105 protein-coding genes (1 of these 105 cut by a window edge) are annotated in these 110,347 nt (G+C 73.4%); 39 read left to right on the top strand and 66 right to left on the bottom strand.

What is annotated here, in order from left to right; translation table 11 throughout:
- On the bottom strand, positions 1–850 hold the 5' portion of the coding sequence (locus ACH414_RS00525) for a LacI family DNA-binding transcriptional regulator (protein WP_382545077.1). The gene continues 173 nt to the left of window position 1, outside the view; only the first 850 of its 1,023 coding nucleotides appear in the window; it begins with the start codon at positions 848–850; the stop codon falls past the left edge of the window.
- A gap of 167 nt (positions 851–1,017) precedes the next feature.
- Between ACH414_RS00525 and ACH414_RS00520 the strand changes: the two genes are divergently transcribed.
- The 4 genes from ACH414_RS00520 to ACH414_RS00505 all read left to right on the top strand — a co-directional run bounded on the left by ACH414_RS00520 (position 1,018) and on the right by ACH414_RS00505 (position 4,773).
- Positions 1,018–2,271 (top strand): MFS transporter, encoded by a 1,254-nt coding sequence (locus ACH414_RS00520; RefSeq protein WP_398940440.1) that lies wholly within the window; start codon positions 1,018–1,020, stop codon positions 2,269–2,271.
- A 51-nt stretch (positions 2,272–2,322) separates the two neighbouring features.
- Positions 2,323–3,030, top strand: a complete 708-nt coding sequence (locus ACH414_RS00515; protein ID WP_398940439.1) for an alpha/beta fold hydrolase — start codon at positions 2,323–2,325, stop codon at positions 3,028–3,030.
- A 14-nt stretch (positions 3,031–3,044) separates the two neighbouring features.
- The gene (locus tag ACH414_RS00510) at positions 3,045–3,263 is read left to right on the top strand and encodes a hypothetical protein (RefSeq protein ID WP_382545086.1); all 219 of its coding nucleotides are present in this window, start codon (positions 3,045–3,047) and stop codon (positions 3,261–3,263) included.
- A gap of 82 nt (positions 3,264–3,345) precedes the next feature.
- The gene (locus ACH414_RS00505; protein ID WP_382545089.1) at positions 3,346–4,773 is read left to right on the top strand and encodes a flotillin family protein; all 1,428 of its coding nucleotides are present in this window, start codon (positions 3,346–3,348) and stop codon (positions 4,771–4,773) included.
- A 79-nt stretch (positions 4,774–4,852) separates the two neighbouring features.
- On the opposite strand, the gene ACH414_RS00500 is transcribed toward ACH414_RS00505, so the two are convergent.
- The 3 genes from ACH414_RS00500 to ACH414_RS00490 all read right to left on the bottom strand — a co-directional run bounded on the left by ACH414_RS00500 (position 4,853) and on the right by ACH414_RS00490 (position 6,600).
- Positions 4,853–5,206 carry a hypothetical protein gene (locus ACH414_RS00500; RefSeq protein ID WP_386561569.1) on the bottom strand — a complete coding sequence of 118 codons (354 nt, stop codon included), beginning with the start codon at positions 5,204–5,206 and terminating at the stop codon, positions 4,853–4,855.
- A 73-nt stretch (positions 5,207–5,279) separates the two neighbouring features.
- On the bottom strand, positions 5,280–5,447 hold the full coding sequence (locus ACH414_RS00495; RefSeq protein WP_382545095.1) for a hypothetical protein: 168 nt from the start codon (positions 5,445–5,447) through the stop codon (positions 5,280–5,282).
- Positions 5,448–5,508: 61 nt separating this feature from the next.
- A complete protein-coding gene (locus ACH414_RS00490) occupies positions 5,509–6,600 on the bottom strand; it encodes a glycosyl hydrolase family 18 protein (protein WP_398940438.1) in 1,092 nt (363 codons plus the stop codon).
- Positions 6,601–6,693: 93 nt separating this feature from the next.
- Between ACH414_RS00490 and ACH414_RS00485 the strand changes: the two genes are divergently transcribed.
- Entirely contained in the window at positions 6,694–7,110 is a 417-nt protein-coding gene (locus ACH414_RS00485) for a type II toxin-antitoxin system PemK/MazF family toxin (protein WP_382545100.1), read from the top strand.
- Here the strand turns inward: ACH414_RS00485 and ACH414_RS00480 are convergent.
- On the bottom strand, positions 7,095–7,928 hold the full coding sequence (locus tag ACH414_RS00480) for a TIGR02452 family protein (protein ID WP_391768003.1): 834 nt from the start codon (positions 7,926–7,928) through the stop codon (positions 7,095–7,097). The two genes, ACH414_RS00485 and ACH414_RS00480, sit on opposite strands and share 16 nt — an antisense overlap.
- Positions 7,929–8,058: 130 nt before the next feature.
- Here ACH414_RS00480 and egtA point away from each other — a divergent pair, with 130 nt between their 5' ends.
- Genes egtA through egtD form a run of 4 tightly spaced genes read left to right on the top strand, consistent with a single transcriptional unit; the run spans position 8,059 to position 12,354 of the window.
- Positions 8,059–9,327 (top strand): ergothioneine biosynthesis glutamate--cysteine ligase EgtA, encoded by a 1,269-nt coding sequence (egtA, locus tag ACH414_RS00475; protein WP_391768002.1) that lies wholly within the window; start codon positions 8,059–8,061, stop codon positions 9,325–9,327.
- Positions 9,324–10,640, top strand: a complete 1,317-nt coding sequence (gene egtB, locus ACH414_RS00470) for an ergothioneine biosynthesis protein EgtB (RefSeq protein WP_398940437.1) — start codon at positions 9,324–9,326, stop codon at positions 10,638–10,640. The genes egtA and egtB overlap by 4 nt, the downstream gene beginning before the upstream one ends.
- Complete coding sequence (gene egtC / locus ACH414_RS00465; RefSeq protein WP_382545112.1) at positions 10,640–11,392, top strand: ergothioneine biosynthesis protein EgtC; 753 nt, start codon at positions 10,640–10,642, stop codon at positions 11,390–11,392. Before egtB ends, egtC begins: the two co-directional genes overlap by 1 nt.
- Positions 11,389–12,354, top strand: a complete 966-nt coding sequence (egtD, locus tag ACH414_RS00460) for an L-histidine N(alpha)-methyltransferase (RefSeq protein WP_398940436.1) — start codon at positions 11,389–11,391, stop codon at positions 12,352–12,354. Before egtC ends, egtD begins: the two co-directional genes overlap by 4 nt.
- Here the strand turns inward: egtD and ACH414_RS00455 are convergent.
- The 3 genes from ACH414_RS00455 to ACH414_RS00445 form a co-directional block, all read right to left on the bottom strand.
- Entirely contained in the window at positions 12,249–13,226 is a 978-nt protein-coding gene (locus tag ACH414_RS00455; RefSeq protein ID WP_386561557.1) for a lysophospholipid acyltransferase family protein, read from the bottom strand. The two genes, egtD and ACH414_RS00455, sit on opposite strands and share 106 nt — an antisense overlap.
- Positions 13,223–14,050, bottom strand: a complete 828-nt coding sequence (locus ACH414_RS00450; RefSeq protein WP_398940435.1) for a GNAT family N-acetyltransferase — start codon at positions 14,048–14,050, stop codon at positions 13,223–13,225. Before ACH414_RS00450 ends, ACH414_RS00455 begins: the two co-directional genes overlap by 4 nt.
- Before the next feature lie 152 nt (positions 14,051–14,202).
- A complete protein-coding gene (locus ACH414_RS00445) occupies positions 14,203–15,453 on the bottom strand; it encodes an extracellular solute-binding protein (RefSeq protein ID WP_386561553.1) in 1,251 nt (416 codons plus the stop codon).
- Between the two features lie 249 nt (positions 15,454–15,702).
- On the opposite strand from ACH414_RS00445, the gene ACH414_RS00440 reads away from it, so the two are divergent.
- Entirely contained in the window at positions 15,703–15,921 is a 219-nt protein-coding gene (locus ACH414_RS00440; RefSeq protein ID WP_382545126.1) for a dodecin, read from the top strand.
- A gap of 13 nt (positions 15,922–15,934) precedes the next feature.
- On the opposite strand, the gene ACH414_RS00435 is transcribed toward ACH414_RS00440, so the two are convergent.
- Entirely contained in the window at positions 15,935–16,423 is a 489-nt protein-coding gene (locus tag ACH414_RS00435) for a hypothetical protein (protein WP_382545129.1), read from the bottom strand.
- A 222-nt stretch (positions 16,424–16,645) separates the two neighbouring features.
- Between ACH414_RS00435 and ACH414_RS00430 the strand changes: the two genes are divergently transcribed.
- Positions 16,646–17,722 (top strand): LLM class flavin-dependent oxidoreductase, encoded by a 1,077-nt coding sequence (locus ACH414_RS00430; RefSeq protein WP_398940748.1) that lies wholly within the window; start codon positions 16,646–16,648, stop codon positions 17,720–17,722.
- Complete coding sequence (locus ACH414_RS00425) at positions 17,706–20,141, top strand: ATP-binding cassette domain-containing protein (protein ID WP_398940434.1); 2,436 nt, start codon at positions 17,706–17,708, stop codon at positions 20,139–20,141. The genes ACH414_RS00430 and ACH414_RS00425 overlap by 17 nt, the downstream gene beginning before the upstream one ends.
- 21 nt (positions 20,142–20,162) lie before the next feature.
- On the opposite strand, the gene ACH414_RS00420 is transcribed toward ACH414_RS00425, so the two are convergent.
- The 5 genes from ACH414_RS00420 to ACH414_RS00400 all read right to left on the bottom strand — a co-directional run bounded on the left by ACH414_RS00420 (position 20,163) and on the right by ACH414_RS00400 (position 25,106).
- Positions 20,163–20,990: a tyrosinase family protein gene (locus tag ACH414_RS00420; protein ID WP_382545134.1), complete on the bottom strand. Its 828-nt coding sequence runs from the start codon at positions 20,988–20,990 to the stop codon at positions 20,163–20,165.
- Positions 20,991–21,010: 20 nt separating this feature from the next.
- Positions 21,011–21,400, bottom strand: a complete 390-nt coding sequence (locus ACH414_RS00415) for a tyrosinase cofactor (RefSeq protein ID WP_398940433.1) — start codon at positions 21,398–21,400, stop codon at positions 21,011–21,013.
- A gap of 286 nt (positions 21,401–21,686) precedes the next feature.
- On the bottom strand, positions 21,687–22,430 hold the full coding sequence (locus tag ACH414_RS00410; RefSeq protein ID WP_382545139.1) for a succinate dehydrogenase/fumarate reductase iron-sulfur subunit: 744 nt from the start codon (positions 22,428–22,430) through the stop codon (positions 21,687–21,689).
- Positions 22,427–24,370 carry a fumarate reductase/succinate dehydrogenase flavoprotein subunit gene (locus ACH414_RS00405; RefSeq protein WP_391767996.1) on the bottom strand — a complete coding sequence of 648 codons (1,944 nt, stop codon included), beginning with the start codon at positions 24,368–24,370 and terminating at the stop codon, positions 22,427–22,429. The genes ACH414_RS00410 and ACH414_RS00405 overlap by 4 nt, the downstream gene beginning before the upstream one ends.
- Before the next feature lies 1 nt (position 24,371).
- Entirely contained in the window at positions 24,372–25,106 is a 735-nt protein-coding gene (locus ACH414_RS00400) for a succinate dehydrogenase (RefSeq protein ID WP_382545145.1), read from the bottom strand.
- Between the two features lie 96 nt (positions 25,107–25,202).
- Here ACH414_RS00400 and ACH414_RS00395 point away from each other — a divergent pair, with 96 nt between their 5' ends.
- Positions 25,203–26,111 carry a LysR family transcriptional regulator gene (locus ACH414_RS00395; RefSeq protein WP_382545148.1) on the top strand — a complete coding sequence of 303 codons (909 nt, stop codon included), beginning with the start codon at positions 25,203–25,205 and terminating at the stop codon, positions 26,109–26,111.
- Positions 26,112–26,216: 105 nt separating this feature from the next.
- Here the strand turns inward: ACH414_RS00395 and ACH414_RS00390 are convergent, their stop codons facing one another.
- The 3 genes from ACH414_RS00390 to ACH414_RS00380 form a co-directional block, all read right to left on the bottom strand.
- A complete protein-coding gene (locus tag ACH414_RS00390; protein WP_382545151.1) occupies positions 26,217–26,630 on the bottom strand; it encodes a VOC family protein in 414 nt (137 codons plus the stop codon).
- A 141-nt stretch (positions 26,631–26,771) separates the two neighbouring features.
- On the bottom strand, positions 26,772–28,943 hold the full coding sequence (locus ACH414_RS00385) for a putative bifunctional diguanylate cyclase/phosphodiesterase (RefSeq protein ID WP_382545154.1): 2,172 nt from the start codon (positions 28,941–28,943) through the stop codon (positions 26,772–26,774).
- Positions 28,940–29,752 carry an SAM-dependent methyltransferase gene (locus tag ACH414_RS00380; protein WP_382545157.1) on the bottom strand — a complete coding sequence of 271 codons (813 nt, stop codon included), beginning with the start codon at positions 29,750–29,752 and terminating at the stop codon, positions 28,940–28,942. Before ACH414_RS00380 ends, ACH414_RS00385 begins: the two co-directional genes overlap by 4 nt.
- Positions 29,753–30,616: 864 nt before the next feature.
- Here ACH414_RS00380 and ACH414_RS00375 point away from each other — a divergent pair.
- The 3 genes from ACH414_RS00375 to ACH414_RS00365 all read left to right on the top strand — a co-directional run bounded on the left by ACH414_RS00375 (position 30,617) and on the right by ACH414_RS00365 (position 32,355).
- A complete protein-coding gene (locus ACH414_RS00375; RefSeq protein WP_382545160.1) occupies positions 30,617–30,835 on the top strand; it encodes a hypothetical protein in 219 nt (72 codons plus the stop codon).
- Between the two features lie 28 nt (positions 30,836–30,863).
- Positions 30,864–31,628 (top strand): hypothetical protein, encoded by a 765-nt coding sequence (locus ACH414_RS00370; RefSeq protein WP_382545163.1) that lies wholly within the window; start codon positions 30,864–30,866, stop codon positions 31,626–31,628.
- A 166-nt stretch (positions 31,629–31,794) separates the two neighbouring features.
- The gene (locus ACH414_RS00365) at positions 31,795–32,355 is read left to right on the top strand and encodes a hypothetical protein (RefSeq protein WP_382545166.1); all 561 of its coding nucleotides are present in this window, start codon (positions 31,795–31,797) and stop codon (positions 32,353–32,355) included.
- A gap of 117 nt (positions 32,356–32,472) precedes the next feature.
- Here ACH414_RS00365 and ACH414_RS00360 read toward each other — a convergent pair whose 3' ends face one another.
- Positions 32,473–32,958: a hypothetical protein gene (locus tag ACH414_RS00360; RefSeq protein WP_382545168.1), complete on the bottom strand. Its 486-nt coding sequence runs from the start codon at positions 32,956–32,958 to the stop codon at positions 32,473–32,475.
- A 336-nt stretch (positions 32,959–33,294) separates the two neighbouring features.
- On the opposite strand from ACH414_RS00360, the gene ACH414_RS00355 reads away from it, so the two are divergent.
- Positions 33,295–33,957: a class F sortase gene (locus ACH414_RS00355; protein ID WP_382545171.1), complete on the top strand. Its 663-nt coding sequence runs from the start codon at positions 33,295–33,297 to the stop codon at positions 33,955–33,957.
- A gap of 78 nt (positions 33,958–34,035) precedes the next feature.
- Here ACH414_RS00355 and ACH414_RS00350 read toward each other — a convergent pair whose 3' ends face one another.
- Both ACH414_RS00350 and ACH414_RS00345 read right to left on the bottom strand, forming a co-directional pair.
- Positions 34,036–34,878: a polysaccharide deacetylase family protein gene (locus tag ACH414_RS00350; protein ID WP_383162129.1), complete on the bottom strand. Its 843-nt coding sequence runs from the start codon at positions 34,876–34,878 to the stop codon at positions 34,036–34,038.
- A gap of 115 nt (positions 34,879–34,993) precedes the next feature.
- Entirely contained in the window at positions 34,994–36,175 is a 1,182-nt protein-coding gene (locus tag ACH414_RS00345) for a CapA family protein (RefSeq protein WP_398940432.1), read from the bottom strand.
- A gap of 241 nt (positions 36,176–36,416) precedes the next feature.
- Between ACH414_RS00345 and ACH414_RS00340 the strand changes: the two genes are divergently transcribed.
- From ACH414_RS00340 to ACH414_RS00330, 3 genes are all read left to right on the top strand, one after another.
- Entirely contained in the window at positions 36,417–36,977 is a 561-nt protein-coding gene (locus ACH414_RS00340; RefSeq protein ID WP_382545179.1) for a sigma-70 family RNA polymerase sigma factor, read from the top strand.
- 5 nt (positions 36,978–36,982) lie between these two features.
- Positions 36,983–37,396 carry a PaaI family thioesterase gene (locus ACH414_RS00335; RefSeq protein WP_382545182.1) on the top strand — a complete coding sequence of 138 codons (414 nt, stop codon included), beginning with the start codon at positions 36,983–36,985 and terminating at the stop codon, positions 37,394–37,396.
- Positions 37,397–37,631: 235 nt separating this feature from the next.
- On the top strand, positions 37,632–38,051 hold the full coding sequence (locus ACH414_RS00330; RefSeq protein ID WP_382545376.1) for a hypothetical protein: 420 nt from the start codon (positions 37,632–37,634) through the stop codon (positions 38,049–38,051).
- Between the two features lie 6 nt (positions 38,052–38,057).
- Here ACH414_RS00330 and ACH414_RS00325 read toward each other — a convergent pair whose 3' ends face one another.
- The 7 genes from ACH414_RS00325 to ACH414_RS00295 form a co-directional block, all read right to left on the bottom strand.
- Positions 38,058–39,266 (bottom strand): histidine kinase, encoded by a 1,209-nt coding sequence (locus ACH414_RS00325; RefSeq protein ID WP_382545185.1) that lies wholly within the window; start codon positions 39,264–39,266, stop codon positions 38,058–38,060.
- The gene (locus ACH414_RS00320; protein WP_382545188.1) at positions 39,263–41,029 is read right to left on the bottom strand and encodes a cation acetate symporter; all 1,767 of its coding nucleotides are present in this window, start codon (positions 41,027–41,029) and stop codon (positions 39,263–39,265) included. Before ACH414_RS00320 ends, ACH414_RS00325 begins: the two co-directional genes overlap by 4 nt.
- A 10-nt stretch (positions 41,030–41,039) precedes the next feature.
- Positions 41,040–41,441: a hypothetical protein gene (locus ACH414_RS00315; protein WP_398940431.1), complete on the bottom strand. Its 402-nt coding sequence runs from the start codon at positions 41,439–41,441 to the stop codon at positions 41,040–41,042.
- A 104-nt stretch (positions 41,442–41,545) separates the two neighbouring features.
- Positions 41,546–42,289, bottom strand: coding sequence for a LytR/AlgR family response regulator transcription factor (locus tag ACH414_RS00310; protein ID WP_382545193.1), 744 nt, complete (start codon positions 42,287–42,289; stop codon positions 41,546–41,548).
- 31 nt (positions 42,290–42,320) lie between these two features.
- Complete coding sequence (locus ACH414_RS00305) at positions 42,321–43,193, bottom strand: Fpg/Nei family DNA glycosylase (RefSeq protein ID WP_398940430.1); 873 nt, start codon at positions 43,191–43,193, stop codon at positions 42,321–42,323.
- Positions 43,194–43,310: 117 nt separating this feature from the next.
- Complete coding sequence (locus ACH414_RS00300) at positions 43,311–45,407, bottom strand: SpoIIE family protein phosphatase (protein ID WP_398940429.1); 2,097 nt, start codon at positions 45,405–45,407, stop codon at positions 43,311–43,313.
- A 93-nt stretch (positions 45,408–45,500) separates the two neighbouring features.
- Positions 45,501–46,655, bottom strand: a complete 1,155-nt coding sequence (locus tag ACH414_RS00295; RefSeq protein WP_398940428.1) for a DUF6777 domain-containing protein — start codon at positions 46,653–46,655, stop codon at positions 45,501–45,503.
- A gap of 185 nt (positions 46,656–46,840) precedes the next feature.
- On the opposite strand from ACH414_RS00295, the gene ACH414_RS00290 reads away from it, so the two are divergent.
- From ACH414_RS00290 to ACH414_RS00275, 4 genes are read left to right on the top strand one after another with little or no spacing between them, the layout of a single operon-like run.
- Positions 46,841–47,782, top strand: coding sequence for a YndJ family protein (locus ACH414_RS00290; protein ID WP_391767990.1), 942 nt, complete (start codon positions 46,841–46,843; stop codon positions 47,780–47,782).
- Positions 47,779–48,342, top strand: coding sequence for a DUF1990 family protein (locus ACH414_RS00285; protein WP_382545207.1), 564 nt, complete (start codon positions 47,779–47,781; stop codon positions 48,340–48,342). The genes ACH414_RS00290 and ACH414_RS00285 overlap by 4 nt, the downstream gene beginning before the upstream one ends.
- A 56-nt stretch (positions 48,343–48,398) precedes the next feature.
- On the top strand, positions 48,399–48,563 hold the full coding sequence (locus tag ACH414_RS00280; RefSeq protein ID WP_398940427.1) for a hypothetical protein: 165 nt from the start codon (positions 48,399–48,401) through the stop codon (positions 48,561–48,563).
- Between the two features lie 54 nt (positions 48,564–48,617).
- Positions 48,618–50,042: a lipase maturation factor family protein gene (locus ACH414_RS00275; protein WP_398940747.1), complete on the top strand. Its 1,425-nt coding sequence runs from the start codon at positions 48,618–48,620 to the stop codon at positions 50,040–50,042.
- A gap of 77 nt (positions 50,043–50,119) precedes the next feature.
- Here ACH414_RS00275 and ACH414_RS00270 read toward each other — a convergent pair whose 3' ends face one another.
- The 3 genes from ACH414_RS00270 to ACH414_RS00260 all read right to left on the bottom strand — a co-directional run bounded on the left by ACH414_RS00270 (position 50,120) and on the right by ACH414_RS00260 (position 52,791).
- On the bottom strand, positions 50,120–50,287 hold the full coding sequence (locus ACH414_RS00270; protein WP_382545212.1) for a hypothetical protein: 168 nt from the start codon (positions 50,285–50,287) through the stop codon (positions 50,120–50,122).
- 240 nt (positions 50,288–50,527) lie between these two features.
- Positions 50,528–52,012 (bottom strand): SDR family NAD(P)-dependent oxidoreductase, encoded by a 1,485-nt coding sequence (locus ACH414_RS00265; RefSeq protein ID WP_386561523.1) that lies wholly within the window; start codon positions 52,010–52,012, stop codon positions 50,528–50,530.
- A 65-nt stretch (positions 52,013–52,077) separates the two neighbouring features.
- Positions 52,078–52,791 (bottom strand): (2Fe-2S)-binding protein, encoded by a 714-nt coding sequence (locus ACH414_RS00260; RefSeq protein ID WP_398940426.1) that lies wholly within the window; start codon positions 52,789–52,791, stop codon positions 52,078–52,080.
- 362 nt (positions 52,792–53,153) lie between these two features.
- Here ACH414_RS00260 and ACH414_RS00255 point away from each other — a divergent pair, with 362 nt between their 5' ends.
- Complete coding sequence (locus tag ACH414_RS00255; protein ID WP_382545221.1) at positions 53,154–54,149, top strand: DMT family transporter; 996 nt, start codon at positions 53,154–53,156, stop codon at positions 54,147–54,149.
- Here ACH414_RS00255 and ACH414_RS00250 read toward each other — a convergent pair.
- From ACH414_RS00250 to uvrA, 5 genes are all read right to left on the bottom strand, one after another.
- Complete coding sequence (locus ACH414_RS00250; protein ID WP_398940425.1) at positions 54,030–55,385, bottom strand: peptidoglycan DD-metalloendopeptidase family protein; 1,356 nt, start codon at positions 55,383–55,385, stop codon at positions 54,030–54,032. The two genes, ACH414_RS00255 and ACH414_RS00250, sit on opposite strands and share 120 nt — an antisense overlap.
- Positions 55,386–55,738: 353 nt before the next feature.
- Entirely contained in the window at positions 55,739–56,404 is a 666-nt protein-coding gene (locus ACH414_RS00245) for an aspartate/glutamate racemase family protein (protein ID WP_398940424.1), read from the bottom strand.
- Complete coding sequence (locus tag ACH414_RS00240; protein ID WP_398940423.1) at positions 56,401–56,745, bottom strand: GNAT family N-acetyltransferase; 345 nt, start codon at positions 56,743–56,745, stop codon at positions 56,401–56,403. Before ACH414_RS00240 ends, ACH414_RS00245 begins: the two co-directional genes overlap by 4 nt.
- A 75-nt stretch (positions 56,746–56,820) precedes the next feature.
- On the bottom strand, positions 56,821–57,246 hold the full coding sequence (panD, locus tag ACH414_RS00235; RefSeq protein ID WP_382545233.1) for an aspartate 1-decarboxylase: 426 nt from the start codon (positions 57,244–57,246) through the stop codon (positions 56,821–56,823).
- 137 nt (positions 57,247–57,383) lie between these two features.
- Positions 57,384–59,852, bottom strand: coding sequence for an excinuclease ABC subunit UvrA (gene uvrA, locus ACH414_RS00230; RefSeq protein ID WP_391767987.1), 2,469 nt, complete (start codon positions 59,850–59,852; stop codon positions 57,384–57,386).
- 373 nt (positions 59,853–60,225) lie between these two features.
- Here uvrA and ACH414_RS00225 point away from each other — a divergent pair, with 373 nt between their 5' ends.
- Positions 60,226–61,401 carry a glutathione-independent formaldehyde dehydrogenase gene (locus ACH414_RS00225; RefSeq protein WP_382545238.1) on the top strand — a complete coding sequence of 392 codons (1,176 nt, stop codon included), beginning with the start codon at positions 60,226–60,228 and terminating at the stop codon, positions 61,399–61,401.
- A gap of 177 nt (positions 61,402–61,578) precedes the next feature.
- On the opposite strand, the gene ACH414_RS00220 is transcribed toward ACH414_RS00225, so the two are convergent.
- From ACH414_RS00220 to ACH414_RS00160, 13 genes are all read right to left on the bottom strand, one after another.
- A complete protein-coding gene (locus tag ACH414_RS00220; RefSeq protein ID WP_398940422.1) occupies positions 61,579–62,748 on the bottom strand; it encodes an agmatine/peptidylarginine deiminase in 1,170 nt (389 codons plus the stop codon).
- A gap of 61 nt (positions 62,749–62,809) precedes the next feature.
- Positions 62,810–64,261: a purine-cytosine permease family protein gene (locus tag ACH414_RS00215; protein WP_386561503.1), complete on the bottom strand. Its 1,452-nt coding sequence runs from the start codon at positions 64,259–64,261 to the stop codon at positions 62,810–62,812.
- Positions 64,262–64,465: 204 nt separating this feature from the next.
- Positions 64,466–65,263, bottom strand: a complete 798-nt coding sequence (locus ACH414_RS00210) for an ABC transporter ATP-binding protein (RefSeq protein WP_382545247.1) — start codon at positions 65,261–65,263, stop codon at positions 64,466–64,468.
- Entirely contained in the window at positions 65,253–66,242 is a 990-nt protein-coding gene (locus ACH414_RS00205) for an ABC transporter ATP-binding protein (protein WP_398940421.1), read from the bottom strand. The genes ACH414_RS00210 and ACH414_RS00205 overlap by 11 nt, the downstream gene beginning before the upstream one ends.
- Positions 66,239–67,093 carry an ABC transporter permease gene (locus ACH414_RS00200; RefSeq protein ID WP_386561500.1) on the bottom strand — a complete coding sequence of 285 codons (855 nt, stop codon included), beginning with the start codon at positions 67,091–67,093 and terminating at the stop codon, positions 66,239–66,241. Before ACH414_RS00200 ends, ACH414_RS00205 begins: the two co-directional genes overlap by 4 nt.
- Positions 67,090–68,049 carry an ABC transporter permease gene (locus ACH414_RS00195; RefSeq protein ID WP_386561498.1) on the bottom strand — a complete coding sequence of 320 codons (960 nt, stop codon included), beginning with the start codon at positions 68,047–68,049 and terminating at the stop codon, positions 67,090–67,092. Before ACH414_RS00195 ends, ACH414_RS00200 begins: the two co-directional genes overlap by 4 nt.
- Positions 68,046–69,710 carry an ABC transporter substrate-binding protein gene (locus ACH414_RS00190; RefSeq protein WP_398940420.1) on the bottom strand — a complete coding sequence of 555 codons (1,665 nt, stop codon included), beginning with the start codon at positions 69,708–69,710 and terminating at the stop codon, positions 68,046–68,048. Before ACH414_RS00190 ends, ACH414_RS00195 begins: the two co-directional genes overlap by 4 nt.
- Positions 69,711–69,790: 80 nt before the next feature.
- Positions 69,791–70,792, bottom strand: a complete 1,002-nt coding sequence (locus tag ACH414_RS00185) for an agmatine/peptidylarginine deiminase (protein ID WP_398940746.1) — start codon at positions 70,790–70,792, stop codon at positions 69,791–69,793.
- A 178-nt stretch (positions 70,793–70,970) separates the two neighbouring features.
- Positions 70,971–72,722 carry an urease subunit alpha gene (locus ACH414_RS00180; protein ID WP_382545265.1) on the bottom strand — a complete coding sequence of 584 codons (1,752 nt, stop codon included), beginning with the start codon at positions 72,720–72,722 and terminating at the stop codon, positions 70,971–70,973.
- Entirely contained in the window at positions 72,719–73,414 is a 696-nt protein-coding gene (gene ureA, locus ACH414_RS00175) for an urease subunit gamma (protein ID WP_382545268.1), read from the bottom strand. Before ureA ends, ACH414_RS00180 begins: the two co-directional genes overlap by 4 nt.
- Before the next feature lie 265 nt (positions 73,415–73,679).
- Positions 73,680–74,261: a TetR/AcrR family transcriptional regulator gene (locus ACH414_RS00170; RefSeq protein ID WP_386561492.1), complete on the bottom strand. Its 582-nt coding sequence runs from the start codon at positions 74,259–74,261 to the stop codon at positions 73,680–73,682.
- Positions 74,262–74,381: 120 nt separating this feature from the next.
- Positions 74,382–75,548: an agmatine/peptidylarginine deiminase gene (locus tag ACH414_RS00165; protein WP_398940419.1), complete on the bottom strand. Its 1,167-nt coding sequence runs from the start codon at positions 75,546–75,548 to the stop codon at positions 74,382–74,384.
- Positions 75,549–75,648: 100 nt separating this feature from the next.
- Complete coding sequence (locus ACH414_RS00160) at positions 75,649–77,214, bottom strand: serine/threonine-protein kinase (protein WP_398940418.1); 1,566 nt, start codon at positions 77,212–77,214, stop codon at positions 75,649–75,651.
- A 162-nt stretch (positions 77,215–77,376) separates the two neighbouring features.
- Here ACH414_RS00160 and ACH414_RS00155 point away from each other — a divergent pair, with 162 nt between their 5' ends.
- The 4 genes from ACH414_RS00155 (at position 77,377) to ACH414_RS00140 (ending at position 81,524) form a co-directional block, all read left to right on the top strand.
- Entirely contained in the window at positions 77,377–77,928 is a 552-nt protein-coding gene (locus ACH414_RS00155) for a TetR/AcrR family transcriptional regulator (protein WP_398940417.1), read from the top strand.
- Between the two features lie 169 nt (positions 77,929–78,097).
- Positions 78,098–79,258 carry an agmatine/peptidylarginine deiminase gene (locus ACH414_RS00150; protein WP_398940416.1) on the top strand — a complete coding sequence of 387 codons (1,161 nt, stop codon included), beginning with the start codon at positions 78,098–78,100 and terminating at the stop codon, positions 79,256–79,258.
- Positions 79,259–79,279: 21 nt separating this feature from the next.
- The gene (locus tag ACH414_RS00145; RefSeq protein WP_398940415.1) at positions 79,280–80,149 is read left to right on the top strand and encodes a DUF4436 family protein; all 870 of its coding nucleotides are present in this window, start codon (positions 79,280–79,282) and stop codon (positions 80,147–80,149) included.
- A 115-nt stretch (positions 80,150–80,264) separates the two neighbouring features.
- Positions 80,265–81,524, top strand: a complete 1,260-nt coding sequence (locus ACH414_RS00140; protein ID WP_398940414.1) for an NAD(P)/FAD-dependent oxidoreductase — start codon at positions 80,265–80,267, stop codon at positions 81,522–81,524.
- Positions 81,525–81,583: 59 nt separating this feature from the next.
- On the opposite strand, the gene ACH414_RS00135 is transcribed toward ACH414_RS00140, so the two are convergent.
- The 3 genes from ACH414_RS00135 to ACH414_RS00125 all read right to left on the bottom strand — a co-directional run bounded on the left by ACH414_RS00135 (position 81,584) and on the right by ACH414_RS00125 (position 84,336).
- Complete coding sequence (locus ACH414_RS00135; protein ID WP_382545289.1) at positions 81,584–82,417, bottom strand: class II glutamine amidotransferase; 834 nt, start codon at positions 82,415–82,417, stop codon at positions 81,584–81,586.
- A 121-nt stretch (positions 82,418–82,538) separates the two neighbouring features.
- A complete protein-coding gene (locus ACH414_RS00130) occupies positions 82,539–83,621 on the bottom strand; it encodes a YihY/virulence factor BrkB family protein (protein ID WP_398940413.1) in 1,083 nt (360 codons plus the stop codon).
- Positions 83,622–83,676: 55 nt separating this feature from the next.
- The gene (locus ACH414_RS00125) at positions 83,677–84,336 is read right to left on the bottom strand and encodes a VanZ family protein (protein WP_398940412.1); all 660 of its coding nucleotides are present in this window, start codon (positions 84,334–84,336) and stop codon (positions 83,677–83,679) included.
- Between the two features lie 220 nt (positions 84,337–84,556).
- Here ACH414_RS00125 and ACH414_RS00120 point away from each other — a divergent pair, with 220 nt between their 5' ends.
- Positions 84,557–85,240 carry a DUF4230 domain-containing protein gene (locus ACH414_RS00120; protein ID WP_382545299.1) on the top strand — a complete coding sequence of 228 codons (684 nt, stop codon included), beginning with the start codon at positions 84,557–84,559 and terminating at the stop codon, positions 85,238–85,240.
- Between the two features lie 124 nt (positions 85,241–85,364).
- Complete coding sequence (locus ACH414_RS00115) at positions 85,365–85,817, top strand: hypothetical protein (RefSeq protein ID WP_382545302.1); 453 nt, start codon at positions 85,365–85,367, stop codon at positions 85,815–85,817.
- A gap of 111 nt (positions 85,818–85,928) precedes the next feature.
- Here the strand turns inward: ACH414_RS00115 and ACH414_RS00110 are convergent, their stop codons facing one another.
- Complete coding sequence (locus ACH414_RS00110) at positions 85,929–86,771, bottom strand: RNA polymerase sigma factor SigF (protein WP_382545381.1); 843 nt, start codon at positions 86,769–86,771, stop codon at positions 85,929–85,931.
- Positions 86,772–86,955: 184 nt separating this feature from the next.
- On the opposite strand from ACH414_RS00110, the gene ACH414_RS00105 reads away from it, so the two are divergent.
- Entirely contained in the window at positions 86,956–87,375 is a 420-nt protein-coding gene (locus ACH414_RS00105) for an ATP-binding protein (protein WP_382545305.1), read from the top strand.
- Positions 87,376–87,396: 21 nt separating this feature from the next.
- Here the strand turns inward: ACH414_RS00105 and ACH414_RS00100 are convergent, their stop codons facing one another.
- The 6 genes from ACH414_RS00100 to ACH414_RS00075 all read right to left on the bottom strand — a co-directional run bounded on the left by ACH414_RS00100 (position 87,397) and on the right by ACH414_RS00075 (position 93,934).
- Entirely contained in the window at positions 87,397–87,822 is a 426-nt protein-coding gene (locus ACH414_RS00100) for an SsgA family sporulation/cell division regulator (protein ID WP_382545308.1), read from the bottom strand.
- A gap of 134 nt (positions 87,823–87,956) precedes the next feature.
- The gene (locus ACH414_RS00095; protein ID WP_382545311.1) at positions 87,957–88,361 is read right to left on the bottom strand and encodes an STAS domain-containing protein; all 405 of its coding nucleotides are present in this window, start codon (positions 88,359–88,361) and stop codon (positions 87,957–87,959) included.
- Entirely contained in the window at positions 88,358–89,458 is a 1,101-nt protein-coding gene (locus ACH414_RS00090; RefSeq protein WP_382545314.1) for a B12-binding domain-containing protein, read from the bottom strand. Before ACH414_RS00090 ends, ACH414_RS00095 begins: the two co-directional genes overlap by 4 nt.
- Entirely contained in the window at positions 89,455–91,140 is a 1,686-nt protein-coding gene (locus ACH414_RS00085) for a SpoIIE family protein phosphatase (protein WP_382545317.1), read from the bottom strand. Before ACH414_RS00085 ends, ACH414_RS00090 begins: the two co-directional genes overlap by 4 nt.
- A gap of 173 nt (positions 91,141–91,313) precedes the next feature.
- Positions 91,314–93,530, bottom strand: a complete 2,217-nt coding sequence (locus ACH414_RS00080; RefSeq protein WP_398940411.1) for a SpoIIE family protein phosphatase — start codon at positions 93,528–93,530, stop codon at positions 91,314–91,316.
- Positions 93,527–93,934 (bottom strand): STAS domain-containing protein, encoded by a 408-nt coding sequence (locus ACH414_RS00075; protein WP_382545323.1) that lies wholly within the window; start codon positions 93,932–93,934, stop codon positions 93,527–93,529. The genes ACH414_RS00080 and ACH414_RS00075 overlap by 4 nt, the downstream gene beginning before the upstream one ends.
- Before the next feature lie 382 nt (positions 93,935–94,316).
- Here ACH414_RS00075 and ACH414_RS00070 point away from each other — a divergent pair, with 382 nt between their 5' ends.
- Positions 94,317–94,574, top strand: a complete 258-nt coding sequence (locus ACH414_RS00070) for a WhiB family transcriptional regulator (protein ID WP_382545326.1) — start codon at positions 94,317–94,319, stop codon at positions 94,572–94,574.
- A 77-nt stretch (positions 94,575–94,651) separates the two neighbouring features.
- Here the strand turns inward: ACH414_RS00070 and ACH414_RS00065 are convergent, their stop codons facing one another.
- Positions 94,652–95,137 carry an ATP-binding protein gene (locus ACH414_RS00065; protein ID WP_391767982.1) on the bottom strand — a complete coding sequence of 162 codons (486 nt, stop codon included), beginning with the start codon at positions 95,135–95,137 and terminating at the stop codon, positions 94,652–94,654.
- 113 nt (positions 95,138–95,250) lie between these two features.
- Positions 95,251–96,462: a PP2C family protein-serine/threonine phosphatase gene (locus ACH414_RS00060; RefSeq protein WP_398940410.1), complete on the bottom strand. Its 1,212-nt coding sequence runs from the start codon at positions 96,460–96,462 to the stop codon at positions 95,251–95,253.
- Between the two features lie 107 nt (positions 96,463–96,569).
- On the opposite strand from ACH414_RS00060, the gene ACH414_RS00055 reads away from it, so the two are divergent.
- The gene (locus ACH414_RS00055; protein ID WP_382545335.1) at positions 96,570–97,082 is read left to right on the top strand and encodes a MarR family transcriptional regulator; all 513 of its coding nucleotides are present in this window, start codon (positions 96,570–96,572) and stop codon (positions 97,080–97,082) included.
- 118 nt (positions 97,083–97,200) lie between these two features.
- Here ACH414_RS00055 and ACH414_RS00050 read toward each other — a convergent pair whose 3' ends face one another.
- The 4 genes from ACH414_RS00050 to ACH414_RS00035 all read right to left on the bottom strand — a co-directional run bounded on the left by ACH414_RS00050 (position 97,201) and on the right by ACH414_RS00035 (position 105,183).
- Complete coding sequence (locus ACH414_RS00050; RefSeq protein WP_382545338.1) at positions 97,201–98,376, bottom strand: PP2C family protein-serine/threonine phosphatase; 1,176 nt, start codon at positions 98,374–98,376, stop codon at positions 97,201–97,203.
- Positions 98,377–98,438: 62 nt separating this feature from the next.
- Positions 98,439–98,807 carry an STAS domain-containing protein gene (locus ACH414_RS00045; RefSeq protein ID WP_382545341.1) on the bottom strand — a complete coding sequence of 123 codons (369 nt, stop codon included), beginning with the start codon at positions 98,805–98,807 and terminating at the stop codon, positions 98,439–98,441.
- A gap of 53 nt (positions 98,808–98,860) precedes the next feature.
- Positions 98,861–101,287 carry a SpoIIE family protein phosphatase gene (locus tag ACH414_RS00040; protein WP_382545384.1) on the bottom strand — a complete coding sequence of 809 codons (2,427 nt, stop codon included), beginning with the start codon at positions 101,285–101,287 and terminating at the stop codon, positions 98,861–98,863.
- Between the two features lie 140 nt (positions 101,288–101,427).
- The gene (locus tag ACH414_RS00035) at positions 101,428–105,183 is read right to left on the bottom strand and encodes a HAMP domain-containing protein (protein ID WP_386561464.1); all 3,756 of its coding nucleotides are present in this window, start codon (positions 105,181–105,183) and stop codon (positions 101,428–101,430) included.
- 281 nt (positions 105,184–105,464) lie between these two features.
- Between ACH414_RS00035 and ACH414_RS00030 the strand changes: the two genes are divergently transcribed.
- Positions 105,465–105,692 (top strand): DUF5133 domain-containing protein, encoded by a 228-nt coding sequence (locus ACH414_RS00030; protein ID WP_382545345.1) that lies wholly within the window; start codon positions 105,465–105,467, stop codon positions 105,690–105,692.
- Between the two features lie 102 nt (positions 105,693–105,794).
- Here ACH414_RS00030 and ACH414_RS00025 read toward each other — a convergent pair whose 3' ends face one another.
- Positions 105,795–105,956 (bottom strand): DUF5670 family protein, encoded by a 162-nt coding sequence (locus ACH414_RS00025; RefSeq protein ID WP_382545348.1) that lies wholly within the window; start codon positions 105,954–105,956, stop codon positions 105,795–105,797.
- Positions 105,957–106,056: 100 nt separating this feature from the next.
- The gene (locus ACH414_RS00020) at positions 106,057–106,428 is read right to left on the bottom strand and encodes a hypothetical protein (RefSeq protein WP_382545352.1); all 372 of its coding nucleotides are present in this window, start codon (positions 106,426–106,428) and stop codon (positions 106,057–106,059) included.
- Between the two features lie 137 nt (positions 106,429–106,565).
- Between ACH414_RS00020 and ACH414_RS00015 the strand changes: the two genes are divergently transcribed.
- The 3 genes from ACH414_RS00015 (at position 106,566) to ACH414_RS00005 (ending at position 110,186) form a co-directional block, all read left to right on the top strand.
- Positions 106,566–108,158 carry an FMN-binding glutamate synthase family protein gene (locus tag ACH414_RS00015; RefSeq protein ID WP_386561459.1) on the top strand — a complete coding sequence of 531 codons (1,593 nt, stop codon included), beginning with the start codon at positions 106,566–106,568 and terminating at the stop codon, positions 108,156–108,158.
- 32 nt (positions 108,159–108,190) lie between these two features.
- Positions 108,191–109,921 (top strand): thiamine pyrophosphate-dependent enzyme, encoded by a 1,731-nt coding sequence (locus ACH414_RS00010; protein WP_382545357.1) that lies wholly within the window; start codon positions 108,191–108,193, stop codon positions 109,919–109,921.
- A gap of 91 nt (positions 109,922–110,012) precedes the next feature.
- Positions 110,013–110,186, top strand: a complete 174-nt coding sequence (locus ACH414_RS00005; RefSeq protein ID WP_382545360.1) for a CsbD family protein — start codon at positions 110,013–110,015, stop codon at positions 110,184–110,186.
- Positions 110,187–110,347 lie beyond the last annotated feature (161 nt).

The raw sequence follows: 110,347 nt of genomic DNA, 5'->3' as shown, positions 1-110,347 counted from the left end.
CCGAGCCGACCACGGCCGTCTCCTCGGGGATCGCGATCCCCGCGTCCTGGAGCGCCCGCATGAGCAGCATCGCGTACTCGTCGTTGTAGGCGAACACGCCGTCCAGGCCCCGTTCGCGCCAGCCGGCCGCGAGGACGCGCGCCGGTTCCTCCTCGTAGCGCAGCGGCAGCGGGACGACCTCGGCGCCCGCGGCCTCGGCCGCGGCCCGGACCCCTTCGAAGCGCGGTACGGAGAACATCTCCAGGCCCGGCTCCTCGGGCAGCACGACGCCGATGGCGCGGCAGCCGCGCTCCACGAGGTGGGCGCCCGCCGCCCGGCCGACCTGCGCCTGGTCCATCACCAGGGCGTGGGTGCCCTCGACCCGCTGCGGGCCGACGGTGATCACGGCCTTGGCGCCGGAGCGCTTGAGGAGCTGTACGCCCTGCGGGGTCAGTTCGACCTCGCCCAGCGAGACGACGGCGACCGGGCGCAGCTCCGCCCAGGCCCGGGCCGCCTCGTCCGCATCGAGGCCGACGCTGCCGTACTGCACCACGGTGTAGTCGAGCCGGCGCAGCGCCCACTGGAGCTCGTTGAAGAAACGGCTGTACAGCGGGCCGATCGGCACATGGGCGGTGGGCAGCAGGACCATCCGGCTGTGACCGGCGCGCAGACTGCGCGCCCCGGCGTGCGGGACGTAGCCGAGCTCCTCGGCCGCCTCGCGGACGCGGCGCCGGGTGGGCTCGCTGATCCGCACGGCCGCGGTGTTGTTCAGGACGTAGCTGACGGTGGCCCGGGAGACGCCCGCCAGGCGCGCCACATCGGCGCTGGTGGGGACGGGGCGTCCGGCGGACTGCTTGGGTGACTGGCTCATCGCTCCGGCATCTTTCCAGAACGATCCGGACTCAGGTCTGGCGGATGGCCGGATTCGAGTGCTACACAGGGGTTACACGCGCCACTGACACGTGTAACCACGGCGTGTAGACCGCACTCCCCCTTTCCGCTCCCGCCCCCGCACGGGCGTCTCCCCAGGAGGGCATCGTGGCCCTTTCCTCCCCCGGAACCACTCCCGGCACCGCAGGCGCCGCCTCCCCCGCCGTCCCCCGGCCCACGCGCGGGCTGCTCCCCCTGCTGCTCGCGGGCAACACGGCGATGTACGCGCTCTACATCGGCGTCCCCGGCATGCTCCTCGCGCTGCAGATCGAGGACATCGACCCGGCCGCGAAGGTGGCCAACTTCGGTCTGGTCTCGGGCGTCTCCGCGATCTTCGCGACCGTCTTCAACCCGGTGGCCGGAGCGCTCTCCGACCGCTCGGGGCGCCGCAATCCGTGGATCCTGGCGGGCGGTCTGCTCGCCGTGCCGGTGATGCTGCTGCTCGGCAGCGTGCACACGGTCCTGCTGGTGATGATCGCCTGGTGTCTGGGCCAGGCCGTGATGAACATCTACCAGGCGGCCCTCACCTCCGTGGTGCCCGACCGGGTCCCGCTCGCCGTGCGCGGCAAGGCCTCGGCCGCCGTCGGGCTCGGGCTGCCGATCGGCTCGACCATCGGCGCGCTGGTCGGGGCCGCCTTCTCGGAGGACTACCGCACCGGCTACCTCGTCTTCGGCGCGATCGTCGCCGCGACCGCCGTCCTGTTCACCTCCTGCGCCCGCGAGGAGCGCATGCCCGCCAAGGCGCCGATGCCGGTGGGGCAGCAGATCGCGGCCTTCGGCAGCGCGTTGAAGGACCACGACTTCCGCTGGGCGTTCATCGGCCGGGCGCTGCTCGTCCTCGGCTACTTCGCCGTCGCCGGCTTCCAGCTCTACATCCTGAAGGACCACACCGATCTGCCGGCCGGGCTCAGCGCCGAGGAGGCCGTGGCCGTCCTGATGCCGGTCAACTCGGTCGCCATGGTGGTATCCACGGTCCTCGGCGGCTGGCTCTCCGACCGCTACGACCGGCGCAAGCTCTTCGTCGGCGCGTCCGCCGCGCTCGCCGCCGCCTCCCTGGTCCTGCCCGCCGTCTCGACGAGCTGGACCGCGATGCTGGCCTTCTCCGTCGTCAACGGCCTCGGATTCGGCTGCTACATGGCGGTGGACACGGCGCTGGTGACCATGGTCCTGCCCAAGGCCGAGGACGCGGCCCGTGACATGGGCGTGCTGAACGTCGCCAACGCCGGTCCGCAGATCGTGGCGCCGTTCGTCGCCTCGCTGATCGTCTCGCTCAGTGGCGGATACACCGCGCTCTTCCTGGTCGGCGCCGTACTGTCGGTGCTCGGCGCACTCGCCGTGCGCCCCATCCGTACCGTGCGCTAGCCGGCCCGCGCCGCACGCGGTGCCCGGCGCACCCCGAAGAAGGGCACCGCCGTGCAGTTGCACACCACCACCTGGGGATCGGGCGACCGGGTCGCCCTTCTGGTCCACGGCATCCTGGCCGACCACCGCACCTGGCGGCGGGTCGGACCCGCGCTCGCGGAGCGCGGATACCGGGTGGTGGCCGTCGACCTGCGCGGCCACGGCGCGAGTGGACGGGCCGCCGGGCCCGCCGGGTACACCCCGCAGGACTACGCCGACGACCTCGTCGAAACCCTGCCCGCCGGCGCCGAGTTGGCGATCGGCCACTCCCTCGGCGGACTGGCCCTGGCCACCGCCGTGGAGCGGCTCGCCCCGCGCCGGGCCGTGTACGTGGACCCGGCCTGGCACCTGCCGGAGGGCGACGCCGGGTACCGGCCCGAGCTGTTCATCCTGGCCAAGTCCCTGACCCGGGAGCACATACGGCAGTTCAACCCGCGCTGGCCGGACGAGGACCTGGACATCGAGGTCGACTCGGCGCGGCTCTGGGACGAGCGCTCCGCCCACGGCCTCGTCCCGTTCGTCGGCAAGGACCTGCTGCCGGCGCACCCGGCGGTGCCCTCGCTGCTGATGCTCGCCGACCCGAGCATGCTGCTCTCCCCCGAGCAGGCGCGGGTGCTGGAGGAGCGCGGTTTCCACGTCCGTACGGTGGCGGGCGCGGGACACACGATCCAGCGGGACGACTTCGACGGGTTCATGTCCGCCCTGGACGGCTGGATCTGACGTACCTTTTGGTCATGGACGACGCGTCGATGGTGGGACTGCTCGGCCGGGTGACCGGCACCGTCGGACCCGGTCTCGTCGGTGAGGTGATCGTCCGGATCCGCGGCGGGGCCGAACACTTCCTCGCCTATGCGGCCTCCGGCAAGGAGCGGATCGAGACGGGGACGGTCGTGATGGTCATGGAACATCTACCGCCGCGCACCGTCTATGTCACAGCCGCGTACGACAGTTGACCCGCCCATTGAGTGACGGGCGCACCGGGCGCACACTCCCTTCACCGGATCCGCACGGCTCCGGTGAAGGGGGAACCTGCCCATGAGCCTCGGGATCGTGGCGGGCGCCGTCGTCGGCGCGCTGGCCGTTCTGATCGCTCTGTTCAAACTGATGTGGCGCGTCGCCGAACCCAACGAGGCGCTGATCATCTCCGGTTCGAACCACAAGATGGAGGGCCTCGGCGAAGGCATGGGGTTCCGGATCGTCACGGGACGCGGCACGCTCGTGCTGCCGGGAGTCCAGGCGGTGCGGAAGCTCTCGCTCGACCTCAACGAGACCCAGCTTTCGGTGGAGTGCGTCACACACCAGGGCATCCCGCTGAAGGTGCGGGGCGTGGTGATCTTCAAGGTGGGCGACGACTTCGTGTCGATCGCCAACGCCGCCCGCCGTTTCCTCGACCAGCAGAAGCTGATGTCGGAGCGGGTGCACATCGTCTTCGCCGGTCATCTCCGCGCCATCGTCGGCGGGTTGACGGTGGAGGACATGATCCGTGACCGGGAGAAGCTGACCGGGCAGGCCCGTTCGGCCTGTGGCACGGAGATGGAGAAGCTCGGGCTGATCGTGGACTCGCTGCAGATCCACGAGATCGAGGACCCGACCGGGTACATCAAGAACCTGGCGGCGCCGCACGCGGCGGCGGTGCAGCGGGACGCGCGCATCGCCCAGGCGGAGGCCAACCGGCGGGCGACCGAGGCGGAGCAGCAGGCCGCGGCGCGCATGTCGGAGGCGACCAGGGACAGCGAGATCCTCCAGGCGGGCTACCAGGCCGAGCGGGACCAGGCGTCCGCGAAGGCCCGGCAGGCCGGTCCGCTCGCGGACGCGGCGGCCCGTCAGGAGGTCGTGGTCCAGGAGACCCGGGTCGCCGAGCTGGAGGCCGACCGCAAGGAGCAGCAGCTCCAGGCGGACGTGCGCAAGCCCGCCGACGCCCTGGCGTACGAGAAGCGGACGCTGGCCGCCGCCGAGCGCGACGCGCGCATCTCGGCGGCCGAGGCCGACGCCAAGGAGACCGAGCTGGCGAGCGCGGCGATGGCGACGGCCACCCGGGTGACGGGTGAGGCGGAGGCCGCGGCGGCGCACGCGAAGGGCCTCGCGGTGGCCGAGGCGACGCGGGCGAAGGGTCTCGCGGAGGCCGAGGCGATCAAGGCGCGGGCCGCGGCGCTCGCGGAGAACCAGGAGGCGGTGGTCGCGCAGCAACTGGCCGAACGGTGGCCGGAGATCGTGGAGGCCGGCGCTTCGGCGTTCGGCAACGTGGACCAGATGGTGCTGCTGAACGGCGCGGACGGGATGGCGGACATGTTCGCCAAGGCGCTGACCATGGGCGGCACGGGCCTGGGGCTCGCCCGTCAGCTGCTCGCCACCATGAGCCCGAACGGGAACGGGACCGGGAACGGGGCCGGTGCGGCGGCGGGGGCGGTGGCCGCGGTGCCGGCGCCGCGTTCGCAGGAGATCGTGGTCGGCGACGAGGAGTAGCCCCGCCGCGCCCGCCGACGTCGGGGCCCGGCACCGGTTCGGCCGGTGCCGGGCCCCGTTCGCGTGCGGTGCGGCGCCGTCAGCAGGTCTCGTCCTTCTTGACGGCGCCGAGGTGGATCTCCGACCCGTCGATCGCGGCGCCCGGGGCCGGTTCCTGGGTGCAGATCTTCCAGTCTGCCGCGTACATGGGCACCGTGCGGCCCTTGCCGGAGACGTCCTCGACGAGCATTCCGCCCGACAGCCGGCTCATGGCGCCGGCGACGCTTCCGCCGACGAGGTCGGGCATGTAGCCCTTGGCCGCCTGCGGGGGGTCGGTGACGGCCGGGGCCGGCGTCTCGGGCCCCGCGTCCGGCGCGGGCCCCGTGGAGCAGGCCGTGAGGCCGGCGGCGAGCAGGGCGACGGCGAGGACCGCGGTGTTGCAGGTGGTGCGCATGTTCCCCCCTGGGACGAGCGTGAACAGAGGGTCCATCATCCACGCTCCGCCCCTCGGGCCCCTGTGCGCCGGGTCAGTTGTGCCCGAACTTGCGCTCCCTGCGGTGGGACGGGGTGTCGAGCACCGGGCGTGGTGCGTCGGACGAGGCGGAGCGCGGACTCTCCTTCGCCGCGACCGCCGCCTTGTGTTCGTGACCGCCGGTGCGAGCGCCCTTGTTGATGCGGGTCTGTTTCTTGCCCACGATGGTGCCTCCCGTCGTGAATCTTCCTCTCAGGCTCGCACGGGGGTACGAAGGCCGCACGTCAGGCGGCGGGGGTCGCCGGGGCGCCCTGGGCGAGTACCGGCCACAGGGCGGGGTCCTCGAATCCGAGGGCCCACACGGCGGTGTGGGTGACGCCGTGGCGGCGCAGGACCGTCAGGTGGCCGGCGACGCCGCGGGCGTCCTGGTACCAGACGTGGCGGGTGTCGGGGCCGTCCACGTAGACGAAGTACGGGGTGCCGGATTCCGCATCCAGTCGGTACGGAGCCCGCTTGGCCCGGCGCAGGGCCTCGGCCTCCTTCCAGGTGACGTGGGCGGTCCTGCCCGCGCGGGTCCCGTCCGGGCGGACGGCCCAGTCCCAGCCGTAGGCGGGCAGGGCCAGTTCGACGCGCTCGGCGGGGACGAGGGCGGTGGCGGTGCGCAGCACCTCGTCGTACCAGGCGGTGCTCGCGAGCGGCCCGGGTGCGCCACCCGCCCAGTGCAGGTTGTAGCCCATGATGCGGATCCGGTCGGCGGCCTTGCCGAGGGCGGCGTAGTCCCAGACGCGGCCGCTGCCGGCGGTCTTCGGCATGAGCGTGACGACGCAGGTCTTCGCGCGCGCGTGCAGCCGGGCGCAGACGTCGGCGACGAGGGCCGCGTACCCGTCGCGTACGGCCGCGTACGTGGCGTCGCCGGTGGTGGCGATGGTCTCGTAGTCGAGGTCGAGGCCGTCGTAGGCGCCCTTGCCAGCGGTGGCGAGGAGGGCGTCGGCGTGGGCGGCGCGCCGGGCGGGGTCGGTGACGAGGGCGGCCAGGGCGTCCTTGGGCATCGACTCCATGACGGTGGGCACGACCTTGATGCCGGCCCGGTGCAGTCCGTCGACGATGAGCCGCTCCCCCGCGCCCGGGTGGTCCGTGACGGTGCCGTCGGCCTTGGCCTCGTACCAGAAGGGGCTCACGGTGTGGAGCTGGTCCGCGTGGCGCAGCGCGCCGAGGTAGGCGGCCTCCTGGTCCCAGTACGGGAGCCAGCCGGAGACGGTGCGGCGCGCGGGCGGGGTGTCGTCGGCGGCGACGGTCGGCGGGACGGGTGCGGCCGCGGCCGCGGTGGCCGGTGCGAGGGGCAGCAGGGCCGCGAGGGCGAGGAGAGCGAGGCGCATGGCCACGAGCCTGCGGATCTTCCGCGCGACACGCCCGGCGTGCTGAGCCGTTCAGGCGCCAGGCCGTGTCCGGACACGGCCTAGGGTGCGGGGATGACGACGCCCTTGTACTCCACGACCGAGGCCGACCCGTACTCCACCGGGGCGGTCCGCACCTCCTACGCGCCCGACCACGACGGCGACCCCGACCCGGGGGAGATCGTGTGGACCTGGGTGCCGTACGAGGAGAACGACGGGCGGGGCAAGGACCGTCCGGTGCTGGTGGTGGCGCGCGAGGAGGCGGGCACGCTGCTCGCCGTACAGCTGTCGAGCAAGCGGCACGACAACGATCGCGAGTGGGTGGCGATCGGGTCGGGGCCCTGGGACTCCGCGCGGCGCGAGTCCTGGGTGGACCTCGACCGGGTGCTGCGGGTGCACGAGTCGGGCATGCGGCGGGAGGCGTGCGCGCTGGACCGGCCGCGCTTCGACCGGGTGGTGCTCCGGCTGATCGAGCGTTACGGCTGGTCCTGACCGAACACGCGGCGGAAGGCGCCCAGGGTGGCCTGGTCCCGGCCGCGGTCGAGGATTCCGAAGACGATCTCGTCGAAGTGACCGGCGAACCGCCCGTCGCGGGTGATCGACTTCTTGAAGGCACCCGCGACGTCGGCGGGCTCGTTCCGGAAGACGCCGCAGCCCCAGGCGCCGAGCACCAGCCTGCGGTAGCCGTTCGCGGCCGCGGTCTCCAGGACCCGCTCGGCGCGGGCTGCCAGCACCGCGGGCAGGCGCTCGGCGAGCTCGGGGGTGCGGGCGCGGACGACGCCGGCGTTGGGTGCGGGCGAGGTGAGGAAGCCGACCGTGAAGGGCTCGGCGAGCAGGACGCCGCGGTCGGTCCGGAAGACCGGCACCCGGGGCGAGTGGATGACCCGGTCGGTGTAGAGGGCGTCACGCTCCGCGCGGTGGTGTGCGTAGTACGACGGGGCGCGCAGCAGGGTGGCGTACAGGGCGGAGGCGCGGCACAGGGCCTCTTCCTGGGCCTGGGCGCCGTTGAGGTAGCCGCCGCCGGGGTTGCGGGCGGAGGCGAAGTTGAGGACCGCCACCGGGGCGGAGGCGTCGGCGCGGACCATCCGGCGGGCGGCGGCGAGGCTGCTCTCGCCGGTGACCTCGATCAGGGTCGTACGGCCGGTGCCCGGGGTCACCGGGACGGGTTCGGGGCCGTGGACGCGCGTTCCGGCCAGTGCCGCCGCCAGGTCCTCGGCGAGGGAGACGGTCCGGCCGTCCGGCGCCGTGTAGCGGCCGGCCGCCACGATCCCCTCGTTCTCTCGGGCGAGGGCCCGAAGTCGTGCGCTCATGGCCCGAAAGCATGATCGACTCCCCTTTCGGGCGGCAACGGGTTTTACCGGCCACCCCGCGAGAGGCGCTCTTGCACGCCCGGGCGGGGTGGCTTTAGGTGGAATCAGCGCTTTCCCTGGAGGTGCAGCGATGCCCACGTCGCCGACGAGCGGCATACCCCACAGCGGTTCCTCGCTGAACGAGGCGGAGGCCGAGGACCTGCTCCGATGTATCTGCTTCAAGACCGGCCCGCCCCGTACGGTCGGGGCCGAGCTGGAGTGGCTCGTCCACGAACTGCGCGACCCCCGCCTGCCCGTTCCGCCGCGCCGGCTGGCCGCGGCGATCGACACCGTGAGGGCGCTGCCGCTGGTCTCGGCCCTCACCTTCGAACCCGGCGGGCAGCTGGAGCTCAGCTCGCGGCCCGCCTCCTCCCTCATGGAGTGCCTGGACTCGCTCGCCGCCGATCTGCGGGCGGTGCGCGGCGCTCTGCGGCCCCTCGGGCTCGGGCTCAGCGGCTACGGGGTGGACCCGTGGCACGCGCCCCGCGCGCGGGTGCTGCACGAGCCGCGGTACGACGCGATGGAGATCGCCCTCGGCCGGACCGGCCCCTCGGGCCGGGCCATGATGTGCGAGTCGGCCTCCGTGCAGGTCTGCCTCGACGCGGGAGTGGAAGGGCCGGGTCCGCTCGGCTACCGGCGGCGCTGGGAGCTGGCCCATCTCCTCGGTCCCGTCCTGGTGGCGGCCTTCGCCAACTCCCCCCTGCACGGTGGCCGCAGCACCGGCTGGCGCTCCACCCGCCAGCTGCTGTGGGCGGACCTGGATCCCTCCCGGGCGCTCGCCCCGCCGGCGGACGGGGAGCCGCGCGCCGAGTGGGCGGCGCACGTCCTTGACACCCCGGTGCTCTGCGTACGGACGCCCAGCGGGCCGTGGGCGGTGCCGGAGGGGCTGACGTTCCGGGAGTGGCTGCGCACGGGCGAGCCGCGGCAGGCCGGCATGGACGACCTGCGCTATCACATGACCACCCTCTTCCCGCCGGTGCGGCCGCGCGGGCACCTGGAGCTGCGGATGATCGACGCCCAGTCCGGTCCGGACGGCTGGATGGTGCCCGTCGCCGTGACCACCGCCCTGTTCGAGGACCCGAAGGCGGCCGAGGCGGCCCACCGGGCGGTCCTGCCGCTCGCCGCGCGCGGGGCGGCGGGTCCCGCGCCGCGCAACCCGCTGTGGCTCACCGCGGCCCGCGACGGACTCACGGACCCGGCGCTGCACGTGGCCGCGCTGGCGGCGTTCGACGCCGCCCTGGAGGCGCTGCCGCGGATAGGGGCGACCACCGAGGTCGCGGGCCGGGTCGCCGCGTTCCGCGAGCGGTACGTCGTCCCCGGCGGCTGTCCCGCCGACGAGCTCCAGGAGGTGGTGTCATGACCGCTCAGGACACGGAGGCCCTGCGGCTGCGGGCCGTGACGGCGCTGACCGCGGCCCGCGCGCGGACCGCGCTGCTCACCTCCTGCGTGGACGACTCCGAACTCGTCGCCCAGCACTCCCCCCTGATGTCGCCGCTGGTGTGGGACCTCGCGCACATCGGCAACCAGGAGGAGCAGTGGCTGTGGCGGGCGGTCGCCGGAAAGGAGGCGCTGCGGCCCGAGATCGACTCGCTCTACGACGCCTTCCAGCATCCGCGCGCCACCCGGCCCGCGCTTCCGCTGCTCGCCCCCGCCGAGGCCCGCTCGTACGCGGCGGACGTCCGCGGGCGCGTCCTCGACGTGCTCGACGGCGCGCTTCTGGAGGGCAGTCCGCTGGTCGACGCGGGCTTCGCCTTCGGGATGATCGCCCAGCACGAGCAGCAGCACGACGAGACCATGCTGATCACCCACCAGCTGCGCAAGGGGCCCACCGCGCTCACCGCGCCCGCCCCGCCGAAGACGCACACCTCCGGCCCCATGGCGAGCGAGGTCCTGGTGCCGGGCGGCCCGTTCACCATGGGCACCTCCGACGAGCCGTGGGCCCTCGACAACGAGCGCCCCGCGCACACCCGGATCGTGCCCGCCTTCTTCATCGACACCGTCCCCGTCACCAACGGCGCCTATCTGGCCTTCATGGCCGACGGCGGCTACCGCGAGGAACGCTGGTGGCGGCCGGAGGGCTGGCGGCAGATCCGCGAGCACGGCATCGAGGCGCCGCTGTTCTGGCGGCAGGACGGCGGCCGCTGGCTGCGCCGCAGGTTCGGCGTGACCGAGCCGGTGCCCGAGGACGAGCCGGTGCTGCACGTCAGCTGGTACGAGGCGGACGCCTACGCCCGCTGGGCGGGGCGCCGGCTGCCCACCGAGGCCGAGTGGGAGAAGGCCGCCCGGCACGACCCGGCGGCCGGCCGCTCGCGCCGCTACCCGTGGGGGGACGCCGACCCGGAGCCCGTACACGCCAACCTCGGACAGCGGCACCTGGGTCCCGCGCCCGGCGGGAGCTATCCCGAGGGCGCCTCCCCGCTCGGGGTGCGCCAGCTCATCGGCGACGTGTGGGAGTGGACGGCGAGCGACTTCCTGCCGTACCCGGGCTTCCGGGCCTTCCCGTACAAGGAGTACTCGGAGGTGTTCTTCGGGCCCGAGCACAAGGTGCTGCGCGGCGGGTCCTTCGCCGTCGACCCGGTGGCCTGCCGGGGCACCTTCCGCAACTGGGACCTCCCGGTGCGGCGGCAGATCTTCTCCGGCTTCCGCACCGCGCGGAACGCGGAGCCCGTCTGATGTGCCGGCACCTCGCCTTCCTCGGCGAACCGGCGACGCTCGGCGAACTGCTGCTGCGGCCCCCGCACTCCCTGGAACGCCAGTCCTGGGAGCCGCGATCTCAGGCCAGCGGGGTGGTGAACGCCGACGGCTTCGGGGTGGGGTGGTGGGCCGAGGGCGACCCCGTGCCCGCCCGCTACCGGCGCTCGGGGCCGATCTGGGGCGATCTCTCCTTCCGCGACCTGGCCCGTGTCGTCCGTACGCGCGCGCTGCTCGCCGCCGTCCGGGGCGCGACGCTGCCGGGGGCGGACGGGGAGGCCGCGGCGGCGCCGTTCGCCGCGGACCGTTGGCTGTTCAGCCACAACGGGGCCGTCCCCGGCTGGCCGGGCTCCCTGGCCGCGGTGGCGGCCACACTGCCCGCGCGGGATCTGCTCGCCCTGGCGGCCGGGACGGACTCGGCGCTCGTGTGGGCGCTCGTGCTGCGCCGGCTGCGGGCGGGGGACGCGCCCGAGCAGGCGCTCGCCGACACCGTACGGGAGGTGGCGGAGGCGGCTCCGGGCGCCCGGCTCAACCTCCTGCTGACCGACGGGTCGACCATCACGGCGACCACCTGGGGGGACTCGCTCTGGTACCTCACCGGCCCCGACCGCACGGTCGTGGCCTCCGAACCGTACGACGCCGACCCGCGCTGGCAGGCGGTGCCGGACCACTCGGTCCTCACCGCCTCCCGCTCGGGCGTCGCCCTCTCCCCGCTCAAGGAGCCCTCCCCGTGAGCCCGTTCCAGCTGACCCGCACCCTCCCCGAGGACGCCACGGACGCCGCGCTGCGCGCCGACGTCCTGCACGGCCTCACCCGCACGCCCAAGGAACTGCCGCCGAAGTGGTTCTACGACGCCCGCGGCAGCGAGCTGTTCGAGGAGATCACGCGGCTTCCGGAGTACTACCCGACCCGCGCCGAGCGGGAGATCCTCGTCGCCCGCTCCCACGACATCGCGGCGGCGACGGGTGCGCGGACCCTGGTGGAGCTCGGTTCCGGCTCCTCCGAGAAGACCCGCCATCTGATCGACGCGCTCCTTCCCGAGCTCGACAGCTACGTGCCGGTGGACGTGAGCGAGTCGGCGCTGAAGGGGGCGGGCGAGGCGCTGCTCGCCGAGCGGCCGGGGCTGCACGTGCACGCCCTGGTGGCGGACTTCACCCATGGGCTCGCTCTGCCGGCGGCTCCGGGGCCGCGGCTGGTGGCGTTCCTCGGCGGGACGATCGGCAATCTGCTGCCCGCGGAGCGGCGCGATTTCCTGCGCGCGGTACGGGGGATGCTGACGCCGGGCGACGCGCTGCTGCTCGGCACCGACCTGGTGAAGGACGAGGCGACCCTGGTCGCCGCGTACGACGACGCGGCCGGGGTGACGGCCGCGTTCAACAAGAACGTGCTCGCGGTCATCGACCGCGAGCTGGGGGCGGACGCCCGTGCGGAGGACTTCGAGCACGTGGCGGTGTGGGACCGCGAGCGCGAGTGGATCGAGATGCGGCTGCGGGCGCGCCACGCGCTCACGGTGAAGATCCCCGAGCTCGACCTGGTGGTGCCGTTCGAGGCGGGCGAGGAGCTGCGGACCGAGGTGTCGGCGAAGTTCCGTCAGGAGGGCGTACGGGAGGAGCTGGCCGAGGCGGGGCTCACGCTCGCCCGCTGGTGGACGGACGAGGAGGAGCGGTTCGCGCTGTCGTTGGCCACGGTGGGCTGACGGGGGATGGCGGACGGGTTCGGGTGGAGCGGGTGAAGCGGCGGGGTCCGGTGGGTGGTCGGGTGGGTGGTCGGGTGGACCGCGGTCCGGGCGGCCCGGGCGAGGGCCCGCCGGTCCGGGTCGCGGCTGCTGGATATCGGGTCCAGTAGCCGGATGTCGGCGACGAGTCGCTCCGTCGTCGCGATCCGCCACAGGGACGCCCCCAGGGTGTCGTCCCCGACGAACGCGGCCGGGCCGACGGGCCGGTAGGCGATCCGTACGGGTTGGATGTCGGATCCCGTGTCCACGGCGGCTTGGAACGCGGCCGGACGGAAGGGGCCGCCCGCCCGGCCGCACCACGTCGACCCCTCGGGAAAGACGATCACCCGGCCGCCGCCCGCGAGGACACGGCTCATGGCGCCCACCGTGCCGGGCAGGCTCCTGAGCCGGTCGCGGTCGATGAAGAGGGTGCCGCCGAAGGCGGCGAGCCGGCCGAGCAGGGGCCAGCCCCGCACCTCCCGCTTGGCGAGCATCCGGCCCGGCAGCACGGCCGCGACCAGCGGGATGTCGAGCCAGGAGAGGTGGTTGGCGACCACCAGGTGCGCGCCGGTGGGGGGCGCCGCCGGCCCGTGCACCCGGATCCGCACGCCGAAGGCGCGCAGCACCGCCCGGCACCACAGGCGTACGAGGAACAGCCGCGCACGGGCGGGCAGCGGGGCCGCGAGCGGGGCGAGCAGCACCCCGAGGAGCACGGCCGTGAGCCCGGCGGCGAGCCGGAGCACGCCCCGGGCGGCCGTCGCGCGCGGGGCGGCGGGCCCGGGATGCGCGGCGCACCGCCCCGGTGTGCAGGGCGCCGTGGGCAGCCACGGCGACGCGGCCGTGGGGGCGCTCACCGGACCGGGGCGAGCGAGAGGAAGTGGCGCAGGTAGCGGGGGTTGGTGCGGCGCATCGACAGCAGGACGTAGAGGTCGGCGCAGCCGAAGTCGGGGTCGTGGGCGGGGGCGCCGCACACCCAGGCGCCGAGCCGGAGGTAACCGCGCAGGAGCGGCGGCAGTTCGGTGCGGCCCCGGGCCGGGGTGACGCCCTCGGGGGTCCAGAGCCGGTGCGGGGTGACCCAGAACTCCTCCGGTGCCAGGTGCTTGGCCCTGACGGAGTCCCAGGTGGCGGCGGCGAGGGTGCCGCCGTCGGCGAGCGGGACGGAGCAGCAGCCGGCGAGCCACTCGTGGCCGGTGCGGGTCATGTAGCGGGCGAGACCGGCCCAGATGAGGGCGATCACGGCGCCGTTGCGGTGGGCGGGGTGGACGCAGGAGCGGCCGACCTCGACCAGGTCGTGGCGGATGGGGGCGAGCCGGCTGAGGTCGAACTCGCTCTCGGAGTAGAGGCGCCCCGCGACGGCGGCCCGTTCGGGCGGCAGCACCCGGTAGGTGCCGACGACCTCGCCGGTCTCCTCGACCCGTACGAGGAGGTGGTCGCAGTAGGCGTCGAAGGCGTCGCTGTCGAGACCGGGTTCGGGACCGTCGAGGACGGCGCCCATCTCGCCGGCGAAGACCTGGTGGCGCAGCCGCTGGGCGGCGCGCACCTCCTCCTGGTCGCGGGCGAGGCCGACCACGTAGCGGGGCAGCTGCTCGCTCCCCGCCTGCGGCTGGGCCGGCACGGCCACGACCGGTGCGGCGACGACCGGTGCGGCGACGGGCTGGGCAACGGGTACTGCGGCCATGTCGGGCTCCTCCGGCGGTACGGAAGGGACGGTGGGGCCGGACCGCGCGGGTGGCGGTCCGGCTTCTTGTTTCTTCCGTGACCGGCTGGATTCGACGTGACCGTCCGGGGGCCGGTCGGTGTGGAGGCGCTGAATGCTCTTCGGCGCCCGGCCTACTCCGCGAGGCCGGCGGTGATCTCCTCGGAGGCGTCCTTGGCGGCCTGCACCGGGTCCTCGCCCTGGAGGACGGCCGTCATGTACGGCTTGATGGGGTTGTCGCCCTCGATGTCGGCCCACTGCGGGGAGTTGGGGGTGGCGCGGCCGCGGGCGGCGCCGACGGCCATGGTGGCGGTCGCCTCCTGATTGTCGACGACGGAGGCGAGGGAGGTCTTGTTGGGGACGTAGTTCATGGCGCGGGCGAGCTCGGTCTGCCACTTCTCGCCGGCGAGCGCCTTGACGACGTCGAGGGCGGCGGCGCGCTCGGGGGCGTTCTCCGGGATGATCAGGTCGGAGCCGCCGGTGAAGACGGCACACGGCTGGCCCGCCTTCTTGCCGGGTATCGGGAAGAAGCCCAGCTTGTCCTTGAGGCCGGGGTTGGCCTTCGTGATGACGGGGATGGCGCTGGGGGTGGCGATGATCTGGGCGACGTTGCCCCGGGCGAAGACCTCGGCCTGCGGCGGGTTCTGCTCGTCGGCGTCCTTGGGCCCCTTGCCGTGGGACTGGAGCTCCTTGTAGAAGGCCATGCCGCGCCGGGCGGCGGGGCTGTCGAGGGCGCCGGTCCACTGGCCGCCCTTCTCCACGGCGAGCTCGCCGCCCTCGTCCCAGATGAAGCCGGACAGGGTGTACCAGTCCTGGCCGGCGAGGTAGATGCCCTGGGTGCCGTCGCGGTCGAGCTTCTCGGTGTCGTCGAGCCACTGCTCGCGGGTGGCGGGCGGCTTGGTGACGCCGCCCCGCTCGAAGAGGTCCTTGTTGTAGATGACGATCCGGTTGGCCGCGTACCAGGGGATGCCGAACTGGGCGCCGTCGATGGAGCCGGGCTCGGCGAGACCGGGCAGCCAGTCCTCGCTGCCGAGGTCGCGGACCGACTCCAGGGTGAGGTCGTAGAGCTTCTCGGTGTCGGCGTACTGCGCGACCTGGGTGTTGCCGACCTCGATGACGTCGGGTCCGCCGGGGCCCTTGATGGCCTCGGTGACCTTCTTCCCGATGCCGGTCCAGTCCTGGATCGTGAACCGGAGGTCGACGTTGTCGTGTTCCGCCTCGAAGGACTGCGTGAACCGCTGGAGGAAGTCGTCGCTGACGCTGTCGCGCATCAGCCAGACGTTGACCGTGCGGGTCGGGCCACCGCCGCCGGGGAGGAGGCCGCACCCCGCGAGGGCGAGGGCGGAGGCGACTGCCAGCGGACAGACGAGGGGGCGGTTCTTCACGTAGGTCACCTTCTGCGTTCCAGGGCACGAGCCGCCGCATGGAGTGCGGCACGGCGTGCGGCATGGTGGGCTGACCCGACGTGTGGGGGGACCGAACGTGTGGTTCGCGCGGGTATGTGGCCTGGATTCTGGTCTGGACCAATGCGGATGGTCAAGTCCTTGACGACCTCACGCGCGGCACCGCCGTGTCGCGGACCCCGGCGGGGTGGGGCACCGTGGAGGGAACGCACCGAGAGGAGTCCGGCTCCCATGTCGAACCACACCTACCGCGTCACCGAGATCGTCGGCACGTCCACCGAGGGCGTCGACCAAGCCATCCGCAACGGCATCCAGCGTGCCTCGCAGACCCTGCGGGGCCTCGACTGGTTCGAGGTCACGCAGGTCCGCGGACACCTCGTCGACGGAGCGATCGAGCACTACCAGGTCGGGCTCAAGGTCGGCTTCCGACTCGAGGACGAGGAGAGCTGACCGGGGCGCGCCCTCAGGTCCGCCCCTCCCCCTCCTGCGCGTCCTTCAGCGCCTGGGACGGCGTGGCCCACCGGGCGCGCACCACCGTGAAGCCCGCCGCCTCGGCCGCCTCGCAGACCAGCTCGTCGTCGTCGACGAGCATCCGGATCTGGCGGTCCTCCCCGAGGCGGCGCAGCACCTCCAGCTTGGTCTGCCGGGCCGGGCGGAAGTCGCGGCCCCGTCGCATGTGCAGCGGCCCCTCGGGCAGCCCCTGGGCGGCGAGCCAGGCGAGCGTGTCGCGGCGGCAGCGCTCGGGCCGGCCGGTGAGGTAGACGATCTCGCACTCCTCGGCGGCCTCCCGGCATAGCGCGACGCCCTCGGCGAGCGGCGGGTCCTTGGGCGCGGCGGCGAAGAAGCCGTCCCAGTCGCGCGGCTTCCCTTCCAGGAAGTGCTGCCGGTGGGCGGTGGAGCTGAGGGTGTTGTCCAGGTCGAAGACGGCCAGCGGCCTGCGGTGTCGGGTCACTCCCCCAGCCTAGGGACCGACACCGACACGACCCGCGCACCGGCCACGCACCACGCGGGCCACGCCGGCCACCGGCCGGGCCCCCCACCATGCGCCGCGCCCGACGTCCCGCACCCCGCACCCCGCACCCCGCACCCCGCACCCCGCACCCCGCACCCCGCACCCCGCACCCCGCACCGGGAATCCTCGGCGGCGCCGTACGTTGAACCCTTCGTGAGCACCATGACGCCCCCGGCCCTCGCCGGCATCCGTTTCTCGGTCCTCGACCGCTCCCGCACCCGCGAGGGCGAGGACGCCGGCCAGGCGCTGCGCGACACCGTGCGACTGGCCCGGGAGGCGGAGGCGCTGGGCTACCACCGCTTCTGGGTGTCGGAGCACCACAGCGTGCCGGGGGTGGCCGGTTCGGCGCCGACGGTGCTGGCCGCGGCCGTCGCGGGCGCGACCTCGCGGATCCGGGTGGGCACGGGTGGGGTGATGCTGCCGAACCACCAGCCGATGGTCGTGGCCGAGCAGTTCGGCGTCCTGGAGTCCCTCTTCCCCGGGCGGATCGACATGGGCCTCGGCCGTTCCGTCGGCTTCACGGACGGCATCCGGCGGGCCCTCGGCCGGGACAAGGAGGACGCGGACCGGTTCGGCGAACAACTGGCGGAGTTGCTCGGCTGGTTCACGGGCGACCGGACCGCCCATCCCGAGGTGCACGCGCGCCCCGCCGAGGGGTTGCGGGTGCCGCCCTTCGTGCTGGCCACCGGCGAGGGCTCGGCGATCGCGGCGGCGGCCGGGCTGCCGCTGGTGATCGGGGACCTGCGCGGACGCTCGCGGCTGCTCGCCGCCATCGACTCCTACCGGGCCGCGTTCCGCCCGTCGGCCTGGTCGCCCGAGCCGTACGTGGTGGTGGCGGGCACGGTGGTGGTGGCCGGGACGGACGAGGAGGCGCGGCGGCTGCTGATGCCGGAGGCGTGGTCGCTCGCGTACTCCCGGACACGGGGCGTCTTCCCGCCGCTGGCGCCGCCGGAGCGGATCGAGCAGCTGGAGGCGGCCGGGGCCGACGGGATGACGGAGAAGCAGCGCGGCTTCTACGCGTCGGGGCTCTCCGGCCACATCCACGGGACGAAGGAGCAGGTCGTCGAGGCGCTGGCGGCGGCGGTGAAGGAGACCGGGGCGCAGGAGGTGCTGGTGACGACGAGCACGTACGACCGGGGCGCGCTGCTCGACTCGTACCGCGGGCTCGCCCACGCGGTGGGCCTGACCAGGGCAAACGCGAAGGGCCGCCTAGACTCGTCGGATGCACGACCGCACTGACGCCACACCCCCGCCCGCGGCCGACTCCCCGTCCGCGCTCCCGTCCGCCCCGGCGTCCGGGGCGCACGATCCGTTCGTCCGCGTCCGGGGCGCTGGCGAACACAACCTCAAGGGCGTGGACGTCGACGTCCCGCGGGACGCGCTGACCGTGTTCACGGGGGTGTCGGGCTCGGGCAAGTCCTCGCTCGCGTTCGGGACGATCTACGCGGAGGCCCAGCGCCGCTACTTCGAGTCCGTGGCGCCGTACGCCCGCCGGCTCATCCACCAGGTGGGGGCGCCGAAGGTCGGCGAGATCACCGGACTGCCGCCGGCGGTCTCCCTGGAGCAGCGCAGGGCCGCGCCGAACGCGCGCTCCTCGGTCGGCACGGTGACGACGCTGTCCAACTCGCTGCGGATGCTGTTCTCCCGCGCCGGTACGTATCCGCCGGGGGCGCCGCGCCTGGACTCCGACGCCTTCTCCCCCAACACCGCCGCCGGGGCCTGCCCCTCGTGCCACGGCATGGGCCGGGTGCACGAGACCAGCGAGGAGCTGCTCGTACCGGACCCGGGGCTGTCGATCCGCCAGGGCGCCATCGCCGCGTGGCCGGGCGCGTGGCAGGGCAAGAACCTGCGGGACGTGCTGGACACCCTGGGCCATGACGTGGACCGGCCCTGGCGCGAGCTGGACGCGAAGGACCGGGAGTGGATCCTGTTCACGGACGAGCAGCCCGTGGTGACGGTCCATCCGGTACGGGAGGCGGGGCGCATCCAACGCCCCTACCAGGGCACGTACATGAGCGCCCGGCGCTATGTGATGCACACCTTCTCGGACTCGAAGAGCGCCACACTGCGGGCGAAGGCGGAGCGCTTCCTGACCAGCAGTCCCTGCCCGGTGTGCGGGGGCAGCCGGCTGCGCCCGGAGGCGCTGGCGGTGACGTTCGCGGGCCGGACGATCGCGGAGCTGGCGGGGCTGCCGCTGACCGATCTGGCGCGGACGCTGGAGGGCGCGCTGACGGGGCCGGCGGCGGGCGGCGCCTCGGAGACCGCCCGGGTGCTCGCCGAGGACCTTCTGGCGCGGATCGGCACGGTCACGGAGCTGGGCCTCGGCTATCTGAGCCTGGACCGGGCGACGCCCTCCCTGTCCAACGGCGAGCTCCAGCGCCTGCGGCTCGCCACCCAGCTGCGGTCGGGGCTCTTCGGAGTGGTGTACGTGCTGGACGAGCCGTCCGCCGGTCTGCATCCGGCGGACACCGAGGCGCTGCTCGTGGTCCTGGACCGGCTGAAGGCCGCGGGGAACACCGTGTTCGTGGTCGAGCACCATCTCGATGTGGTGCGGCACGCGGACTGGCTGGTGGACGTGGGCCCGCGGGCCGGGGTGCACGGCGGCCGGGTGCTGCACAGCGGCCCGCCGCACGGACTCGCCCAGGTGCCCGACTCGGCGACCCGCCGCTTCCTCTTCGACCGGGCGCCCGGCCCCGTGCGCGAGGTGCGCGAGCCGTCCGGGCTGCTGCGGACCGGGCCGGTCACCCGGCACAATCTGCGCGGTCTCGACGCCGCCTTCCCGCTGGGCGTGCTCACGGCCGTCACGGGGGTGTCCGGTTCCGGCAAGTCGACCCTGGTGAGCGTGCTTGCGGAGGGAATCCCAGGGGTGGAGCGGGTGGTGACGGTCGATCAGAAGCCGATCGGCCGCACGCCCCGGTCCAACCTGGCCACGTACACAGGTCTGTTCGACGTGGTGCGCAAGCTCTTCACCGCCACGGACGAGGCCCGGGAGCGCGGCTACAAGGCGGGCCGCTTCTCGTTCAACGTGCCCGGTGGGCGCTGCGAGACCTGCCAGGGCGAGGGCTTCGTCTCCGTCGAGCTGCTGTTCCTGCCGAGCACGTACGCGCCGTGCCCGGACTGCCGGGGGGACCGCTACAACCCGGAGACGCTCCAGGTGCGGCTGCGCGGCCTCACCATCGCGGAGGTGCTCGACCTGACGGTGGAGTCGGCCGCCGAGTTCTTCGCACAGGTCCCGGCGGCGGCCCGGGCCCTGCGCACCCTGCTCGACGTGGGCCTCGGCTATCTGCGGCTCGGCCAGCCCGCGACCGAGCTGTCCGGCGGGGAGGCGCAGCGCATCAAGCTGGCCTCCGAGCTCCAGCGGCCGCGCCGCGCGCACACGCTGTACGTGCTCGACGAGCCGACCACGGGGCTCCATCCGGCCGATGTGGAGGTGCTGATGCGCCAGCTGCACGGCCTGGCCGACGCCGGTCACACCGTGATCGTGGTCGAGCACGACATGGACGTGGTCGCCACCGCGGACTGGGTGATCGACCTGGGGCCCGGCGGCGGCGACGCGGGGGGCCGGATCGTGGCCGCGGGCCCGCCCGCCGAGGTGGCCCGGGCGGCGGAGAGCCGGACGGCTCCCTATCTGGCCCGGGCCCTGGGCCTCGCACGCTAGGCGGGACCCTCCCGAGGCGGCCTAGGCCGCCGTGTCGAAGGTGTAGTGGCGGGTGTGGTCCAGCATGTCCGCCGGGGTCACGTCGTTCCACGGGCGCATGGTGTCGTGGAGGTCGACGACGTTCGCGGTGCCCGCGGCCGGCAGATAGGCCGACTTGGGGTGCCGGGCCTGCCACTCGGCCCACAGCTTGTCGATGAAGGCGTGGTGCATCCAGAAGACGGGGTCGTTCGGGGAGACGCCGGTGGCCATCTGCCCGCCGACCCAGACGTGGACGCGGTTGTGGAGGTTGACGCCGCGCCAGCCTTCCAGGTGGTTGCGGAAGCCGTCGGAGGAGCTGTTCCAGGGTGCGGTGTCGTAGGTCTCCATGGCCAGGACGGAGTCGACCTCGGCGCGGGTGGGCAGCTGCCGGCCGCCGGCCCCGAGGTCGCGCCGGAGGTAGTCGCGGCCGTCGACGCGGACGTTGACGGTCCAGCGGTTGCCGGCGCGGGCGAAGGCGCCGTCGGTGACCTGCCCGTCGCGGGCTCTGCCGGTGCCGCCGAGGAAGTCGGGGGCCCAGAGGGAGGAGCGGGCGGTGCGGTCGGCGGTCCAGTCCCAGTAGGGCAGGGTGACGGTCGCGTCCACGGACTGCAGGGCCTGCTCGAACTCTATGAGGAAGCGCCGGTGCCAGGGCAGGAAGGACGGCGAGCGGTGGCCGACGCGGTCGCCGCTGTCGGTGTCGCTCATGATGAAGGCGTTGTGGGTGGTGACGAAGGTGTCGTAGCGGCCCGAGCGCTTGAGTTCGAGGAGGGCGGCGACGAGACGCCGCTTCTCGTCGGCGGTGAGCGTGGCCTGGTTCTTGCGTACGGTCATGGCGGTGTGGCTCCCGGAGGTCAGGCGAGGGTGAGGGGGACGAGCGGGGCGCCCTGGAGTTCGCGGACGGCCGCGCGGGCCACCGCCTTGGGCGTGGCGACCGGCTCGTAGTGGTTGATGACGCTGATCCAGGTGCCGTCGGCGTTCTGCATCACGTGCAGCTCCTCGCCGTCGATCGTCACGGAGTAGCCGCCCCCGTGATGCCCCCCGTGGTGGCCGCCCCCGTGCGTGGGGCCGCCCTTGATGCGGCGGCCCTGGTAGACCTCGTCGAAGGCGGCCGGCTCCGCGCCGGCCGCGGCGGCGGTGCCCGGCGTGGCGGCGCCGGCGGAGCCGGCCAGGGCGAGGCCCGCGGCGGCACCGGCGGCGCCCGCGGCGACTCCCAGGGCCCGGCGACGGGTGATGCTGGACATGAAACCCCCAAATGGACTGGTACGACGGGGGTTTGGTCATATGCCCCCGGCAGTGCCCATGAGTACCCGGAGGTGTCGGCGCGCCGGAAATCGACCGGAACGGGTTGGCCGCGATATGGACAACTCGCCATGATCAGTACAGCCTTGAACGGAGTTGATCTTGCGGTTCGGGGGCACGGAAACGCCCCGGAACGAAAGTTCTGTGAAGATCACGACGATCTCGTGAACGATCTTTCGTTCCGGGGCGCCCGACGTGGCGGGGCTCACGCTCCCAGCCTGTCCGGAATCAGCGCACCTTCCGCCTGGCCCGCAGCCATTCCTTGTTCATCGCCGCGATCGACGGCAGCGGGATGCCCTTGGGGCAGGCGGTGGCGCACTCCCCGGTGAGGGTGCAACCGCCGAAGCCCTCGGCGTCCATCTGGGCGACCATGTCGAGGACACGGGTCTCGCGCTCGGGGGCACCCTGCGGCAGCACGCCCAGGTGGTTGACCTTGGCGGAGGTGAAGAGCATCGCCGAGCCGTTCGGGCAGGCGGCGACGCACGCGCCGCAGCCGATGCACTCGGCGTGCTCGAAGGCGAAGTCCGCGTCGGCCTTGGGGACGGGGGTGGCGTGGGCCTCGGGGGCGGAGCCGGTCGGGGCGCTGATGTAGCCGCCCGCCTGGATGATCCGGTCGAAGGCGGAGCGGTCGACCACGAGGTCCTTGACCACGGGGAAGGCGGCCGCCCGCCAGGGCTCGACGTCGATGGTGTCGCCGTCGCGGAAGGAGCGCATGTGCAGCTGGCAGGTGGTGGTGCGCTCGGGACCGTGGGCGTCGCCGTCGATGACCAGGCTGCAGGCTCCGCAGATGCCCTCGCGGCAGTCGTGGTCGAAGGCGACGGGATCCTCGCCGCGCAGGATGAGGTCCTCGTTGAGGGTGTCCAGCATCTCCAGGAAGGACATGTCCGGGGAGATGCCGTCCACCTCGTAGGTGGACATCGCGCCTTCGGCGTCGGCGTTCTTCTGGCGCCAGACGCGCAGGGTGAGCCTCATGCGTAGCTCCGCTGGGTGGGGTGGACGTACTCGAAGACGAGGTCTTCCTTGTGCAGGACGGGGGCGCCGTCGGCGTCGAACTCCCAGGCGGCGACGTACGAGAACTCCTCGTCGCGGCGGGCGGCCTCGCCGTCCGGGGTCTGCGACTCCTCCCGGAAGTGGCCGCCGCAGGACTCCTCGCGGTGCAGGGCGTCGAGGCACATCAGCTCGGCGAGTTCGAGGTAGTCGACGATCCGGTTGGCCTTCTCCAGGGACTGGTTGAACTCCTCTCCCGTGCCGGGCACCTTGATGCGCCGCCAGAACTCCTCGCGGATCTCGGGGATCCGGCGCAGCGCCTTGCGCAGGCCCTCGTCCGTGCGGGCCATGCCGCAGAACTCCCACATGAGCTCGCCGAGTTCGCGGTGGAAGGAGTCGGGGGTGCGGTCGCCGTCGACGGCGAGCAGGAGGTGCAGCCGGTCCTCGGTCTCGGCGAGGACCTCCCGTACGGCGGGGTGCTCGTCGGTGACGGGCTCGCTGTGCGGGTGGCGGGCCAGGTAGTCGTTGATGGTGGCGGGGAGCACGAAGTAGCCGTCGGCGAGGCCCTGCATGAGGGCCGAGGCGCCGAGGCGGTTGGCCCCGTGGTCGGAGAAGTTGGCCTCGCCGACGGCGAAGAGGCCGGGGACCGTGGTCTGGAGGTCGTAGTCGACCCAGAGCCCGCCCATCGTGTAGTGCACGGCGGGGTAGATCCGCATCGGCACCTCGTAGGGGTTCTCCGCGGTGATCCGCTCGTACATGTCGAAGAGGTTGCCGTACTTCTCCTCGACCCTGGCCCGCCCCATGCGCCGGATGGCGTCGGCGAAGTCCAGGTAGACCCCCTGGCCGCCGGGCCCGACGCCGCGTCCCTCGTCGCAGACGTTCTTGGCGGCGCGGGAGGCGATGTCGCGGGGGACGAGGTTGCCGAAGGAGGGGTAGATGCGCTCCAGGTAGTAGTCGCGCTCGTCCTCGGGGATCTCGCCCGCGGGGCGGGTGTCGCCCTGGGCCTTGGGGACCCAGATGCGTCCGTCGTTGCGCAGCGACTCGCTCATCAGGGTCAGCTTCGACTGGTGGTCGCCGGTGCGCGGGATGCAGGTGGGGTGGATCTGGGTGAAGCAGGGGTTGGCGAAGTAGGCGCCGCGCCGGTGGGCCCGCCACACGGCGGTGGCGTTGGAGTTCATGGCGTTGGTGGACAGGTAGAAGACGTTGCCGTAGCCGCCGGTGGCGAGGACGACCGCGTCGGCGTAGTGGGTGGAGATCCGGCCGGTGACCAGGTCGCGGGCGACGATGCCGCGGGCGCGCCCGTCGACGACGATCAGGTCGAGCATCTCGGTGCGCGGGTGCATCTCGACGTTTCCGGCAGCGATCTGCCGGGACAGCGCCTGGTAGGCGCCGAGGAGGAGCTGCTGGCCGGTCTGGCCTCGGGCGTAGAAGGTGCGGGAGACCTGGACGCCGCCGAAGGAGCGGGTGTCGAGCAGTCCGCCGTACTCGCGGGCGAAGGGCACGCCCTGGGCGACGCACTGGTCGATGATCTCGACGGAGATCTGGGCGAGCCGGTGCACGTTGGACTCGCGGGCGCGGAAGTCGCCGCCCTTGACGGTGTCGTAGAAGAGGCGGTGTACGGAGTCGCCGTCGTTGCGGTAGTTCTTGGCGGCGTTGATGCCGCCCTGGGCGGCGATGGAGTGGGCGCGGCGCGGGGAGTCCTGGTAGCAGAACTGGACGACCTGGTAGCCCTGTTCAGCGAGGGTCGCGCCGGCGGAGCCGCCGGCGAGGCCGGTGCCGACGACGATGATCCGGTGGCCGCGGCGGTTGGCGGGGTTGACCAGCTTGGCCTCGAAGCGGCGGGTGTCCCAGCGCTCGGCGACGGGGCCGGTGGGGGCCTTGGTGTCGGCGATCGGCGCGCCGAGTACGTAGTCAGCGGCGTTCATGTCAGCTCACCACTCCGGTCATGACGGCGACGGGGACGGAGACGAAGCCCGCGGTCAGGACGAGCGCGAGGGCGTTGGCCAGGAACTTCAGGACGCGTTCGCGGCGGGCGTTGCCGACGCCGAGGGTCTGGGCGGCGCTCCAGAAGCCGTGCCGGACGTGCAGTCCCACGGCGAGCATGGCGACGATGTAGACGGTGTCGCCGTACCAGGTGGAGAAGGTGTCGACGACGTTCTGGTAGGGCTTGCCCTCCTCGAAGCCGCCCGGGTGGGCGGTGCCGGTGGTCAGGTCGAGGAGGTGCCACACGAGGAAGAGGGCGAGGATGACGCCGCCCCAGCGCATGGTGCGGGTGGCGTAGCCGGATCCCCTGCGGCGGTGCACGTACGCGGTGGGGCGGGCCCTGAGGTCGCGCCGGCTGAGCTGGTACGCGGAGACGATGTGGGCGACGACGGCGGCCAGCAGCACGATCCGGGCGATCCACAGGCCCCACTGGTGGTGGAGGACGGGGGCGCCCATGGTGCGCAGCCAGTGGCCGTAGGCGTTGAACTCCTCGGGTCCGAAGAAGACCTTGAGGTTTCCTGCCACGTGGGCGACGAGGTACGCGAGCATCGTCAGGCCGCTGACGGCCATGACGGTCTTCTTGCCGATCGTGGACGCCCAGAAGCCCCGGGTGGGGGCGGCGGGCGGCCGGCCCGCCGACGGGGCGGCCTTCCGGTCGGTCTTGGTAGCCAGAGCCATGCCAGCGACGGTAGGGGCGAAGGACCCGAGAGGTCCAAGACATGGTTCGGCTGATCTCGATAGGAGAGGCCTATGATGCGGGGTAGGCTGGGTCTCATGCAGTTCCAGCAGCTCCTCTACTTCGTCGCCGTCGCCGAGACCCGCCACTTCACCCGGGCCGCCGAGCGGGTGCACGTCTCCCAGCCCTCGCTCTCCCAGCAGATCAAGGCGCTGGAGCAGGAGCTCGGCGCGGAGCTGTTCAGCCGGGCCCGGGGCAACATCGCGCTGACCGACGCGGGCGAGGCGCTGCTGCCGCTGGCCCGCCGGATCCTCGCCGACACGGACACCGCCCGGCACGAGGTGCAGGAGCTGGTGCAGCTGCGGCGCGGCCGGGTGCGGCTGGGGGCGACGCCCAGCCTGTGCACGGGCCTGCTGCCGGACGTGCTGCGCACCTTCCACGACCTGCATCCGGGGATCCGGCTGCTCATCGAGGAGGGCGGTTCGCACGATCTCGTACGGGAGCTGGCGCGCGGGGCGCTGGATCTGGCGCTCGTGGTGCTGCCGCTGCCGACGCCCTCGCCGGCCCTGACCACGGTGGAGCTGCTGACCGAGGACCTGGTGGTGGTCTCCGCGGCCTCGGCGCCCGCGCCGCGGCGGCCGGTGCGGATCGCCGACCTGCGCGAGCAGCCCCTGGTGATGTTCCGGCACGGCTACGACCTGCGGGAGCTGACCGTGGCCGCCTGTCGGGCGGAGGGGTTCGAGCCCTCGTTCACGGTGGAGGGCGGCGAGATGGACGCCGTCATCGGATTCGTGCGGGCGGGGCTCGGCGTCGCCGTCGTCCCGACGATGGTGGCGGCCCGCGCGGGCCGCGACCTGAGGGTCACGGCCCTGGCCCGGCCCGGGCTGCGCCGCACGATCGCGCTGGCGCACCGCAGCGACGTGGCGCCCCCGAGGGCGGCGCGCGAGCTGCAGAAGCTGCTCATGGCCTCCCGCAAGCAGCCCGCGGCCGGGACGACGGCGGGCTGACGACGGCCGACGGGCCCCGCCTGGTTCGACGCCCGCGGGGCCCGCACCGCTCCCCGCGGGCCGGGCGCTGCCCACGGGCCGTCGCCGGCGGGCCCGAGCGGCGGGTCAGCCCTGGGCGGCGGTGATGTTGACCATCCAGGGGACGCCGAAGCGGTCGGTGCACATGCCGAAGACGTCGCCCCACATCTGCTTGTCCAGCGGCACGGCCACCGCGCCGCCCTCGGACAGGCGCTCCCAGTAGCCCCGCAGCTCGGCGTCGTCGTCACCGCTGAGGCTGACGGAGTAGTTGGCACCGTCCGCGCGCGGCATGTCCGGCGGGTTGTCGGCACCCATCAGGGTGAAGCCGCTCGGGGTCTCCAGCATGCCGTGCATGATCTTCTCGGCGAGCGGGGTGTCCGCCTGGCCGAACGAACCGTAGGTGTTGAGCGTGAGCGTGCCGCCGAACACCTCCCGGTAGAACTCCATCGCCTGCCGGGCGTCGCCGCCGAAGGTGAGGTACGGGTTCAGTCGCGAGGCCATGCGAACCTCCTGGATCGGGTGGGGACCTCGGATGCGCGCACTGTAACCCCGGCCTCCGACAACGGCAGGGCGACGGTGTCCGCCCGCCTGTCACGGCGGACACCGCACCCGCCGGGCCGGGCGGGACCTTCCGGACCCGGCCTAGACGGCGTCGGCCAGCACCAGGGAGTGGATCCGGTCCGGGGCGCCTGGGCGGGCGTAGTACCAGCCCTGGGCGGTGTCGCAGCCGAGTTCGCGCAGCTGCTGGGCCTGCGCGCCGGTCTCCACCCCCTCGACCGTGACCGCGAGCTCCAGGCTGTGGGCCAGCTGCACGATCCCCTCGACGATCTTCAGGTCCACCGGGTCCACCGGGTGCTGCTGCATGCCCTGCGTGAAGGAGCGGTCCAGCTTGAGCACGCTCACCGGCAGCCGGCGCAGGTTGGCGAGGTTGGAGTAGCCGGTGCCGAAGTCGTCGAGCGCGATGTCCACGCCCATCTCGGCGAGCTGCCGCAGCGGCTTGAGCAGGTCGTCGTCGGCGCCGATGAGCGCCGACTCCGTCACCTCCAGGCAGAGCGCGCCCGGCTCCAGCCCGGAGCGCTCCAGGACGTCGACCGTGTCGGCGACGAGCCGCGGGTGGTGCAGCTGGGTCGGCGACAGGTTGACGTTGATGCGCAGCGGGCCGCCGTCGGCGTGCCGCTGCTGCCAGAACCGGGCCTGCCGCACGGCCTCCTGCAGCACCCAGCGGCCCAGCGGCACGATGAGGCCGGTGTTCTCGGCGAGCGGGATGAAGCGGTCCGGGCCCAGCACCCCGTGCTGCGGGTGGCACCAGCGGACGAGCGCCTCGGCGCCGTGCACGCTGCCGTCGCCGAGGTGCACGAGCGGCTGGTACTCGATGAAGAACTCGCCGCGCTCCAGGGCGGCCGGCAGGGCGGTGGTGAGACCGTGCCGGGTGATGGCCCGGGCATCGGCCTCGGCGTCGGCGAACTCGAAGCGGTTGCCGCCCGCCGACTTGGCCCGGTACATGGTGATGTCGGCGCTGCGCAGCACCTCGGCCGCGGTGCGCTCCCCCGCCGGGCCCTCGACCACGCCGACGCTGCCGCGCACGGTCAGTTCGCGCCCGTCGATGCGGATGGGGGTGGCGAGCGCGGCGAGCATCCGGTCGGCGAGTTCGGCGACCTTGCGCTCGCTGTGCGGACCGGTGGTCAGCGCCACGAACTCGTCGCCGCCCAGCCGGGCCACCATCTCGCCGGGCGCGGTGACCGAGCCCTGCAGCCGGTCGGCGACCTCCACGAGCAGCCGGTCGCCGGCGGCGTGGCCGAGGCTGTCGTTGATGGCCTTGAATCCGTCGAGGTCCAGGTAGCACAGGCCGAAGCGGCTGCCCTCGCCCGGCGCGAGGGTCTTCTCCAGGCGCTCGAAGAACAGCGTCCGGTTGGGCAGTCCGGTGAGCGCGTCGTGCGTCGCCTCGTACCGCAGCCGAAGGTTGAGCAGCCGCCGCTCGGTGGTGTCCTCCATCAGCGCCAGCTGGTACTGGGGGGCGCCGGCCGCGTCGCGCAGCAGCGAGACGGTCAGGTTGGTCCACAGGACGGTGCCGTCGCCGCGGTAGTACGGCTTCTCCACCCGGTAGTGCTCGCGCTCGCCGCGCACCAGCTCGTCGTACAGCCGCCAGACGTGCGGGCCGTCCTCGGGGTGCGACCAGTCGGCGACGTTGCGGCTGAGGACCTGCTGCTCGAAGCCGCCGAACATCCGGGTGAGGGTCTCGTTGACCTCCAGGACGTTGCCCTCGAGGTCCGCGATGCCGATGCCGATCGCGGCGCCCTCGAAGACCGCGCGGAAGCGGCTCTCGGTGGCGTGCAGGGCGAGTTCGGCGGCGCTGCGGGCGGAGAGCGCCGAGTGGGCGATGGACTCCTGCTCGCTGAGGGTCCGTTCGCGCAGGGCCTGCGCGAAGCCGGCGGCCACGGCGTGCTGGAGCCGGGAGCAGCGGGCCCGCAACTCCTCGGCGGTCGCGACCCCGGGGTCGGGCTCCGCGCAGTACAGCACCAGATACGAGTCGACGACTCCGAGGCTGCGGGCCAGCGCGTCGGGGTCGGTGCAGTGCGCCGCGACGAGGGCCTGGCCGACGCGGTGGGCGGGGGCCGTGTCGAAGGGCCGTGCGTGCAGGGCGTCGCACAGCTCGCGGGCGAGCGGCAGCAGGTGCCGCTCGAACTCCTGACGGGTCATCGAGGTCGCGGTGACCGGGAAGACGGCCCTGCTCCAGATGGTCACGAACCGTCTGAGTCTGTCCTCCGGTCCGTCGGCGTCGGCGACGGACCGGGCCGACTGGGGCGGCACCTTCACGCTGTGCGCCCCACCCCTGCGAACCCGGAGAAGGCATAGGGATCCTCCTCCTCGTCCGGACCGTCGGGACGCCACAGGGGCATCGACACGAGTCCGGGCTCGACGAGTTCGGTGCCGTCGAAGAAGCGGGCGATCTCCTCGCGCGGGCGCATCACCAGCGGGTTGCGGATGTCGCGGTAGACGTCGACGGAGCCTTCGGCCCGGTCCTGCGGCAGCGGCACGCCCTCGTAGGAGGCGTGGGTGAGGACGAGCAGGCTGCCGGGGGCGAGCGCGTCGAGGAGTTCGGCGACGAGGGCGGCCGGCTCGTCGGCGTCCTCCAGGAAGTGCAGCACGGCGACGAGCAGCAGGGCGACCGGGCGGTCCAGGTCGAGCAGTCCGGTGACCTCGGGGCTGTCCAGGATGTCGCGGGGCTTGCGCAGATCGGCCGCGAGCACGGCCGAGCGCTCGTCGCCGGCGAGGACGGCCCGGCTGTGGGCGACGGCGACCGGGTCGTGGTCGACGTAGACGACGCGTGCCGCGTCGCTGGCGGCCTGCGCCACCTCGTGGACGTTGCCGAAGGTCGGTATGCCGGAGCCGATGTCGAGGAACTGGGTGACGTCGTGGTCGACGGCGTAGCGGACGGCCCGGCGCATGAAGGCACGGTTCGCCTGCATGATCTTGGGGAGTCCCGGCATGAACGCCATGGCCTTGCGGGCCGCTTCCCGGTCCACTTCGAAATTGTGCGAGCCGCCCAGATAGAAGTCGTACATACGGGACACGCTCGGCACCGAAATATCGATACCCGGCGGAGCCCAGGCGGGACGCTCCATCAAAGTCTCCAACAAGTCGCCATGGGGGATGCGGCCATGTGTTCGCAGCCGACGTTCGAGCTGAGGCTACTGATCGCTTGCCTGGAGAGCGAGTAGAAACGGAAATTCGCGATCCGTTCTTGGTCACACGCCATTGGCACGTGCGGCGGGAACGGAAGAGTTCACGCCTTCGGCCCGTGCACCTTCACGTGCATATGGCCGTGCGGGCGTTCCCCCGCAGTCCGGAGGCGGCGGAGGGGCCCTCGACCGGTCCTCACGGGCGACGAGTACCGGCCACTTCCCGCCCAAGGACTCCCCCGCGCGGGCGACTCCGTGCCATTACGCCCCAATCCGGCGCAACAGCAAGCCCTTTGGGAGCACTGCGCACCAACAGGTCGGCAAAGTCAGCGGAAACGTCAAACCCGTGCACATCGAGATCCCCTCCATCCGGGGAATCCGGGGCCGTTCCGGGCCTACGGCCCGCTTCGTGTGATCAAGCTGCTCGGCGTGTCTCCGTCGTCTCCGCTGTCTCCGTACGTATCGCGCCTGGCGCGGCCCCTGGCGGCCGGCGCCCTCGTGTGGCTGCTGTCCACACCGGTGCCCGTCGCCGCCGACGCCTGTGCCTACGCCTCGACCGGGCCCGGGGGTTCGCACACCTCGGTCTCCGTGATCGGTCCGGGGCCGTGCTTTCCCACGCACCCCCCGCACCCGCCCCACCCGACACACCCACCCCACCCCACGCATCCACCCCATCCCACGCACCCGCCCCGACCGTCCCAGCCTCCCAAGCCGCCGAAACCGCCGAAGCCGACGCCGCCCCCGCCCGCGCCGAAGCCCCCGCCTCCCGTGCGGACCGCTCCCCCGCCGCGGCCGGCCCCGGAGCCCGTGCCGGCCACACCCGAGGCCGAGCCGCCCGCGCCGCCGAAGCCCTCGCCCCCGCCGACCCTGCGTCCGCGCCCGCCCGCGCCCGTCGCCCTGCCGCACTACCGGCGCACGGCGGCCCGGGCGAAGCCGAAGAGCGCCCCGAACGTCCTCACCACCACCCTGCTCGTCACCGCCCCGGCCGTGATCGCGACCGCGATCCTGCGCCCCCGCTCCCGCTGAGCCCGCGCTCCGCCACCGGAGGAGAACCGTGTCCGAATGGCTTGTCCTGACCATCGCGATGGCCGCCGCGTGCGCCGTCGTCCTGACCATCGTCGTCATCAACCACCGCAGGATCCCCGAGGACGACGACCCCAGTGAGACCCCGGACGTCATCGAGTACATGACGATGATGATCGGCGTGGTCTACGCCATCGTCCTCGGCCTCGCCATCGCCGGCGTCTGGGAGGCCCGCAGCGCCGCCCAGGAGACCGTCCGCCAGGAGGCTCAGGCGCTGCACGAGATCTCCGCCCGCGCCGAGGTGTACCCGGTGGCGGTGCGGGAGCGGATCCGCGCCGACGTGGACGCGTACGTCCGCTACGTGGTCACCGACGAGTTCCCGCACATGTCGGAGGAGGGCGAGCTCAGCGACAGGGGCACGGAGCTCCTGGAGAAGATCCGCAGGAGCGTCACCGACTACCAGCCGGCCAATGACTTCGAGGGCCAGGCCTATCAGCCGCTGGTGGACCAGGTGGCGGTCGCCGACGACGCCCGCGGGGCCCGCGGGCAGAGCGCGGGAGACACGATGCCGGGCGTGGTGTGGTTCGGTCTGATCATCGGCGCGCTGGTGACGGTGGGCCTGATCTTCACGCTGCAGATCAGGCGCACGGGCAAGGAGTTGCTGCTCGCCGGCCTCTTCAGCGCGCTGATCGCCTTCCTGCTCTTCCTCATCTGGGACTTCGACGCGCCGTTCGGCCGGGGCATCGCGGCGACCGCCGCGCCGTTCACCGATCTGTTCCCGCAGCTCACGGGCTGATCAGCGGCCGGAACATGGGCCGGGCGGGGGACATCGGTGCCCCATTTGCACGTCTGGGATCGCGGCTGTGATAGGGGGCTCCTAGCGTGTCGGGCATCGAGGTGCATGTCAGGTGATGTGTGGAAACCGCTTCCGCAGCTGCGCCTCGGGACCCGGAGGATTCACCATGCGCGCGATACGTGCCGCCACCACCACTGTGCTGGGGGCGGCCGCCCTCGCCCTGGCCGCCCCCCTCGCCGTCGCCGCCGACGGCCCCCCGGCGGCGCCCCGCCCCCAGGCGCCCAGGGCGAAGCAGGCGGGCGACTTCGTCGTCTCCCCCGGCGTCGTCGCCCCGGGCGGCCGGATCACCCTGAGCGCCCCGGGCTGCGCGAGTACGGCGACGGCCTCGGCCGGCATCTTCGACACGGTCACCATCGCCCCGGGTTCGGCGGCCACCGCGACCGTGGACATCGACGCCAAGCGGGGCGCCGTCTACACGGTGTCGTTCAACTGCACCGGCGGGATCGCCGGCACGGTCGACCTGACCATCAGCGGCGGCAGCACCTCGACGCCCACCGCGGCCTCGACGCTGCTGCCCCCGCCCCGTGGGGTGCAGGGCGGTCTCGGCGGCTCGGTCGGATCGGCCGGGACCTGGACGCTCGCGGCCGGCGGGGCCATGGTGCTCGCCGCGGCCACCGGTGTCGTGCTGGTCGTGCGCCGCAGGGCCGCCGACGGCCGGCGTCACTGACGGGTGCGCCCGGTGCCCGCGCCCGTACCGCTCGCGCCCCGCACGCCCGTCGTCCCCGGGCCCTGGTCAGGACTCGGGGACGACGGGCGTTGCGGGCCGACCGGGAGGTTCGACCGGTCAGACCCCAGCGCCGGACATACGGCGCCGGCGGGCGATGAACAGCCCCCCGCCCAGCGCGGCCGCGGCGACCAGGCTGCCGCCGACGGCCATCTCGGTGGAGCTCGGGGCGAGCGAGCCGCCCAGACCGCCCTGGGCGCCGCGACCCGGCAGGACGCGGAACGGGTGCGTGACGACGCTGCTGTTGTCGCTGCACTTGACGGCGAGGTTGTAGCTGCCGGGCGTCGCGTTGTTGTAGACGCGGGCGATCGCGCTGGAGAGCCCGTTGGAGTTCACCGAGAGGTTGGTCTCGGGGAACGCGTTGGACGTGACCGTGCCACCGTGACCGCAGCCCTTGGCGGTGATGGTGATCGTCGAGCCGGCATGGACGTCGTACGGGTTGACCTGCACATTGGTCGGCCCGTTGGTGGCGGTGGCGAGGGGGGCCGCGAGCCCGAGCGCCGCGAACGCGGTCGCCGTCACCGCCAGAGTGCGTGCAGCACGCATGGTTGAACCTCCAGTGGAAGACGCCCCAAAGCGGTAGCTCCGGGAGATTCGACGAGTACGCCTTCCATGACGAACCATCACAAGCCGGGACGAGCCTCGCATGTCGGCCTTGGGCCACCCCGGTGACCGGGGGCGCCCGCCGAACGGGGGTGGGGATCCGACGGACCCGCAGGTCACGCACGGTAAGGACGATGATCTGACGATTACTCGGATGGGTCATCACCCGGTCGCCGCCGCACCGACGGCCGACACCCGTTCGCCCCGCCCCGATCGCCGGTCGGTCCGGGCGCCCTTACCGTTCCCGTGACGTTCCCGTGACGCCACGATGGGAGAACCATGAGGCCCAAGGACTTCAGCGTCCTCGACGCGGCCAGAAGACGCCAACCGTGGGGCGCCCTGGCCCTCGTCATGCTGTCCGGGCTGGCGATAATGCGCAACGGGGTCGGCTTCGAATCGGGACCGCCCCAGCCCACCGCCGCGGCCCGCCCGGTCACCCGTCCCGTCGGCCCCGCTCCGACCGCGGCCGCCGGACTCGAACCGCTGCCCTTCGCCCCGGCCTCCCGGATCCGCATCCCGGCACTGCGCGTCGCCGCCCCGGTCATGGACGTGGGCCTGGACCAGAACGGCTGGATCGCCGCTCCGCCGCCCCAGGACGCCAACCTCGCCGGCTGGTACCAGAACGGCATCGCGCCGGGCCAGCGCGGCACCTCCGTCGTCGTGGGCCACGTCGACAACATGGCGGGCCCCGCCGTCTTCTACGGTCTCGGCTCCCTGCAGAAGGGCCAGCACATCGAGGTCGAGCGGTACGACGGCCGGGTCGCCGTCTTCGAGATCTACGGGGTCGAGGTGTACGCCAAGAACGACTTCCCCGGTGTGCAGGTGTACGCGGACACCGGCGAGCCCGAGCTGCGGGTGATCACCTGCGGCGGCGGCTACTCGCGGGCGCGCGGCTACGACGGCAACGTCGTCGTCTACGCCCGGATGGTGGGCTCGCGGTAGCGTCCCGGGCAAGGAGGAGGGCCCCGGCGCGGGGGAACGCGCCGGGGCCCTCGTCCCGTCCGCGCCGGGCGGTGCCGCTCAGCGTCGCGGGACGGTGATGCTGTAGCCCGCGTCGAGGAGTTCGGGCAGATAGCGCTTGAGCGCGGCCACGCTGTGCGAGCGGTTGCCGCCCGCGTCGTGGTTCAGCACGACGATCCCCGGTCCCGCGCCGTCCAGGACCCGGCGCACGATGGAGTCGGTGGGGGGCTCCTGCCAGTCCAGGGTGTCGACGGTCCAGGCCATCGGCTCCATGCCCAGCTCGGCGCCGATCTCGAAGGAGAGCCGGTTCCACGCCCCGTAGGGCGCGCGGTACCAGAGCGGCGGGGCGCCGATGGCCCGCTCGATGACCTCGCTGGTGGAGCCGAGCTCCTGGCGGATGCGGGAGGGCCGCAGCTTCGGGACCAGGGGGTGCGACCAGGAGTGGTTGCCGACCACGTGCCCGTCCTCGGCCATCTCCTTGAGCAGATCCTGGTTGTCGACGGCCATCTCGCCGCAGACGAAGAACATCGCCCGACAGCCGTATCGGCGCAGGGTGGCGAGGATCTCGGGGGTGTAGCGGGGGTCGGGGCCGTCGTCGAAGGTGAGCACCATCGAGCGGCCGACGCCGGTCAGATGGAGGAAGGGCCGGGTGCGCACCGGCGGGATCGCCCGTCGGAAGGCGGGGGGCGCGTAGCCGGTCATGGGCTGGAGGCGGTAGGCGGCGGGCCGCAGCCGGGCGTGCGCCTGCGCTCCCGGAGCACCGGCCGGACGGGCCGGGGGCGCCGCGCCGGTCGCGGGTCCGGCGTCCGGGCCGCCCATCCGGTCCGTCGCGAGGACCCCGACCGTGGCGGTGGCCCCGAGGGCGGCGGCGAGCCGCAGCAACGACCGCCGCCCCGTGGTCATCTCATCCTTTTTCATGACCAATGGTTCGTACGGAGGACCGCGCACGCTTCTCAGCGACACCGGCCGCGTGCCGGAAAACACCCGATGGGCCGAAGGCCGCAGCCGGGCGGCGCGGCTATTCCCCCATGACCAGGCCGTCTCGGGCGGCGCCGCGGCCGAGGACGACCTCGCGGATGGTGTCGCGGGTCTCGGTGTACTGCTCCTCGCCCTTCCCGATCGCCGCGTTGAGGTTCACGACCCGGCCGCGGGCGGTGTCGAAGAACTGCGGGAGGAACTCGGCCCGGGAGACCTCCCAACGGCCGCCCTGCGCGGCCGGCGGGGCGAAGGTGAAGCGGGCGAGGGTGCCCTGGTTGCCGCGCTTGTCGTAGGAGCCCTCGTAGTTGATCATGTCGCCGGCGATCTGGTCGCCCATGCCGTAGACGATCCAGGTGCCGTTGACCTTCTCGTACGCCTGCGGGATGTGGGCGTGGGTGCCGAGGACGAGGTCGATGTCGGGGCGGCCGCCGGTCGTCGAGGCGGTGAGGGCGCGGCCGAGGGTGAGCTGGCGGTCGTCGGGCGCGGTCTGCCACTCGGTGCCCCAGTGGACGGAGACGACCACGACGTCGGCGCCGGCCCTGCGGGCGGCCCGGGCGTCGGCGATGATCTTCTGCTCGTCGATCAGGTCGACGGCCCAGGGCTGCCCTTCGGGCAGCGGGTAGCCGTTGGTGTCGTACGTGTAGGCCAGCTGCGCCACGGTGGCGCTGCCGGCCTTGAGCAGGGCGGGCCTGCCCGCCTCCTCGGCGGTGCGGGCCGATCCGGCGTGCCGCACGCCCGCCTTGTCGAGGGCGTCGAGGGTGCGGCGCAGCCCGGCGGCGCCGTCGTCGAGGGTGTGGTTGGAGGCGGTGGAGCAGGAGTCGTAGCCGGTCTCCTTGAGGGCGGCGGCGATCTCGGGGGGCGACTTGAAGGCGGGATAGCCGGTGTAGGGGCCGCCCTCCTCCCCGTACACGGTCTCCATGTGGCAGATCGCCAGGTCGGCGGCGGACACGACGGGCTTCACCCCCGAGAGCATGGGGCGGAAGTCGTACCCCGCGCCGCCCGCGTCGGCGGACGCCTGGCGGATGATGGAGTCGTGCGGCAGCACGTCGCCGGAGGCGACGAGGGTGAAGCCGGCCGGTGCGGACGCTCCGCCGGGGGCCGCCGGGGGGTGGGGGGTGCGGCGGGGCGCTTCGGGGGCGCGGTCCTGGGCGGCGCATCCGGTGGCGGCGGCGAGCAGGACGGCCGCGAGGGCCGTCGCGCCGGTTCTGGTGCGTGGGGGCATCTGCCGAACTCCACTGATTCATAGGATGAACATCTGTTCCTTTGAATTGATCGTCAGCAAAGGGCCCAGTCAAGGGTCATTGCCGCAGAGCAGGGCAAATCCCGCTGAATCGGACGCAAGGGTTCCCGGTGCCCGCGCGGCGTACCGTTCGCCCTACCGTTCACCGCGCGGTGCGACCGTTCGTCGCATCCCGCTGTCCGTTCCCTGTCGCTCCTCGTCCGTATGCGTTCGGATACCGGCCATGACCACGGCAACCACCGACGAGCGGACCCTGAAGGAGCTCCAGCGGGAGCACGGTTCCGCGCTGCTGGCCTTCCTGCTCGGACTGACGGGCGGCGACCGGCAGCGCGCCGAGGACCTGGCGCAGGAGACCCTGGTGCGGGCCTGGCTCCACCCCGAGGCCTTCGACGCGCCCTACGAGTCGATGCGCCCCTGGCTCTTCACCGTCGCCCGGCGGCTCGCCATCGACGCCCGCCGCTCCCGGCTCGCCCGCCCCACCGAGATCGGCGACGGCGTGCTCGCCGTCACCGCCGACCCTGCCGACACCACCGCCTCCGCCGACGCGGCGCTCGACGTACGGGCCGCGGTGCGCGGCCTCAGCCCGGAGCACCGGGCGGTGCTCGTACGCCTCTACTTCCACGGCCTGACCGTCAACGAGGCCGCCGCCGACCTCGGCATCCCGCCCGGCACCGTGAAGTCCCGCTCGTACTACGCGCTGCGCCTGCTCGGACGGCGGCTGCCCGGCTACCGGCCGCCGCGGCGCACGCCCGTTGCCCGGCCGCGGGCCGCCGCCCCACAATGATCCGCGTGACGCTGACTCTCGCCGCCGCCGAAAAGGTCCTCGCCGACAACTTCGCCCCCTGGGTGCTCGATCTGGGGCTCACCGTGGACTCCGTCGACGGCCAGGAGGCCGTCCTGCGCCTCCCCTGGTCCGACCGGCTCGCCCGGGAGGGCGGCGGGCTGTCCGGTCAGGCCCTGATGGCCGCCGCCGACACGGCGACGGTGCTCGCGGTGGCCGCCGCCCGCGGCGGCTTCGTCCCGATGACCACGGTCCAGCAGTCCATCAGCTTCCAGCGCGCGGTGGTCGGCACGGACGTCCTGGTGCGGGCCCGGCTGACCAAGGCCGGGAAGCGGATGGCCTTCGCGGACATCACCATGACCGCCGAGGGCAGCGAGGAGACGGCCGCCCACGCGACGGCGGTGTACGCGCTCCTCGGCTGACCGCCACGGGCGCCTCCCGCCCCGCAGCTCACGCCTGTCACACGACCCCCACCTGCACCGATGTGCCGGGGGCCGTATCCGGAACCGTGCGGGCGAGTTGAGCAAAGAGCGCCCCGCGCACGTGCTTCCAGGAGGAGGCTCGTCGTCGGGGCCTCGTGAGGGACGTCCGGGAGAAGGTGGAGCGTTGCTGCCCGAGAGCACGAACGGCACCGGCGGGGGCGGGCTCGCCGTCCCCATGGACTGGCTGTGCGCCGAGTACGCCGCCGACGACCTGCTGCGCGCCGGCGGACTCGTCGAGCCGGGATCGCTGGAGTTCCGCGCCGGGCTCCAGGCGCTGGCCCTGACCGTCCACCTCTCCGGCGGCGGGCTGACGGAGTGGCTGTGGCGCACCTCCCACGACCACCCCTGGTCCGGCTGGGTCGAGGCGCGGCTCGCCGCACCCGCCGCCGACGGGCCCGACGTGGCACTGGCCCGGGCGACCTGGCGGCGGCTGTGCGCGACCGAGCTGCGCGCCGCCGACCTGGCGGACCTCGCCGGGGTGGCCGGGCCGGTCGCGTCGGCGCCGGCCGGCGCCATCGACGAGGACCGCCAGGTGTGGCTCCCCGCCTGGCAGTTGGGCGTCGCCCTCGCCCACCTCGCGCTGCACCTGCACTGAGCCCGGTCAGGGGGCGGCCGGGTGGACCCCGGGCCGGTACTTGGGGACGCGCACCGTCACCTTCATCCCCGCGCCGACGCCCGTCTCGATGACGAGACCGTGCTCCGGCCCGTACACCTGGCGCAGCCGCTCGTCGACGTTGCACAGACCGATCCCGGAGGCGGAGGGCCGCTCGCCGCGCAGCAGGGCGCGCAGCTCCTCGGGGTCCATGCCGACGCCGTCGTCCTCGATGGTGACCACGGCCTCGGCGCCCGCGTCGTGGGCCGCGATCACGATCCGGCAGCCCTCGGCGGAGTCCTCCAGGCCGTGTTTGACCGCGTTCTCCACGAGGGGCTGGAGACAGAGGAAGGGCAGCGCCACCGTCAGCACCTCGGGCGCGATCCGCAGGGTCACGGTGAGCCGGTCGCCGAAGCGGGCCCCGGCGAGCGCCAGGTACTGCTCGATGGCGCGCAGTTCGTCGGCGAGCCGGGCGAACTCGCCGTGCCTGCGGAAGGAGTAGCGGGTGAAGTCGGCGAACTCCAGGAGCAGCTCGCGGGCCCGCTCGGGGTCGGTGCGGACGAAGGAGGCGATGGCGGCGAGGGAGTTGAAGATGAAGTGCGGGGAGATCTGGGCGCGCAGGGCCCGGATCTCGGCCTCGACGATCCGGGTGCGCGAGCGGTCGAGCTCGGCGAGTTCGAGCTGGACCGAGACCCAGCGGGCCACCTCCGTGGCCGCCCGCACCAGGACCGCGGACTCCCGGGAGCCGTACGCGACGAGCGCGCCGAGCACCCCGTCCTCTCCGGTGAGCGGGGCGACCACGGCCCAGCGCAGCGGGCAGGCGTCGTCCGCGCAGCCGGTGTGCGCGGAGTGGCTGCGGCCCGAGGCGAGGGTCTCGGCGACCAGCTCCGGGACCCGGTCGCGGTGGTGTCCGTCGCCGGGGCCGTCCCAGGCGAGCACCGCGGTCCGGTCGGTGAGGCACAGCGCCTCGGTGCCCAGCAGGGAGCGCAGCCGGCCGGCGGCGCGGCCCGCCGTCTCCTCGGTGAGTCCCGCGCGCAGCGGCGGCGCGGCGAGCGAGGCGGTGTGCAGGGTGTGGAAGGTGGCCCGTTCGACGGGGGTGCCGAGCCCGGGGCCCGCGGAGCGGTGCCCGCGGCGGGTGGTGATCCGGCCGAGGACGAATCCGGCGGCGAGCAGGACGGCTCCGACGGCGCCCGCCGCGGCCAGTTCGATGCCGCTCACCGCTCGGCCGCCTTCGGCAGCGCCGGTCCGCTCCGGCCCGGCTCCCGGGGCGCGGGACGCCCGCTGAACTCCTCGGGCAGGTGCAGCCGGGCCAGGATCCGGGCGGTGCCGGGCGGCACCCGGCGCGGGGTCGCGAGCGAGACCAGGACCATGCTGAGGAAGCCGAGCGGCACCGACCAGACCGCGGGCCAGGCCATCAGCGTGTGCGGCCAGCCGGCCGGCGGCAGCCCGGCCCGGGTCGCCATCACGGCGGCGAGCGCCGAGCCGCCGCCGAGGAGCAGTCCGGCGACGGCGCCCGGCGGAGTGAGCCGCCGCCACCAGATGCCGAGGACGAGCAGGGGGCAGAAGGAGGAGGCGGAGACGGCGAAGGCCAGGCCGACGGCGTCGGCGACCGGCACCTGGGAGGCGACCGTCCCCGCGCTCAGCGGTACGGCCGTGGCGAGCAGGGTGGCGAGCCGGAAGTGCCGTACGCCCCGGGAGGGCAGCACGTCCTGGGTGAGGACCCCGGCGACGGACATGGTCAGTCCCGAGGCGGTCGACAGGAAGGCGGCGAAGGCGCCGCCCGCGAGCAGCGCGCCGAGCAGGTCGCCGAGGACCCCGCCGAGCATCCGCTCCGGCAGCACGAGCACGGCGGCGTCGGCGGCGCCGGTCAGGGCGAGTTCGGGGGCGTAGATCCGGCCGAGCGCCCCGTAGACCGGCGGCAGCAGGTAGAAGACGCCGACCAGGCCGAGGACGACGAGGGTGGTGCGGCGGGCGGCCCGGCCGTGCGGGCTGGTGTAGAAGCGGACGGCGACGTGGGGCAGGCCCATGGTGCCGAGGAAGGTCGCGAGGATCAGCCCGTAGGTGGCGTACAGCTGGTGTCCGTCGCGGCCGCCGGCAAGCGGTTGGGACCAGCCGAGGGGGTCGGCGCCGGTGCCGGCGCGGCGCGGGACGGGGGCGCCCGCGGGGAGGGCGAGCGTGGTGTCCGCCTCGACGCGGTGGGTGCCCGGGGCGAGGGTCACGCCCTCCCCCGCGTACGTCCGGTCGTCGACGCGGCCCGTGACGGTGAGCGTCAGCGGGGTGTCGACCTCGACGCGCACGGTCTCGGCGACCCGGACGTCGGTGTGGGCGCGCAGCACGGCGGGGGCGTCGAAGCGGGCGCGCGGGGCGCCGTCCCCGTACCAGGCGGCGGCGAGGAAGAGCACCGGGACGAGGAGGGCGGTGAGCTTGAGCCAGTACTGGAAGGCCTGGACGAAGGTGATGCTGCGCATGCCGCCCGCGGCGACGGTGCCGGTGACGACGAGCGCGACGAGCAGTCCGCCGACCCAGTCGGGGACGCCGGTGAGGATCTCCAGGGTGAGGCCCGCGCCCTGGAGCTGGGGCAGCAGGTAGAGCCAGCAGATGCCGACGACGAAGAGGCTGGCGAGCCGCCTGGCCTGCGGTGACTCGAGCCGGGCCTCGGCGAAATCGGAGAGGGTGTACGCGCCGGAGCGGCGCAGCGGGGCGGCGACCAGGAGCAGCAGGACGAGGTAGCCGGCGGTGTAGCCGACCGGGTACCAGAGCATGTCGGGGCCCTGGACGAGGACGAGTCCGGCGATGCCGAGGAAGGACGCGGCGGAGAGGTACTCGCCGCTGATGGCGGCCGCGTTGAGGCGGGGGCCGACGGTGCGGGAGGCGACGTAGAAGTCGGAGGTGGTGCGGGAGATGCGCAGCCCGAGGGCTCCGATGAGGACGGTGGCGAGGACGACGGCGGTGACGGCGGCGATCGCGTAGGTGTGGTTCACGGGCCGGTGCTCACCGCTCGACGAGGCCGGTGAAGTCGCGTTCGTTGCGTTCGGCGCGGCGCACGTACCAGTGGGCGACCGCCCAGACGACGGGGTGGACGCCGACGCCGAGCACGACCCACACGACGGCCTCGGGGGCGGGCAGGGCGAGCAGCAGCGGCAGCGAGCCGACGAGCAGGACGAGGGCGCCCAGTGCGGTGAGCGCGGTGCGCAGCTGGCTGCGCATCAGGGACCGTACGTAGGTGTGCCCGAGGGTGGTCTGCTCGCTGATCTCGGAGCGGGCGGGCGCGTGCTGGGGTCGCGGCCGGGGCACGGCACCGCCGAGGGCCGACGCGTAGGTCACGGTCTCCCGCCGCGGCCGGCGCGGGGCTTCTCCCCGGCCGGGGCCCCGGGGAGGGTGGTGCTCGGACATCGGTGTCCGCTCTCTCACGGTCTGCTGGGCCCGTGGAGTGTACGCGGAAGGGGCTCGTGCCCGGTAGGGGTCCCGGCGCCGGCGGGCATCTCCTCGGACCGGCCCTACGGGACGCGGCGCATGAGGAGCTCGCGCAGGTGGCGGGCGTGGCGGCGGGAGACGGCGAGTTCGGCGTCGCCGACCCGTACGGAGGTCGCGCCGCCGTCCAGGCGCAGCTCGTCGATGCGGTCGAGGGCCACGAGATGGCTGCGGTGGATGCGGACGAAGCCGCGGGCGGCCCAGCGCTCCTCGAGGGTGGAGAGCGGGATGCGCACGAGATGGCTGCCGTGGTCGGTGTGGAGGCGGGCGTAGTCGCCGTGGGCCTCCACGTACGCGATGGTGTCGACGGACACGAAGCGGGTGACGCCGCCGAGTTCGACGGCGATCTGCTCGGGGGCGGGGGCCGCCTGGGCGGTGGTGTGCACCAGGTCGTGCACCCGCCGGACGGCCTCGGCGAGGCGTTCGCGGCGCACGGGCTTGAGCACGTAGTCGACGGCCTCCAGGTCGAAGGCCTGGACGGCGAAGCCCTCGTGGGCGGTGACGAAGACGATGAGCGGGGGCCGGGCGAAGCCGCCGAGCAGCCGGGCGAGGTCGAGCCCGCCGAGCCCGGGCATGTGGATGTCGAGGAAGACGACGTCGACGGCCTCGTCGCCGCCGGGCCCCGCCTCCAGGGCGCGCCCGATCCTGCGCAGCGCCTCGGTGGCGTCGCGCGCGCCCTCGGCGCTGCGCACCCGCGGGTCGGCCCGCAGCAGATAGAGCAGTTCTCCGAGGGCCGGCGCCTCGTCGTCGACAGCCAGTACGCGCAGCATGCGCGGGAGTCTATTTCAGGGGCCCCGAAGGCTATTTGAGGAGTTTCGACATGCGCCGGTCGGCGAGCGGTTTGCCGCCGGTCTGGCAGGTGGGGCAGTACTGCAGGGAGCTGTCGCTGAAGGACACCTCGCGGATGGTGTCCCCGCAGACGGGGCAGGGTTCGCCGGTCCGGCCGTGGACGCGCAGGCCGCTCTTCTTCTCGGCCTTGAGCTTCCCGGCGGCGAGCCCGTGGGAGCGTTCGACGGCTTCGGCGAGGGTGGTGCGCATGGCCGTGTAGAGAGCGGCGGTCTCCGCGGGTGTGAGGTTCTGGGTGGGTTTGAAGGGCGACATCTTGGCGACGTGCAGGATCTCGTCGCTGTACGCGTTGCCGATGCCCGCGATGAGGCTCTGGTCGCGCAGCGCCCCCTTGATCTGGCGCCGTTCGCCGGCGAGCAGCGCCGTGAAGGCGGCGAGGTCGAAGGCGTCGGCGAGCGGGTCGGGGCCGAGGCGGGCGACGCCGGGCACCTCGGCGGGGTCGTGCACGAGGTGGACGGCGAGGCGTTTGGTGGTGCCGGCCTCGGTGAGGTCGAAGCCGTCGCCCTCGGTGAGCGCGGTGCGCAGTGCCAGCGGGCCCTTGCCGGGGCGGGGCGGGCCCGAGGGCAGCACGTCCTTCCACTGGAGCCAGCCGGCCCGGGCGAGGTGGACGAGGAGGTGCAGGGGTCCGGCCGCGCCGTCGGTGGCGATGTCGAGGAACTTGCCGTGCCGGGCGACGCCGGTGACCCGGGCGCCTTCGAGGGCGGTGAGGGGCGGGTCGTACGTCTTGAGCACGCTGATCGCGACGGGCAGGACGCGGGCGATCTCCTTGCCCACGAGGTGCTCGTCCAGGAAGGCGCGGAGGGCTTCGACCTCGGGCAGTTCGGGCATGCTCCCACCCTGCCGTACGGGGCCGTCGGACGCCCGCCGGAAGGGTCCGGATCCGGCGGGCCCCGACCGGCGCGGCCCTCGGTCTCCCGGTGCACGGCGTCGCCGTCGCCCGCCGTCTCACTCCCCCGGCGTCTCCGTGACGAACTCGCACCACACGCACTTGCCGCCGCCGCGCGGCTCGACGCCCCACAGGTCGGAGATCCGGTCCACGAGCAGCAGGCCCCGCCCCGAGACCCCCGCCTCGCCCGCCTCCCGGCGCCGGGGCAGGGCGCTGGAGCGGTCCTCGACCTCGACGCGCAGCCGCCGTTCGGGCCCGGGCAGCATCCGCAGGGTCACGATGGCGCCGCCGTCGGTGTGCATCAGGGCGTTGGTCATGAGCTCGTCGGCGACCAGCTCGATCTCGTCGGAGCGGCTGCCCGCGCCCCAGGCCCGTACCGCCGCCCGGATCATGTGCCGGGCCGAGCTGAGCGCCTCCGGGTCGTTCTGGCCCACGTGCTGCTGGAGCCGGCCGCCGGGCTGCGGGTGGACGCCCTCGCGGCGCAGCAGCAGGATCGCCACGTCGTCCTCGCCGCCGCGCTCCTCGACGACGTCGCACAGGTGGTCGGCGAGCTCCTGGAGGTCCCGGGGGCCGCGTTTGACCAGCGAGGAGAGCCACTGGAGCCCCTCGTCGAGGTCGGCGCCCGGTTTCTCCACCAGGCCGTCGGTGTAGAGCAGCAGGGTCTGGCCGGGGTCGAGCTCGACGGTGGTCACCGGGTAGTCGAGCCGGGCGAACTCGGCGGACAGGCCCAGCGGCAGGCCGCCGTCCACCGGGAGCCGCCGGCTGGTGCCGTCGGGGTCCTGGACGAGCGGGTCGACGTGGCCGGCGCGGACGATCTGGACGAGGCCGGTCGCGGGGTCGGCCTCGGCGTAGGTGCAGGTGGCGAAGCGCTCGGTGTCGAGCTCGTGGAGGAAGACGGAGGCGCGGGCCATCACCGTGGCGGGGGTGTGGCCCTCGGCGGCGTAGGCGCGCAGCACGATCCGCAGCTGGCCCATGACGGCGGCGGCGTGGGTGTCGTGGCCCTGGACGTCGCCGATGACCGCGCCGACCCGGCCGCCGGGAAGCTGGATGATGTCGTACCAGTCTCCGCCGATGTCCTGGCCGAGCCGCGCGGAGCGGTAGCGGACCGCGATCTGGGCGCCGGGGACGTCGGGGATGCGGCGGGGCAGCATGGCCTGCTGGAGCCCCTCGGCGAGGTCGTGCTCCTGCTCGTAGAGCATGGCCCGCTGGAGGCTCTGGGCGATGGAGCTGCCGAGGGCGACGAGCAGGTTGCGCTCGTCGGCGCTGAAGCCGGTGCGGTCGCCGCTGTAGAGCAGGCCGAGGGCGCCGATGGGGCGGGCCTGCGCGATGAGCGGGAGGTAGGCGGCGGAGGTGATGCCGAGGCCGCTGATGTGCGGCCAGAGCGTCGGGTAGGAGGCGGCGAAGTCCTCGGGGGACTCGATGAACCGGGGGCGCAGGGTGCGGATGACCTCGCTCATCGGGTACGGCTCGTCCACCCGGGTGAACCGGGTGCCCGGGACGAAGGCGCCGTCGGGTCCCTCGGCGACGAGGTGGATGCGCCCGGCCTCCAGGAGGCCCATGACGAGGCTGGCCGCGCCGAAGTGTTCCAGGCCCTGGGAGTCGTTGAGCAGGTCGATGATGTCCTGCACGGTGCGCGCGTGGGCGAGGGCCGCCGTGGTGCCCTCGACGACGCTGGTGCGCTGCCGCCGCCCCTCGTCGAGGCCGAGCCGTGCGGCCGACTCGGTCAGCTCCTCGGAGGCGTCCCGGACGATGCCGACGATGCGGACCGGGCGCCCGGTCTCGTCGCGCCGGACGAGGCCCTGGGTGTGGGTCCAGCGCTGGGCTCCCGCGCGGGTGCGGATGCGGAAGTAGGCGCCGTAGTGGTCGCTGCCGTCCTTGAGGGCCTGGGCCACGAGCGTGTCGAGGCGGCGGCCTTCGTCGGGCAGGACCCGCGAGGAGAGGACCGCCGGGTCCCCGTCGTACGCGCCGGGTTCCATGTCGAAGACGTTCAGGGCGCCCTCGTCCATGGTCATCCGGCCGGTGAGCAGGTCCCAGTCGAAGCTGCCCATCCGGAATTCCTGGCCGAACTCATGGAGAAAGCAGCAGGCCGGCCCCGCCGACCCCGCTCCGCAGCGGCACTGCTCCGCCGCCTCCCCGCCCCCGCTGCCCGCGTTCATGGGGCCACGCTAGGCGTAGCCCCGCCCGTGCGCACGGCGAAGATCGGAAATGGGTTCGGACAGGGGTCCGAGCGGGGGGCCGGCCCCGGTCGGTCAGCCCTCGAAGGTCTCGGGCTGCCGTGCGGCCGGGTCGTTCGGGAACAGCTCCTCGAACGAGGGCGGCGGCTCGGCGGAGGGGAAGTCGGGCGGCAGGTCATGGGGCGCATCGGGCATCGGGAGGTCGGGGGTCGGGACGTCCGGCGCGGGCACGTCGGGCCGGGGGGCGTCGGGCGCGGGGACGGTCGTGTCGGGGGCCGGTGCGCTCGTGCGCGGACCGCTGTCGGGGGACGGCGGGGACGAGGGCGCCTGGGGCTGCGCGGGCGTCCTCGGCTCCGCGGGCGAGCGCGGGGCCTGGCCGTCGGGCAGCGGGGCGGCGGGGGCGGTGGCGGGGTCGCAGGAGGCGGGGTCGCAGGGCGGCAGGACCTCGGGCCTGCGGTCCTGGTCGCCGTCGCTGCCGGTCTTGCGCTCCAGCCAGGTGTTGTCGGCGAGGTTCGCGATCACCAGGCCGGTGACGACGCCGCCGGTGGGGGTGATGGCGACGACGCGGTCCGGTGCGTAGCCGGGCCACGGTCTGCCGGTGTGCACGGCGCCGGGTCCGGCGGCGGGGGCGCGCAGCGGGTTGCCGCAGGCGCAGCGGACGCGGGGGGTGCCGTACTGGTCGACGAGGACGGCGGTGCCGGCCTGGAGGACGGACTGGAAGGCGGTGGCGCGGCCGTCGCGGTAGCCGTGGTCGGTGACCCGGGTGTCGGAGCGCAGCAGGACGGGGGTGAGCCCGCGCAGCCAGCCGGTGACGTTGGCCTCGGGGATGCCGGCCGCCTCGGCGAAGGCGCGGGTCCGGGCCGGTTCCGCGGTGAGGAGGGCGACCTGCTGGGCGACGTTGCAGCTGGCGACGGAGCGGGTGCCGGCGTAGAGGCCGGGGGTGGCGCCGGTGACCAGGCGGGCGGCCGGGACGGGGCTGCCGGTGATGCCCTCGGGTGCCGAGCCGGGCCGCGCGGGGGCGCCCTCCTGCGCGGTGGAGGGGGTGAAGGCGTCGGGTCCCTGGGCGCCGGCCGGCTGGAGCAGGACCTCGCGGGCGGGCGCGGCGGCGGTCTGCTCCGCCCCGGCCTCCCCGGCGCCCCCGGAGGAGCAGCCGGCGATCAGCAGGGCCGAGGCCAGCGCGGCCGTCGCCACGGCCGCGGGCCGGGTGGGCCTTCGTCTGGGTGTGCGCACCTGGTTCTCCCGCTTTCGCCGCCGAGTCGTTCCTTCATGTCTGCCGCAGGCCCCGGGCCCCCGCAATCCACGTACGCCCATCCGGCGAGGCGGCGGTCACCCACCCCGGCCTTGAACGCGTTCAAGAGAGGCCCTACGCTCATCCATGACGCTTGAACACGTTCAAGAAGGGGGCTCGACGTGCCATGTCCGTACTCGTGGGACTGATCGTGATGCTCGGGATGCTGGTGATCGTCCCGATCGGCCTGCGCCTCGTGGACGGCCCCCAGCCGCCCACGCTCCGGCTGCTGCGCCGCGCCTGGCCGCTGCTCGCCGCACCCGGCGCGCTCGCCCTCTGGCTCCCCCGCTCGCCGCTCGCCGCCGCGCTGGCCTGCTGCTACGCGCTCGCCACCCTGGCGCTCGCCCTGCACGCCCCCGCCCGGCTCCTGGTCACCCGCTCCCTCGCCCCGGCGGAGGTCGCGGTGCTCACCGCGCTGGTGACCCCTGCGGTCGCGGGCCTCGCCCTGGTCGCCGAACGCGCCGGACACGAGCTGTTCGGCTTCGAGCTCGGCATCCTCGCCCTGACCGTCCCCCACTTCCACTTCGCCGGCTTCACCGCAGCCCTGGTCGCCGGCCTCGTCTGCCGGACGACCGGGGGCCGCCCGGCCCGGTTCGCCGCGCTCAGCGTCCCGCTCGGCACCCTGCTGGTCCTGCTCGGCTACTTCGTCGACGACTGGGCCGAGCTCGCCGGAGCGCTCGTCCTGACCGCGGGCATGTGGGCCGTGGCCCTGCCGACCTGGCGCGAGCTGCGCACGACCGCCGCCGATCCGGTCACCCGCGCCCTGCTCGGGACCTCCGCCGCGGTCCTGGCCGCCACCATGCTGCTCGCGCTCAGCTGGGCGCTCGGCGAGGCCACCGGCCTGCCGCACCCGAGCCTGACCTGGATGGCCGCGACCCACGGCCTCGGCAACGCCCTCGGCTTCGCCCTCTGCTCGCTGCTCGCCTGGCGCCGCCTGCGCGCGCTCCCGGCCACCGGCCCGACACCGGTGGGCCGCCCCCTTCCCCGTACCGCCCCGCGCGGCCGGCCCGGGACCACCCCGCAGGCCACCGCCCGCACCGCCCCGCACCGAACGGAGCTCCCGGCATGACCCGACTCATCCGCAGCCTCTCCGACGCCGTCGCCGAGCCGGCCGCTCCCCCGAGCGCACCGAACTACCCCGAGGTCGGCGCCACCCGCACCCGGCCGCTGCCGGCCGGCTACCACCACCTCCACCACACCGTCCGGGTCGGCCGGGGCCGCGAGGCCTTCCTGGCCGCGGGCGCCGCGGTCACCACCTGGCGGATGCACCGCGCCACCGGGGCCCGGGTGACCAGCGAGGCCCGCGAGGCCGCCCCGGGCGTCACCCTGGAGGTCTCCCTGGGCCTCGGCCCGGTCCGCTTCCGCGCCCCCTGCCGGGTGATCTGGACCGCGGACACGGAGACCGAGGCCGGCTTCGCCTACGGGACCCTCACGGGGCACCCGGAGCGCGGCGAGGAGTCCTTCATCGTGGAGCTGCGCGAGGACGGCTCGGTCTGGTTCACCGTGACCGCGTTCAGCCGTGCCGCGGCCTGGTACACCAGGCTCGGCGGCCCTGTCGTACGGGCGCTCCAGCTGGCCTACGCCCGCCGTCTCGGCCGCGCGCTGCGGGGGCTCGCCGACGGCGCCTGACGGCCCACGGCGGGCCCGGGAGAGTTACGCTCCTTCTGTAGCGTGAGGAGGCGGCCATGAGCCAGTACGACGAGTACACCAGCCCCTCGCAGGCCGAGGGCGAGCGCCTCGAAGAGGACATGGACTCGATGCAGAAGCAGCAGACGCATCCGATGACCATCCGCACCACCCCCTCCCAGGCGGAGGGCGAGCGGGCGGTGGACGAGGACGAGAAGCGCTGACCCGCGGCGCGTCCGGCGCCCCCGGTGCCGGACGCCGCCGACGCGCCGGTCGCGATGGAGTGGTTCACCGCACCCGACTACTGGCTGAGCAGGATCGTCTTCCAGCGCGGGCTCGCCGGTCTCTACCTCGTCGCGTTCCTCGCGGCGGCCTTCCAGTTCCGCGCGCTGATCGGCGAGCACGGCATGCTCCCGGTGCCCGCCTACGTGCGCCGGGTCCCCGCCCGCGGCGCGCCCAGCCTCTTCCAGTGGCGGTACTCGGACGGCCTGTTCGCGGCGGTCGCCTGGGGCGGGGCCGGGCTGGCCCTCGCGATGGCGGCGGGCGCGGGCGACGCTGTGCCGCTGCCCGTCTCGATGCTGCTGTGGCTCCTGCTGTGGGGGCTCTACCTGTCGATCGTGAACGTGGGCCAGACCTGGTACTCGTTCGGCTGGGAGTCCCTGCTCCTGGAGACGGGCTCCCTCGCCGTCCTGCTCGGCAACGACGAGACCGGACCGCCCGTGCTGGTGCTGTTCCTGCTGCGCTGGCTGCTCTTCCGGGTCGAGTTCGGCGCCGGGCTGATCAAGATCCGCGGCGACCGGTGCTGGCGTGACCTCACCTGCCTCTACCACCACCACGAGACCCAGCCGATGCCCGGGCCGCTGAGCTGGTTCTTCCACCATCTGCCCCGGCCGCTGCACAAGGTCGAGTGCGCCGCCAACCACGTCGTCCAGCTCGGCGTCCCCGTGCTGCTCTTCACCCCGCAGCCGGTCGCGACCGTCGCCGCCGGGCTGATGGTGGCGACCCAGCTGTGGCTCGTGCTCTCGGGCAACTTCGCCTGGCTGAACTGGCTGACCATCGTCCTCGCCCTCTCCGCGATGGACGGCTCGCTCGTCACGGGCGCCCACCCGCTCCCCGACCCGCCGGTCTGGTACGTGGTCGTGGTCTGCGCGGCGACCGTCCTGGTGCTCGTGCTGAGCCGGCACCCGGTGCGCAACCTGATCTCCAAGCGGCAGGCGATGAACCGCTCCTTCGACGCGTACCACCTGGTCAACACGTACGGCGCGTTCGGCACCGTCGGGCGGATCCGGGACGAGATCGTCGTCGAGGGCACGGACGACCCGGAGCCGCACCCGGGCACGGAGTGGAAGGAGTACGGCTTCAAGGGCAAGCCGGGCGATCCGCGCCGGCTGCCGCGCCAGTTCGCCCCGTACCACCTGCGGCTCGACTGGCTGATGTGGTTCGCCGCGCTCTCCCCCGGCTACGCCCGCGACTGGTTCGGACCCTTCGTCGAACGCCTCCTCGCCAACGACCGCGACACCCTCCGCCTGCTGGCCCACAACCCCTTCCCCGACGCCCCGCCCACCCACGTCCGGGCCCGCCTCTACCGCTACCGCTACACGACCTGGCAGGAGCTGCGCTCGACCGGCGCCTGGTGGCACCGGACGCTGCTGCGCGAGTACATGCCGCCGGTGCGTCTGCGGGAGCGGGCCCGGCGCGACTGAGCGGGCGGCCCCGGGACACGCCCGTGCCCCCGGCCGCACGGGGCGGCCGGGGGCACGGGGTGAACGGCAGCGACGACTCAGTCGATGCCGGGCAGGATGTGGGGCTCGGCGAGGTCGTCCTCGTAGCCGGCCAGACGGATGGGGGCCGAGCGGGCCCACACCTCGAGGCTGCCGAGTTCGCCGGACCGCTTGCGCTCGGTCGGTTCGGCCGGGCGCTGTTCCTGCTGGGTCAGTTCTGGTGTCACCGCGCACTCCTTTGTGTCGCGTACCAATGGGGACTGGGACCGTCGGCCGCGGTGGCGCCGTTCTTCGGACGGGACCGCGGCCTTGGTGTCAGGCCTGTCCCCAGGCCGACCGTGAGGGTTCGGTGAAACCCTGGTGGCCGACCGTGGACATCAGACTAACCAGATGAGCGAGCCAACGCTCTATGGGGCGCCAAAGTGTGACGCGAACGGGTGACGGCTTTCCGGCCAGAAGGGGACGGACTACCAGTTACCGGGCGCGTAGTCCTTCATGAAGACGCCGTAGAGGTCCTCGCCCTGCTCACCGCGCACGATCGGGTCGTAGACCCGGGCCGCGCCGTCGACCAGGTCGAGCGGGGCGTGGAAGCCGGCCTCGGCGAGGCGCAGCTTGTCGAAGTGGGGACGCTCGTCGGTGATCCAGCCGGTGTCGACCGAGGTCATCAGGATGCGGTCCGTCTCGAACATCTCCTGGGCGCTGGTCCGCGTCACCATGTTCATCGCGGCCTTGGCCGCGTTGGTGTTCGGGTGGCCCGCACCCTTGTAGCCGCGGCTGAAGACGCCCTCCATGGCGGAGACGTTGACGACGTAGGAGCGCCCGCTGGGCGCCTTGGCGGCGGCCTCGGCCATCACCGCGCGCAGCTTGCTGATCAGGATGAACGGCGCCGTGTAGTTGCACAGCTGGGTCTCCAGGAGCTCCACCGGCGAGATCTGCTCGATGGACTGCACCCAGGTGTTGGACTCGACGACGTCAGGCACCAGGCCGCCCGCGTCGATGGCGGTGCCGTCGAGGTGCCGGGCGACGCTGGCGTTGCCCGCGACCAGGGCGAGGTCGGCGACCTGCTGGGCGTCGAGCCCGCTCACGCCGGCGGGCAGCGCGGCGCCGGAGCCCAGCTCGCCGACCGCGCCGGAGCCGAAGGCGCCGATGACGTGGTGGGCGGGGAGCTCGCCGGCGGGCAGCGGCGCGTTCTCGCCCTCGACCAGGGCGGCGTAGGCGGAGGGCAGCCGGCGCACGGTCTGGGTGGCGTTGTTGACCAGGATGTCGAGCGGTCCGGCCTCGGCGACCTGGTCGGCGAGGGCCACGGCCTGGGCGGGGTCGCGCAGGTCGATGCCGACGACCTCCAGGCGGTGCATCCACTCCGCCGAGTCCTCCATCGCCTTGAAGCGGCGGATGGCGTCCTTGGGGAAGCGAGTGGTGATGGTGGTGTGGGCGCCGTCGCGCAGCAGCCGCAGCGCGATGTACATGCCGATCTTGGCGCGGCCGCCGGTGAGCAGCGCGCGCTTGCCGGTGAGGTCGGCGCGGGCGTCGCGGCGGGCCCGGTTCAGGGCCGCGCACTCCTGGCAGAGCTGGTGGTAGAAGTAGTCGACCTCGACGTACCGCGTCTTGCAGGTGTAGCAGGAGCGGGGGCGCTGGAGTATCCCGGCGATCTTCCCGGCCTCGGTGATCGAGGAGGGCAGGATGCCCTCGGTCTCGTCGTCGATGCGCTGCGCGGAGCCGGTCGCGGTGGCCTCGGTGACCGCCTTGTCGTGGGCGGTCTTGGCGGCCCGGCGCTCCTGGCGGCGGCGCTGCTTGACGGTCCGGTAGATGCCGGCGGTCGCGCGGCGGACGGCGATGGCGTCCGGGTGGTCGACCTCGATCTTGTCCAGCTCGTCGAGCACGCTCAGGCAGACGGCCAGGCGCTCGGGGTCGATGCCCGGCCCGTAGTCCTGGGTCTCTTCAGTCACCGTCATGGCCTTCGTCGTTCCTCGATCGCTCGCGCCGTGAGTACCCCGTCAGTACTTCCAAAGACGCAACTTTACGGAGCGGGGGGCCGCGCCTCCAAACCCGTTCGAGGAGCGTGGTCGAACACACAGTCGCCGCACAGGCCGCCGGAGGGGCAGCGGTAGTAGAGACAGCAGCTGGTGCGGCGCAGCGCGGGGCCCCGGACCGTACGGGCCAGGTCGGGGTGGTCGAAGAGGCCCTGGACGAGGGAGGTGGCGCGCTCGGCGGCGTCGGGGCGGCCCTGGGCGCGGGCCCAGCGGAGCAGCTCGCGCAGGGCCCCGGCGAGCGCGGAGCCCGCGTTGCCCCACAGCAGCCGCTCGGAGATGCGGCCGTCGCGGGCGAAGGCCGCGTGCAGTGGGACGAGGTGGGCCTCGTGGACGACGGCGCGCAGCTCGTCGACGCCGGCGGGGCGGGTGGCGGTGCCGGACCACCAGAGGTCGTCGGGAGAGGTGAGCGCGCCGTCCCAGTGCAGGGTGGCGGGCGCGAGGTCGGGGACGAGTCCGTGCAGTGCGGCGGGGCCGAGGGCGGTGGACCAGAGGCGGGCGGCGAGGCCGAGGTGGGCGATCGAGGCGGCGACCCGGCGTTCGGGGGCGCCGAGCCGGGCGGCGACCCGGTCCACGCGGGCGGCGAGAGGGGCGTCCCGGCCTGCGTAGAGGAGGGCGAGCGGGAGGTGGTCCGCGCCCGGTGCGGGCGGGGTGGTGCGCAGCGCGAAGAAGCCGCCCACCTGTGCGCTGTCGTCGAGATCCACGCCCGCATCCTGCCGTACGCGTCCGCCGCCCCGATCCGGACCTCCCTCTACTCGATCAAGTCCAGTCATCCTTGGCCAAGAAACGGTCACGCGATCTGTCCGGCGAGTGGGTGGAGAACACCGTGCGGGCCAATGTGGACCGGGTTGTCCTACGACTGGCTCGGGATGAGGCGTTCGCGGGGGCCCGGATCGTCGGCGCCCACTTCGACCTGGACACCGGAAAAGTCGTGTTCCACCCGGCCTGACCTGCGCAGGCGTACATCCCAGGGTGTACGCGGCGGGCTCGTACTCCATCCGCGGTACCTCCGATCGCGTTCCTGGGTACGAAGACGGGAGCGCCCGGGAGAGAGATCGTGGAAGGTATGAGCCCCCTCCTGCTGTCCGTGCTCCTGTCGTTGGTCTCGGCGGTCGCCTACGCGGCCGCGGCGATCGTGCAGGAGCGCGTCGCGGCCTCCGCCGCCGGACCGCGCTACGCCCCGCTGCGCACCCCCGCGTGGTGGGGCTCCGTGCTGCTCAATGGAGTGGGCGCGGCCCTGCACGTGGCCGCGCTCGCCTACGGACCGCTCAGCCTGGTCCAGCCGCTGGGTGCCCTGACGATCGTGTTCGCGCTGCCGATGGCGGCGCTCCTGGTGGGCCGCAAGGCCGGACGGACGGCGTGGCGGGGCGCCGTGATGGCGACGGTGGGCCTGGCGGGGCTGCTCAGCCTGACCGGCGGCGCCGGGGGCCAGACGCTCTCCGACGGCGAGCGGCACCTGCTCGCGCTGACCACCTTCGGCGCGGTGGCCCTGCTGTTCGCCCTGGCCCGGGTGGTGGGCCGTTCGGTGCTGCGCAGCGTGATCCTCGCCGCCGCGGCCGGGGTGTCCTTCGGCATCGCCTCGGTCTTCACCAAGACCGTGGCCGAGGAGTGGACGGCGAGCGCGCCGCTCGCCGAGTGGACCAGCCTGCTGACCCTCTCCGCCCTCGCCGTCACCGGACTGCTGCTCTCCCAGGCCTCGTACCGGGGCGCCGGTCTGGCGGCCCCGCTGGCCACGGTCACCGTGGTCAACCCGGTGGTCGCCGCGACCGTGGGCCTGACCCTGTTCGGCGAGTCCTTCCGCTACGGGACGGCCGGCGCCGTCGCCGCGCTCATCTGCGGCGCGCTGGCGGCGGCCGGCCTGGTCCAGCTCACCCTCGACCGGCTCGGGCGCGCCGAGGACGCGCCGGCGCCGTCCGCCCGCCCCGGGGCGGGCGGACGGCGATCAGATCGACACGCCCCGGGCGCGGAGGTAGGCCAGGGGGTCGATATCGGAGCCGTACCCGGGTCCCGTGCGCATCTCGAAGTGGAGATGCGGTCCCGAAGTGTTGCCGGTCGATCCTGAGCGCGCGATGCGCTGCCCGGGGTTGACCCGCTGCCCCTCGCGGACGTTCAGCGCGGACAGGTGCGCGTACTGGCTGTAGCGCCCGTCCCCGTGGCGGATGACGACCTGGTAGCCGTACGAGCCGGCCCAGCCCGCGGAGACGACCCGGCCCGAGGCCACGGCCCGTACGGAGGTGCCGGTGGGGACGGGGAAGTCGACGCCCGTGTGGTAGCCGCTCGCCCAGGACGAGCCCGCCTTGCGGTAGCGGGTGCCGATGTCGGTGTCGGCGACGGGCGAGGTGAAGTGGTCGGCCTCGGGGGCGGCGGGGCGGGGAGCGGGCTTGTGCACCGGCTTGTGCACCGGCTTGTGCACCGGTTTCGCGACCGGCTTGGCGGCCGGCTTGTGAACGGGCTTCGGCGCGGGCTTCGCGACCGGCTTCGTGGTGGGCTTCGCGGCCGGGGGCCTGGGAGTCGGCGGGGTGACGGGCCTGGCGGGGGCCTTGCCGGCCGGGGGCTTGGCGGCCGGGGGCTTGGCGGCCGGGGGCTTCGCCACCGGCTTGGGCGCGGGCCTGGTCTCCGGCTTGGCCGCGGGCGCCTTCGGGGCGGCCATCCGCAGGGTGAGCCGCTGGCCCGGGTGGATGAGGTCGGGGTCGTCGCCGACCACCGTGCGGTTCGCCGCGTACAGCCGCTGCCAGCCGCCCCGCACGTGCTCGTCACGGGCGATCGCGGACAGGGAGTCGCCGGGCGCCACCGTGTACATCTCGCGGACGCTGGGCACGGCGGTCGGGCTCGTGCCCGCGGGCTGCTTCCGCTGGGCCGGTAACGCGGCCTTCAGCGGCCGGACGCCCGCCGACTGGGCCGCCGGGCCGGGGGCCTCGCCGCCCCGTTCGAGCCCGGCCCGCGGCCCGCAGGCCGGCCACGCGCCGGGGCCCTGGCCCTTGAGGACGCGTTCGGCGACCGCGATCTGCTGGTCGCGGGAGGCCAGGTCGGCGCGGGGCGCGTAGTGCGTCCCGCCGTACCGCTCCCAGGTGGACTGGCTGAACTGCAGCCCGCCGAAATAGCCGTTGCCGGTGTTGATCCCCCAGTCGGAGGAGGACTCGCAGGCGGCGAGCTTCTCCCAGACGTCGAGGGAGGCCGCCTGCGCGGCGCCCGCCCCGATGAGCGGCAGGGCCATTCCGGCGCCGCCCGCGGTGACGGTGAGCGAGGCACGGTTGATCAGGCTCGGCTGGTACCGGCGGTGTCTCCCGCGTACGGCCATGGGCCCCCCTTGAAACGCATCGGCAGTCGCCCACGGTAGGGGCGCGCAACCGTGCGTGACAAGGCCCCTGGCACAATCGCCCCGCCTTCCGTCACCTCGCCGTCAGGGCCCCGCGGGACCCGGCTGCGGAGTGGGCTCCGGCTCGGGCACCGGCGTCGGCCGGGGGTCCGGCACCGGGCTCGGCGGCGGTACCGGGCCGGGCGGGGGCACGGGCGGCGGCGGAGGCACCGGCGGCGGGATCGGCGGCGGCAGCGGATCGGGGTACGGGGGCTGTGTCATGGCGACTCCGGGGTCCGGGGACACGGTCGGGTCTAGGTTCTCCCGGTACGCGTGCCCCCGCGCGCGGAGCCCATTCATTCGGGTCGGTACCCCGCCGCGGCCGCCGCCGCCGCGAGCCCGCTCGCCGGGCTGGACAGCACCCTCAGCGGGGTGCGTACGCGTTCGACGGCGTCGGCCATGGAGGCCTGGGCCAGCACCACCACGGTCCCCCGGGAGGGGTCGATCCGGTCCACGGCCCCGGCGACGGCGTCGAGGTATCCGTCCCGGTCGCCGGCCTCGAACCGCTGCCACGCCTCCGGCAGGACCAGGGAGCGGACGAACGTGGTCCGGCCGGTGGACTCCTCGCGGAGCAGCTCCATCGTGGGCTCCACGGTGGAGGCCAAGGCCGCGACGACCACCACGAGCCGCCCGTCGCGCATGGCCTCCGCGGCCATCGGGCGGTCGACGCGCAGCACGGGCACGCCGAGGGCGGCGGCCTGCGCCTCGGCGACCGCGCCGATGGTGGAACAGGTGCACAGCACGGCCCGGGCGCCGTCGGCGACGGCCCGCGTGAGAACGGCTCCGACCTCGCCCGCGACCGCGTCGGGGCCTTCGGCCCTGGCCCGGTCGAGCAGCTCCTCGTGGACGAGGTGGCGCAGCCCGAGCCCGGGGTGGTGCCGGTCCCGCAGCCCGTCGAAGACGGGGACGTGGACCGGCGAGGTGTGCAGCAGGGCGAGCGGCCCCCGGGGCTCCGCGGTCACCAGAGGTCCGGCGTGGCCTTGAGCTGCCGCTTGGCCGCGCGGGTGACCCCGTCCGCGGGCGCAGGCGCCTCGTCGGGGTGGCGCTCGGCCCACCTGGCCGCGTACGGGCAGAGCGGCACGACGGGGACGCCCTCGGCGGCGGCGATCCGGTAGAACTCGCGGACCAGCGCCGAGGCGACCCCCTTCCCCTCGTGGGTCGCCTCGACGACGGTGTGCACCGCGACGAGGGCGTGGGGCGCGTCCTCCAGGACGAAGTAGACGACGACACCGGCGTAGTCGCCGTCGTCGAACGCCTCCAGGCGTCCCTTCTCGCGGTCGTCGCGGATGGTCGGCTCGGCCATGCTCCGGTCTCCCTCGCTGTGCGCCTCGCGACGCGGGGCCCCCGCCCGCGGGCCCCGCCGCCCTCGCGGGTCTGCTCAGACCTGTGCGGGCACGGCGTGCGGCGGGCGCACCGTGTCGCTGTCCGGGACCGGAGCGGACGCGTCCTGCCCCAGCTCCACGATGCGGTTCTCGGCGTCCACGTGCACGACGCGGGGCACGAGCGTCCGTGCCTCGGCGTCCTCGACCTGGGCGTAGCTGATCAGGATGACCAGGTCCCCGGGGTGGACGAGATGCGCGGCGGCGCCGTTGATCCCGATCACGCCCGAGCCGCGCTCGCCCTCGATGACGTACGTCTCCAGGCGGGCGCCGTTGTCGATGTCGACGATGTGGACCAGCTCGCCCGGCAGCAGGTCGGCGGCCTCCATCAGCTCGGCGTCGACGGTGACGGAGCCGACGTAGTGGAGATCGGCCTGGGTGACGGTGGCCCGGTGGATCTTGGACTTGAACATGGTGCGCAGCACGTGGGGCTCCTCGAAAGACGGCTCCCTGCCTGCTTTGTACAGGTCAAGGGCGTCCTCGACCTTACACCGGCGGCCCTGCGGGAGGCCTGTGAGGAATTTCGCTCCGGCCGACCGGTGTTCAGCCGCTCGCACCGGCGTCAGGAGCGGGCCAGCCGGGACGCGAGATAGGGCGCGGTGGCGCTGCGCCGGGCCCTCGCCACCTTGGCCGGCGGGCCCGCCGCGACCACCCGCCCGCCCGCGTCGCCGCCGCCCGGACCGAGGTCGATGACCCAGTCGGCGGTGGCGATCGTGTCCAGGTCGTGCTCGACCAGGACGACCGTGTTGCCGGCGTCGACGAGCCGGTGCAGCTGTCGCAGCAGGAGCGCGATGTCCGCGGGGTGCAGGCCGGCCGTCGGCTCGTCGAGCAGGTAGAGCGCGTGCCCGCGGCGGGCCCGCTGCAGTTCGGTGGCCAGTTTGATGCGTTGCGCCTCACCGCCGCTGAGTTCCGTCGCGGGCTGGCCCAGTCGCAGGTACCCCAGTCCCACCTCGCGCAGCGTCTCCAGGCTGCGGGAGGCGGCGGGGACGTCGGACAGGAACCCGGCGGCGGCGTCGACGGACAGCGCCAGCACTTCCGCGATGTTCTTGCCGCGGTGGGTGACTTCCAGCGTTTCGGCGTTGTACCGGGCGCCTTCGCAGGTCGGACAGGGCGCGTAGGTGCCGGGCAGGAACAGCAGCTCCACCGCGACGAATCCCTCGCCCTGGCAGGTCTCGCACCGCCCCTCGGGCACGTTGAAGGAGAACCGCCCGGCCGGGTAGCCGCGCGCCCTGGCCTCGTCCGTCGCCGCGTACAGCTTGCGCACCGCGTCGAACATCCCGGTGTACGTGGCCAGGTTGGACCGGGGCGTTCGGCCGATGGGCCGTTGGTCGACCCGGACCAGGCGGTCGAACGACTCGACCCCCGACGCGCCCTGGACGTCGACCTCCAGCTGCGCCTCGTCGGGCTCCTCGGGTGCGAGTCCGAGGTGGGCGCGGACGACCTCGGCGAGCACCTGTGTCACCAGGGTCGACTTCCCGGAACCCGACACGCCCGTCACCGCCGTCAGTACGCGCAGCGGTACGTCGACGGACACGTCGTGCAGGTTGTGCCGGGAGACGCCGCGCAGGTGCAGCCAGCCGTGGGGTGCGCGCGGGCGGCGATCGGGCGGCCGGGCGCGCCCGGACAGGTACCGGCCCGTGGCCGACTCCCCGACCTGCTCGAGACCGGCGACCGGGCCGCTGTAGAGCACGCGTCCGCCGCCCTCGCCCGCACCGGGACCGATGTCGACCACCCAGTCGGCCCGCCGGACCACATCCATGTCGTGTTCCACGACGAACAGCGAGTTGCCCGCCGCCTTCAGGCGGTCCAGCACCTCCAGCAGCGGCTCCGCGTCGGCCGGGTGCAGGCCCGCGGAGGGTTCGTCGAGGACGTAGACGACGCCGAACAGCCCCGAGCGCAGCTGGGTGGCGATCCGCAGGCGCTGCGCCTCGCCCGGCGACAGGGTCGTCGAGCGGCGCCCGAGGCTGAGATATCCCAGGCCCAGGTCGAGCAGTACCTCGATCCGCGCGACGAGATCGCGGCAGATCCGGACGGCGACCTCGGTCGTCTCCCCGGACCGGGCGGTCGACGTGGTGGCGTCGGCCTCGGACCGCCCCGCGACGGGCCGCAGCAGCGCCACGACCTCGGTGAGCGGCATCGCGTTGGTCTCGGCGATGGAACGTCCGGCGAAGGTGACGGCGAGTGCCTCGGGCCGCAGTCCGCTGCCGTGGCACGCGGGGCAGGGCACGCTCCTGACGAACCGCAGCGCCCGTTCGCGCATCCTCTCGCTCTTGGAGTCGGCGAGGACGTGCATGACGTGCTTGCGGGCGCTCCAGAACGTGCCCTGGTAGCCGTAGTCGACGCGGCCCTCCTCCGGCTCGATGTACACGGAGGGCTGCTCGTCCGTGTAGAGCAGCCAGTCCCGGTCCTTCTTCCTGAGCCTGCGCCACGGCCGGTCGATGTCGATCCCCAGCCCGCTCACGACGCTGCGCAGATTGGCGCCCTGCCAGGCGCCGGGCCAGGCGGCGATCGCCCCCTCGCGGATGCTCAGCGTGGGATCCGGGACGAGCAGGTCCTCGGCGACGTCGTGCACGACGCCCAGTCCGTGGCACTCCGGGCAGGCCCCGGCCGCGGTGTTGGGGGAGAACGACTCGGCTTCCAGCCGTGCGGCCCGGGGCGGATAGGTGCCGGCGCGGGAGTACAGCATGCGCAGCAGATTCGACAGCGTGGTGAGGGTTCCGACCGTCGAGCGCGAGCCGGGCGAACCGCGTCGCTGCTGCAGGGCCACGGCCGGCGGCAGCCCGGTGATCTCCTGGACGTGCGGTGCGCCGACCTGTTGCAGCAGCCGTCGGGCGTACGGTGCCACGGACTCGAAGTAGCGCCGCTGCGCCTCCGCGTAGAGCGTGCCGAACGCGAGCGAGGACTTGCCCGAGCCGGAGACGCCGGTGAAGGCGACCAGCGCGTCCCTCGGAACGTCGACATCGATGTTCCGCAGGTTGTTCTCACCGGCGCCCCGGACATGGACGAAGGGGTCGGTCGCGTCCTCGTTCACCGTTCCTGGTTACCCGATCGCACCGGGAACCGCGCGACGGGGGCCGTCCCGGGCCCCGCGATCGTCGCGGGTGGTCCCCGTCGGAGAGGTGCCGGCGATCGGTGGCCGCCCGGGGCCGGGGCCGCTGACCGGTCGGTGCGTGGTTGTTTCGCCCCGGGGGTGCCGGGCAGTCGCCCGGCGCGCCGCCGGAGCGCCGAAGCTCCGCCTGGCGGGTCGGTGGCGGCAGCACCGTTCCATCCGAACCGGGTGGACGGCTCGTAGAGGCGTGCCGGAGGCGCGGACTCCCTCGTGGCCCTTTCCGGGGGTCGGGCCCTTTGGCGCCGTCTCGTCATCGCCGTGCCGCGGTCATGCCGCGACACCGAGGGAAGTCATCATGAAGGCAGCGGTATACGAAGGACCGCGAACGGTCGCGGTGAGGGACGTACCGGACGCGAGGATCGAGCACCCCTGCGACATCATCGTCAAGATCACCACCACCAACATCTGCGGTTCGGACCTGCACATGTACGAGGGGCGCACCTCGTTCGAGTCCGGCCGTGCCATGGGACACGAGAACATGGGCGAGGTGGTGGAGGTCGGCTCGGCCGTCCGCAAGGTCCAGGTCGGCGAGTACGTGGTCCTGCCCTTCAACATCGCCTGCGGCTTCTGCAAGCAGTGCGAGCGGGGTCTGACCAACTACTGCCTGACCATGCAGCCGGAACCCGCCCTCGCGGGAGCCGCCTACGGATTCGCCGACATGGGCCCCTACCAGGGCGGCCAGGCGGAGCTGCTGCGCGTGCCCTACGGGGACTTCAACGCGCTGCGCCTGGGCGAGGACGCCGCCGAGCGGCAGACCGACTACGTGATGCTCGCCGACATCTTCCCCACCGGCTATCACGCCACCGAGATGGCCCACGTCAAGCCGGGCGACCAGACCATCGTCTTCGGGGCAGGTCCCGTCGGGCTGATGGCGGCCTACTCCGCCCTCCTCAAGGGCGCCGGCCGCGTCTGGGTGGCCGACCACCATCCCGACCGGCTGGGCAAGGCGGAGGAGATCGGTGCCATCCCGATCAACACCGCCGAGCAGGACCCGGCGGAGGTCGTCAAGGAGGCCACCCTCGGTCTGGGCGCCGACAACGGCTGCGAATGCGTCGGCTATCAGGCCCACGACCCCCAGGGACAGGAGGACGCGAGCCTGACGCTCAACGGTCTGATCGATTCGGTCAGGTTCACGGGCGACATCGGGGTGGTGGGCGTGTTCCTGCCCGAGGACCCCGGCGGCGCGGAGGCCCAGGGCGAGCTGGAGGCCCAGGGCAAGGTCCCGATCGACTTCGGCATGATGTGGTTCAAGGGCCAGCGCATGGGCACGGGGCAGGCTCCGGTGAAGAAGTACAACCGGGCGCTGCGGGATCTGATCGTCGGAGGGAGGGCGAAGCCGAGCTTCGTCGTCTCCCACGAGCTCAGCCTGGACGAGGCCCCCACCGCCTACGAGCACTTCGACGCCCGTGACGAGGGCTGGACCAAGGTGGTCCTGCATCCGAACGGACACGGTGACGGCCACCAGGGTTAGGAGGTCCGGGGCCGCGTTCGCTCCGCCGGGCGATCGTCGGTGCGGCCGGTCCCCTGCAGGTCACTCGGAACGGCCCGGGCCCCGCGTTCGCTCCGCCGGGCGATCGTCGGTGCGGCCGGTCCCCTGCAGGTCACTCGGAAGGGCCCGGGCCCCGCGTTCGGGACCCGGGCCGGTGGTTCAGCGGTTGGGCTCCTGCATGGTGACGCAGTGGGCACCGCCGCCGCCGTTGCCGTAGAGGTTGTCGAGGTTGAGCTGGACGACGGGGCGGCCGTATGCGGCGGCGATGGCCGATTTGGCCGCCGCGTCCTTGGCGGTGTCGCCGAACTGGGTGGTGATGATCGCCTGGTTGGTGACCGTCCAGTTCATGTAGGAGCTGAGGAAGTCGGCCCGCTTGCCTGCCTGGATGCGGGGCAGGGTGTCGGGTCCTTCGATGGTGAGCACCTGCAGTCGGCGGCCCCTGGCGTCGGTCGCGGCTGCCAGGGTGTCGCGGATGGCCTGGGCGTTGGCGGTCCAGACGTCCGGGCGTACGGCGCCGGCCAGTTGCACCATGACCACGCCGGGCCTGATGTAGCGGGCGGTTCCGTCGATGTGGCCGTCCGTGACGTCCTGGCCGGTGACGCCGGGCAGCCAGATCATCTTCGACGCGCCGAAGCGGGACAGCAGTTCCGCCTCGACCTGGCTCCGCGTCTTGCCGGGGTTGCGGTTGGGGTTCAGCCAACAGCTCTCGGTGGCCATCAGGGTGCCGTCGCCGTCGTACTCCACGCCGCCGCCCTCGCCGACCACGGAGGCCTTCGCGAAGGGGGCGCCGCTGTAGCCGGCGACCTTCGGCGCGACCGTGCGGTCCTTGTCGTAGGCGGAGGCGGGGAGGCCGTAGAAGGTCGTGGCGTTCTCGCCCCAGGCGTTGAAGTTGAGGCCGAAGGCGTCGAGGCCGCCCGCTCCGTCGACGCGGAACAGCGGGCCGGTGTCCCGCATCCAGCAGTCCGAGACCGGGATCGAGCCGAGCACGGTGACCGTGGAGCCGCACATGGTCCTGGCCTGCGAGGCGGCCGAGGAGCCGTCCGCGCACATGACGACGGGCTCGTACTTGGCGACCTCCTTGGCGAGCTTGGCGATGTCGGCCTGGATCTTGGGCAGGAGGTTGCCCCAGATCGTGTAGCTGGACGGCCAGGCCATCCAGGTCCGCTTGTGCGACTCGTCCTCACCGGGGACCCTCCAGGACGCGGCCAGGGCGGGCCGGCTCCCGCCGAGGACCGTTCCGGCCGCCAGGGCCGCCGCGGCCGCTCCGGTTCGGGCCAGGAGTCTTCTGCGACTGATGCCCGGTCGTTCGCCGTCGTGCTCTGTGTTCACGTGGTGCTCCTTCTCTCAAAGGTTCTGTACGTGCGGGCGGGGGTTGCTCTGCGGGGTGCTCTCAGTGGAGGGGGTCCAGCAGTCCCTCCTCTCGGACCAACCGGCGTTCGGTGGCCAGGTCGAGGCTTCGGGCGAAGGCCCAGTAGAGGCCGCCGGCCACCGGGAGGCCGACGAGGACCGAGCAGTCGACGCCGCCGAGGAGCTCCGCGGCGGGTCCGACGAAGAGGCCGGTGATGACCATGAAGGGGGCCATGCAGGCCAGTCCGATCAGGTAGGCGAGGTTCCCTCGCCAGCCCCAGCGTCCGTAGATCCCGCGCGGGTTGAAGATCTCCTTGACGACGTACTGGCCGCGCCGGACGAAGAAGAAGTCGACCAGGTTGATGGCCGTCCACGGGATGAACAGGTACGTCAGGACCACCACCACGTGGGCGAAGAACCAGTTGAACTGGTCGATGCCGACGAGGGTGGAGACCGTCCCGACGGCGGCGAGCATGATCCCGATCGTGGCGACGCGGATGGTCCGGGTCGGCTTGACCGGCCGGAACGAGTCGACGATGGAGATCATCGTGAGGCTGCCGCCGTACTGGTTGATCGCCATGATGGAGAGCAGCCCGACCAGCAGCACGACGACCGCGATCGTGCCGAACCCGCCGAACAGCCGGTCGGCCGAGAGCTTCAGGGCGGTGACCGGGTCGGTGCCCTCGGGGGCGCCGGCCGAGACCACGGCGCCGAGGACGAAGACCCAGATCCCGGAGACGGCACTGGGCAGGTAGGTCCACCAGAAGGTGCTGCGCACGGGGACGTCGGGTCTGAGGTAGCGCGAGTAGTCCGAGACGTACGGTGCCCAGCCCAGCTGGAAGCCGGCGACGAAGACGAACACGAGCATGAACGGCGCGAGTTCGAACGGCCCCGCGTTCCAGGCGTCGTCCGGCAGTCCTCCGCCGGACAGGGCGGCGACCGTGACGGCCGCGGTGATCACGACGAAGGGCCAGGTGAGCCACGTGTTGAGCTTGTGGATCCAGTCGTATCCGAAGAGGGCGATCACGGTCGCCACCGCGGCGGCGAGGAGATAGCCGAGGGTGTGGGGCACTCCGGTGAGCAGGTTCACGGCCTGGCCGGACAGCAGGGCGTCGGACGTGTTGAAGGCCACGTAGTTGACCAGGGCGAACACCCACACCGTGAGCGCTGCCCCCAGATAGCCGAACTGCGGCCGCGACTGCACGAGTTGGGGCAGTCCCAGCTGGGGCCCCTGGGCGGAGTGGAACGCCATGAAGAAGGTGCCGAAGAGCGAGCCGAGGACGGTGGCGACCACCGTCCACACGAGGGAGGCCCCCAGGGACAGCGTCACGACGCCGGTCGCCAGACCGGTGAGGTTGAGGCTGCCGACGAACCAGATGGCCCCGACGCTCGACGGTTTGCCGTGCCGTTCCGACAGGGGCACCCAGTCGATCGAGTGCTGCTCGATCCCCGCGGCGGGGGCGGGATCGTACGTCGGCGGTTCAACTGGCCCCATGTGGGCTCCTGTTCACGGGTGCTTCGACGAATCCGCCGGCGCCCGGAAATCCCGGGGCGCCGTTCGGGTGCGCCTACCGTAGGGATTGACTTAAATTTCAGTCAATGCCTTGGGCGAACGAATTGACGAGAATTTCAGCCGGGTCGTCCCCAGGCGGCGGGGTGATGCGGAGGATGCCGCCGCCGGAGCCGGGACGGCCGGCTGTCAGAGCGCCCTGCGGGCGGCGGCGATCGCTTCGGGGGCCCAGCCGGGGCGGGGTACGGATTCCAGGAGGAGCCGGGTGTAGGGGTGTCGGGGGGCGGCGAGCACCTCGGCCGTGGGGCCCGCCTCGACGACACGGCCCCGCCGCATCACGATGACGTCGTCGGTGACGCAGCGGACGACGCCGAGGTCATGGGTGATGAACAGGTAGCCGATCCCGGTCTCCTCGCGGATGTCGGCGAGCAGGTTGAGGATCTGCGCCTGTACGGAGACGTCGAGGGCGGCGACCGCCTCGTCCAGGACGAGGACGGCCGGCTCGACGGCGAGGGCGCGGGCGATGGCGACGCGTTGGCGCTGGCCGCCGGAGAGCCGGCGGGGCCGCGCCTCGGCGGCCCGGGTGCCCAGACCGACCTGGTCGAGGAGCTCCCGGACCCGCCGGTCGTGGTCGGCGCCGGGGAAGTGCAGGCGCAGGGTCTCGCGCAGGACCTGTTCGACGCTGGTCCTCGGGTCGAGGGAGAGGTACGGGTCCTGGAAGACCATCTGGACCTCGCGCGCCCGCGCCAGACGCCGGGCCCGGCCGCGACTCCGCGCGCCGCGGGCCCGGCCGCGTACCCGGATCTCTCCCTCGTCGGCCTGTTCGAGACCGACGACGATCCGGGCCGTGGTGGTCTTGCCGGAGCCGGACTCGCCCACGATGCCCAGGGACCCGCCCTCGGGGAGTGCGAAGGACACGTCGTCGACGGCGCGGACGCCGCCGAAGGCGCGGTGGAGGCCGACGGCTTCCAGGACGTTATCGGGCATCGGCGGGACTCTCCGTGAGACGGTCGCTGTGGTGGCACGCGGCCTGGTGCGCCGGCCGGCCCGGTGCGGCCGTCGGCTCGGGTGCCTGCTGCGCGCAGACCTCCGTGGCGAGGGGGCAGCGGGCGGCGAACGGGCAGCCGGGCAGTTCCCGGCGCAGGTCGGGGGGCTGTCCTTCGATGGCGGCGAGCCTCCCCCGCGGTCCTTCGAGGCGGGGGGTGGAGGCGAGCAGCGCCGCGGTGTACGGGTGCCGGGGCCGGGCGAAGAGCGCTTCGGCGGGACCGCTCTCGGCGATCCTGCCGGCGTACATGACGTAGACGCGGTCGCTGATGGCGGCGGCGAGGTCGAGGTCGTGCGTGACCAAGAGCAGTCCGGTGCGGAAGCGTGCGCGCAGTTCGGCCAGGAGGGCGATGACCTCGGCCTGCGTGGTGACGTCGAGCGCCGTGGTGGGCTCGTCCGCGAGGAGCAGCTCGGGGTCTCCCATGAGCGCGGCGGCGATCACCACCCGTTGCAGCATGCCGCCGGAGACCTGGCCGGGGTACTGGTGCAGGGCCGAGTCGTCCAGGCCGACCGCCCGCAGGAGTTCGGTGGCGCGGGCGGTGGCGTCCGCCCGGTTCATGCCGCCGGCCAGGGTGACGCTCTCGGTGAGGAAGTCGCCGATGCGGCGGAGGGGGTTGAGGGCGGCGCGGGGGTCCTGGAAGACCATGGCGACGGTGTCGGTGCGCAGAGCGCGCAGCTGCTCGCCCCGCATGGCGAGCACATCGTGTCCGAGCACACGGACCCGGCCCTCGACGACGGCCCCGGGAGGCAGCAGCCCGAGCGCGCTGCGCGAGGTGAGGGTCTTGCCGGATCCGGACTCGCCGACCAGGGCGACGGTCTCACCTGCGGCGACGTGCAGGTCGACGCCGTCGAGGACGGGCCGGGCCGTGCCGGGCAGGGTGATCCGCAGTTTTCGGACGTCCAGGGTGTACGGGGAAGTCATCGGTCTCTCCTGGCGACGCGGTCGGCCCAGCGCTCTCCGACGACGTTGAAGGCGACGACGGTGAGCACGATGGACACGCTGGGCAGCACCGCCGAGAGCGGGTAGCCCTGCTGGATGGCGGTCTGGCCGTCGAAGACCATGCGGCCCCAGTCGGGGGTGAGCGCGGGGATGCCGAGTCCCAGGAAGGACAGGCCGGCGAGGTCCATCAGCGCGTAGCCGAAGTTGATGGTGGACTGGGCGAGGACGACGGGGGCGATGTTGGGCAGGATGTGGCGCAGGCCGATCTGGAGGGCCGAGTGCCCCTGGACCTGGTAGGCGCTGACGTAGGGGCGTTTTCGTTCGGCCAGGACGAGGGAGCGGGTCAGCCGGCTGACGTACGGCAGGTAGGCGAGGGAGAGCGCGACGACCGGGGCGAGGAGCCCCTCGCCGTGGATCGAGATGACGAGGATCGCGAGCAGCATGCCGGGGAAGGCGAAGACGAGTTCGCTGCTGCGCGAGAGGACGGAGTCGAGCCAGCCGCCCCGCCAGCCCGCGGCCATGCCGACCGCGATGCCGGCGAGGGTGGAGAAGGCGACGACGCCGAGCGGGCCGAGCAGCGAGGTGCGGGCGCCGAGGAGCAGCCGGGAGAGGGTGTCGCGTCCGGCGGCGTCGGCCCCGAGCGGATGCTCCGGGGAGGGCCCGGCCAGCGCGTTGCCGAGGTCGACGGCGTTGGGGTCGTGCGGCACGAGCCACGGCGCGAGGAGCGCGGCGGCCGTGACGAGGGCGACGAGGCCGAGGCAGGCAAGGTGGAGCGGGGACCGGGCGGTGCGGATCTTCGCGAGGCCGGGCCTGCGGGTCAGGACGGCGGTCATACGGAGGAACTCCTCGATCCGAGGGTGATCCGCGGGTCGACCAGCGGCAGCAGGAGGTCGACGATGAGGTTCACGATCATGAACAGGGCGACGATGACCAGCGAGATGGCCTGGACCGTCGGGAAGTCCTTGGTCGAAGTGGACAGTTCGAGGAGCTGGCCGATGCCGCCGATGCCGAAGGCGCTCTCCACGAGGATCGTGCAGACCAGCAGCGTCGAGACGATCAGACCGCCGGTGGTGAGGACGGTTCCCAGCGAGTTGCGGAAGACGTGCCGGCGGATGACCTGGCGCTCGGGGACGCCGCGGCTGCGGGCGACCGTGACGTGCTCGCTGTCGAGGGCCTCCAGCATGGCCGAACGGGTGACCCGCGCGAGCATGCCGATCAGGTACAGGGCGAGGGCGATCGCGGGCAGGGTGAGGTGCCATACCCGATCGAGGAAGCCGTCGCCGGAACCGCTGCTGGGGAACCAGCCGAGGTGGACGGCGAAGAGCCCCTGGAGGAGGACGGCCGCGACGAAGGAGGGGGTGCCGACGGCGAGCGTGGTGCCGACCAGGACGGCCGAGTCGGTGGCGCCGCCGCGTACGGCGGCGACCCGTCCCAGGACGAGGCCGACCACGACGACCACGGCCAGGGCCATCACCACGAGGAGCAGCGTGGTGGGCAGGCGGTCGGCCAGGAGCCGGGAGACGTCCGTGCGGTAGGTGATCGACCGCCCGAAGTCGCCGTGGACGATGTCGCCGAGCCAGCGCAGGTAGCGGACGAGGAAGGGGTCGTCCAGGTGGTATTGGGCGTTGATCGCGGCGAGGGCCTCCGGCGAGGCCGAGCGGCCCGAGAGCAGGAAGCCGGCCGGGTTGCCCGGCGCCAGGTACATGGCGCCGAAGACGACGAACGAAGCGCACAGCAGGGTGAGCGCCATCTCCGCGAGGCGCCGCCCGGCGAATCTCGTGAAGCTCACCGCGCGGCCCCCACGCCGGCGGCCCACGGGTGGTACATGTACGCGATGGTGGTGGGGGCGCCGGTGATCCTCTTGTTGAGGAAGACCGCGGTGGGCCACTCGGCGACCGGGATCCACGGGAGCTGCTCCGCCACCCGCTTCTGCATCTCCGCCTCGATCCTCATCCGCCGCTCCGGCGCGTACGCTCCGGTGGCCTCGTCGACGAGTGCGTCGTAGCCCTTGTCGCTGTATCCGGCGAAGTTCATGTAGGCGCCGGTCCTGAAGTTCTGCAGCAGGTCCAGCGGGTCGGTGATCGAGTCGTAGTAGGTGAGCGGGAACATGTCGATGCCCTCGCGCGCCTTCGGGTCGGTGAACAGCGCCGTGAAGGCGTTGGGGGCGATCGTCTTCAGGTTGATCCTCAGTCCGATCTGCGTGCCGGCGGCCTGGATCGCGGTGGCGAGGAGCGAGACGTCCTGGCCGATGGAGCTGGTGGCCACGGTCAGGGACTGGCCCGTGGCGCCGGCCTCCTTGATCAGCGCCCTGGCCTTCTCGATGTCCCGGGTGGTCGGCGGCAGTCCGTCGAAGGCGGCCCGCCGGGTCCGCTCCGAGGCTCCGGCCCAGGCGGCACGGGTGGTGAGCGAGGAGGTGACGGTGCCGGCGCCGCCGAGTCCGGCCCTGACGAACCCGGACCGGTCCAGGGCCAGGGAGAGCGCCCTGCGGACCCGGAGGTCGCCGAGCGGACCCGTCATGTTGGTGATGTTGACGTTGACCGTGCTGAGACCCTCGCCGAACCAGAGGGTGCCGACGCCGCTGTTCCTGAGGCGGTCGTAGCTCTCGGTGGGGATCAGGTAGCCGCCGTCGATCTCACCGCTGAGCATGGCGTTGGTGCGGGCCGAGGGGTCGGTCAGGATCCGGAAGACGGCCTTCTTCGCCTTGGCCTTCGTGCCCCAGTAGCCGTCGAAGCGCTCCAGTTCGATCGACTGGCCCTTGCTCCACGTGCCGAGCGTGAACGGGCCGGTGCAGGCGAGGTCTCCGGTGGTGCCGTAGTCCTTGCCCGCCGCCTTGACGCCCGCCTTGGAGGCGACGACGCCCGCGGCGGTGGCCATGTACTGGGGGAACTGGGAGTCGGGCTTCTTGAGCTTGACGGTGACCTGGAGCGGACCGGTCTTCGTTATGGAGGTGACGTTCCGGAAGACCTGGGCCCAGGCGGCGGCGTTCTTCGGGTCCCGCTGCCGGCCGAGGCTGTAGACCACGTCGTCGGCGGTCATCACCTTGCCGTCGTGGAAGCGGACGTCCGCGCGCAGGTCGTAGACCCAGGTGACGGGGTCGGGGTTCGAGGCCTTCCGGGCCAGGCCGGGCTGCACGGTGAGCCCTGGTGTCCAGCGCATCAGGCTCTCGCACACATTGGACAGGACGGTGTTCTGCGGGTAGTCGAACGCGGCCGTGTAGTCGAGGGTGGGCGGCTCGGCGTAGACGGCCCAGGTGAAGGAGTCGATCTCGCCGCGGGCCGGAGGCGTGGAGGCGGAGAGCCCCACTCCTGCGCCGGCACTGCCCGTGCCGCTCCTCGGCGGACCCGAACAGGCCGCGAGCAGGGCGAGCGAGGACAGGACCGCGGTCGCGGCGGCGATCCGTCCGCGACGGCGGGAGGGCCCCCTGGGGCCCTGGACGGGGGAGGTCGTCATCGGCGCGCTGTCTTTCCGTGAGGGGAGCGGAGGGGGTGACGGGCCGCCGGGCCGGCCCGTCAGGAGCGGCGGATCCGCTGCTACGCGGCGGAAGGACGTGCGGCGGGGATCTGCTGGGTGATGCAGTGCACGCCCCCTCCGCCGAACGCGATCGCGATGGCCTGCACCGGGACGACCTTGCGGCCCGGGTACGCCGAGGCGATCACCGCGAGCGCGGCATCGTCCTGGGGCACGCCCGCCACCGGGACGACGACGCCGCCGTTGGCCACGTAGTAGTTCAGGTACGACACCTCGACCGCTCCGTCCGGCAGCTCGACGAACGCGGTCTGGGGAACGTCGATGATCTCCAGTCGGCGGCCGCGGGCGTCCCGGGTCGATTCGAGGACCGCGCGGTTGGCCCGCATCCGGGCGTAGTCCGGGTGCTCGGGGTCGTCGGGCAGGGAGACCACCACGGTGCCCGGAGCGGCGAAGGCGCAGACACCGTCGACGTGCCCGTCGGTCTCCGTGTCCAGCAGGCCGCCGTACGGCAGCCATACAACCTTGCGGACGCCGAGCCGGGATTTCAGCTCGGCCTCGATCTCGTCCCGGTTCATACCGGGATTCCGGTTGGGATGCAGGAGACACTGCTCGGTCGTGATCAGCGTTCCCTCGCCGTCGACCGTGATCGCCCCGCCCTCCAGGATCATGTCGGAGGGGATGCGCTCGACGCCGAGGTGCTCCAGGAGGAGGCCGCTGACCCGGTCGTCGGAGTCGTAGGGGCTGTGCTTGCGGCCCCAGGCGTTGAAACGGAAGTCCACCGCGGCGCGGTTGCCGTCGCCGTCGAGGACGAACAGCGGCGCCGAGTCCCGGAACCACGAGTCGTCGTGGGCCAGCTCCACCACGGTGATCCGCTGACCGCACCTGCGCCTGGCCTCCTCACCGTGGCCGGGCGGCGCGACCATGGTCACGGGCTCGAACTCGGCGATGGCGCGCGCGACGTTCGCGTACTCCTCCTTGACGTCGTCCAGCACGCTGCCCCACAGGTCCGTACGGACGGGCCAGGCCATCAGGCACCCCTCGTGTTCGGACCACTCGGCAGGCATACGGAATGCAGTCATCACGGGTCTCTCTTCGTTTCGCCAGAAGTACCCGTCGGCGGCGGCCGGCTCGGCCAGGCGGAGGCGCGGGGACGGGTATGCGGTGTGAACAGCATCCTCCATCCGACTGAATTTTCAGTCAATACTGGAGGCATGCCTTTCTCGGTTCCCTCGGTGGGAGGGATCAGAGGAAGTACAGACGGCTCAAGGACACCTGGTGCGCCGGCTCGGAGCGCATGGGAGTGCCGTCCAGGGTCACGAGACCGCTGCGCGGGTCCACGTCCACCTGCCCGAGGCGGGCGTTGTGGACCAGGTCGGCAGGTCCGATGCCCCGGGTCCCCCGTACGGCCACACGCCTGCGCCGTGTGCCCAGCGCGTCGTACGGCGAGCCGACCGCTCCCGACTCGGCGGCGGCGCGGCTGACGAAGGCGACGGACAACTCGGCCGGAGCGGCGCCGTGGGCGCCGAAGAGGGGGCCGAGGACGAGTGGTTCGCAGGTGTCGGTGGCGGCGTTCGGGTCGCCGGTCACCCCGTAGGCGGGGAAGCCGTTCTTGATGACCATCTGCGGCTTCGCGCCGAAGAACTCGGGCCGCCACAGCACGATGTCGGCCATCTTCCCGACCTCGATCGAGCCGATCTCGTGGGCGAGGCCGTGGGCGATGGCCGGGTTGATGGTCAGCTTGGCCATGTAGCGGAGCACACGGGCGTTGTCGTCGTGGGCGCCGTCGCCCTCCATGGGGCCGAGCTCGGCCTTCATCTTCCCGGCCATGGCGAAGGTCCGCCGGACGGTCTCGCCGGCGCGGCCCATGCCCTGGGCGTCGGAGGAGGTGATGCCGATCGCGCCGAGGTCGTGCAGGACGTCCTCCGCGCCCATCGTCCCGGCCCGGATCCGGTCCCGCGCCATCGCCGCGTCGCCGGGCAGGTCCGTCTTCAGGTCGTGGACGGAGACGATCATCCCGTAGTGCTCGGCGACCGCGTCGCGGCCGAAGGGGAGCGTGGGGTTGGTCGAGGAGCCGATGACGTTCGGCACGCCCGCCATCTTCAGGACGTTGGGGACGTGCCCGCCGCCGCAGCCCTCGATGTGGAAGGCGTGGATCGTCCGGCCCTCCAGGACCTTGAGGGTGTCCTCGACCGACAGGCACTCGTTGAGGCCGTCGCTGTGCAGGGCGACCTGCACGTCGTGTTCCTCGGCCACCCGCAGCGCGGTGTCCAGGGCCCGGGTGTGGGCACCCATGTCCTCGTGGACCTTGAAGCCGGACGCCCCGCCCTCGGCGAGCGCCTCGACCAGCGGCGCCGGGTCCGAGGAGGAGCCGCGCGCCAGGAAGCCGATGTTCACCGGCCACGCGTCGAAGGCGTCGAACCCGAGTTTCAGGGCCCAGGGCGAGTTGACGCCGACGCCCCAACTCGGCCCGATCTCCTGGCCGATGACGGTGGTGACGCCGGAGGCGAGGGACGCCTCCATGATCCGGGGAGAGAGCAGGTGGACGTGGGTGTCGATCGCGCCGGCGGTGGCGATGAGCCCCTCCCCCGGGATCATCGTCGTGCCGGTGCCGACGACGACGTCGACGCCGTCGAGGGTGTCCGGGTTGCCGGCCCTCCCGATGGCGTGGATCCGGCCCTCGCGGATGCCGATCGACACCTTGCGGATGCCCTGCACGGCGTCGATCACCAGCACGTTGCTGATCACGACGTCGCAGGTCTCGCGGACCGCGGCGGCCTTGAGGTGCAGACCGTCCCGCGCGGTCTTGCCGAAGCCGGCCAGGAACTCGTCACCCGGCTTCTGCGCGTCCGACTCCACCCGTACGACGAGCCCCGAGTCACCGAGCCGGACCCGGTCCCCCGCGCGGGGCCCGTGCACGGAGGCGTACTCGTGCGGGTCGATGTGCCGGCTGCTGCCGGGCACGCAGTGGTCGCCGTGTCTGGTGGGCCTGCTCATCGCCGCGCCCCTTCCGTTCCGAGATAGCCGCAGGCGGCGGCGCGCTTCAGGGCCTCGGCCTTCACGCCGGGCGCGTCGAGCGGGCCGTCGACCAGGCCCGCGAAGCCGATGGCGATCCTGTCGCCCCCCATCGGCACGAGTCCGACCTCCACGACGGCACCGGGGTCGAACCGGGTGGAGGAGCCGGCCGGGGCCGCCAGCCGCATCCCGTAGGCGGCGGCCCGGTCGAAGTCGAGGCGCGGGTTGGCTTCGAAGAAGTGGAAGTGCGAGGTCACGCTGACCGGCACCGAGGCCGTGTTGCGCACGCGCAGAGTGACCGCCGGTTCCGGCTCCGGCAGGGTGTCCCGGTGAGGCAGGACGGCCCCGGGTGCACCGTCGCCGTGCACGACCTCGCCGAAGGGAGCGCTGATGACGGCCAGCCGGGTGCCGTCGTCGAACACCGCCTCGACCTGGATCTCCGTCACGACGTCGGTGACGCCGGGGAGCACGTCGTCCGGGCCGAGGGCGGAGCGGGCCGCCTCGATCGCCTCGGCGAGTCGCTTGCCGTCGCGGGCCGCTTCGCAGACCGTGTCCGCGATGAGCGCGGTCGCCTCCGGCACGTTGAGCCGCAGCCCTCGCTCCAGCCGGGTCCGGGCGAGCTGAGCGGCGGTGAAGAGGAGGAGCCGGTCGCGCTCGGTGGGGGTCAGGGGCATGGCGCCGCCTGTCTGAAGGGCCTGGTCGCACGCAAGGTGATCCCTTTCCTTTCCGCACGATGTCGGGGGTGGAGGTGGGTGGTGGAGGGAATTCACTGTCGCACTGACTGAAATATCAGTCAATACTGCGGAGCTGGTTCGCCCCGGAAGACCCGGCCGCCCGGTCAGGTCCCGGTGTACACCTCGGTGAGGTAGGGGCGCGTGATCCGCCCACGCGCGTCGAAGGCGCGCTCGACTCGGCGCGCATCTCCCAGGAGGAACCCGGTCAGGGACGGTCCAGCCGCTCGATCTCGGCGTCGATGGCGTCGCCCATCAGGGTCCGGGCGTGGGCGATCTGGAGCGTACCGCTGAGCCAGCGCATGCTCAGGCCCTCCAGGAGGGCGGTGAGCCGCTCGGCGGCGGCCTCGAGGGCGGTTGCCGAGGCCGCCGGCCGGACCTCGCCCAACAGGGCCGCCACCTCCTGCACCCAGACCCGGGTGGCCCGCGTCAGGTCTTCGCGCAGCACCTCGTCGAAGACGGCGCTGGCCCGCAACTCGCCCCAGGCGGTGCTGTTCTCCCTGACCTCGGTCGAGTCCTGGAGTTCGAGGAGGAGGGTCTGCTCCAGCTCCTCGCGCGGGCTGAGCGGCTCGGCATCCGGGTCGCGGTGGGTCGTGTAGCGCTCGGCGCGGTCGCTGATGAACTCCAGCGTCTTGCGCAGGATCCCGGCGCGGTCCTTGAAGTGGTAGTAGATCAGCGCGGTGGACACGCCCGCCTCGGCGGCGAGCTCCTCCACGCGCAGGCCTCGGACCCCGCGCCGGGCGATCACCCGGGCGGCCGCTTCGAGGAGCTGAGTGCTGCGAGACGCCATGGCCCAAACCTTACCGGGCCCGTCCCGGCAAGAGGATCACGGCCCTGCCGGGGCAGCGCTCCTCGAGGGGCCGGTCGCCGCCGGTGGACGGCGACCGGCGGTTCGTCCGGTGCCGCCCCGTCAGACGGCCGGGGGGACGGCGGGCTGGGACTGGGTGGCGCAGTGGATTCCGCCACCGCCGGTCGCGATGTTGTCGATGTCGAGCTGGACGACGGTCCGGCCGGGGTAGGCGGCCGCGAGGATGGCGGAGGCCACGCCGTCGGCGTGGTCGTCGCCGAACTGGGGGACGAGTACGGCGCCGTTGGCGGTGTAGTAGTTGGTGTAGCTGGACAGGAAGGCGCTGCCCCTGTTCTTGCCGCGGATGCGGCCGCGGTCCGGACCGGGGAGTTCGGTGACGGTCAGGGGACGGCCCTGTGCGTCGGTGGCGCTCAGCAGGATCCGCTTGGTCTCGTTGTAGACGGCCACCCACTTGGGGTCGGTACCGGGTCCCGGCTGGTCGAGGATGACGCGTCCCGGTGCGACGAAGCGGGCCAGGCAGTCGATGTGGCAGTCGGTGATGTCCTGACCCGCGAGTCCGGGCACCCAGATCACCTTGTCGATGCCGAGTGCCGACTTCATCGCCTGTTCGACCTGGTCCTGGCTCATCCCCGGGTTGCGGTTGGCGTTGACGAGCGAGCTGACGGTGGCCAGCAGGGTGCCCTGGCCGTCGGTCTCCAGGGAGCCGCCCTCGCCGACGAACGGGGCCTGGATCCTGTCGACTCCGTAGCGGCCCAGCAGCGTCGCGGCCGCGGCGGCGTCGTTGGCGTAGGGCTGGTAGTAGCTCGTGCCGGTCTTGCCCCAGCCGTTGAAATTGGTGTCCACACCTGCGACGGCACCGGGGGCCACCAGGAAGGTCGGGCCGAAGTCGCGGATCCAGAGGTCGTCGTTGGGTATCTCGACGACCTCGATGCCGTGATAGGCGCCGGCTCCGCACTCGTACCGCGCGTCGGCCGCCTGCTCGGGACGGGCGATCACCACGACGGGCTCGTAACGGGAGATCGCGTCGGCCACCCGCGCGATGTCACGGCGGACGCCGGTGAGGTACGGGGACCAGACCGAGGACAGCGCCGGCCAGGCCATGAAGGTGCGCACGTGGCGGTCGTGCTCCGCGGGCATCCGCAGCGTGGCGCCGGAAGCGCTGGTGGCGGCGCGCGCTGCCGCGGGCAGCGCCGCTCCGAGGGCCGCGAGCGGCAGGGCCGCCGCTCCGAGCTGGAGCAGTCGGCGTCGGGACGTCGTGGACGTGTTCATGGAACTCCTACCTGAGGGGAGGGGGGTGTGCACGGATCGTTCCGCAGACTGAAAATTCAGTCAATGGTCTCTTCAGGACCATGCCTGCCGATCGCGGCGACTAACGGTCGCTGCGGTAACGCTCGAACGCGGCCGTGACCGGGCCGCCTCCGGCCCGGGCCTCTATCAGCCGTACGACGGCGATGCTCTTCCCGTCGGAGCTACGGACGCAGAAGGGGCGCCCGTCGGCCACGTCCGCGAAGGCGATCCGGGTGACCGGTTCCGTGTCGATGCCCCGCACGCAGTCGGCGGGGCCGAGCTCGTCCGTCGCGGAGACGAAGGCGTCGCCGTCCTCCGGGAGGACGAACTCCGAGCGGTCACGCGCCAGGTACCAGGCGGCCGTGTCCGCGGGAACGACCTTCCCGGACTTCAGGTCGAATTCGTAGGAGGCGTCGGGAGAGGTCAGCTCCACCTCCCCGCCGACGGACGCATAGGAGTCGGCCGGTGGATACGACGGGCCGGACCCGGCGTCGCCCCCGGCCGGCGCGACGAGGAAGCGGACTGCGCCACCCGCCGCCACGAGGCTCGCGAGCGCGGCGAGGACCGCCAGGACCAGGCGGCGACTCCCCTTCCGTGCCCGCCGGCGCGAGGCGGGTGCGGCCGGGGAGGCGCTCCCGGCCCGCGGCGGCAGATGCGCCGGGGTCGGGGCCGCAGCCGGGGCCGCAGCCGGAGCCGGGGCCGTGAGGGTGGGCTGAGCGTGGACGGGCGCCGGGCGTACCGCCCGTCCCGCCACCTCGCTGCCCACCGACTGGGGCAGCCAGCCCTCGGCGAACTCCGGGCGGGGCCCGACCAGCGGATGGGCGTGAACGGCGGCGATGAGTTCCCCCGTCGCGGGGCGGTCCTCCGGCCGTTTGGCCAGGCACCGGGCCAGCAGGTCACGCAGCTCGTGCGGCACGCGGGCGAGGTCGGGCTGCTCGTGGACCACCCGGTACAGGGCGGCCGACTCCGGCCCCGCCCCGAAGGGAGCCTCGCCGCTCGCCACGTACGCGATGAGCGCGCCGAGCGCGAACACGTCGGTGGCCGCGGACACCGGCCGGCCGAGGGCCTGCTCGGGGGCCATGAACGCCGCCGTGCCGATGCTCAGGCCGGTCCCGGTCAGGGCGACGGCGTCGGCCGCGCGCGCGATGCCGAAGTCGATGACACGGGGCCCGTCCTCCGCGATCAGCACGTTGGCGGGCTTGAGGTCGCGATGGACGACGCCGGCACGATGGATCGCCTGAAGGGCCTCGGCGATGCCCGCCATGAGCATCAGCACCGTTCGCACCGGGAGCGGGCCGTGGCGCTGGACCACCTGCTGGAGGGACGGCCCGGGAATGTAGGCGGTGGCGAGCCACGGGGTCGGCGCGTCCACGCCCGAGGCGACCACCTGCGCGGTGAACAGGCCGTGGATGCGCTCGGCGCTGGCCACCTCCTGGGCGAACCTCAGGCGGAACTCGGGGTCCCCCGCGAACTCCTCCCTCACCGCCTTCAGCGCGATCGGACGACCGCCGGGGGTGTGCGCCAGGTACACCACGCCCATGCCGCCCGCTCCCAGCCGGGCCTGGAGGCGGTAGCCGCCGATCTCTCGCGGGTCGTCGGCCGTCAGCGCCGCGTGAGCAGGCTGTGCACCAGGAAGCTGAGCGGACATGCGGTGGCTCTTTCGACGAGGTGGAACGGACGACGTACCGGCTGACGCGGTGACGCGACTGACGCATAGTGGCTCTAACTAAAGATTCAGTCAATATGCGACACTGCTGGTTCAGACCACAGAGGAGGGGATCACGTGGCGAGGGATCGCCGAGGAGCCATCTTGGAAGGTGCCGCCCGAGTCATCGCGCGGCGGGGAGTGCGCGGGCTGCGCATGGAGGAGCTGGCGACCGAGGCCGGGGTGTCCACCGCCCTGATCTACTACCACTTCAAGGACCGGGCCGGCGTTCTGCGCCACACCCTGGAGTTCATCAGCGACCGGGCCGACCGCTACACGTCCGACGACGGCGCCGCCGGACCGTACGACGCCCGACAGGAACTGGAGCAGTCCCTGCTGCTGGAGTTCCAGAACCTCCCGGAGGTCCGCGAGAACAGCACCGCCTGGGGGGAGCTGCGGGCCAGCGCGATCTTCGAGCACGAGTTGCGCGGAGATCTCGCCAGAGCCACGCTGACCTGGATCCACGATGTCGCGGACCTGCTGGGCCGCATCCGGCCGTCGGCTCCCGCACCTGCCCTCACGGCGGCCGCGGAGAGGCTCACCGGCCTCCTGGAAGGCCTCAGCACCCGCTGGCTGAGCGGCGCCCTGCCGCTGGAGCACGCTCGCGAACTGGTGAAGGAGGCGGTCTCCATCGAGGTCGAACGACTGGACCGCTGACAGCGGACGCGCGAGGGGGTCCCCCGGAGGGGCGACCGCGCCCGGCGGGACACCCACACCGACTTGACTGAATTTTCAGTCAATGCCAGGGTGAGGGCCACACCCTCGGCCCCCCATGGTTCGCCGTCTCATCCCCGGCCCCGCGTGCCCTTCACGATCGGAGACCCCGATGTCAGACCTCCGCCCCTCCCGACGCTCCGCGCTGCGTCTGCTCGCCGGGATCGGCGCGCTCACCCTCGGCGCCTCGGCCTGCGGCCCCGGCGACCCGGGCCCCTCGGGAGCCGTGGCCGGCACCGGCCCGGCCACGGGGACCGGCGAGGAGCGGCGGCTGGGCGCCGAGTGGGAGAGCCACGCCCGCACCTTCATGGCGTGGCCGGCGCTGGAGTCCGTCTGGGAGGACGACCTCCCCTACGTGCGTCAGGACATCGCACGCATCGCCCGCGCCGTCTCGGAGTACGAGTACGTCGTGATGATGGCCCGACCGGACCAGGTGGCCGCCGCCCAGAAGGCCTGCGGCAGGAACGTCGAGGTCATCCCCCTCGCCGTCGACGACCTGTGGGCCCGTGACACCGTCCCCGTGTTCGTCGAGGAGGGCGGCAAGGTCGCCGGCGTCGACTTCAACTTCAGCGGCTGGGGCGGCAAGCAGGTCCACGACAACGACGCGCAGGTCGGACGGAAGCTGCTGTCGAAGTACGCGATCCCCCGCATCCAGACGTCGATCGTCGCCGAGGGAGGCTCCTTCGAGACGGACGGCGAGGGCACGCTCCTGATCACCGAGAGCTCGATCGTCAACGACAACCGCAACCCGGGCAAGTCCCGCTCCCAGATCGAGGCCGAGCTCAAGGAGCTCCTCGGCATGGACAAGGTGATCTGGCTGAAGGGCGTCCGCGGCGAGGACATCACCGACGCACACGTCGACAGCCTCGTCCGCTTCACCGCACCCGGGGTGATCCTCCTGGACCGCGCCTTCCCGGGCACGCCGGCCGACTCCTGGTCGCGCTCCTCCGACCAGGCCAAGGCCGTGCTCGGCGAGGCGACCGACGCGCGGGGCCGAAGCTTCGAGGTCATCGACCTCCCGCAGCCCGACCCCGACCGGATCACCGGCTACAGCGACGACTTCCTGTCGACCTACGCCAACTTCTACATCGGCAACGACGCGGTGTACCTGCCGAAGTTCGGCGACAGGAAGGCCGACGACCGCGCCCGGGGCATCCTCCAGGAGCACTTCCCCAAGCGCGACATCGTGCAGGTGAGCATCGACACCATCGCCACGGGCGGCGGCGGGATCCACTGCTCCACCCACGATCAGCCCGGCAAGCCGGTCGAGTGACCACGATTCATGGGAGCGCCCGTGTCCCCCACCCGTCGCCACCGGCCGAGCCGCGCCAGACTCCTCCCGGCCGTGACGGCGTGCCTGCTCATCGCGGCGGCCGTCGCCCTGGGCACGTGGCTCCAGTTCGGCGAGCGACAGGCCCTGGACCGGGTGTACGACGCGGGCGGTTCGGCCCCTGACCGGGTGGACGTCGAGGCCTCGATCCAACGGGTCGACGCCGCCGGACGGGAACTGACGCTCCGAGTGGACGTCACCCCTCGCGGAGAGCTGGCCGAGGCCGGCGGCGTCTCGCCCACCGAGGACCTGACGCTCCAGACGTCGACCTCGACCCGGGGCGATCTGTCCTTCAAGGCGCACAGCCGCATCGCGACCACGGACCTTCCGGTCGCCCTGAAGCGCGGTTCGATCACGGACTACCCCTTCGACGCCTACGACGCCTCGATCGAGTTCACCGCCGTCCACGGCGGCCGGAAGGTCCCCGTCCACCTGACCCTGTCCAACGGCGACGCGCTCTTCTCGGCGGCGGTGGACGATGCCTCGGGCGACGGGACCGCGGCCTTCGACGTCGCCCTGGGGCGCTCCGACAGCGTGCTCGTCTTCACCGTCTTCATGATGGCCGCCATGTGGGGCCTCGCCCTCGCGGTGCTCACCGGGGCGTGGTTCCTCGTCACCCGGCGCAAGGGCCTCACCTGGCCCGCGCTCGGCTGGATGGCCGCCACGCTGTTCGCCCTGGCGGCCTTCCGCAACACGGCTCCGGGCACGCCGCCCATCGGCTGCCTCATGGACTACATCGCCTTCCTCTGGGCCGAGACGGTCATCGCCTTCTGCCTCGTCACCGTGGTCGTCACCGGTTTCAGGGCCGAACGCCGGACATCGGACACCGAGTAGCCCACGGCCGTTCCTCCCGTCGCCGACGGCACGGCGCCGGCGCATCCGGCGGGCGCTCCCCGGGCGAAGACGGACGAAGGCGGGCGCGACCTCGCGGACGCAGAGGGAGGACGGCGTGAAGAGGACTTCGGACGACGCACGGTACGACGCGGTGGTCGTCGGCGCGGGGGCCGCCGGCCTCGCCTGCTCCGCCGACCTGCTCGCTGCGGGTCTGCGGGTGCTGCTCCTGGAGGCGGGCGGCGCGGCCGGCGGCCGGATGCGCACCGACCGCGTGGCGGGCTTCACCGTGGACCGCGGCTTCCAGGTCTTCAACACCTCGTATCCGCAGGTGAAGCGGCGGGTGCGGCTGAGGCCCCTGAGGCTGCGTCCGTTCACGCCGGGGGTGCTCGTGCACACCGAGCGCGGACCGCGCCGGTTCACGGATCCGAGCCGCCGCCCGGGCGAGGCCCGGGACCTGCTGCCGGGGCGGCTCGCGTCGGGCCGCGATCTGCTGGCGCTCTCCGTCCTTTCGGCGCGGGACGCGCTGGCCCCGGCGTCCGTGCTGCGGCGCGGCCCCGACGGGACCACGCGCGAGGCGCTGGCCGCGGCCGGGCTGTCGCCGCGGCTCGTGGAGACGTTCTTCCGCCCGTTCCTCTCGGGCGTGTTCCTGGAGGACCGGCTGGAGACCTCGGCGCGCTTCTTCCACCTGGTGTGGCGGAGCATGCTGCGCGGCACCCTGTGCCTCCCCGCCGAGGGGATCGGCGCCGTGCCCGCCCAGCTCGCCGCGCGGCTGCCACCGGACGTGCTCCGCACCGGCAGCGCCGTGTCCGCGCTGGGCCCGGACGGTGTGGTCCTCGCGGACGGGCGCGCGGTGCGGTCCCGCGCGGTCGTCGTCGCCACCGGGCAGCGGGTCGCGGCGGAGCTGCTGCCGGGGCTCGCCGTCCCGGCCGGCCGGACCGTGACCACGCTGTACCACGCGGTCGACCGGCCTCCGCTGGACGAGCCCGTGCTGGTCGTCGACTCCGCGCGCAGGTTCCTGAACACCTGCGTCCTCACCGCCGTCCAGCCGGGGTTCTCCACCGACGGCCGGGCGCTGGTGTCCACGTCGGTGCTCGGCTCTCCGGGGCCCTCGGACACGGCGGCGGTGCTCGCGGCCCTGGGCGAGGTGTACGGCGTGGACCCGGCCGGCTGGGAGCCCGTGCACCGCGTCACGGTCCCGGACGCCCTGCCGGCGATGCCGGGGGCGGTGCCGCTCTCCCGGTCCGTGCGGTGGGCACCGGGCCGGTACGTGTGCGGGGACCACCGGGCGACCGGTTCGGTCCAGGGCGCGCTGGCCTCGGGTGCCCGGGCGGCCCGCGCCGTCCTGGCCGACCTGCGGGCCGGCGCGGTCGCGTGACCCGCCGGGCGGCCCCCTGACCGTACCGCCGCCCCGCGGGCACCCTCGCGGCGGTGCGGTCAGGCCGGCACCGGGGCGAAGCGGTGGAGTTCGTCCGCGCCCGGCTGCACGACGCCGTAGCTGTTCTCCGGCACCTCGTTCCAGGCACCCGGCAGGTCCCCCAGGGGCTCGGAGACGATGAGGCGGGTGTCCTCCGAGACGCCCCGCAGGAACGCGACGTCGGGGTGGAGGCGGCGCAGCGCCTCCACCCGGCTGCTGTAGAAGAGCGAGCGGGACGCCCGGGCGGTGGAGTAGCGGAAGGCCCACAGGCGCTCGCCGTCGGTGAGGGCGAGCGTCATCTGGAGGGGGTGCTCCACCCCGTGCGCGCGTCCCACCCGCTCCACGACGCCCGCCATCCTGGCGACGGCCCCGGGCGGGTCGTCCTCCAGGCCGTAGGTGAGGGCGAGGTAGAACATGACCTCGGAGTCCGTCGTGCCCTCGATGTCCGCGTAGAGCGCGGGGTCGACGAGCAGGGTCAGCTCGCGGCGCAGCAGCGGGAAGTCCGCGATGGCGCCGTTGTGCATGAACATCCAGCGGCCGTGCCGGAAGGGGTGGCAGTTCGACTGCTGCACGGCCGTTCCGGTCGACGCCCTGATGTGGGCGAAGAAGAGCGGGGAGCGGACGTGGTCCGCCAGCTCGCGCAGATTGCGGTTGTTCCACGCGGGCCCGACCTCCCGCAGCAGCGCCGGGGTGTCGGTGTGCTCCGAGTACCAGCCGACGCCGAAGCCGTCGCCGTTGGTCGTCTCCACGCCCATCTTGGAGTGCAGGCTCTGGTCGATGAGGGAGTGGGCCGGCTGGTAGAGGAGCGTTTCGAGCAGCACCGGCGTCCCCCGGTACGCGAGCCATCGACACATACGCGATCACCTGCATCTCTGCGCGAGACCGGTCCGGCGCACCGTCCGGTCCTCCCATTCTCGGCACCGCCGCTGCGGGTCGCCACAGCGGCGGCATCGTCCTCGGGCCTGTCCGGCGGGCTCATCCGTCCTGGTGGCGCGCCTTCTCCGGCAGGCCTGCCTCGCGCCGCTCCTCGTCGTTCCACGCCCGGGTGTCACGCGGACTGACGTACGGCTCCCGCCCCGGTGGCATGCCACCGGCCACCGCGCGCCGGCGCAGCAGCTCGGCGTCGAACTCCAGGCCGAGCAGCACGGCGAGATTGCTGATCCACAGCGAGACGAGGAAGACCACGAGGCCGGCCATGGTGCCGTAGACCCGGTTGTACGAGGCGAAGGTCGAGACGTACACCGCGAAGCCCGCCGACGCCGCCAGCCAGATCAGCAGGGCGAGCACGCTGCCCGGGGTGATCCAGCGCCATCCGCGGCCCTTGGCGTTCGGGCTCGCCCAGTACAGCAGGGCGATCATGACCACGGCGAGCAGGAGGAGGGCGGGCCACCTGGCCACCGACCAGATCGTCAGGGCGGTGTCGCCGACGCCCAGCGCGTCCCCGGCCCGGCGTGCCACGTCGCCGCTGAGCACGAGCAGCAGGGCGCCCGCGGCGGCCATCGTCATGAGCGCCGCCGTCATGCCGAGCCGGATCGGCAGCAGCTTCCAGACGGGGCGGCCCTCGGGGACGTCGTGGACGCGGTTCGCGGCGCGCATGAAGGCGCCGACGTAGCCGGACGAGGACCACAGGGCCACCAGCAGTCCGGCCGCGGCCATGAAGGCGCCGGTGCCGGTGTTGCCGCTCAGGGCCTGCAGCCCCTGTTCCAGGACGTCGCGAGTCGGTCCCGGCGCCAGCTCCCGCAGGCTCTCCAGCACCCGGTCGGTGGTCCGCTGTCCGCTGATCCCGAGCAGCGAGACCAGGGCGAGCAGTCCGGGGAACAGCGACAGGACGCCGTAGTACGTCAGCGCCGCCGCCCGGTCCATGAGCTCGTCGTCCGTGAACTCGCGTACCGAGCCCTTCAGTACGGCGAGCCACGAGGACCTGGGCAGGTCGGCGGGTGAATCGGGGGCGCGCTCCTCGACGCCGGTGCCCGGTCCGGGGCCCTCGGGGCCGGACGGGTCGGGGGGCGGGGTCAGGGGCTCGGGAGTCCGGCGTTCGGGGACGTTGGGTTCGGCCATGCCTCGGCGGCTACCCCCCTCGGCCGGTCCTACGCCGGAGCCCGTGTCCCGGCCGTCAGACGGAGGCGCGGGCCTGGCGCCGGCGCCACCACCGGGGGCGGGTGCGCGGGTGCACGGCCCGGCCGAGGCGCCGGCCGATGGTCACGTACCCGATGAGCGCTCCCGTCGTGTTGAGGAGGACGTCGTCGATGTCGAAGGCACGGCCCGTCACGAGCGCTCCCTGCACCAGTTCCACGAGCAGCATGGTGGCGGCGGTGAGGAGCGCGACGCGGAGGAAGCCGCGGGCCCTGCGGGACAGCAGCGGCAGCAGGATCCCGAAGGGGACGCCGAGGAGGACGTTGCCCCCGAGCTGCTTCACGGTGTCCCGGAACGCGGGCCGCGAGAGATAGGCCTGGATCGAGCGCCCGGGTGTCAGATTGCTGTGGGTGAGGCTCGCGGAGGCCGGGGAGGCCTCCAGCGTCAGCCGGGCCAGGACCACGGCGAACGCCACCATGCCGGCGAGGGCCGTGAGGGCGACGAGCGCCCGTACGAAGCGGCCCGGCCCGCGCCGGACAGGGGCCGCGGTCCGGGGCGCCGTGGGGTCGGGATCCGTCCGCCCCGGGCTTCCGGCGGCGGGCGCCGCGCCGCCCGCCCGCCGCGTGTCCGCGGCCCCGTCCCCGCCCGCGGGCGCGGCGCTCCGTCCCTTCGACGCGCTCTTCGACGCTCTTCTCGCCACCGCTCTCGCCACTCTTCTCGACGCGCTTCGACCGAACACGAGTCGTCTCCTCCCCTGGGTGTCCTCGTGCGAACGGATCCCGCGTACCCGCGCCGGGGCACGGCATGCGCCGCGCTCCCCCGGGCCGCTCACCTCCGCACCAACCTCCCCTTGTGCCCCAACTGGGCCTGTTTTCAAGGGAGTCGGGTGTGCGCGCGGCGGACTCGGGCACCCGGCCCCCATGGGAGAAGAAGAGACGAAGAACCGCCCCGCGCCGGCCCACCGTTCGCATCGGGACCCCGCAGGCAGGTGGCGCATCGCCGCCGGCGCGCTGCTGGTGCTCGCCGTCGCCCTCATGCTGGTCGGCCAGTTGCTCCGGATCCCCGGCATGGACGTCTTCGGGACGGAGGTGAAGGACCGCTCCGGTCCCGCCGTCCTCAAGTCCGTCCAGGACCTGAGCCGGTACGAGGGGGCCGCGGGGACCTATCAGGTGGTGGTCGACCTGGAGCGCGACGCGCGCTTCCTGCCGGACGCGATCCGCGGCACCCGCACCCTGTACGTGGCCAGCGGCAGCGTCGCCGCATACGTCGAGTTCGGCGGCCTCGGGGACGGCGCCGTGACCGTCGACGCCGATCGGACCGAGGCCACCCTCCGGCTGCCGCACGCCCGGACGGCCGACCCGGCGCTCGATCCGGAACGGTCGTACGCCGTGTCGAAGCAGCGCGGACTGCTCGACCGGATCGGCGACCTCTTCTCGGACAACCCCGCGAACGAGCAGGCCGTCCACGTCCTCGCCGCCCGGCGCATCGGCGAAGCGGCCCGCGCGTCCGACCTGACGTCCCGGGCGGAACGGAACACCGCCGCGATGCTGCGGGAGCTGCTGCGGGGCCTGGGCTTCGAGCGGGTGAACGTGACCTTCGTCTGAGCGGGATCCACCCGGCCGGGGGGCGGTTGCGCGGGGCGCGGCGCCCACCGGCCCGACCGCGCCGTCCGGGGGATGTGGCGGCCGACACGCTCGGGTCGGTCCGCCGACGGGGCAAGGGGCTTACATGAGCACTCACGACGACGACCGGAACGCCCCCGAGCCCGACGCCCCTGACGCCCCCGATGCCCCCACGGTCGAGGCCCTGGGCTCGCTGTCCAAGGCACTGGAGACGGCGGAGCGCGCCCGGGGCCATCTGTACGGCTTCCACCAGCTGACCGGCACGGCGGACTTCGAGCTCGACCGGGCGGTCCGGCTCCTGCGCGAGGCCGGGCACCACGCCTGGGCGGACCGGGTGGAGACGGAGATCCTGGGGCGCAACGTCATGCCCGGCCACTGGACGTACGAGATCGTCGACGCCTACAACGAGACCTACTACGAGCCCTTCCGGCAGCTGGAGCGCGCCGCGGTCTCGGCCCTGTCCGGCGGCCGGGAGCACCGTTTCGAGGCCCGGCTGCAGAGGAAGCGCCGCACTCCGGGCCACCCCGACCACGCCCCGGCCGACGAGGCCGGCACCTGAGCAGTCCGGGCGCGGGCCCAGGGCCGCGCCCGGACACGGAGGAACGGCTCCTGGGTTCCCGCACCGAAGGCGCGTCCGGTGCGGGAACCCAGGAGCCGTGCGCGGGGGGGATCAGTCGGCGCTGGTGCCCAGCAGGCCCTCGCGCAGGCGCTTCACCGTGCGCGTGAGGAGCCGCGAGACGTGCATCTGCGAGCAGCCCAGCTGCTCGCCGATCTGCGCCTGGGTCAGTTCCTCGACGAACCGCAGGTGGATGATCCGGCGGTCGCGCTCGTCGAGGTCGGCGATGAGCGGGGCCAGCGAGTGGAAGTCCTCCACCAGCTCCATGGCCGGGTCCTCGGTGCCGATGAAGTCGGCCAGCGAGGCGTCGCTGTCCTCGTCCTCGCCGCTGAGGGCGGCGTCGAGCGAGGAGGAGTTGTAGCCGTTGGAGGCGAGCCGCGCCTCGGTGACCTCCTCCTCGCTGAGGCTCATCAGCTCGGCCAGCTCCTTGACCGTCGGCGTCCGGCCGAGGCGGGTGCTGAGCTCCTCGGTCGCCTTGGCCAGCTCCACCCGCGCCTCTTGGAGCCTGCGCGGTACGTGCACCGCCCAGGAGGTGTCCCGGAAGAAGCGCTTGATCTCGCCGACGATGTAGGGGACGGCGAAGGTGGCGAACTCGACCTCGCGCGAGAGCTCGAACCGGTCGATCGCCTTGATCAGGCCGATCATGCCGACCTGGACGATGTCCTCCATCTCGTCGGCGCGGTGCCGGAAGCGCCCGGCGGCGTAGCGGACCAGGCTCATGTTCATCTCGATGAGGGTGTTGCGCGCGTACTGGTACTCGTGCGTCCCCTCCTCCAGCGTCGCGAGCTCCTGGAAGAAGACCTTCGACAGGGCCCTCGCGTCCTTGGGCGCGACAGCCAACGTGTCCGGGATCTGCGGCAGCGTCCCCGCTCCGGACTCGATTCCCGCCAGCGACATCGTGGTGACCGTCACACCTGTCCCCTTTCACGTGTGTTCCTCGTCGGGATGCATGACCCGTGGCTGCTCGCCTACCCCGACTTCGCGGATTCAGACCTGCCGATTTCTCATGAGTTTCCGACCGGTTCCTTTCGGCCCCGCGAGGGGCAGACGGAAACCCTGACCGGACGTCCGAAGGAGAGACATGACACGGGATCCCTCGATGCGGGCCGTCGGCTGGGCACGGTCCCTGCCGATGGGCAGCAGCGTCAAGACGGCACGGGACTGGACGCGCGAGCACCTGGCGGCGCTCGGCTGGGACCGTACCGCCCCCGGGGTGGCGGACTCCGTCGTGCTGACGGTCTCCGAACTCGTCACCAACGCCCATGTGCACGCCCACAGCGACGCGCAGCTCATCCTCACCTGGGACGAGGAGTGCCTGCACGTCACCGTGCACGACGCCTCGCCCCTGGTGCCCGAGCAGCGCAGGCCCGACGAGGGCGCGCTGGGCGGGCGCGGACTGCTCCTGGTCGACGCGCTCGCCGACGACGTGCGGACCCGCCCCTGCCCGCGGGGCAAGGACGTCACGGCCTGTTTCCGCCCGGCCATAGGCCGGCCCGGCTGAGGAGGCACCCCCCGCCGCACGTCAGTGGCCCAGGGAGGCGAGCAGCGGCGCCCAGTCGATGTGACGCTCCTCCGTGCCCTGCGGCACGAGGACGAAGGTGTCGCGCACGAAGCGGCCGAGCGCCTCCTGCTCGCACCGGACGACGGCGCACTGCCCGACCGGCCCGAGCTGGAGCAGGAGCCCGCCGTCGGGGGTGGGACGGATCCTGACCTCGCCGTCACCGGTGGGTCCCAGCGCTCCGGCGAGGATCATCCCGCGGTCGACGCGCCACACCACCGGTTCCTCGCCGAGGAGGTGGAAGGCGATGCTCAGGGCGTAGGGGTCGCGCGATTCGTAGCCGACGGTGGTGTCGATCCGGATCGCCACGTCCGAGGTGAACAGGTCCATGGCCATCGGCTGGACGAGGGCGCGGGGTGCGGGGAGCGGTGCGACGGGGGGCTGGGGCATGAGGTCCTCCGGCTGAGGGGATGTCAGCGAGCGGGTGCGGTGTCCGCTTGACCCGTCCCGCCCCTGTTACACCTCGTGCCCTCGTGACGGATGTGCCGATGCTGTCGTGATTCGGTGAAGGCCGTGAAAGACCGTCAGGGACCGGTGGGATGCGGCCCCTCCGCGGCGCCGCTCGGGGTGTCGCCGTCGGGTCCCACGCTCTCGGCCCGGCCCGTCAGGTGCTCGTGGGTGCCGGTGAGCAGGAGCAGCCGGTCGAGGAAGGGCGGTCTGCAGTCGAGGTGCAGCGGGACGCCCGCGGTCGTGGCGAGCCGGTGGAGGGCCAGCAGGGCGGAGAGGCCCATCGAGTCGCAGAGGGTGAGCCCGGCGCAGTCGACGCGGAGCCGCGTGGGGGCGGCGGTCTCCGGGTCCAGGTGGGCCCGGGTCGCGTCCAGCAGCTCCTCGGCGCTGTCCCAGGCCAGGTCGCCGGCGAGCGTCACGTACAGGTTGCCGTCGGGCGCGGCGACGGCCTTGACCTCGAAGGTGTGGTCGGAGGTGGTCACGAGTGGGGTCCTGGAGCGGGCGGGGCGGGTACGGACAGGAGGGCGCGGCGCCCGGCGGCGAGATGCGCCCGCGAGCGGGGGAAGTCGTGCTGGGCGTCGGCGAGCAGGTCGAGGGCGGCGACCAGCGCGCCGCCCGGGACGCCGCGGGCCCGCAGGACCCCGGCGGTCCAGGTGACGAAGCCGGTGAACAGCTCGGGGTCGTCGGCGTAGAGGGAGGCGCCGAGGAAGTCGACGATGTGGGCGATGTCCTCTGCGGTCCGCTCCCGCTGCCGGTCGGTGTACGAGGCCATGGCGGGGACCGCGTCCTCGAGGCCCTGGAGGATCCGGCGGACCAGCGGGGCGCGGGCCCGCGTGACCAGGGTGTACTCCTGGTCGGCGAGGTGGGGCAGGTCGGCGGCGGGCCGGCCCGGACGGGGTCGCGGCGGACCGGCGGCCAGGAGCCGGGCGGCGGACCTGGCGTCCGGGGCCCAGCCGTCGGCGCCCAGCAGACGGGCGTAGCGGCCGTCGGGGCCGAAGGCGGCGCCCCCGACGAGGACGGGGAGCCCGATGGCCTGGACGGCGGTGACGGCGGCGTGGGCCGTCGGGAGCCGGACGGGCAGCGAGGACGAGAGGGCGACGACGTCCGTGCCGGTCTGGTGCAGGTGGGCGATGAGGTGGGGGGTGGGGACGTGCGCCCCGAGGTAGTCGACGAGGAAGCCGCGGCCGCGCAGCACCTCGGCGAGCAGCCGGGCGGGCAGGGCGTGCCACTCTCCGTCGACACAGGCGACGGTGACGTGCCGGGGCGCCTGACCGCTCTCCGGCCGGGGAGCGGTCGCGTCCGCCGTGCGGTGGGCGAGGGCCGCGACGACCCGGTCCTGGATGGCGGTGGCGGCGTGCTCCTGGGCGACGCCGATGCGGCCGGCGGCCCATTCCGCGCCGATGCCGGCCTGGACGGGGCCGATCACGTCGAGGAGGAGGTCCTCGGCGGGGACTCCGGCGTCGTGGGCGCCGAGGACGGCGGCGGCGGCCGCCGTCTCGTCCCGCGCCTCCAGGGCCGCCCACAGCTGTCGGCGGGTGGCGAGGAGGGCGGCGGTCGGGGTGGTGGTGGACGTGCTCATGCGGTGTACCTGCCCCGGGTGTGGCCGTTCACCGCCGACAGGTGGGTGGTGTGCGGTGCGGTGATGGCGACGACCGCCATGTCGTCGTGGGGTCCGCGGCCCACCCAGTTCCCGGCGATCATCTGCACCCGCTCGACGACGGCCTCGGCCGGGAGCCCCACGCACTCGGAGAGCGCGGAGCGCAGCCGCTCCTCGCCGAACATGGCGGGGTCGAGCGGCCCGCCGCGGGCCTCCGTGATCCCGTCCGTGTAGAGCAGGCAGGTCTCGCCCGGCGACAGGTCCACGGTCGCGGAGCGGCTGGTGACGACGGGCAGGGCGCCCACCAGGGTGCCGCCGGTGTCCGCCTCCTCCACCTCTCCGGTGGCGCGCAGGACGAGCGGGCGGGGGTGGCCGGCGCTGGTGAGCCGGAGCCGCACCCGGCCGCCCGTGCGCCGCACCGAGGCCAGCACCAGGGTGGCGAAGCGGGTGTGCCGGGTGGTCAGCAGGGCGCCGTTGAGCAGCCGCAGGACGTCCTGGTGGTCGCCGGCGAGGGGCAGCAGGGCCTGTACGGTGCTGCGGATCCGGCCCGTGAGGACGGCGGCGTCCAGTCCCTTGCCGCACACGTCGCCGAGGACGGCGAGCGTGTCGTGGCCGTCGTCGGTGCCGGGGTGCACGTCGTAGAAGTCGCCGCCGATGCGCTCGGTGTCCTGGGAGGTGCGGTAGCCGCCCGCGAAGTCGACCCCGCCGACGTGGTGGAGCCGGGGCGGGAGGAGTTCGGTGATCAGCGCGCGGGTGACGCGGGCCTGTTCCGCGTAGAGGCGGGCGGCCGAGAGGGCGGCGCCGGCACGGGCGGCGAAGAGCCGGGCGAAGCGCTCCTCCGAGGCGTCGAAGGCCCGCTGCCCGCTGCGCCGCAGCAGGATCAGGGCGCCCGCCGGCACGCCGTGGCCGGGCAGCGGGGTGATGGCGACGGACCCGGGTGTGCCTCCGAAGCCCTCGGGCACGGCCCAGGAGGGCAGTTCGGCCGGGTCGATCCAGCGGGCGGGCACCGGCGGGAAGCCCTGGAGAGCCTCGGCGAGACCGGGCACGAGGGTCGGGTCCAGGGTGAGCTGGGTCCGCTCGAACGCCCCGGCCATGGCGGTGACCACGGTGGAGCGGTTGCGCGGCCCGGGCGGGGAGATCACGAGGGCGGCGTCACCGAGGTGCTCGGCGGCGAGCAGGGCCGCCTTCTCCAGGCAGCGGTCGGGGTTGAGCGAGGCCAGCAGCTGGGTCGAGGCCTCGGCCAGGATCGCGTGGCGCTCCCGTTCGGTGCGCAGGGCGTCCTGGGCGGCCGTCAGGTCGGAGTCGTCGACCAGCCACCAGGCCACGTCGCCGTGGCCGGACTCGGTGGGGTGGGCCCTCAGGAGCCTTCCGTCGTGGCAGCCGCGCAGCGGGGCGGGGCCGGCCGTGGCCGTGGCCGGCCCGGCGGGTGTGTGCGGCGGGTGGGTCAGGCGTCGGTGGGCGTCGGCGAGCCACCCCGGGACGACCTCGTCCAGGCCCTTGCCGATCCCCAGGCGTGGAAAGAGGTCGGCGGCGGCGGCGTTGAACTCCACGACGCCGCCCTCGCGGTCGGCCACCACCGCCGGGTGCGGCGACCCCCGCCATACGGGGCTTCCCGCTCCCGCGCTCTCGCGGAAGCGGCCGGACTCGTCCTCGAAAACAGTCATAAGCGTGGCCCGCGCGTCGTGGACCGCCACCTTCCCACTCGACTACAGCTCGTCCGTCCACCCTTGCGCAGTGGGCTCCGCACATCAAGCGAGCCCCCCTCCCGGGGTCCGCATCCGGCCCGCCCCCGCACGATCCCCACGGTTCCGGCACACATCCTTCACGGAAGCGGTGCTCAGGTGGCGGTGAGGACGAGGACCGCCCGGTCGTCGTCGATGTCCTGTCCGCCCGTGAAGTCGCGCACCGCACCGGTGAGGGCGTCGACGACCTGCTGGGCTGAGGGGCGGGGCGGGGTCCCGGCGACGGCCTCGGCGAGCCGTTTCTCTCCGAACTGCTCGCCCGAGCCGTCGCGGGCCTCCGTGATGCCGTCCGTGTAGAGCAGCAGGCTCTCGTGCGGTTCGAGATGGAGGGTCCGGGAGACGACGTCGGTTTCGGCGGAGATGCCGAGCAGGGATCCGGGGGCGTCGACGAGACGGGTGGTGTGGCGGGTGTCGAGGTGCAGGGGCAGGGTGTGGCCGGCCCGGACCAGCTCGACGTCCAGTCCGTGCCCGGTGGGGGTGAGCCGGCCGTAGACGAGGGTGACGAAGCCGGTGCCGTGACTGCCCGGGCGGTTGACGAGGGCCCGGTTGACGGCCGCGACGACGTCCTCGGGGCCGGGCAGGAGGGGTGCGACGGCGCGCGCGGTGTGGCGGACGAGGGCGGTGGTGGTGGCGGCGATGGCTCCGCGCCCGCAGACGTCGCCGAGGAGGAAGGCCCACCGCCCGTCGTCCAGCGGGAAGACGTCGTAGAAGTCGCCGCCGATGTCGAGGCCCTCACCGGCGGGGTGGTACGAGGTGGCGACGTCCGCGCCGGGCACGTCGGGGAGTTCGGGCATGAGCAGCCCGGCCTGGAGGTCCCGGGCGAGGGTCACCCGGTGGGTGTACTGGCGGGCGTTGCGGGCGGCCGAGGCGGCGCGGCGGGCGAGTTCCTCGGCGAGGGCCACGCGGTGCCCGTCGAAGGGCTCCGCCTCGGTGGAGAGCAGCGTCACGGTGCCGAAGGCGGTGCCCCGGTCCAGCAGCGGGATGCAGAGGTAGCCGGTCACGCCGAGGTCCCGCCAGGGGCCGGGGCCGGTGGGGGCGCGCCGGGCGACCTCGCTCGCGCGCGTGGCGAGGACCCGGGCGACGGCGTCGTCGTCGGTGTCGTAGACCGGGATGTGCGAGGCGAGGACCTCCCGTCGGCGTTCGTCCGGGGCGGCCGTGGCGACCCGGCGCAGTCGCCCGTTCTCCACCACGTCGACGGCGCACAGCGGTGCCAGGCGCGGGGCGCAGGAGGCGGCGAGCCGCTCCAGGGTCTGGACGGCGTCGAGGTCGAAGGTGAGGGCGGTGCTGGCCTGGAGGAGGAAGGCGAGGTCCTCGCGGGCCGCCCGCTCCCGGGCCTCGGCGGCGCTGCGGGCGACCTCGGCCTGCTGCCGCTCCACGGCGAGCGCCGCGGTGTCGGCGAAGAGGCGGGCGAGGGCCAGGTCGGCCGCCTGGGGGAGCCTCGGGGTGCGGTGGTACATCGCGAAGGTGCCCAGGACCGCGCCGTCGCGTCCCAGGACGGGGGTGGACCAGCAGGCGGCCAGGCCGGCCCGTCGCGCCAGGTCGCGGAAGTCGTCCCACAGCGGGTCCGTGGCGATGTCTCCGACGATGACGGTCTCGCGGCGGTGCGCGGCGGTGCCGCAGGAACCGGCGCCCTCGCCGATCGCGATCCCGTCCACGGCCCGGTTGTAGAAGTCGGGCAGGCTGGGGGCCGCGCCGTGCACCAGTCGCCGGCCCTCCTGGTCGGCGAGGAGCACGGAGACGACGAGGTCCTCCGGCGACAGTTCCTCTATCGCGCGGGCCATTCCGTCCAGGACCTCGCGCAGCGGCGCCTGCCGGGCGATCTGCTCCAGGAGGGCGCGGTGTTCCGCCGTGAACCGCTGGGCCTGCCTGACCTGTGTCGTCTCGACCCCGATGACCCGGACGCCGGTGACGTTGCCGCCGGAGTCGACGCGCGGCTCGTAGCTGAAGTCGAAGAAGGCCTCCCGCGGCTCGGCGCCGGCGTCGAGGAGGAGGACCCGGGCGTCGCGTCCGGTGCGGGGGGTGCCGGACCGGTAGACCCGGTCGAGCAGTCCGATGAGTCCCTGGCCTGCGGGCTCGGGCAGCAGGTCCCCGAGGGGCACGCCGGTGCGGACGCGCGGGCCGGCGCCGATGGCGTCGAAGAAGGCGGGATTGGCGCTCTCGACCAGGTGCGCGGGGCCGGCGAGGGAGGCGAAGACCGCGGTGGTCTCGCCGAACAGGACTCTGAGGTCATCGTCCGTGGCGTCGACGGCGGCGCGACCGGGGTCCTTCGCCGGGTCGGGCCGGTGGGGATGTTGACCCGGTACGCGCCTCATGCGCTCTCTTTCCTGTTCTGCGGCGCCGGCGCTCCGGCTCCGGGGGCGGTGTCCGGCCCGGCCGGTAGCGCGGCGAATGCCTCGCGCACGTCGGCGTGCACGGTGAAGATCTGGTCGAGGCCCGTCAGGGCGAACAGCCGACGGACGGTGGGCGGTACGGCGGCGAGCCGGAGGGTCCTGCCCTGGGCGGACAGGTCCTGATAGAGCCTCAGCAGGGCGCTGATGCCGCTGGAGTCGCAGAAGGTCAGAGCGGCGAGGTCCACCACCACGGGCCCCGGCACGGCGCCGGCCCCCGGTCCGCGGTGCCCCGCCTCGTCCAGTTGGACGGCGCTGTCGTAGTCCAGCTCGCCGCGGAGCACCAGTACCGTGCCCCGTTCCTCCTGTCTGACGTCGACCGAGAACACCCTCGACTTCCTCCGTGTGCGACTGCCGGCGGACGGACCCAGCCTAGGGAACCGGCGTGGACGTCACTTCCTCCCTCCGCGTTCTTCCGCGTTCCCCGGTCCTTCGGATTCATGACGGAGGAAGGCGTTTCGGTGTGGTGTTCGGGGTCAGTCGCATCCTGGAACGCGGTCCGCTCCCGGAAGGATTCCGTCGTGCCGGTCTTGCTGGTCCTGGTGTTCGGTGTCGGTGTGGCGATGGCGTGGTGGAGTGTCGTGCCCGTCCCGCGCGGTCCGCGGCGTGGTCCGCGTTGACGCGCCGGAGCGCCGCCGTGCGGGTTTCACGTGACGCCGAGCGGTCAGGCGGACGGGGAACGAATCCCTACTCATGTGCCAGGAGGCTCACATGGACGGCTGGCGTGCGGCCGCGGCCTGCCAGGAGGTCGACCCCGATCTGTTCTTCCCGGTGGGCACCGGCGCCCCCGCGCTCGCCCAGGCGGAGGAGGCCAAGCGGGTCTGCCGGCGTTGCCCGGTACGCGAACCGTGCCTGCGCTCGGCCCTCGCGCAGCCGCACCCGCCGTCGGGCGTGTGGGGCGGCCTGACCGAGGCCGAGCGGCGTGCGCTGGCGCGCCGGGCGCGTCAGCGGGCGGACGACCGCCGGTGACCGGCCGGAGGATCACGCCCCCCGGGCTCCCCCCGGGGGGCGTACTGCGCCCGGCGGGCCGGTGGGGCGCCGCCGCGTCAGCGCGTTCGCCGGTTCCGCGGGGACGCCGGGTCGGGGTACTCCGGCAGCAGGGAGAGGCGGGCGCGGACGCGCTTCCCCTCCGGGGCGGGCTCCACGGTCAGGCTCTGGCAGACGGCGACGACGATCTCGACGCCGTGCTGACCGATGCGGCGGGGGTCGTGGCCGCGGGGCACGGGGGCGGCGGGCTCCTGGTCGAAGACCGAGATCTCCAGGGTGTCGCGGCCCAGTTCGAGCAGGAGCCGGCAGGGGCCGGCCGTGTGCCGGATGGCGTTGGTGACCAGTTCGCTGACCACCAGTTGTGCGAGCTCGACGCGCTCGTCGCCGACCGGTGCGTCCAGCACGGCCGGGGCGGCCGCGAGGAACTCGGCGGTGAAGGCGCGCGCCGATGCGATCGCCCCGCCGCGGGCGGCGTCGCCGTAGACGACGCCTGCGGACAGCAGGGGTTCCGGGATCGCGCGCTCCGCGGTGATCGCGTCCGTCATGGCGCTGGTGCTCCCCTCGTCCTGGGTCGGCGGCTGGGCTCCTCGTACCCGCCTTTCCCCTCTTCATGGTTCCCATACCGCACGCAACGCGGATCACACCCCCGGACGGTGCGTCAAGGGGACGTCGGCGCGGTCGGCGCGAGGCCCCCGTGTCGTCCCTCGCCAGGGGTTCCGGCCCGGTGGCCGCGCCAGTCGAGACAGAGTACGAGGACCGCGTCCGACGCGCCACGGGGTGTGCCGCGCAGCGCGCGTACGACGGCCCGGGGGACGTCCGCGCCCTTCCGGCGGCGGACCGCGGCGAGGGCTCGGGCGACGGGCCCGTCCGGCGCCTCGTGCCTCTCGGCGGTCGTGGGCTCCGAGGCGCCGCGGGCGACGAAGACCAGCCGGTCACCGCGCAGCAGGCGCAGGCGCTGGGGAGCGTAGACGGTGTCCTCGAACATGCCCAGGGGCAGTTGGCGGTCCAGGTGGATGCGCTCGGTCGCGCCCCGGCGCAGGCGCCAGAGCGCCGGCGACCCGGCGTCCACCACCTCGGCCTCGCCGGTCGCCAGGTCGATCCGGAGCAGCAGGGCGGAGAGCGGATGCCGGCCGTGGTACTGCCCGTAGAGCGCCTGGTCGGTGAGGCTGGCCTGGGTCACCAGGTCGAGCCCGGCCCGCCGGGCGTTGCGGAGCGCCATCAGGGCGAGCGTGCTCGCCAGGGCGGCCGGGGTGCCGGGGCCGGCGCCGTCGGCGACGACGATGACCAGGTCCCGCTCGGTGGCGCTCCAGTCCAGGAGGTGCCCTCCGGAGGTGTAGGCGGGCTCCCAGTGGGCGTGCAGGTCGAAGGCGGGTCCGGAGCTGGCCCGGCCCGGCAGGGTGTCCCACTGCATCTCCCCCGCGACGCTGAGGGCGTGCGTCCGGCGGGTGCGGCGGTACAGGTCGGTGTGGCGGTCGGCGACGCGCAGGGCGTGTCCGAGGGTCTCGGCGACCCGGGCGAGGCTCGCGGTGGTCACCGGCGAGGAGCGGTCCGCGGGCAGCACGACGACCAGGACGCCGAACCGGTCGCCGCGGACCGTGACGGGCAGGTAAACGGTCGCCGTGGGCCCGACATCACGGAAAAGATATGGTTGCTGGGTGCGGAAGACGCGGCCGGCGGGGCCCGCGTCCACGGGCGTGTGCGGCATCCCTGCAGGTGCCTGGACGGGCTCGACGGGGCGCAGGGTCGTGCATCCGTAGTCGACGAGCAGCAGGTCGGCGGAGGTCGCGGCGTACTGCTGCGCGAGACTGGTACGGAGGGAGTCCAGGAGGAGGTGTGGTGCCGCCCCGCGCAGTGCGCCTTCCACTGTCACGTGTCGGTCCACCGGATCCGTACCGCCTTCTGGAGAGATGTGGAGATGACCGGTCCGTCGCAAGGCCGCTGTCCCCGGCCCCGGACGTCCGAGGAGGTTCGGCAGGCATGACGAGCAACCCCGCCCCGCCGCCACCGGAACCGCAGCGGACGGCCGAGTCCGCCCGGGAGCTGATCGAGCTGCTGGAGGTGCTGTGGGAGCGCGGCCGGGACATGGTGTCGTCGACACCCGTCTCGGCGAGTCAGCTGCGCGTGCTGTACAGCCTGGACCGCGAGGAGGGCATCAGCCTGCGCACCCTGGGCGAGCTGCTCGGCTCCGCGCCGCCCTCGGTGAGCCGCATGTGCGACCGGCTGGAGGCCCTGGGCTTCGTGCAGCGGCTGCCCAGCCCCGTGAGCCGTCGGCAGCTGGAGCTGCACCTGACCGTGCACGGCAAGGCGTACCTGCGGGACCTCAGGGCCCAGCGCGAGGAGGCTCTGCTCGCGGTCATCGCGGACATGTCGCCGACGAGCCGCAAGGCGCTGCTGCGCGGACTCACCGGCTTCCACGACGCGGTCGGGGGGAGCGGAGCAGCCGCCTCGTCACGCGCCCGCACGCCGCTGAAGGACGTCAGCTCGGCCTGACCCCCGCGCGACGCCGGCTCCGGCCGGGCGCACACCCCATGTCCTCATTGCCACCTCTGGTCGTCCTTGACGGCGTTCTTCCGGGCACCCGCCGGGTGTTGCCCCAAGGATACAGTTGTCACGCGACAACTGTTGACGCGGTGCCGTGCCAGTCGAGGCAGACGACCAGGGCGTCGTCCTCCAGCGGACTGCCGCCGTGGTGGACGGCGAGCTCCCGGAGCACCGCCTGCGGCACGTGCGTGGGCGGCAGCAGCCGCGTCCCCCGCAGCGCGCGGGCCAGCGCCCGGTCCCCGTAGCTCTCCCCGGCCGGCGAGACGGCCGCGTACACGCCGTCGCTGCCGAACAGCAGCCGGTCGCCCGGCCGCACGGAGAACCGCTCCGGTACGTACACGGTGTCCTCGAACATGCCGAGCGGCAGCTGCGCCTCGAAGTCGACGGACTCCACCGCCTGCCCCCGCTGCCGCCACAGCCGGGGCGATCCGGCGTCGACGGCCTCCACCTCGCCCGTGGCCAGGTCGAAGCAGAGCAGCAGCACCGACACGAAGGCCTCGCCCCGGTACTGGGCGTACACGGCCTGGTCCGCCAGCGCGGCCTGGTCCGCCAGCGGGAGGCCGGCCCGGCGGGCGTTGCGGAGCGCGTTGATCGCCAGATTGGTCAGCAGGGCGGCCTCGATGCCCTCCCCCATGCCGTTGGTGACCGTGAGGGTCAGCCGGCCGTCCGAGACCGACCAGTCGTAGTTGTCGCCGAAGATGGCGTAGGCGGGCTCCAGATGGGCGGCCAGCGCGAACTCGGGACGGGCGCAGGAACGGCCGGGAAGCAGCTGCCACTGCATCTCCGCCGCGAGCGTGAGCCGCGTCGCGCGCCGCGCCAGGACGTACAGGTCGGTGTCCCGCTCCGCCACCAGGATCTCGTGGCCGAGCGCCTCGCAGAGCTGCGCCAGCCCGGGCAGCAGCGGCCCGACGTCGGCCTCCGGGGGCAGCTCGGCCGTCAGCACCCCCAGCCGGTCCCCGCGGACCGTGACGGGCAGGTGGAGCAGGAGCGCCCCGGGCTCCCGGACCACGTGCGGCTCCTGGGCGCCAAAGGCCCGGCCCTCGGGACTGTCGTGGATCGGCACCGACGGATCCGTCCCGGGGACGTGCCCGACGAGCTGGAGCGTCCGCAGACCGTAGTCGGCCATGCGGAGTTCCACCCGCCGCACCCCGCGGTGCTCTCTGAGGGCGTCCTCGACGACACCGACGAGCCGGTGCGGAGCCGCCCGGCGGAGCGCCTGCTCGATCTCGGCGATCTCGCGCACGGTCTTTCCTCTTCCTCTTTCCTGCGCCCGGCCCCCTGCACGGGGACCGCGCCACCCGTCCGCTATCTCGCGCCGCCGGCCGCGGCCAGCGCGTCCGCCACGCCGTCGTGCGGCGGGATCGTCGTCGTCACGCCGGTGATCTCCAGGATGCGGCGCACGGCCGGGGTCGGCGCGGCGAGATACAGGTCGCCGCCGGTCCCCCGCACCTTGTTGACCGCCCGGATCAGGACGTTCAGCCCCGAGGAGTCCATGAATTCGAGGGCGGACAGGTCCAGCACGAGACGGCGCCGCCCCCGGGCGAACTGCTCCGTCAGCACCTCCTGCAACCGCCCGGCCGTCTCCATGTCCAGCTCGCCCGCGACGGTCAGCAGCGCCGTGCGGTCATCGCGGATCTCGACGTCGACATCAAGGTTCGGTTCACGCTCGGACATGTCTCCTGCTTTCCGTGGGGGGTGTGGGTCCGGTCTCGGGTCGGCGGTCGCGGTCAGAACACCTGGACACCGACCACGCACGTGTCGTCGTCCGTGTCCGACTTGCTGCGTGCGAGGAGCTGGTCCAGCCTGCGTTCGAGGCTGTCGGACGGCTGCCGGGCGACCGTCAGCAGCTGGGCCACGGAATCCTGGACGGCGGTGTCGCGCCGCTCGACGAGTCCGTCGGTGTACATCAGCACCGTGTCACCGGGTTCGAGCCGCAGCTCCGTCTCCTCGTACTCGGCCTCCGCGAGGGCTCCCAGCAGCACCCCGCGCAGGAGCGGCAGGTCGCGCGCCTCCTCCCCGCGCACCAGCACCGGCGGGAGGTGTCCGGCGCGGGCCCAGCGCAGGGTGCGGCTCTCCGGGTCGTACACGCCGCACACGGCGGTGGCGGTCACCTGGGCGGTGAGGTGGTGGGCGACCCCGTTGAGCCAGGACAACAGCTGTCCGGGACCCGCGCCCGTGACGGCGAGGCCGCGCAGGGCGTTGCGCAGCACCACCATGCCCGTGGCGGCCTCCACTCCGTGCCCGGCGACGTCCCCGACGCACAGGAGCACCTTCTTGGACGGCAGCACGACCGCGTCGTACCAGTCGCCGCCGACCAGCGACTCGGACTCCGCGGGCCGGTAGCGCACGGCCACGCCGAGTCCCGGCGCGTCGAGCGGCGGCATGGCCGGCGGCATGATCGCGTGCTGGAGCTGGAGGGTGAGCCGGTTGCGCTCCTCGGCGGCCTCCTCCGTCTCCGCCAGCCGGTCGCGGGTGGCCGTGAGGGCGACCTCGGTCCAGTGCTGCGCGGAGATGTCCTGGTAGGCGCCCCGGACGGCCTGGAGACCGCCGTCGCTGCCCAGGGCGGGTTCGGCGGTCACCCGGATGTGCCGGGTGACCCCGTCGCGGCGGAACATGCGGAAGGCGGCGGAGCCCACCCGCCGCTGCTCCAGCACCTGCCGCAGGAAGCGGCGGATGGCGTCGGCGTCGTCCGGGTGGGCGTGGCCGGCGAGGTCGCGCAGGGGCACCGGCGGCTCCGTCGTGCCGCGGCCGAAGAGCTCGTACAGCTGGCCGTGCCAGGTGATGTCGCCGGTGACGAGGTCCTCCTCGAAGGCGCCGACCCGGCCGAGGCGCTGGGCGTGCTGGAGGAGGCTGGCGAGGCGTGCCGACTCGTCCTCGACGCGCCAGATGAGCAGCAGGCTCGCACCGTGCCGGCTGATGCTGATGTCGGCGAGCGAGGCGAGCGGCACCTGGTCCACCAGGGCCGTGAGCCGCACCCGGCGGGCGCGGAAGGGCTCCCCGGTGGCGTAGACCCGCTCGATCCGTTCGAAGAGCTCGCTGCCGCCGGCCGTCGCCGGGTACGCCTCGAGGAGCAGGGCGCCGTCGACGGAGCCACGGGGCCGTCCGGCCGGATCCTGGAAGTGCGCGTTGGCGTGCCGGATGCGGAAGTCGACGAGCGTCCCCGCCTCGTCCAGATGGGGGGTGAGGACGAGGGCGGGGTCGTAGAGCCCGTCCGAGAGCTCGGCCAGCGCCGCCGCCCCGTCCGCGCCGGGGACCGGGAGGCCGCCGGGCACGGGGAAGCCCCCGGGGGACGTCTCGGGGAGCGTCTCCAGGGTGTGGGCGCAGAGCTCGGCGAGGGCCTCGATCTGGCGCTCCACGGCCTGCGGCAGGGGGTCGAGCGGACGGGCCCAGCAGATCTCCAGGACGCCGTGGATGCGGCCGCCGGTCCCGGCGGGGACGACGACCCGGCCGCCGTCGGGATGGCGCGAGCGGCCGATGGAGGGGATGCCCGCGGCGGCCAGGGAGGCGTAGCGGACGGTTCGGCGCCCGATGAGCGCCTGGCGGGCCGCGGTGGTCACGCCCGGCGGCACGTAGTGCCAGCGGGCGGCCTCGTCGAGGCCGAAGCCGGCGTGGCCGCGCAGGCTCAGCGAGGTGTCCGGGCCGGTCGTCCAGATCGCGACGGCGACGGCGCCCAGAGGTTCGAGGGCGTGCCGCAGCAGCGACTCGGCGACGGCCTGGGTGTCGTCGGCGCTGAGGGCCGCGCTCTCCGCCGTGCGCAGCCGCACGGCGACCGAGGCGGCGGTGGCGGGTGCGGTCTCGGTGGCGGGAGCGGTGGCGAGGGCCTCGGGCTGGCCGACGGCCGTCCTCACGAACTCGTCCGCCGCCTCCGCCATCCGGTCACGGGACGCCTGGTTGATGATGTCCGCGGCCAGTTCCAGCCGGGACACTCCGGCCCGGTCGGCGAGCTCCGCGAGCTGGCGGGCCGCCTGGGCCGGGCCGCAGCCCAGCCGCTCGACGATGACTCCCTTGGCGAGTTCGATCAGGGCGCGGCCCTCTGCCGCCGCCTGCGCGGCGCGCACCTCGCCGCGCAGGCGTTCCACCGTGGCGGCCAGCCGGCCGTCGGCGGCCAGCAGGTCCACGGCGTCTGCGGCGCCCGCTGCGACCTCGGCGCCCACGGCGTCTGCGGCGCCCGCGCCGACCTCTGCGAGCTCCGCGACCTCTGCGACCTCTGCGACCTCTGTGACCTCTGCGTCCGGAACGTCCGGCGCGCCGTCGGCGGCGTACGGGGCGGAGGTCTCGGGGGGCGGGGGCGTGGTCACGAGGCCACCCCCGAGTCGAGCCAGCGGCTGACGCAGGCGATGAGCTCGTCGGCGTCGACGGGCTTGGTGACGTAGTCGCTGGCCCCGGACGCGAGGCTCTTCTCCCGGTCGCCGGGCATCGCCTTCGCGGTGACCGCGATCACCGGCAGGTCCGCGTACTGGGGCAGCTCCCTGATCCGCGCGGTCGCCGTGTAGCCGTCCATCTCCGGCATCATCACGTCCATCAGGACCAGGGAGACGGACGGGTTGGCCAGCAGCGTCTCGATCCCCTTCCGCCCGTTCTCGGCGTGCAGCACGGTCATGCCGTGCAACTCCAGGATGCCGCTGAGGGCGTACAGGTTGCGGGCGTCGTCGTCGACGGCGAGCACGGTCCTGCCGCGCAGGGTGCCGTCGACGGCCTGGGACGCGGGTGCCGAGTGGTCGCCGCGCACCAGGGGCACGACGTCGCCGGGCTGCTCGGCGGACAGGTGCAGGGCGATCCGCTCCCGCAGCTCGTCGAGGCTGGAGAGGAGCTCCAGCGGGCGGCGTCGGGCGAGGTCCTGCAGGGCGCCCTCCTCGTCGGCGGGGAGCCGGCGGTTGTTGTGGGCGAGGACGGGGACGGTGCGCAGCGCCTCGTCGCCGTCCACGGCCTCCAGGAAGCGCAGGGCGTCGCCGTCCGCCATGTCGACGTCGAGCACGACGCAGTGGAACGGCTGGGTGGCGAGCGCGGCGGCGGCCTCCTGGGGGCCGACGACCGCGACCAGCTCGATGTCCGCCCGGCCCGTGTGCCTTCCGTCGGCCGCGAGCTGGCCGACCGCGTTCTCGGCGACGACGGCGAGGAGCCCGCGCGGGCGCTCCTCGATCACGAGCAGGCGCCGGGTCGGCCGGGCGGGCGCGGCGCCGGGCAGCGCGAGCGCGCCGCCGCGGGCCGGGGCCGGGACGGTGAACCCCGCCGGGGACTCCGCCGGCTGGTCGGCGGAGTCGGGCTGCTCGCTGAAGTCGGTGCGGGCGACGGGGAGGTAGAGGGTGAAGGTGCTGCCCTCGCCGGGCACGCTGGTGACGGTGAGGGCGCCGCCGAGGAGATAGGCGATCTCGCGGCTGATGGACAGGCCGAGGCCGGTGCCGCCGTACTTGCGGTTGGTCGTCCCGTCGGCCTGCTGGAAGGCGCCGAAGATGGCCTCCAGGTTCTCGGGGGCGATGCCGATGCCGGTGTCGGCGACGCGGAAGGCGACGACGGCGCCCCCGCGGTGCACGGACACGGGCAGCTCGGCGTCCGATGCCGGTTCGATGCGCAGCTCGACGCTGCCGCGCTCGGTGAACTTGACGGCGTTCGACAGCAGGTTGCGCAGCACCTGCCGGAGGCGCGTGTCGTCGGTGACGAGGTCGACGGGGACGCCGGGAGCGGTGGAGACCGTGAAGGCGAGGCTCTTCTGCGAGGTGAGGGGGCGGAACGTGGCCTCGACGTAGTCGAGGAGCCCGCGCAGCGGCACGCGCTCCGGGTTGAGGTCCATCTTCCCGGCCTCCACCTTGGAGAGGTCGAGGATGTCGTTGATCAGTTGGAGCAGGTCGGATCCGGCCGAGTGGATGATGCCGGCGTACTCGACCTGCTTGGCCGTGAGGTTGCGGGTCGGGTTCTGGGCCAGCAGCTGGGCCAGGATCAGCAGGCTGTTGAGCGGGGTGCGCAGCTCGTGGCTCATGTTGGCCAGGAACTCCGACTTGTACGTGGAGGCCAGGGCGAGCTGCTGGGCGCGGTCCTCCAGCTCCTGCCTGGCCTGCTCGATCTGGAGGTTCTTGGCCTCGATGTCGCGGTTCTGCGCGGCGAGCAGGGCCGCCTTCTCCTCCAGCTCGGCGTTGGAGCGCTGGAGTTCCTCCTGCCGTACCTGGAGTTCCTCGGTGCGCGAGCGGAGTTCGCCGGCAAGCCGCTGGGACTCGTCCAGGAGCTCGTCGGTGCGGGCGTTGGCGACGATGGTGCTCAGGTTGACGCCGACGCTCTCCATGAGCTGTTCCAGGAAGTCCCGGTGCACGGAGGTGAAGGGGCTGAAGGACATCAGCTCGATGACGCCGAGCACCTGGTCCTCGACGACGACCGGCAGCACCACGAGGCTGCCCCGGGACGTGCTGCCGAGACCCGAGGAGATCGTGACGTAGTCGGCGGGGACGTTGTCGGCGCTGATGGTGCGGCGGCTGCGGGCGGCCTGTCCGACGAGCGACTCGCCCAGCCGGAAGCGCACCTGCTGCTGGTCGCCCGCGGGGCGTCCGTAGGATCCGACGAGGCCCAGCTCGATGCCGTCGGCGCCCTCCTCGGCCAGGTAGAAGGCGCCGTACTGGGCGCCCACCATCGGGGTCAGCTCGTCCATGACGAGCTCGGCGACGACGGCCAGGTCGCGGTGGCCCTGCATCAACGCGGACATCCGGGCCAGGCTGGACTTCAGCCAGTCCTGCTCCTGGTTGGCCCGCGTCGTCTCGCGCAGCGAGCCGACCATGGCGTTGATGTTGTCCTTGAGCTCGGCCACCTCGCCCGAGGCCTCGACGGTGATCGAACGGGTGAGGTCGCCCTCGGCGACGGCGCTCGCGACCTCGGCGATGGCGCGAACCTGGCGGGTGAGGTTGCCCGCCAGCTCGTTGACGTTCTCGGTCAGCCGCTTCCAGGTGCCGGAGACCCCCTCGACCTCGGCCTGGCCGCCGAGCCGGCCCTCGCTGCCGACCTCGCGGGCCACCCGGGTCACCTCGGCCGCGAACGAGGAGAGCTGGTCGACCATGGTGTTGATGGTCGTCTTCAGCTCCAGGATCTCGCCCCGGGCGTCGACGTCGATCTTCTTCGACAGATCGCCGTTGGCGACGGCGGTCGTGACCTGGGCGATGTTGCGGACCTGTCCGGTCAGGTTGCTCGCCATGGAGTTGACGTTGTCGGTGAGGTCCTTCCAGGTGCCGGCCACGTTCGGCACCCTGGCCTGCCCGCCGAGCCGGCCCTCGGTGCCGACCTCGCGGGCCACCCGGGTCACCTCGTCGGCGAACGAGGACAGCTGGTCGACCATCGTGTTGATGGTCGTCTTCAGCTCCAGGATCTCGCCCCGGGCGTCCACGTCGACCTTCTTCGACAGATCGCCGCCCGCGACCGCGGTGGCGACGTGGGCGATCGCCCGTACCTGGGCGGTGAGGTTCCCGCCCATCGAGTTGACGGAGTCGGTCAGGTCGCGCCAGGTGCCGGAGACGCCCTTCACGTCGGCCTGTCCCCCGAGGATGCCCTCGGTGCCGACCTCGCGGGCCACCCGGGTCACCTCGTCGGCGAAGGCCGAGAGCTGGTCGACCATCGTGTTGATGGTGTTCTTCAGCTCCAGGATCTCGCCGCGCGCGTCCACGTCGATCTTCTGGGAGAGGTCGCCCTTGGCGACGGCCGTCGCCACCTGGGCGATGTCACGGACCTGGGTGGTGAGGTTGCCCGCCATCGCGTTGACGGAGTCCGTCAGGTCGGCCCAGGTGCCGGAGACGCCCGGCACGGCGGCCTGGCCGCCGAGCGTCCCCTCCGTGCCCACCTCGCGGGCCACCCGCGTCACCTCGGAGGTGAACAGGGAGAGCTGGTCGACCATCCCGTTGAACACCTGGGAGATCTCGCCCATCAACCCGTCCGCCTCGTCCGGCAGACGGGTGCCGAAGTCGCCGTCCCGCACGGCCGTGAGCCCGGCCAGCAGCAGCCGCAGTCCAGGCTCGACCACCGCGGCCGGCTGCCCGGGCCGCTCACGGCCGGAGGAGCCCTTGGTCGTCGTCTCAGCCATGCCCCATCCTCGTTCCCACCAAGCTTGCGCACACGGACCGTACGGCCCACGCCGCGCGCCGGACGACCGCTCCCCCGGGTCGGCTCCGACTGCCGCGATCGTTGCCGTACGGCAATCATGACGACACTACCCTTCCGTGATCGACAGCAGGAGGGCGGTGCGGGTCATCCGGCCGGAACCCGTCCTCTTCGCCCCCGGTCGGCAGGTGTGCGACGCCGCGACCCGGGTACACGCGCCCCGAACCGGGCGGTCCCCCGCCCCGACGACGAGGGGAGCAGTACGTGCTGATGGCCCACCCCGCGGTCCTGCGCAATCTCATCGAGCAGTACGAGACGCTCAAGGTGCTCCAGGCCGAGAACGGCGGCGAAGAGGTACGGCGGCGCATGGACGACCTCGCCTACACGCTGTGTGTGTCCACGGGTACGCGTGACGTGGACGCGGCGCTGATCGCGGCCCGCCATCGCCTGCCGGGCGCGCGCCCCGAGGACGACTCGGTGCTGAGCGCCTGAGCACACGACAGAGCCCGGCACTCTCCTGACGGAGGTGCCGGGCTCTGTCGTGCGTGCCGCGGGCCCGGCGGGCGGGCGCGTGCCCGCCCGCGGGGCCGCCGCCTACCAGCGGTACCAGCGGCCGGTGCCGCCCTTCGGCCGGGCCACGAAGCCGATCAGCCACAGGACCAGCACGATGACGGCTATCCACCAGAGCGCCTTGACGGCGAAGCCGGCGCCGAAGAGGAGCAGGATGAGCAGCAGGACGAGGAGCAGGGGGACCATGTGAATCGACCTCCGTGAGGGCGGTGGGAAAGGGAAGGGAACGGCCGGGCGGCGGACTCGCGCGCACCGGCCTCGTCAAGGGGGCGGGAAGTGCGCCCGCTCAGCCGCGGCGTTCGAAGAACAGGGCCACCGGACCCAGGTCGCGGCGCGCGGCCAAGCGCCCGTCCCGGCGCCCCCGCCCGTACGCGAGGGCGAGCGCGGCCGCCGTGCCCGCCGCGGCGCCGGCCGCCACGGCCGGGTGGGCCCGCGCGGCGGCCCACAGCTCGCTCCCGGTGCCACGGGCCGCGTAGGCGGCCGCGCGGGCCTTCTCCGCGAAGGGCGCGGGCAGGAGGCGCAGCTCCCCGAGAGCGGCCGGCTCGTACCCCGCGTCCGTGCCGGGGTCGTCCACCCCCGTCAGGTCGGGGTAGTCCGGCACGGCGTAGGGGCCGGTCCAGGTGAAGTGATTCCGTCCGCTGTTCTCCGAAGCACTCATGGGCACCGTCTCGCCGGACTCCCGGGCGCTAAACCTGGTGGTCCCGAGCCCGCCCGGTCCCGCCTGCCGGCGCACCCGCCGGTCCCGCCCGTCGCCCCGCGCGCTTGACCTCGCCCTTCCGGGACAGACGGCCGTCCATGGTGACGTCACTGCTCGTGGTCTGCCCCGCCCTCGCCGCGCTCGCCACCGGCCTCGCGGCCGTCCTGGTGTCCCCGTGGTGGTGGTGCGCGGCCGGACCCGCCCTGCTGCTCGCCGCGGTCGCGTCGTACGACGTCGTCCAGCGGCGCCACTCGATCCTGCGCAACTACCCGCTCCTCGGGCACCTGCGGTTCGCGATGGAGGCGATCCGCCCCGAGGTGCAGCAGTACTTCGTCGAGAGGAACGTCGACGGCATGCCCTTCGACCGGGACACCCGGTCCATCGTGTACGAGCGGGCGAAGGGAACGGACGCCGAGGACCCCTTCGGCACCGAGCTGGAACTGGACCGGACCGGCACCGAGTACCTGGTTCCCTCCATGGCGCCGCGTCCGGTGCCGGACGAACCGCCCCGGGTCCGGATCGGCGGCCCCGACTGCGCCCGGCCCTACGACATGGCCCTGCTCAACGTGTCGGCGATGAGCTTCGGCTCCCTGTCGGCCCCGGCCATCCGCGCCCTGAACGAAGGCGCCCGGCGCGGTGGCTTCGCCCATGACACCGGCGAGGGCGGGATCTCCGAGCACCACCTCGCCCCCGGCGGCGCCCTCGTCTGGGAGATCGGGACCGGGTACTTCGGCTGCCGTGCCGAGGACGGCGGCTTCGACCCCGGGCTGTTCGCCGAGAAGGCCGCGCTCGACCAGGTCGCCTGCGTCCTGCTGAAGATCAGCCAGGGCGCCAAGCCCGGCATCGGCGGCGTCCTGCCCGGCTCGAAGGTCGGCCGGGAGATCGCCGCGGTCCGCGGCGTCCCCGAGGGGCGCACGGTGATCTCCCCGCCGTACCACCGCGTCTACCGGACCCCCCGGGAGCTGGTGCGCTTCCTCGGCCGGATGCGGGAGCTCTCCGGCGGCAAGCCGGTCGGCTTCAAGCTGTGCGTGGGCGCGCGCCGCGACTTCCTCGCCGTCTGCAAGGCGATGCTCGAGGAGGGGCTCACGCCCGACTTCATCGTCGTCGACGGGGCCGAGGGCGGCACGGGTGCCGCCCCGCTGGAGTTCGCGGACACCGTCGGCCTGCCCCTCACCGAGGGGCTGACCACGGTGCACCGGGCGCTCGTCGGCACGGGGCTGCGGGACCGGATAAGGATCGGCGCCTCCGGCAAGGTCGCCACCGGGAGCGACATCGTCAAGCGGCTGATCCAGGGCGCCGACTACACCAACTCCGCCCGCGCCATGATGTTCGCCCTCGGGTGCATCCAGGCCCAGCGCTGCCACACCAACACCTGTCCCGTCGGAGTCGCCACCCAGGACCCCAGGCGGGCCCGCGCCCTCGACGTCCAGGACAAGGCGGAGCGGGTCCGGCGCTTCCAGGAGGCGACCGTCCGCAGCGCCCTCGCGCTGATGGCCGCCATGGGTGCCGACGGCCCCGGGGACCTGGAGCCCGGCATGCTGCTGCGCCGGGTCGGCCCCGATGCCGTGCGGTCCCACGCCGAGCTGTACGAACCGCTCGAAACCGGTCAGCTGCTGTCGTCCGCATCGGTTCCGGACACGTGGGCAGGCGACTGGAAGGCGGCGCATCCGGACCGGTTCACCCTCCGCTGAACCGGCCGGCGCCCCCGGCGAAAGGAGACCCCATGACCCGTACCGTCGCACAGGTGATCGTCGACGGGCTCGCGGAGCTCGGTGTCGGCCGCGTCTTCGGCGTGGTCGGCGACGCGCTCAACCCGCTCACCGACGCCATCCGGACCACCGAGGGCATCGACTGGACCGGCTTCCGCCACGAGGAGGCGGCGGCCTTCGCCGCCGGAGCGCGCGCCCAGCTCTCCGGTGAGCTGGCCGTCTGCATGGGCACGGTGGGACCGGGCTCGGTGCACCTGCTCAACGGACTGTACGACGCGGCCAAGAGCGGGGCGCCGGTCCTGGCGATCTGCGGTCAGGTGCCGCTGTCGGAGGTGGGCGGGGACTACTTCCAGGAGGTCGACAACGACCTCCTCTTCCGGGACGTGGCCGTGTTCCGGGCCACCGTCACCTCGCCTTCCCAGCTGCCCCGGCTGCTGGAGTCCGCGGTGCGGGCGGCCGTGACCGGGCGGGGCGTGGCGGTGCTGACCGTCCCCGGCGACCTCGGCGACCAGGAGGTCGAGGAGGACCGGCCGACGCGGTTCGCGCTGCCGCGCCCGGCCGTCACGCGCCCCGACGACCCGGCGCTCGCCGAGGCCGCCGAGCTGATCGGCCGGGGCTCGCGGGTCACCCTCCTGGTCGGCCGCGGGGCCCGGGAGGCCCGCGAGGAGGTGCTGCGTGCCGCCGAGCTGCTCTCGGCGCCGATGGTGCTGACCCTGAAGGGCAAGGAGGGCTTCGAGGACGCCAACCCGTACGAGGTCGGCCAGACCGGCCTCATCGGCAATCCCGCCGCGGCCCACGCCATGGACTCGTGCGACACCCTGATCATGCTCGGGACGGACTTCCCCTACCGGGAGTGGTACCCGCGGGACTGCCGGGTCGTGCAGATCGACACCCGCGAGGAGCACCTCGGGCGCCGCGTCCCGGTGGACGTCGGGCTCGCCGGGGACGTGGGCGCGACGCTGCGGGCCCTGCTGCCGCTGCTGGCGCCCGTTCCGGCGCGCACCCACCTGGACGAGGCCCGCGAGCGGTACGCGGACTGGGAGAAGGGCCAGGCGGAGCTCGCCGACCCCGCCCACGACCGGCGCCTGCTGGGACGCGTACGGGCCATGTTCGACAACCGGGAGGCGGACATCCGTCCCGAGGCCCTCGCGGCGGCCGTGGACCGCCACGCCGCCGACGACGCGATCTTCACCTCGGACACCGGGATGGCCACCGTGTGGCTCTCGCGGCTGGTGCGGATGCGCGGCAGCCGCCGCCTGATCGGCTCGTACAACCTCGGTTCCATGGCCAACGCCATGCCCCAGGCCATCGGGGCGCAGCTGTGGGCTCCGGACCGGCAGGTCGTGGCCTTCTGCGGCGACGGCGGCCTCGGCATGCTGCTCGGCGACCTGATGACCATCCGCTCGGAACGGCTGCCGGTGAAGCTCGTCGTCTTCGACAACCGCCGGCTCGGCATGGTCAAGCTGGAGCAGGAGCAGGCGGGGCTTCCCGAGTTCGGGACGGTGCTGGACAACCCCGACTTCGCCGCGGTGGCCGAGGCACTGGGGCTGACCGGCATCCGCGTCACCGCCCCGGCCGAGCTGGACGAGGCCGTGCGCAAGGCGCTCGCCCTGCCCGGCCCGGTCCTCCTCGACGTGCTGACCAACCCGGCGGAGGTGGCCGTCCCGGGGAAGCCGACGGTGGCGCAGGGGTGGGGCTTCGCCATCGCCAAGATCAAGGAGAACCTGCCCTCCGCGGCGGGCTGAGCGGTCGGGCGCCGGAAATCCGTGGGTTTGTTCTCGCGGATTCGGGCGAGGCGTTCTGTTGTCAGATGCGTCGCACGAAGGGAGCGATCTCGTGTCCGGTGAGCAGAAGAGCAAGGCCAAGGGCGAGCAGGCCAAGGGCAAGGTCAAGGAGGCGGTCGGCCGGATGACCGACAACGAGCGCCTGGAGGCGGAGGGCCGGGCCGAGCAGGCCAAGGGCGACGCGCGTACCGCCAAGGAGAAGATGAAGGACGTCTTCAAGCACTGATCCGACGGACGAGGGACCTCGTCCGGCACGGAGAGGGGCGGGGCCCCCCCCGCGGGGCGCCCCCCCCCCGCGGCCCCCCCCCCCGCCCCCCCCCCCCCCGCCGGGGGGGGGGGGCCCGCCCCCCCCCCCCCGCCCCGGCCCCGCCCCCCCCCCCCGCCCCG

The organism is Streptomyces sp. NPDC020422 (assembly GCF_044386705.1).
In the GTDB taxonomy this organism is placed as follows: domain Bacteria; phylum Actinomycetota; class Actinomycetes; order Streptomycetales; family Streptomycetaceae; genus Streptomyces.
This window is presented reverse-complemented; position numbering and strand designations above follow the sequence as displayed.

What these genes read in the sequence shown, in the direction of transcription:
- ACH414_RS00290 (WP_391767990.1), top strand. Translation starts at nt 46,841, where the DNA reads ATGTCCGTACTCGTGGGACTGATCGTGATGCTCGGGATGCTGGTGATC.
- ACH414_RS00215 (WP_386561503.1), bottom strand. Translation starts at nt 64,261, where the DNA reads ATGGGGCCAGTTGAACCGCCGACGTACGATCCCGCCCCCGCCGCGGGG.
- ACH414_RS00150 (WP_398940416.1), top strand. Translation starts at nt 78,098, where the DNA reads ATGTCAGACCTCCGCCCCTCCCGACGCTCCGCGCTGCGTCTGCTCGCC.
- ACH414_RS00115 (WP_382545302.1), top strand. Translation starts at nt 85,365, where the DNA reads ATGAGCACTCACGACGACGACCGGAACGCCCCCGAGCCCGACGCCCCT.
- ACH414_RS00010 (WP_382545357.1), top strand. Translation starts at nt 108,191, where the DNA reads ATGACCCGTACCGTCGCACAGGTGATCGTCGACGGGCTCGCGGAGCTC.
- ACH414_RS00510 (WP_382545086.1), top strand. Translation starts at nt 3,045, where the DNA reads ATGGACGACGCGTCGATGGTGGGACTGCTCGGCCGGGTGACCGGCACC.
- ACH414_RS00310 (WP_382545193.1), bottom strand. Translation starts at nt 42,289, where the DNA reads ATGCTGCGCGTACTGGCTGTCGACGACGAGGCGCCGGCCCTCGGAGAA.
- ACH414_RS00425 (WP_398940434.1), top strand. Translation starts at nt 17,706, where the DNA reads ATGCACGACCGCACTGACGCCACACCCCCGCCCGCGGCCGACTCCCCG.
- ACH414_RS00415 (WP_398940433.1), bottom strand. Translation starts at nt 21,400, where the DNA reads ATGTCCAGCATCACCCGTCGCCGGGCCCTGGGAGTCGCCGCGGGCGCC.
- ACH414_RS00200 (WP_386561500.1), bottom strand. Translation starts at nt 67,093, where the DNA reads ATGACCGCCGTCCTGACCCGCAGGCCCGGCCTCGCGAAGATCCGCACC.
- ACH414_RS00365 (WP_382545166.1), top strand. Translation starts at nt 31,795, where the DNA reads ATGCGCGCGATACGTGCCGCCACCACCACTGTGCTGGGGGCGGCCGCC.
- ACH414_RS00390 (WP_382545151.1), bottom strand. Translation starts at nt 26,630, where the DNA reads ATGGCCTCGCGACTGAACCCGTACCTCACCTTCGGCGGCGACGCCCGG.
- ACH414_RS00210 (WP_382545247.1), bottom strand. Translation starts at nt 65,263, where the DNA reads ATGCCCGATAACGTCCTGGAAGCCGTCGGCCTCCACCGCGCCTTCGGC.
- ACH414_RS00400 (WP_382545145.1), bottom strand. Translation starts at nt 25,106, where the DNA reads ATGGCTCTGGCTACCAAGACCGACCGGAAGGCCGCCCCGTCGGCGGGC.
- ACH414_RS00055 (WP_382545335.1), top strand. Translation starts at nt 96,570, where the DNA reads ATGACGAGCAACCCCGCCCCGCCGCCACCGGAACCGCAGCGGACGGCC.
- ACH414_RS00380 (WP_382545157.1), bottom strand. Translation starts at nt 29,752, where the DNA reads ATGGAGCGTCCCGCCTGGGCTCCGCCGGGTATCGATATTTCGGTGCCG.
- ACH414_RS00305 (WP_398940430.1), bottom strand. Translation starts at nt 43,193, where the DNA reads ATGCCCGAACTGCCCGAGGTCGAAGCCCTCCGCGCCTTCCTGGACGAG.
- ACH414_RS00505 (WP_382545089.1), top strand. Translation starts at nt 3,346, where the DNA reads ATGAGCCTCGGGATCGTGGCGGGCGCCGTCGTCGGCGCGCTGGCCGTT.
- ACH414_RS00275 (WP_398940747.1), top strand. Translation starts at nt 48,618, where the DNA reads ATGGAGTGGTTCACCGCACCCGACTACTGGCTGAGCAGGATCGTCTTC.
- ACH414_RS00185 (WP_398940746.1), bottom strand. Translation starts at nt 70,792, where the DNA reads ATGCCTGCCGAGTGGTCCGAACACGAGGGGTGCCTGATGGCCTGGCCC.
- ACH414_RS00080 (WP_398940411.1), bottom strand. Translation starts at nt 93,530, where the DNA reads ATGAGGCGCGTACCGGGTCAACATCCCCACCGGCCCGACCCGGCGAAG.
- ACH414_RS00105 (WP_382545305.1), top strand. Translation starts at nt 86,956, where the DNA reads ATGACACGGGATCCCTCGATGCGGGCCGTCGGCTGGGCACGGTCCCTG.
- ACH414_RS00020 (WP_382545352.1), bottom strand. Translation starts at nt 106,428, where the DNA reads ATGAGTGCTTCGGAGAACAGCGGACGGAATCACTTCACCTGGACCGGC.
- ACH414_RS00250 (WP_398940425.1), bottom strand. Translation starts at nt 55,385, where the DNA reads ATGGCCGTACGCGGGAGACACCGCCGGTACCAGCCGAGCCTGATCAAC.
- ACH414_RS00205 (WP_398940421.1), bottom strand. Translation starts at nt 66,242, where the DNA reads ATGACTTCCCCGTACACCCTGGACGTCCGAAAACTGCGGATCACCCTG.
- ACH414_RS00350 (WP_383162129.1), bottom strand. Translation starts at nt 34,878, where the DNA reads ATGACCACGGGGCGGCGGTCGTTGCTGCGGCTCGCCGCCGCCCTCGGG.
- ACH414_RS00035 (WP_386561464.1), bottom strand. Translation starts at nt 105,183, where the DNA reads ATGGCTGAGACGACGACCAAGGGCTCCTCCGGCCGTGAGCGGCCCGGG.
- ACH414_RS00355 (WP_382545171.1), top strand. Translation starts at nt 33,295, where the DNA reads ATGAGGCCCAAGGACTTCAGCGTCCTCGACGCGGCCAGAAGACGCCAA.
- ACH414_RS00090 (WP_382545314.1), bottom strand. Translation starts at nt 89,458, where the DNA reads ATGAGCACGTCCACCACCACCCCGACCGCCGCCCTCCTCGCCACCCGC.
- ACH414_RS00135 (WP_382545289.1), bottom strand. Translation starts at nt 82,417, where the DNA reads ATGTGTCGATGGCTCGCGTACCGGGGGACGCCGGTGCTGCTCGAAACG.
- ACH414_RS00070 (WP_382545326.1), top strand. Translation starts at nt 94,317, where the DNA reads ATGGACGGCTGGCGTGCGGCCGCGGCCTGCCAGGAGGTCGACCCCGAT.
- ACH414_RS00480 (WP_391768003.1), bottom strand. Translation starts at nt 7,928, where the DNA reads ATGAGCGCACGACTTCGGGCCCTCGCCCGAGAGAACGAGGGGATCGTG.
- ACH414_RS00345 (WP_398940432.1), bottom strand. Translation starts at nt 36,175, where the DNA reads ATGCCCCCACGCACCAGAACCGGCGCGACGGCCCTCGCGGCCGTCCTG.
- ACH414_RS00410 (WP_382545139.1), bottom strand. Translation starts at nt 22,430, where the DNA reads ATGAGGCTCACCCTGCGCGTCTGGCGCCAGAAGAACGCCGACGCCGAA.
- ACH414_RS00395 (WP_382545148.1), top strand. Translation starts at nt 25,203, where the DNA reads ATGCAGTTCCAGCAGCTCCTCTACTTCGTCGCCGTCGCCGAGACCCGC.
- egtB (WP_398940437.1), top strand. Translation starts at nt 9,324, where the DNA reads ATGACCGCTCAGGACACGGAGGCCCTGCGGCTGCGGGCCGTGACGGCG.
- ACH414_RS00065 (WP_391767982.1), bottom strand. Translation starts at nt 95,137, where the DNA reads ATGACGGACGCGATCACCGCGGAGCGCGCGATCCCGGAACCCCTGCTG.
- ACH414_RS00170 (WP_386561492.1), bottom strand. Translation starts at nt 74,261, where the DNA reads ATGGCGTCTCGCAGCACTCAGCTCCTCGAAGCGGCCGCCCGGGTGATC.
- ACH414_RS00190 (WP_398940420.1), bottom strand. Translation starts at nt 69,710, where the DNA reads ATGACGACCTCCCCCGTCCAGGGCCCCAGGGGGCCCTCCCGCCGTCGC.
- ACH414_RS00405 (WP_391767996.1), bottom strand. Translation starts at nt 24,370, where the DNA reads ATGAACGCCGCTGACTACGTACTCGGCGCGCCGATCGCCGACACCAAG.
- ACH414_RS00160 (WP_398940418.1), bottom strand. Translation starts at nt 77,214, where the DNA reads ATGTCCGCTCAGCTTCCTGGTGCACAGCCTGCTCACGCGGCGCTGACG.
- ACH414_RS00315 (WP_398940431.1), bottom strand. Translation starts at nt 41,441, where the DNA reads ATGTCCGAGCACCACCCTCCCCGGGGCCCCGGCCGGGGAGAAGCCCCG.
- ACH414_RS00490 (WP_398940438.1), bottom strand. Translation starts at nt 6,600, where the DNA reads ATGCGCCTCGCTCTCCTCGCCCTCGCGGCCCTGCTGCCCCTCGCACCG.
- ACH414_RS00015 (WP_386561459.1), top strand. Translation starts at nt 106,566, where the DNA reads ATGGTGACGTCACTGCTCGTGGTCTGCCCCGCCCTCGCCGCGCTCGCC.
- ACH414_RS00360 (WP_382545168.1), bottom strand. Translation starts at nt 32,958, where the DNA reads ATGCGTGCTGCACGCACTCTGGCGGTGACGGCGACCGCGTTCGCGGCG.
- ACH414_RS00300 (WP_398940429.1), bottom strand. Translation starts at nt 45,407, where the DNA reads ATGAACGCGGGCAGCGGGGGCGGGGAGGCGGCGGAGCAGTGCCGCTGC.
- ACH414_RS00165 (WP_398940419.1), bottom strand. Translation starts at nt 75,548, where the DNA reads ATGAACACGTCCACGACGTCCCGACGCCGACTGCTCCAGCTCGGAGCG.
- ACH414_RS00340 (WP_382545179.1), top strand. Translation starts at nt 36,417, where the DNA reads ATGACCACGGCAACCACCGACGAGCGGACCCTGAAGGAGCTCCAGCGG.
- ACH414_RS00440 (WP_382545126.1), top strand. Translation starts at nt 15,703, where the DNA reads ATGTCGAACCACACCTACCGCGTCACCGAGATCGTCGGCACGTCCACC.
- ACH414_RS00085 (WP_382545317.1), bottom strand. Translation starts at nt 91,140, where the DNA reads ATGACTGTTTTCGAGGACGAGTCCGGCCGCTTCCGCGAGAGCGCGGGA.
- ACH414_RS00100 (WP_382545308.1), bottom strand. Translation starts at nt 87,822, where the DNA reads ATGCCCCAGCCCCCCGTCGCACCGCTCCCCGCACCCCGCGCCCTCGTC.
- ACH414_RS00225 (WP_382545238.1), top strand. Translation starts at nt 60,226, where the DNA reads ATGAAGGCAGCGGTATACGAAGGACCGCGAACGGTCGCGGTGAGGGAC.
- ureA (WP_382545268.1), bottom strand. Translation starts at nt 73,414, where the DNA reads ATGCCCCTGACCCCCACCGAGCGCGACCGGCTCCTCCTCTTCACCGCC.
- ACH414_RS00240 (WP_398940423.1), bottom strand. Translation starts at nt 56,745, where the DNA reads ATGGCCGAGCCGACCATCCGCGACGACCGCGAGAAGGGACGCCTGGAG.
- ACH414_RS00285 (WP_382545207.1), top strand. Translation starts at nt 47,779, where the DNA reads ATGACCCGACTCATCCGCAGCCTCTCCGACGCCGTCGCCGAGCCGGCC.
- ACH414_RS00255 (WP_382545221.1), top strand. Translation starts at nt 53,154, where the DNA reads ATGAGCCCCCTCCTGCTGTCCGTGCTCCTGTCGTTGGTCTCGGCGGTC.
- ACH414_RS00450 (WP_398940435.1), bottom strand. Translation starts at nt 14,050, where the DNA reads ATGGCCGCAGTACCCGTTGCCCAGCCCGTCGCCGCACCGGTCGTCGCC.
- ACH414_RS00500 (WP_386561569.1), bottom strand. Translation starts at nt 5,206, where the DNA reads ATGCGCACCACCTGCAACACCGCGGTCCTCGCCGTCGCCCTGCTCGCC.
- ACH414_RS00420 (WP_382545134.1), bottom strand. Translation starts at nt 20,990, where the DNA reads ATGACCGTACGCAAGAACCAGGCCACGCTCACCGCCGACGAGAAGCGG.
- ACH414_RS00430 (WP_398940748.1), top strand. Translation starts at nt 16,646, where the DNA reads ATGACGCCCCCGGCCCTCGCCGGCATCCGTTTCTCGGTCCTCGACCGC.
- ACH414_RS00130 (WP_398940413.1), bottom strand. Translation starts at nt 83,621, where the DNA reads ATGGCCGAACCCAACGTCCCCGAACGCCGGACTCCCGAGCCCCTGACC.
- ACH414_RS00120 (WP_382545299.1), top strand. Translation starts at nt 84,557, where the DNA reads ATGGGAGAAGAAGAGACGAAGAACCGCCCCGCGCCGGCCCACCGTTCG.
- ACH414_RS00330 (WP_382545376.1), top strand. Translation starts at nt 37,632, where the DNA reads ATGGACTGGCTGTGCGCCGAGTACGCCGCCGACGACCTGCTGCGCGCC.
- ACH414_RS00280 (WP_398940427.1), top strand. Translation starts at nt 48,399, where the DNA reads ATGAGCCAGTACGACGAGTACACCAGCCCCTCGCAGGCCGAGGGCGAG.
- ACH414_RS00045 (WP_382545341.1), bottom strand. Translation starts at nt 98,807, where the DNA reads ATGTCCGAGCGTGAACCGAACCTTGATGTCGACGTCGAGATCCGCGAT.
- ACH414_RS00025 (WP_382545348.1), bottom strand. Translation starts at nt 105,956, where the DNA reads ATGGTCCCCCTGCTCCTCGTCCTGCTGCTCATCCTGCTCCTCTTCGGC.
- ACH414_RS00265 (WP_386561523.1), bottom strand. Translation starts at nt 52,012, where the DNA reads ATGACGGTGACTGAAGAGACCCAGGACTACGGGCCGGGCATCGACCCC.
- ACH414_RS00485 (WP_382545100.1), top strand. Translation starts at nt 6,694, where the DNA reads ATGACGACGCCCTTGTACTCCACGACCGAGGCCGACCCGTACTCCACC.
- egtC (WP_382545112.1), top strand. Translation starts at nt 10,640, where the DNA reads ATGTGCCGGCACCTCGCCTTCCTCGGCGAACCGGCGACGCTCGGCGAA.
- ACH414_RS00110 (WP_382545381.1), bottom strand. Translation starts at nt 86,771, where the DNA reads ATGTCGCTGGCGGGAATCGAGTCCGGAGCGGGGACGCTGCCGCAGATC.
- egtA (WP_391768002.1), top strand. Translation starts at nt 8,059, where the DNA reads ATGCCCACGTCGCCGACGAGCGGCATACCCCACAGCGGTTCCTCGCTG.
- ACH414_RS00180 (WP_382545265.1), bottom strand. Translation starts at nt 72,722, where the DNA reads ATGAGCAGGCCCACCAGACACGGCGACCACTGCGTGCCCGGCAGCAGC.